Source organism: Pseudarthrobacter sp. NPDC058329 (assembly GCF_042879835.1).
GTDB lineage: Bacteria > Actinomycetota > Actinomycetes > Actinomycetales > Micrococcaceae > Arthrobacter.
This window is the reverse complement of sequence record NZ_JBHVZR010000017.1, coordinates 1-107,958: the sequence shown is the minus strand read 5'-3', so window position 1 is coordinate 107,958 and position 107,958 is coordinate 1. Positions and strand designations below refer to the sequence as shown.

Here is a 107,958-nt window from a genome sequence, read left to right as displayed (position 1 = left end):
GGCGGTTACGCTCGTGGCATGGACATCAACGCAATTGCCGCCCAAGCGGCAGCCAAAATCGACGCCGCCCGTGACCGGAAAGTAGACGCCGTCAGAACCGTTGCTGCCAGCGGCATCGAACTGCGCGAGGCAGCCGAACTGCTCGCCGCCGCTGAACAGAAATACGCCAAGGACTACGCCGCCGCGCTCCGCACGGACTGGACCGAAACAGACCTTCGGGGATTCGGCATCGACGCTCCGGCCCGTAAAGCCGGCGGCCGCCCGCGCGGGACCAGCAAGTCCCGCCGCGCAACGTCTGCCCAGGCAGAAACCGTAGGCGAAGAAAGCGTCTCGGCCGGGTAGCTTGCCCCTCGCCCACATGTGCACGGCAAAAGCCCAACCGCTCCGCTGCTTTTCCCGCACACACCCGGACGACGGGACCCACCGGACCACCTGCACACAACCACCACGCCACCACCCGCGCGCACGTCGCCATGGGAGAGCGGTGGCTGTGCACAGCCTCGGAATTCTTGTGTACCGAAAAGGAAAGAAGAACAAGTGACAATAGAAGTAGATGCCCCTCTTACGGTTTGGTACTGCGACATATTGGCGGCCACATTCTTCGCACGAAAGAGGCCGAAACCATGTACGGCCAACCGGGGAACGTTACAGCCGAGAAGACGGGGATCATCACCTGGGCATACCAGCAAAAGAACCAGGACCCTGCGACGGGAGAAGTTCCCGAACGATCGCTGGCGACGGAATATAGGGTCGTGCACAAAATTACCTGTGACGACAACAGTGGCTACTCCTGGGAGACCGATCAGCTCCTTGGCACCAAGGGACTCCAGCAGTGGTCAGAACTCCTATGGGACGGGAAAGACACCGATCCCTTCTGCTTTGCTCCCGGAACAACACTAAATCCAACACTGGATTTGCTGTTCCGCTTTCAAGTCCCCTATTACGAACAAGCGCGCCGCTACCTGGACACTCAGACCGCCCGCGAACTGCTGGACGGTCGGCTTATCCTCTCTGACGAGGGATACCAAAGGGTTATTATCGATGGCAGCCGCGAACTTGAAGAAGGATACTAACCCGCTGCAGCCACCATGATCGTTTTAGACGACGGAAGCCCGCACCATCGGTGCGGGCTTCCGTCGTTGGTCCCAGATGTCTACCCCATTCGAGCTTGTGCATATTCACCGGCAAACCGCCAGAACCTTTACCGCGGCGGTGCCTCGGCGAATGTGCACAAGCGGTCAAGTGGGTCCGGTCGTCCAGGTGTGCGCGGGAAAAGCAGCGCAGCGATTGGGCTTTTGCCGTGCACAGGTGGGCGAGGGGCAGGAGACGAAATTCGACTAGCTGACCAACTGGTGCGCACGCTGGTGCGAGACGCCCAGGACCGCTCCAACATCCCTCACAGTCAGTCCGCTTGCGGCCAGCTCGCGGGCGGCAAGCCGGGATTCTTCCGCGGCTGAATGCTGTGCCCGGGCAGCTTCCTCAAACAACTTCCGTGCAGCTAGCAGGTGTTCCCTAATATCCTCAGCGATTACCGGGACCACCTCAACGTCGAACGACTCTTCCGGTTCGCCGGTAATAAGCGCTGCCGCGTCCTTGACCATGGCTGGCACCTGGCTCAGGCTTTTGGCCTGGGTCAGGAGGCCCTCAATTTCAGGAACCTCAACAACCCACCAACCGGTGCCCCGCTCGGCACGTGCCGTCAACTTCCGCATCCTCATTCTCCGATCTGCTTCATGATCTTCTTGGCCAGAAGATCATCAATCTCACTATGCCGCGGTACCGTGGTGTACGCCTCTCCGACCCACACCCGAGTGTGATTGGCGCCCTCAGTTTCGATAAACTCCACGCCACGGTCTTTGGCCACCTTCCGCAGCTGCTTCAACAGTTCTTTTCGCTTCACCATTATTTTAGTCTATCCCGCTCTAGACAAGCAAGTCAAGTGCACACTAGACATTACGGTGGTATTGCTGGAAGACTCTGTGGAAATCGGAAGAGCGTGAAATATTATGCCCACGTTCCCACGACATGCGACGGCTGGGTCGAGGTGCTTTGTGGATGCTCGACCGTTCTGTCGGGTTGGCAGGATCGGGCCAGTACTGGGCTGCAGGGCGTTAGCCCAAGGCCTTCTTCAGGCCGGCTTCGTATGCCTTCAATATCGGCTTAGGTATGTCGAAGACGATGGGCATTTGGAGCACGATAGTGTCCTCGTTTTCACCGGATTTCAGTCTGTTCATGACCGCTTCCAGATCCTTTACGAAGTCGTCAATGAAGCGTCGCGTTTCTGTAATCGGCTGCGATACGAAGTTGGCGGTAAGGTCGGCCATGTGCTGGGCTCGTGTAGGAAGCCGCAACGATCTTGACTGAGTTGCCCAGTCGATGAGTTCCTCGTACATGTCAATGATTCGGTCGGCGAGATGTTTGATGAAGTCTGGATCTCCGGGCTTCCCGGGGTCGCCGAAGGCCTTTCGTTGCGCGTCCTGGGTCATCAGCCGGTCAAGGTTTCCGACGGTAGCCTGCATTCTCGCCATGGACTCTTTCAGGACGTCAGCGACCTCCGATTTCGTGACAGTAGTTCCTTGGGCTGTGATCAGACCAAGATGGTAGTCACGCCATTTGGGTTCGATCCTTCTCTTACCTTCATGTAGGTAGGCGGCAAAGAGCAGGTACTCCCACATGGGGGGTTCAGTGGCCAGAAGGTTTCTGGTTTCGCTGGGGGTCTTGGGGACTTTGGTAACGGGGTAGTTCGCGATTTCTTCAGCCTCTGTCATTCGTTGTCTTCCTTTGCCTTTTCAAATTCGGGTGAAAGGGCCATGGCACTGACTCCGGCAGCTGCTGCACGGATCCTCATTCCCCTGTCCCTGCTGACCAGTGTCAGCTTATTTCCACTCATGGAGGCGAAGTAGCCGGCCTGGCGCACGATCTCGTCATCGTTGCCTGGAAACCTGGCATACCCAAAAGGTTCGTCAACGAGCTGCACGGATACAGTGGCTCCCTTCCGTTGCATGCGGGCGAAGGCATCGTGCTGGTCAAGCAGCATGTCGATTTTCCGTAGAACTCTTCCCGCGGTTCTTCCTGGCAGGTTGCCGCGGTCCTTGAGGGAGTCCAGTTCATCGATGATGACGAGTGGAAAGATCAGGCATACGTCAGATTCTGCGAAGTGCGTGCTCCAAGGCAGCTGGTCGAACATCATTCCATGGATGAAGACGTTCGTGTCGCATAAGACCAGACGCTGGCCTTCTTTGGCCGCCAGCAGGCGCTGATAGCGTTCCAGCTGCTGAGCGAGGTCGAAAATATGGCGATATTGTCCCTGCACCTCGCCTCGTATTAGTCCGTGAGGTGAGTCCGACTGGTCGTCGATGGCCCTGACCTGCCAGTACCGGTCTGTGTACAGCTCGCTGGCGACAGCGCTGCGGGCGTACACGTGGCGTAAGTCGGCTTCTGCGTTTTCAACCCATCGCAGGTATCGGGTTGCGGCCAGAATGGGGTCACCCTCAAGAGAATTTTCTACTTCGGATAGGACGCGGAGTAGGTTTCTGAGAATTCCCAGGGCGTGGTCCGCTGATTGCTGTTTCCGCAGGTATTCCCAAGTCACAAGCAAGTATCTCGCGAGTTTGGGCCCCGCACAGCGCCAGATACTTCATGTTGCGAAGTGGCTGGAGAGGTTTATGCTGGGGCGGTGGCAGCCCAGCTGTAACTGAGCCGCCACCGGTTTGGGCTAGTTGGACCAGTTATGTAGCAGATGCAGGATCCGTGCAAGGGTCGCGATGACGTTGAGGTGCAGTTGTATGGACTGCACCAGTCTCGTGGCCCTTGTCGCTTTCCACGGGTTGCGTGCTGCGTGTTTGCTCACTGGTTTCCTCCTCTCTTGCAAATAATCCGATCGTGCACGTCGCTTGCGGACTCAGGCTGATTCCACCTCGCCGTCCGGCTGCTGAGTTACCGTCGGCGCCTTGGTAATGCGTTCGGTTCGTTCGGACTGTGATTGTTTTCTTTGCTGCTCCCTGGCGCCGTTGCTGTACTCACCCCTGAGGCTGTACCAGGTTCTTAGGGTTCTGCCTGTCGCGGAGAGAGGTGCTTTCCTCCATTCGGGGCGTTCATCCAACAGGTCAAGGTCTCTAAGATTCTTGAGACCGTTCTTGACCGTCCCGGCGGAGATTCCGTACCAGTCCGGCCCCTGGTCGTGGGGAATGTACATCTCAGCTTTCTGGCTGGTTTCTTTGGCAATGATGAGAAGCATCGCCAGGCCGGGGAAGGTGAGCTTTGCGAACAGGCCGGTGTTCCAAAATGCGTCGGGAAGCGTGAAGTATGTGTTGTAGCGGTCGGTCAGTCCCTCCGGGATTGTGTATTCCTCAACACCGTCCTCGCGTCTTGGGACGAGGTGTGTTCGCCCCCTTACCCGTCTCCTGGTCTTTATCAGTTCCAACGTTTCAAGATCACCCAAGGCTCTGGAGAGGGTGGACGGGGACCACGTGAGGGCTTTCTTTACGTCCGCAGGGGCTGTCAGCGCCCGAATCCATGCGTTGGCGGGAAGAGGTACTTTTCTTCTGCTGAGCCAGGACCAACCGGTGAGGATCAGCAGGTAGAGCAGCAGCGCCCGATGCTTGCGCTGGCTCATCATCGTGCCAACAGTGCTGGTTCTGCTGTCCCGGTCATCGGGCAGCTGAACGAGGACGTGGCGCAGCTTCAGGTAGCCGCGGCCCGCGAGCCTGGTAAAAAGCTCCCTCGTCTCCTCAGGGGTCGCGGTTGGGAGTGAGCTTGGGGGATTTGCCGCGAGATGCGCGATCCGCGCTTCGAATGTTGATTCCATGGCCTCATGGAATCACAATCCGGGGCAAACGAGATTCGCGATTGTTCATTTGTTTTTGCGGTTTCATAGCTACCACTGAGATACCGTAAATATTTGATGCCGCCGGTGTGATATCACACTGCGACACATTGAAATGCAAACTGAAACGCGGATTGTCACCTGGAGGGCTATCTTTCCGCGACAGCCGCCCCCTCTTTCGCGTTTTCAGAAAAAACGATATCCAACTGGGAATACGCTGAAATCAGTGGTGGCGGTTCGCCCCGGAACCAATCACAGCCCAACCCAGTCGCGTTAGGCCGCGAACCACGGCGCTGAAATCATGACCACGGAAGGCAGTTGCTGTCTGTAACCCAGTCCAATCACCAACACCAAAACGTTCGGCAAGGGATGCTTATAGGCGTAAGCAGCCGGAGGTTTACGCGCCAGAGGAGGCTCCCCAACCTCTGGTGATTATGCGTCCCGCGCCTGTGGGCCCCTGGCCTGCACAGAGAGTGTCTACGGCTCGTCAGTCTGGATGCTGGCGCGGACGCGTCCCAGGGTGGACTCCAGCCCTCGCGGGCAGGCTCCACAGCCTTGTAGGAGCAGAGCTTCTCGGGCGGGATAGTCCACCCTCCGCGGTCACCGATTTCACTCCGTGCAGGATGCCCGTCTGGGACTGCGCCTCGAAGGCAGACAAATTCATGGAGGAGCGTCCAAAGTCCTCCTAAACAACGTGAGGTCAAACAAGCGGAAGCCTTTCCTCCAGCTGACCAGGCCGCTCGGACAACTCCCTGAGCTTGTTCACGGTGTGATGCCAGCACGGTCTTGGGGTTTCCGCATTCCGCGGACTCCTATCGTCGTTACGTTGTCCTAGGCTCTACTTATGAACAACATTCCTGCTCCCAGAGCTTCGGTAGTCGCTCAGCTCATCGCGGAATCTGAGGAACTCGAAGAGCGAATGGCTTCCCTTCAAGAAGGCGAAGAGCCCCGGCCCAAGGATGTTGGTTCTGTTCGGGCCGACTATCGCGCCTGGCATAGCCGGGCAAGTCGTGTCCTGCCACCGGACATTAGAAAAAAGTTTGACGAGCAGCGGAACGGGAGCCTGGTCAAGCCCGGGATCGATCGTTTCCTTAGCGAGCCTCGGACAGAATCTGTACTGAAGGCCCCCGATGGGTCGTTTCCTTTGGGTCAGCGCTGGCAATACTCGTTCAACAATGTGCGCAGCCGGTTGGAAAAGCAACGGAGCCTCCTGGCTGACGCTGAACCAGAAGAATCACCAGCTGCACTCGTAGCCGCCGATCTTGCAAACGTTCTAAGACGGCTCCCCGACTTCATTCACGTTTTGCAGCAGCGCCGGCCAGACTGGCCGATCGGAGAGGCGTTTAAAGATGAGCGGGAGCTACAGGTCCTTGTAGAAGCGCTGCTGCGGACTCTCTTCGACGATGTGAGACCCGAGGACTACACCCCTTCCAGAGGAGGGGCGAACTCAAGAGTCGACTTCGTTCTGCCCGAGGTGGGGGTAATCGTCGAGACCAAGATGACCCGAGAGAGCATGAGCGCAAAAAAGCTAGGTGAAGAGCTTCTGGTTGATGCGGGGCGCTACCCAGCCCACCCCAACTGTGAGGCGATCGTCGCTTACGTCTACGATCCAGATAAGCGTCTGCAGAACCCCCGGGGTATCGAACGGGACCTGACCCAAACGACCGGAACGGGCATCTCATTTTTCTGTGTCATCTCCTGACCATGCCGCGTAAAGGATCCTGCTCAGGATCTAAATGTCATGGCCCGTCCCTACGCTGTCTGCATGCATTCCTTCACCCGCCGCGGACTGCGGTCACGCTGCTTCCCGGAAGTAACCCGCCAAGAAATTGCCACCTTCGTCGCCTTGGACGAGGAAAAACAATTCGAGGACCTGCGCAGCCTTCGTACCGCGCAGCAACTCTAGCCTCGGGGTTGGGCGGAGGGGGGAATGCCTTCGGTATTGAGGATGGACTCCGCGAGGTCGAAATCGATGTCATCTCCGGGATGCCGGTTACCGGTCCATGGCCTCGGGCACCTCTGCTCCTGGACACAGGGCGCGTGGCGGTCCTGACACTGCTGGCGGACACGGACGAACACTTCACCACCGCAGTCATCACCACTCTCACGGCCTTCTGCGAGGTAGCGGCCAGCAGCTACCTTCTGGCCGAACAGCACCGGACGCTCCAGGCCGAAGCCGGTCAGCTGCGCCAAGAACTGCAGTCAAGCACGTCCATCAACGTCGCCTGCGGGATCATCATGGGCCAGACCCGCTGCTCCTACCAGGACGCTGCCCGAATCCTCACCGAGGCCTCCAGCCAGCTCAACGTCCCAGCAGGGGAAGCCGCCGAGACCATCCTGAAGGACCTCCCAGGGGGCGCTCCTGTCCCGCATTTCAAAACGTGACAGCCCCGCACTGCCAGGAAAAGCAGCCATGACTGATCCCGGGAGCCACCTCCCGCCCCTCCTGGAGCCGTCCATGCTGGAAAAACTGCGCAACCAACTGAACGGCGATGAAGGAATCTGGGCAGCCTTCATCACAGTTTCATCGGGCAGCTGCCCCGCAGGCTGGAAGCAGTGCGCCTGACCCTGACCACCGGGGACCTCACCGGAGCCTTGGCCGCCGTCCAAAGCCTGCGGACCTCCAGCCACATGGTGGGCGCTGAACAACTCGCCGATAGGTCCGGCACGCTGGAACGGAGCCTGCGTGCGCTTAGCGACAACCCGCACCGGCGACGTTGCCCGCGCTGGCGGCCAGCCACCTCCGTGCATTGAGGCTTTGCGCCGAGCAAACCCGCCATATCCTGCACCATCACCTTGCCCGGCACCCTGGCCCAACCTGACATCCTGGCCAACCGCAGGACCGAACGTCCTTGCAAAAGAATTAGTAAGTGTGCTTACTATGGGTTTAGGGACATCCCGAAATGGTCTCGACCCAATAGATCCAAGGAGGCAGTATGTTCGCCAAGGAAAACATTGATCGTCTGCTTAGCGCCGGTGGAAACGTCCTGAGCGTTGATGGGGACAAGATTGGCTCGATCGGTCAGGTCTACGCCGATGACGAGACGGGTCAGCCCAGCTTCGTTACCGTCAAAACGGGATTGTTCGGCACCTCGGAGTCGTTCGTCCCGCTTCAGGATGCCCGCACTGAGGGCAATGACATCGTGGTCCCCTACAGCAGGGACCAGGTCAAGGACGCGCCCAGGGTCGCCGAAGACGGCCACCTTGAACCGACCGAAGAGGACCGGCTGTACGCCCACTACAACCTCGGCGGCGGCACCTCGTACACCGACACCACCTCCAGGACCGGCACAGTCGACGCCGGCGAAGGCCGCGACACGGTCGGGCAGGACACCTCCGGCCCCACGACCGATGATGCGATGACCCGCTCCGAAGAGCAGCTCCGCGTCGGCACCGAGAAGCAGGCCGCCGGCCGCGCCCGACTTCGCAAGTACGTCACCACCGAGAACGTCACCCAGACGGTGCCCGTGCAGCGTGAAGAAGTCCGGATCGAACGCGAACCCATCACCGACGCAAACCGTGACGCCGCGATGGACGGCCCCGCGATCAGCGAGGAAGAACACGAAGTCACCGTCCACGAAGAACGCCCCGTGGTGGAAAAGGAAACCGTCCCGGTCGAAAGGGTCCGCCTGGACAAGGACACCGTGACCGAAAACGTCACCGTCAACGAAGAAGTCCGCAAGGAAAACATCGAAACAGACACTGACGGCACCCGCCGCTAAGCGGGATTCTGCGAAGTGCCCGGGCCACCGCCCGGGCCCTTCGCACGTCTTCCCCCGCCCCCTTTCGTTCACCACGAACTCGTATGTGCCTGGCCAGGGCAGCTGCTGTTGAAAGTCCTAAGGAGCAGAAGCGATGATAGGTCTGCCCGTGAAGCAGATGCGGCGCAAGAGCCTGTCCATGAACTTCTGTAGCAGGGCGGAAGCGCTCGTGATCCAGGTGGTCCGCCGCTGGCTGCGCTAACGCACGACGCTGGCGGCGGACTCCGCCGCCTGCAACGACCCGGGCAATCACTCTCTTGCCCACGACCTGTCACTTGTAAGGTGGCTGGCAACCGAGAAGGCCGGGGGGCTCGAATGGATAAAAGGCCCATTTTTCTTGTCGTAGAAGATGACGACGACATCAGGTCACTGATCAGGATCGTGCTGACCCGCGCGGGTTTCGAGGTGCGGCGGTCCGCACAGGGGCGGAAGGCATCGCCGCGGCCGCCGATCCCGCCGTTTCCCTGATTACTTTGGATATGGGCCTGCCCGACATGGACGGGCATGTGGTTGCCCGCGCGATTCGTGCGCTAAGCAAGGCCCCGTTACTGTTTCTGACGGCCAGGGCCGAAAATGACGAAGTTCTTGCAGGGATGGCCTCGGGCGCGGCTGCTTACCTCACGAAACCCTTCCGCCCCAAAGAGCTAGCCGAAGCAGCCAGTAGGCTCTGCCCCGCTCTTATGGAACGCACCGTAACCAAGGCGCAGCACACGACATAGAGGGCACGTGCCTGCCAGCTCCTGCAAACCTTGCGGGAGCTGACTTGTCGCAACTCAGTTCGCCCTGCGGCGGCTTTCTTCAACGCATATCTCGAACCAGAAGATTGCATCCGGTTCCGGCACGCGAGTATCAAGGTTTCGATAAAGAGCATCCAGGAATCGGGCTAGTTCTACATCCGACAAGCCGGCAATGACCACGTCCGGGCCCCTGGAATCGCCCAGGATCCTCAAGAGTTGCGGGTCCGTCATCTGGGCGAAGATGTCAGCCGGCAGTCGGCTGCTCGTCCTTGGCCGCAGCCTCGATCCAGTCCAAAACCGCGGAAAGCTGTGGACTGTCCGCTGATGCCCACCACGCAGAATCAGCCGTACCGCCCGTAACCGCGAGGATGTAGCCCCAACAGGCTGCGGCAGCGGCTCACCGTTGTGCTCGACGAGCCATGTGCGGGTTCCCGAATGGAACAGTGGCCACCACTTGGAGATACTCACTACTGCAGTGTCGCACCGACGAAGTCGTGTGCATAGAGCTTCCGTAAGACGGGAGCTGACTCCCCCCACTCGGTCTTCAGACCGCAGCCAGCTCCCGGGCAGATGTTCCCCATCAAAGAATGTTCGAACACGCGCCAAGCAAATCCTCCGGCAGGCACGAAGCCCCGTCAATGCAGTTACCCGCGGCCGTGGCATACCTACCCTGGTCTGACCTGCAGTTATATGCCAAGCCTATTAGGATCGTGGAAGAACGAACCTGGGGGAAAAGTCTGTGGAACCAATCGTGGTCAATGGCGGCAAAGGCACCGTGTCACTGGAAGACCAGGGCATTATTCATCTTCTGTGGAAACCCAACGTCAGAATCGAAGCCGCTGACGCCAGGGCCGCGATGGCAGCCGTGAACGCCGTCGCCCAGGAAGCGGAATACTCAATGCTGGTCGACATGACCACCACCGCATCCCTGAGCCGCCAAGACCGATCCGTTTTTATCATCAAGTGCGCCGCCTCGCGCATCGCGTTGCTGGGCACCAGCCCAGTAGATCGGATACTCGCCAACTGGTCCCTTGGCGTACAAAACCTTCCCTGCCCAACGCGCTTCTTCACATCCAGGAGCGAAGCCATGAAATGGCTGCTCGTTTAGACCTTGGTGGGCTAGCGCGGCGCATGGTTTGGCGACGCAGCTCAGTCACGGCCTTTGATCAGTTTCATCATGGGGTGGGAAATGATGTGCCGGATCCCCGGTAGCTTGGTCATTTTCTGCGTCTGGAAGCGTTCGTACTCGTTGCCGTCGGCTACATCGACCATGACGATGTAGTCCGGCACTCCGTAGACGCGGCGGACTTCGGTTACCTCGGGAAGGGCAGCGACTGCTGTCTCAAAGTCCTCGACCGTTTGACGGTCGGTCATGGTGATCTCTACCGACATGATGACGCGGAAACCCCGGCCCGCAGCTTCGGGGTCGATGACCGCCCGGTAACCGGCAATGACTCCTTCGGCTTCAAGCCGCTGCACCCGCCGCAGGCAGGGAGCAGGTGTCAGCCCCACTCTTCGAGCCAATTCAAGATTGGTAAGACGGCCATCCTGAGAGAGCTGCAACAAAATTTCCTGATCCAGGGCGTCAAGCTTCCTTTGATTGCTCACCTCCCCACTGTAGGGCACTAATTGGCAACCACAGTTCAAGCCAATCTCCCTACGATTGCTGTATGGAATCCCAACCCGCCCAACTCCCGGTCAGCGCCCATCCCCTGGCTAAACCCGGGGACATCACAGCAGCAGTCCGCCTCTGCCTTCCCCCAATGCTGGGTCTGCTGCCCATGGGTCTTGCCTTCGGCGTCGCCGTCGCACAATCGCCCTTGGCATGGTGGTGGGCCCCAGTGTTTTCCACGGTCATTTTCGCAGGATCCCTGGAGTTCATCCTCCTGGGCCTGGTCGTCGCCGTCGCGCCGCTGGCAACCATCGCGCTCACGGCTTTCCTCGTGAACTTCCGGCACGTCTTCTACGCCCTTTCGTTCCCCATGCACAGGGTGCACGGTATCGGCGCCAAGATCTACAGCACCTTTACCCTGACAGACTCCGCCTGGGCCCTGACGACATCCCCCGAAGCGCAGACTTGGAGCCGCCGGCGAATCCTGACAATCCAAGCGTGCTTCCAAGTCGCCTGGGCAGGAAGCGTCACCATCGGAGCATTGGCCGGATCCTTCATCCCCGAGAGCGTTGTCGGCCTGAACTTCGCGCTCACCGCGTTCTTCCTTGTCCTCTGCATCGACATGTGCCGGAACCGAAAGAACGTGCCCGTACCGCTCGTGGCACTGGGGTGCGCGGTGGTTGGCAACCTGTTCTTCAGCGACGGCATGCTCGTAGCGGCGATGATCCTCTTCGTGACGTTCCTGCTGACCCGCTATGCGGCCCTGAAGCTGGTGACCCGGCGTGCCTGAAACCCCATACATCCTCGCGGCCATCCTTCTCAGCGCCGCCATCACCTGGACCCTGCGCGCTGCCCCTTTCGCCTTCGTAGCCCAGATGCGGCGCAGCGCCGTCCTGCCCTACCTGAACGAAAACATGCCGCCGGGCATCATGGTCATCCTCGTGTTCTACACCGTTCGAAACACTCCGCTATCGATCACGCCCCTAACCGTCGCTGTGGCCGCCGGACTGATCACCACTGCCGGACTGCACCTATGGCAACGCAACGCCACAATGAGCGTTCTTGGTGGAACAGCGGCACACGTGGTCCTGGCGTCTACCCTTCCAGCCTGGTCCTGACAGCCGTCCTCACCTGAGGTGTCCCATTTCCTTAGAACCGGGACTATTCAGTCAGGACAGGGAACCTGTGCTGACCCATGAGTTTGGCGAGCGGATCTGTGCTGGGCGTCGCCCCACCCCGCGATGGGGCCGCCCCCTGGGCCAGCGGTACGCTTCGATGAGGATCCGTTGACGCAAAGAGGGGCTGGTCGGTTCCACCCAGGTCGCCCGAGTGACGTCCCTGTACGCAACCCTGCTGCTCGGCAGCTGCGCAAACGTGGTCCTTGCGCTGGCCGTTGCCGCCGGGTTCATCGGTGCCGGCCTCCCGGTACAGGGATCACTCCTGACGGGGGCAGCTGTTAGCGCCGTGGGCCTGTTCTTCATGGCTGCCGCCGCGCTGGTAGCGCAGATCATGCCTTCTGCCCGGAGCGCCAACGGGACAGCAGCGGCGCTGGTGGGCGGCGCCTACCTGATCCGCGGTGCCGGCGACGCCCTTGGCACCGCCGACGCGTCGCTGCTGCACGTCACTGCGGCCTGGCCCTCCCTATCCACACCCATCGGCTGGGGCCAGCGCATCCGGCCCTTCACCGAGACGGACACGCTGCCGTTGCTGGTGATCGGAGCCGTTGCCATAGTGCTGGCAGGGGTTGCCGTGGCGCTCCGCAACAGCAGGGACCTGGGCACCAGCTACATCGCTGCGGATGATTCGGGTGCAGAACGGGCGGGCGCCGGCCTGGCGTCGATGCTGGGCCTGGCATGGCGGCTGCAGCGTGGAAGCCTGGCCAGCTGGTGCTTCACCACCGCTGCGCTGGGGGCCGTAGCCGGCGGACTGGGCCCGGTGGTCCGCGACGCACTGGAAGGAAACCCGTCCGTAATCGAACTGATGAGCCGCATCATTCCCGGCGACGCGGGCCTGGTTGATCTGTTCACCACTGCCATGCTGGGCATCGCTGGAGTCCTGGCCGCTGCCGCCGGGATCGAAGCGGTGCTACGGCTTCGGGCGGAAGAGGCCGAAGGCAGGGCCGAACTGCTCCTGTCCGTCCCGGCGTCACGATTCCGCTGGCTGGGCAGCACCCTCGGCGTCGCAGCACTCACGACAACAGCCGTTGCCGTTGCCTCCGGAGCCACAGCCGCGGTCGTGCTAGCCCTGGGGCAAGCAGGGGGCAGCAGCCCCCTGCACCGTCTTTGCCGCCGCCCTGGCACACATCCCGGCAGCACTCGTCTTCCCTGCCCTGACAGTACTGGTGTTCGCTCTCGCACCCCGCTGGAGCAGCGCCGCCGGCTGGGGCGCCTTGGCCGCCGCGCTGGTCCTTGGACAGTTCGGAGAACTGCTGGGCCTGCCTGCGTGGCTTCAAAACCTAAGCCCATTCCGGCACTCTTCGGCCATGCCAATTCAAGCCTTCCATCTGGAGGGCGCCCTGCTGATGACAGCCATCGCCATCGCCATGGCATCTGCAGCCAGCCGCCTGATCCAGAAACGGGACCTGACAGTTTGAACACCTGAACTATCCGCAACAGGGGGCGCTGTTATCAGCAAAGGATTCATAGGCTGCGGAGGTCACGGACGGCGGCCGGGATCAGAACTGTTAAGTCCATGGCCTGCCGTCTCAAATCCCTTGGGATGCGAGGCGTCTCAGCAACATGGACGCGCCGCGCATGTATGGAGGCAGATTCCGAGCCGCGGAAGTTCTTGCAACTATGTCTCACAACTCGGCGGTTCAATCTGGATAGGCATCATTAGTTGCGAGACAAGGGACACCGATCCCGTGTTCGCCCCTGGGGGTCATATTCTGGACGTTGGCGCCGCTGAACCTGCTCGTGGCGGCTCCGGGCGGGTGGCCCGTCAGTACCCGAAACCAAACCGGCTTCCACGCAGCATGGGATCCGCAGTGGGAGCGCCAAGGCTTTCGTCCTGCTGGTCCGGCTAACGGGTCCACACAGTGGGAACCTTGGCCATCACCAGGGGTTCCATTCTCGCGGCGCGATCGGACTTGGTTTCCCCTATCCGGGGATGAGTACCGCTGATGATAGTCACTCCCCTGCTTCGCGCAGCTTTGAGCCAAAGGGCTGTCTCCGGGTCCTCCGGATTGAATTGCCGCGACCACACCAGGCTGTTGTCGACTAGCAATGAAACGAATCCCTCGGTAGAAGCCCGGCACTGAATGCTGCCGTCAGCTGGCTGGGCTTTGAGAACAATGTCTTCAACATCAGCATTTCGTGCGGGCCTAAACCCACGTTCCAGCAGATCCTTGGTCGGCAAAGGGCACTGGTCAACGTTGGTTTGCCTGTCGGTAGGGGCGGCGGTAAATGCCAGAACCGCGTAATGCAGGATCCCGAAAGAGCCTTCAATCCCGACCGTCAGTCGGACTTCCCGCATTCCCATATTGTGCACCACCGTGTTCACGATCGGTGGCCCCTACCGCCTCGATGAAAAGGACATCGTCGTCCTTGCAACACAATAGGGAGCTACAGGGCTTAGATGAAAGGCAATTTGTCCATCGATGCGATAAATTGCGTTTATCTTGAGGGAAGCCGCCCCTAAATACTGTGCAGCTTTTGGTTTCCTCAATCAGACAAGCCCCCTACCGGGGACGAAGCAAGGCCAAGTAGGGCTGTAGGTGCCTTGGCCGCGCCGTAGGACGAACACGTTTTTCTCCAACACCCGCTGCGAAGCAATGTTGTGCACCAGGGTCGCTGCGTCGAGGCAGTGTAGTCCGAGGCCGTGTTTGGCGAGCTGGCCTGTTTCCTTATCGCCTGAGTGTTCTTAATCCTGCTCGTGCAGAACTTGCGAGGTTGGGGCGAGCCCTTCTGATATCACATCATCGGCTTTTCGATTCACTAACTGCCGTGTTCATTCCTGAACTATTTCAACGGACACCAGGTGGGAGTCGATAAGGCACTTGGCTCAGTTCATCGGGCCAGTCGCACTCCTGCTACCTGGCGGCTTCACAGTATTCGTTATAGCCCAAGCGTCGAAGTGATAGCCTTTATTCATGGCAAAAAAGACAGTAGTAATTCTTTCTGATGACCTCGATGGTTCGGAAGCGAGCGAAAGTATCCACTTCGCCCTTGATGGCACCGAATACGAAATTGATTTGAATAAAGACAACGCCGATGAATTGCGCCGGGTTCTGGAGCGCTTCACCGCTGTAGCGCGCAAGACTTCCGGAGGACGCGGCCGACCCTCCGGCCGTAAGTCTTCCTCATCCCCCGGCGGCCCGGACGCTAAGGCTGTTCGGCAGTGGGCTGCGGATAACGGGATTCAGGTAAACACCCGCGGTCGTATCCAAGCGGACATCGTAGAAAAGTACGAAGCGGCACACTGATAAGGCCACGAAACGAATCAGGGCTGGAATCTGTAACGGATTCTTGCCCTGATTTAGTTAGTCGTTTCCCGAATGCCCCGGTGCCACGCTCAGAAGCATGGTCAAAGACTTTATTGGCTCTGGCCCGGGAGATTCCGAAATCCTCCCACGCGTGAAACATCTGGGCGGAGGCCGTTCCGGGCGGCCGAAGCCCTGCCGACTCAAATAGGCGGGTAGCCAGGAACTGGGGACAAGGCAAGAACTTCCCGTGCCCGTTTAAGCGCCGGCAGGCAAAGCCTGGCGATGCGTTCACGGCCCGCTGCCCGGTACAGGTCATAAGCCCATTCCAGTTCAGCTGCCGCGTCCCGGTAGAGGGCTTCGTCAAAGAAGCGCACACCGATCTCGTAACGGACCAGAGCTTCCTGGGCCGGTGACGAAGCAAGGCGCAGGGCCTCTTCCTGCAGCAAGGCAGTCTCACGCCACCGGTGCGAACGCCGGCAGGCATAGGCCAAGACCAGCAAGGGCCGGAACCGGTCCGCCGAACCAGCCAGCAGCACGCGGCCTTCATCAATCGCCTGCCTGTCACGGCCCAGCAGGGACAACGCCCAGACCCGCTCCAGGCTCGGATACTCCCCCAGCCTGGCGCTCATAGCCCGCCGGTCCACGACCACATCCCACAGCGTCACCGGATCCGTGCGCCAGATTTCTGCTTGAGGAACCGCCAACCTGCCGCCACCAGCGAAGGCACGGGTCGTCATCAACTGCCAACTCAGCGCGATCATGACCCGTCCCTGGTTTCCAGCGCCGCCAGTACCTGCCGTGCTGCATCCAGATGATGCACGGCCACGCCCACGGCATGACGTGCCGTGCCGTGGACCTGTTCAGCATCCCGCGCCAGGGTGAGGAGGTCGTCCTCGATCAGATACCCCAGCCTGTCCTGTACGTCCAAAAGCAGGCGGTAAAGCTCATCAGCGGTAGCAGTATCGATGTTCACTGGTCATCTCCTATTTTCAGGTAGCGGTACTCGATGGTGTTTGGGGCACCGAACAGTTTCCGGATCTCGGTGAGCTGCCCCATCGTTCCTCAGGCCGAGCGCCGCTGGAGCTCGCGGTACACCGTGGTCCGGGATACCCCGAACAGCTCCGCCAATTCGGCCTGCGTGTGCTGCCCGGCGTCGTGATGCGTCAGAAGGTGCTTCCGCTGCGTCTTGGATAACTTCGGCTGCTTGCCTTTCAGTCGCCCCTTCGCTTTGGCGACCGCCATTCCCTCACGGGTGCGCATCCGGATCAGGTCCGCCTCAAACTCGGCCACCATCCCCAGGACGTTGAACAGCAGCCGGCCTACGGGATCAGTTGGATCGTGGGTGCTGCCGCCGAGACTGAGCACTACCCCTTTGGCGGTCAGTTCATCGGCTATGTCCTTGGCGTCGGAAAGGGAACGTGCCAAACGGTCGAGTTTGGTGACCACGAGCGTATCGCCGCCCCGGCACGCTGCCATCGCTTCACGGAGACCAGGGCGCACCCGATTCGCTCCCGTCAGCCCATGGTCGACGAAGATCTGCTTCTCTGCAACACCCAGGGCAAGGAGAGCGTTTCGTTGGGCGGTCAGGTCCTGATCGCTCGTTGAGACGCGGGCATAGCCGATCTTCATTCCAGTCATAAGGAACATGGTTGCAGTAATCCCCCCGTCACCGTGCATATCATCGTGCGGGTCTTACGTACGTGGCCTTGACCATCAACTGCGCGGGACCTGTCAGTTTCCAAAGTGGGCTGCACGGAATGTCAGAAGTCGTCTGCACAGCTGAGGTCCATACTGCGCGCGGGAGGCGGCCAGGCTGCAAACAGACTCTTCTGACCTGTTGGCCAGTACCTCCGGCCTGCCCGATTACTTTTCACCCCTGATTGAGTCCAGGAGCCTGGACGAGCTCCAAACGCGCCCGTTGACGTTTGAGGAATGGCTTCGAATCGCTGCGGGGGTGGATCTGCCGCCAGGGCCGGTGTCCTATTTTGTGTGGTCTGCAACGGACTGGGAAGTGCTGGGCTGGTTGCTGGAACGCAAACACAACCGGGGACTCGATGAGGTTCTGGGCAAGGACGTGTTTGAGCCGGCCGGAATGGGCAACACCCATGTGGCGGCGGTAGGGCAGCCGCCCGAGCCCATGCTGCATGGCTACGTGCTGGAGGACGGGAACAGGCGTGACTTCACACGCATTGACGCGGTTGCCGGATCGGCTGATTCCGGAGTCATTTCAACGGTTGAAGACCTCAGCAAATTCCTTGCGGCGCTCACCACGGGGCGGCTGATCCGCGAGGAAACATGGAAGAGCATGATCGAGGCCGAGCCGTTTCCCTTGGGCGGCATCAACCCAAGTGACGACGTCTGCCCGGGCATACGCCACGTCTTCGTGTCCGGGGGCGGAGGGCCGTACAGTATCCAATCCGTGTCTTCTTTGGACGGACAGCGGCAGGTGACGGTGGCTGCGGTGCTTCCGCCCCAGGAGCTTAACGTCACGGACGCGCCCCCGCTCGTCCCCGAAATGGAAGACGCTTTGCTGCAGACAGCAAAGAGGATGTGCTAGCTAGAACACCACCACCGTTAGGCATTCATGTAGTTGCGGGGCGGTCGGACCTCACCCTCCTGTCGGCCCTACCCAGGAGCTGAAATCGCCCCTCGTCCCTTCGCCGCGTTGATCGTCATCCTTGCCACATCGACGACAACGTTTATACACGGTCCCATCTTCGGCATGTTCAAGATGCCAATCGTGCCGAATGTTCAGCTTGCACAGCAGGGCCTGGATCATGGCAACCTCCGAATCAAATCACAGGGCGCTATACCTTTAACGATGGCGTCGGCCCCCTACCTGGGAAGTGGCAGTTTGCGAGGCAACGGCATGCCGCAGCGCGGCGAGCTCCTGATCGTGTGACATGCACCCATATGGGCCCCTGCTGCCTGCAGAAAAAGATCGGAGAGCGCAGCGTCCGTATGGCTAAGAATTTCTAAGGTGAGATGAAGGGCGACGAAGGGGCGATACCGTTGAGGCCACCATTACTGGGATTTGCCGGATTACCGCTGCCGATGCGTCCAGAAAGCGCCTTGCTGTGGCGGTCGTATTTTCCGCACTTCGTGCAACGCCTGCGGAAGTACCCGTCCTGGACCTCGGTGGCTAACCAGTGGTGCGTCAAGTTCATTCTACAAAGCAGTGTTTTGAACATCATGAGTCCAATCCTGAGAACTACGGGGCATTACAACGAGCGCACCGTATGTCTCAATCTTAGGTTTTGCACGTGCGAACTAACCACGCCCCTCACATCGCCATCAACTTCGGACTGAGCACTTGCCGTTGCCGTCGTAGGAGGGTGCGTTTACTCCGATTTGCAGCCGCCCTTTGCCATAGACCGGCATCGTGTAGCCGGGGCGGTGAGGAGGGACGCCCGCGGCGACTGGCGGCAAGTGCAGCGAGTCGCGGATCAGCCGCCGCACCTCGTGCTCGCGGCCCGTAGATCGCGAAGTTTGCTGTACCGAGCGTGGCCAAACGAAGGAATTCGGGGGCGGGTCAGGAACCGGAGCCTGCTTGTTACGTGCCTTGAGCAACGGGGGCTGCTCTTGCTCATACGTCCCGGGGCGAAGCGGAAGCACGTTTGTCCATCCCTCTGTGGAACGGTCCGCTAGGCTCCGGACTATGCCTTCCTCGTGGAACGTCTTAATCTCACTTCATGCAGTCGCCGCCAGTTACTCACTGATCTTCGGCGCCGTGAACCTGTTGCGACGGACCAGAGGCGGCAGCGTTCATCGGATCGTGGGACGAATCTGGGCTGTTTCAATGTATGCCGTGGTACTGACCTCGTTCGGTATCAGAACCATCGACGGCGGGTTCAATTGGCTTCACGCACTCTCAGCACTGACCTTCTTCACACTTACTGCTGGCTTGTGGGCCATCTGGAAGCGAAACATCAAAGCTCACCGCAGTTTCATGACCGGCAGCTACTTCGGCCTGCTCGGCGCCTTCGTGGGCGTCCTGGCTGTGCCCTCGCGCCGCATTCCACAGCTCGCCATTCACGAGCTCCCGCTTCTGGGGCTATTGATCCTCGTCCTCCTAGGCACGGCCGCACTCACCGTCACCGGCATCGTCCAGCTACACAAGACCCAGTCGGTCCAGAGCGCCCGTTAGGCGATCCTACAGCGGGACAGTGATCTGAGGGTCGCCCATGAAAGACGATCCAGAAAGCCCACAGAGGAAGGAGCCCCGAGAAAACCAATGCCATGACTGCGAGGATTACGGCACCGGAGGCGTACTTATAGATTCGCCGGCCCGAGAGTAGCTCCAAGCGCTTCTTGCCGCTCGCGAACGTAGTTCAACATCTAGCCCCTCCAAGGGAAAGAGCGGCACAATATCCGCTCTATTGACTATGGACGGCCCCCACGCTATACCTACCAGTAAGTCCAGCAGCAGGCCCAGCATCAAATCATCCGGAGGCCGCTGTGACAGGACCCATCGTCGCCAGCTCGTCGCATAATTCTGCCCTCGAAGGGCAGTCGCGGGCCTCACCCGACCTATGAACTCCAAGGTTCAGCATGGGCTACGCCCGTACGTGACCACGCCCTACGGCGTACCGCCGAACCCTTCAGTTCTAGGAGAAGTGTCGCAGTGGACACGCTTCCTGCAGTGCTCCTTGTCATCGGTGCGGCCTTTGCCTGGATCGGCCTGACTGCATCCGTCGCCCTCCATCTTCGCCGCAGACGGAACGGGTCAACACTGGTCGCCTCGGCCACGGGCGGGGGCCACAGCGTGAAGCCATGGCGCGCCCGACTCCACCGAAACCGTGCCAGTGCACGCCCTCGAAGGGTAAGACTCCGACGAGGCAGTGGCACCACGCACCACTCCGGATAACCTTTAGGAGCAAACGTTGAATGCCGAAACGATCTTCGGATTCAGCATCGGATACCTCGCCGTCCTTGTAGGCATCTTCCTCCTCTACCTGCCGTATTTATTCCTCCTCCTGTTGCTGCTGATAGCGGCCGGGATCCTTCATCTGCTGCTGTTGCCTTTCGCCCTCTTGGTAAGAAAGCTGCGTCGAACAGAGCCGCAGCCGACTCCGGACAGTTCATGGATCCTAGCCCCCGCCGGATAGGCGGCGGATCCTGCTGCTGAGGCGGCACCATGCCGCGCGCCCCAGTGATGCAGTCTTCGTCGAGAGCGGCCGGGGCGTGTCCTCGAAGTGACGACCGTGGGCCGGTTCCCCCAATCGCTGGAACCGGCCCACGGCGGCGGCCCTCCCTGCTCGGGGCCGCCATCACCTGCCGCCACGTCCTTGGGGCAGCAGGTGGTCCTAAACCGCTTCCAGGCACGACTCCTCACAGCTGGATCTTGGCCCGGGAGGAATGATGCCCCCAGGTGAGGCTGAGCGGCGGGTGAGCTCCGTGTCCACAAAGTGAAAGAGCTCCTGCACCGCGGCCGACCTGTCCTCCTCCACCTGGACGTCGAACACGGGTCTTAGCCGAAGGATGTCCGATACCGGCACGGTCGGCCAGTGCCGGAATGACGCGAAGATCCTGCCGGAGGTGGTGAGGGGGCTTGTCATGTCTTGATGGAAGGGGTGGACTTCATTTGCCATGGTCGGTGACTCTCTTGAGTGCCGTACCGGCTGACTGTTCAACCCACGGATACGAGCAAGGTACCCACTTGGTGCTTAGTATCACGCTGCCGCGGACCTGGCGTTGCTATTGGGTATAACGGCCGGGTCCAGAAACGGCACCAGAACGATGGAAAAGGCCGGCAAAGGACCCGAAGATTTATTGGTGCCTGACCCGGGCGCGGGGTTTTTACGGTTACGCCCTGAAGCGGCAACAGCCCTCGTTTTGAGGCCCTGGCATTCCCTAATCTTGAGCTGTCCCACCGCACCACTCCCCCTTGATGGCGCGAATTAAACAACCCGGCCGCCAAGGCCGAGGTGTCCAACGTCGCCGGCTACCAGACCTTCCGGCAATGGTTCACGCCGGAAGGTTCATTGATGGAGCTCGGGCCAGATCGTGGAGGCACCTTCGACGAGCAGTTCGGTGCGGAAGAACCCTGGCTCGACGATGGTGGTGTGGATGCCATAGGGCTCCAAGTCTTAACGGAGGTTCCATCCAGCCCTCGGTAGGGAACTTCGAGGCGCAGTACGCGGCAACGAGCTCTTGGCCGATGAGCCCGGAGCTGGTCGATGAAAAGGCGCTGCTGTCATTCCGATCGCCGACAGCGGCCGCGGGTTTCTGCAGCCATGCGCAGATCACAGATTCCGGGAGGCCCGTCGGGTAACGCTCCTGGGTCGAATAGACCTTTTCCGATGCATGGCGTCTGGAACTTCAGGGGTGTATTAGGTACCAGAACGCCTAGTTCCGAGGACAGTGGCAGTCCTACTATGAGTTCAGGGTGTGCGCGAGTTCCCGGTCTGGGCCCGGGTCGGTGTGGCCGGCGTCGTGTGGGTCCTGTCGAGATATCCGGGGCCCTCCCCCAGCCGACGCCGGTCACTTAGTCATTCTGATCAATCCTTACCCTGGGGGGCTGGTTCAGCCGTCGGACAGAAGCGGTCCCACCCTCAAGATTGCAACAAAAAGTCCCCTTAATGGACAAACTTGCTTCCCACCTGACCCCATGGCTTCCTAAAGTGTCCCCACAGGCAGCCAACGGGGTCTTCCCGAATAATAACGTCAAGAGGAACGGATGAGCACAGGTACTCCACTCGCAATCCAGAAAGCACATACCGAGGTTGGCCCGAAGAGTCTGGCACCTATTCCCACTCCACCCAAGAAGCCCCTAGTCAGACCACGCCCAGTACAACAAACTCCGCATTCATTGCGGCGGGCACATGAAGTGCAGCAAGTGATCCGGGATCTTGCGACCCTTGCAGCAACGCATCGGCCACGGACATAGGCTTTCTCAGAAAGACGGTGGACCCGGTCGGGTTCGGTGAAGAGTATGCCACGAGGGCCTCTCCTCAGGGTTGATGGATGCCATGCCCTACGCGCACCGCACCACCAGAATCAGTCCTTGAAATAGTCGTCGGCACTGGCGCGAGTGCTTACCCCTAAGGATCCCGGCGGAGGCTTTCCTGCACCCCTATCTCGTACCAAACAATGGCGCTTGGTTCCGGCCTGAACGTATCCAGGTGCGCATAGAGGGCGTCCAAGAGCCTAGCCAGATCCACATCCGACAAGCTGGACATGGTCTCTTCCGGCCCCCTGGGATCGCTAAGGATCGTTACTAGCTCCGGCTCCGGCATCAGCGCATCTTCAGGCTTGACCGGCGCCACTGCTCTCAGCCTGGCGATTGCTGTCAGCAACACAACGCTCATAGCCGGCAAGGGACTCATAGCGCCAGTTTAGGGGCACGCCGCGGTACTGCTCTCCCCTGCGCGGCCGCTGATCCCTTACCGAACGCGGAAGCGCCTGTTAGGCAACCGCTTAGGGAACGACTTGAGCTGCCACATACGCAACCGTGGTGGGCGGTGCTCTGGTAGCGTCGGGCAACGAACGCTTGGGGGAAGTATTGAACAATGAATTTGCCAGGGTAAGCCCTGATCGACCACGTGTGGCCGTGGGCTTGGCTACGATCTTCTGCTCACTGGCAGTTCTGCCCGCGATTCCAGCGGCGCTCATCGCTGGTGCCACCTTGATGTCCGTGCTCACCGGGACCGGGGCTACCTCGAACCAGGCGCTGCAAGTCAGCGCCGTCCTGGCAACCTTTATAGCCGGCTTTATGGCATTCGTAATGATGCGTCGAAGCGTCACTGCCCGTAGAACCTGGGTATGGGCAGGCTTAACCATCATCCTCGTTGCAGCAGCATCCGCCCCTATTGTTTGGGCTGCCGCACAAGCCTTCGTCGAGGAGTGGTGCGAATATCAGCCCGGCGGCAGAGGTGGCGCCGAAATTCGCTCGATTGATGAAATTGCGGCCGTGTGCCGCTAGGCGTTTAGAGCACAAAGGCTCTCTACCTCGCTTTCCTCCAGGCGCAATTTTCTTGACGCCCCGCTGAAAGTGCGAGTTCAAGCCATGCCCGGCCTCGCCGCCCGGTGAAGGATCCGCTTACAGTCGCTTTGCTACCGGCGTTGTTAGGACGCTTACGGCTCGGACTTTGGAGCTAGCATTACTGTCGTTGACAGCATTGCAAGTAATGCTAGGGCGCAAGTTTCCTCCCTGGTGCTAGCTTCCTTGTTCCGCCCGGAAACGGATCGCCGCCGTTGTAGAGACGTTCCCTGCGAAGAACCTCGTTCATCACTGCGCGGGTGATGAACTCTGACCAGGATGCATCCATCTCTTGGCCGTTAGTTGCTTGGTATGCCGCTTTCGCACGTTGTCTGTCCTGCGCAGGCATGTAGAACGTGACCTGTTTCCTCTCAGTAACTCGCGCAGGCTCTAATGCGGCCGGCGTGGGCATTTCACCGGAAGGCACCCTGTTCGCCTTGAGGAGGTTCTGGACGCCAGCGACCGGACGGCGCGGCGGAGGACCAATGGGTTCGCGATTCTGGCTCATGAGGCATTCCTTTGTTCTGCAGCTTCCAGCCGACTCACCAATTCCTGTGCGACACGGTGAAGATCCTCTGCGACGTTCCCAGCGGATCTCGGCTGATTCGGACCTGCTTTGGCAGTTCCCCGCAGGACTTCGTACCACTTCGGCCCCGAGTTGACCTGCTCCTCCAACTCATGGACAAGGACTCCCCGTTCGCGGACAGCTTGGGCCGGTGATTCGGCATGGCGGACCATGTTTTCAAAAAGCACGTCCTCAGTACCAAAGGCATCGACGATAGCTTCCCTGACGGTGCGCTGTACGGACTTGGCTGATGATGACGTGGCCGCGATGATGACGCCCAACAGGTCGATGCCAGGATTGACATCAATTACCGAGTCAAGGCGCTTCGCAACGCCGAGCAAACCTTCCCGGCCGCCGCGATCCGTCTTGGTCGGAACGATGATCTGAGCAGCTGCACCCAACGCCGCCAGCTGGAGTGGCTCGTTGCCGGGAGGGCAGTCGATGAAGATAATGTCGTATTGCTCAGCCACCGGTGACAGTGCGGCAGCCAAGGCCAGCTTGGCTTTCCGTCCATCCTTGCCAGCAAGGGAAACGAGGCCGGCCGCAGCCTGATCAAGGTGCGCTCCCCCGGGTACTACATCTAGGTTGGGTCGAACGTTTTTAAGTGGGCTCAATGGAGCGCCGAACATCAGACTCTGGGCTAAGCCCAGACCATCGTCATCCTGCTCTTTATGGCGGTAGCCAAGGTCCAAACCGAGGTTTCCTTGGGGGTCAAAGTCGACCAGCAGAACCCGCCAGCCCGAGACGGCAAGAAGGCCCCCGAGGTTTGCTGTCAGAGTCGTTTTAAGAACTCCCCCCTTGCCGTTCACGAAGGCGCAAACCCTGTCCAAGCCTGTCCGGTCGAATTGCTGAGTAGTAGGCATGTTTTTAATCTACTGTCTTTACTGTCATTACTGTTGCAACCCGCACGCGTGTCGCTTGAAGTCATTACTGTCATTGCAACTATTGACTGCCAAACCCACTCCCCTGGCAGCGGGGGGTAGCTGGATGGATAGCTGCTTAGTGGTGGAACGGTCGATGATGAATGAGCTCCTGGCGCACTAGCATTACTGTCATTAGAAGTAATGCCATCAACACGCTCATTACTGTTTTACTGTCAAAGAAATCATTACTGTCATTGACATCTTTCGGCTCCAAGCTAAGCCGCTAGCCACAACGCCGCGTCGTCGGGTGGTAACCAGTGTTCTTCCCGGTCTGAGTCGTATAGATCAGCTTCATTCAGGCGAACGATGAAGCGGTCCAGGTAAGCGTGCCAAGCAGCACGTTCGCGTCGATGCCGACTGATGTGAGCTTGGTAGTCCTCCATGACGCCTAAACGTTCCGCCAGAACGCGAAGATTTGCTGTGGAGGTGATCTTCCAGTGCCGGCCGTCCCGGTGGATCATTCCCAGCCCTTCCATCGCGGCAAGGGCCTTCTCAACGGTTGAGCGACTGATTCCGCTGCTTCGAATAAGTTCTGCACTGGTGGGGGAGTGGCGTCCGCGCTCGATAGCCTCGTAAACAAGGGCCCCTGCGTCGCCCAGAGCCCGGAATACAGGCCGTATCGAATGAATTTTTCCTTTTCGCCATGTGAGTTCACGGGCCAGCTGCTGATACTGGTCTGGTAGCTGGATGACGTACACGTCGGCAGCTTTGTGACGGGCGTCAGCAACTTTAGTAAGGACGCCGTCGGAAACTCTGGCCAGGACAGGCAACAGTCTGGCAATCGTGACATGGTGCTTTCCCACAGCTGCAGCCAGAGTTCGGCATCCAACATCGAGGACGTCTGTTTCTTTCATCCGCATGTAGGCAAGCAACGCGCGGAGGAGAAAACGCAGGCTGAGACCCTCACGGCCACGGTCTTTGAGCCTGTGATCGAGGACCGCGTAGAGCACATTTTCCAGATCGTTCACGAGCTGGTGAATAGCAGGGGTAGAGGGCCTATTAATTGCCCCCCCTGTGGGTTCAGTGGGGCTTGTGTTGTTAATAAATGCATTCTTTCCCCGTCGTTGGCGGGGACCAGCTTTTTGAGTCCAAGCCTCGGCTTTGACCCATTCCTGTCTTATGAGACGGTCCTGTTTCTCAGCCGAGCCGTAGAGTGCGGCGAGGCCGGGGAACTGGCCGGTCAGTTCGTTCTGCACCTGGGCCAGAGTCCACCCGCAGGCGCTGAAGTGGTTGAGGACCGGCTTACGGGCGGGGTGGAGCGGACGAGGACAGCGCTCCGATGCAGGTACTACCCTCTCGAAATCTCGGACATTAGAAATCCGAAGTTAGCTGGACTCATCGTTCTTTAGAGATTGCAGGACCTCGTAAGGCGGCTCAGGGATCCGGCGGTCCATGGGAACGCCCACCCAAACAACCCCGTGCTGATCCGGACGGCTGGTTGCGCGACCAATTGGCTCCGCCATGTTTATGGCCACATCACGGGCGAAGCCCTCAATGGTGCCATCCGCCGCCGTTGAGTTAAATGCGAGCCGACGTCCCAGCGCCACCGCGGGGTCAATAGTCCGGCGATACACAACGCAGACTGTAGCCGGCCCGTCCTCCCAGTAACCGAGAATATTCACCTCATCCGCCCAGTAGCGATCAATTTCCCTGATGATGTACCCAGCTAAATCCATAGATCCATCCTTATCTGGCGGGTCGAAAGGGCCAATGCTCAGGAAAAGTGTGAGGAACTGCAACTACTTGCACTGCGTCCTCGTAAACAAGGCGGCCGGGACTGCGCGTGCGAAGTGCCATCCAGGGGACGCCGTACCGGTCGAGGAGATGAAGGTATCCACTTGTCATTTCCAGAAGCTGCGAGGACTCGACTTTGAACCACGAGCGGGCGCCGGGGTTCAGCTCCGAGTCGTAGCAATCCGCCACCACTGTCGTGGGATCCGTGTAGCTCTCGGTCGCGGTGGCGTTGGCAATTTCGAGCCATCGCCTGTCTGCTTCGCTGAGAAGCCCTTCATTTTGTAGGCCGTTGGCCATCGCGAAAACGCCTGGGAACCGCCCCCTCCGGTTTGGGATTGCACTTTGGTATCGAATGAACTCTCCCATTCAATGAGCGTACGCATCGGCGGCCTTCCGTTGCGCACACCTGTACCAATCGAGGATCGCTCATAGAACCTCATGCGGACACCCCTCGTCTAAGCGCGGGGTCCTGCAGAAGAGTGCCTCACTTACTCGTTGTGTCAGCACCATGATCACGTCACGAGGTTGGAGCCATTCTTCTACCTGTGCGGGGACCTCGTACGCTGCGCATTGCGACGGATGAGGTAGACAGTGAAGAACACGAGGGACAACACAGCAAGCGCGGCTGCGCGCCACCCGAAATCATGCGCGTTGGTAACGTCACCCCTGCTCTCAATTTCCTGGAACAGAATTAAAGTCAATCCTGCCGTGAGTAGCGCCAACACTCCGCTGGCGATCGAGCCGTGAAGAAGTATTTTCAGCCAGTTGCGCTGTTGGCTCATACTGCGATGAATCGTATTCATTTCGAATCAAACTCCTCTAGACATCATGCAGATGACCCTACCTCTGCTGCTAGTCAGACGATCCTGCCCGCTGACGGATCCCTTCCGAGCTGGCCCATCGAGCGCGAGTATGAGGATCTCAGTGCCGTAGAAGCAGATTCAGGCTGGTGAATACGTGTCACTCGGATTGCTCATCCTTGTTGCTGGATTCGTAATGGGCATCGGCAACTTAACAACTCAGTACACGGCGGTACTAGCCGGAAGCCTCCTTTGTTTCGCTGCAAGCCTAGTGATTCTTATGCTTCACCTAGCGCGTTGGGGACGTGACCCCTCAAAGACGCTCACACGAACTTCAATCTGGATGATCTGTCTTCTAATGTTCGTCTCAGCAGCCCTGCTGGTATCGGGCACGTTTATGGATCAGCTACGCAGCTAGCAAGCTAGTACTCGGTCGTCTAAGACGCGAGCAGCAGCAGTGAGGCTTGTCCTCAGGGTTCCTGGCATTGCGAATAGCCGAGGACCGGAGGCAGCATTCGCGCACAACTTCCCATACGGCCGACGGGGCGGCAAGCCACAATTGGTGAGCTCGCACAAAAAGCGTCCCGTAGAGGGTCCCCCAAACGCGGCGTAGAAGCGGCGCGGCTACATGGGCTTGGGGGCGACATGCAGCTGGGCCTCTGCGAGACGATTTGTCTACCGTTAGGGTGAGTCCATGATGAAGGTAATTTCGGCACCAGGTGACTTGGTTGTTGCCACGAGCGGTGGAATTCACGTCCGTTTCGCGGGGGTTGAGTCTACGGATCATCTGCCAAGCGTTCGTGAGGTAAAACCTGGTGATCGGGGCCTAAAAGTCAGCCTCGAGGGAATCCGTGGCCCCGAAACACAACGCCGGGATGCGGCGTTTGTCGAAGCTCGCCAGAACTGGGCTGATCAGTTGAGAACCAACGGTGCCGAGAGCGCAGGGCCAGCTCCCACCATGCCTGGCGTTGTGGTGCTACAGCCGATCCAGGTGGACATCAAAGACGACGCTGGAACGGAATACCGTTTCGTGGCAGGCCAAGCTGCTGGGGATGGGACTGAGTGGAGTGCGTCGTGGACCTATCTCCCAGAGCCGCCAGAAAACGCACGAAACCTCTATCTTGAGTTCTCGCTCCAAGAAGGCCAGAACCGCTGCAAGTCCCAGATAAAGCTGGGACTGTAACGCCTAATTCTAGGATTTTCCGCTCTGTCCAGTGAACTGTCCCGTAAAAGGTTCGGTTTACGGGACAGTCCTATAGGACGATCACAGCAGCGTGTGCCCCTTACCTTGGTTCTCCCCTTTGGAGCTCACTGTTTCCGTAGTATCGAGTAGTTCGCACATGACGTAGGGGGACGGTAATGAGCAGAACCATGAGCTGGGGGCTGGTCCTTGGCGTTATGGCCTTACTGGTGCTGGCCCTGATTGGCGTGGCCAGGACGCCTGTTGCTATTCCCGCCATAGCCCCTCCCAGCCACGGAGTCAGTACTGAGGCCCGGTCCTCCATTGCCAATTTCGGAATTGTGGCTGTCGCAGTTATCGGACTTGCCCATGCTTTTGCTGCTGACCGCTCCGTGGATCGTCGAGCGAGACTGTCTTCAAACGGAGTGCTCTGGATGGCCGGGGCAGGAATCGTCCTTGGCCTGATAGCTCTATTTTCTGCCGGGTTCTAGGACTCATGGCGTCCGCCTGGCTACTCACGAAAAGGAAACTATAGCTATGACCAGCAGCTCAGCCGAGATCATGGACGATGCTCAAGCCAGGAGCGCGCGTCTAAACACTCCGGTTCGATTCGGCCCGTCAACAATCAGGGATGTGCCCTTCGGCTGGCTACTCCTTATAACCGGTACCGTCGGTTGGATAGCTTCTGGCGTCTTGGTCTTGGAAAAGCTCGCTGTTTTGCAGGATCCAGATCATACGACCGTGTGTGACGTGAACCCTTGGATTTCATGCGGCCAAGTGATGCAAAGATGGCAGAGCTCGTTGTTCGGCTTCCCCAACATGTTCATCGGCATTGTGGCGTTCGCCGTCATCATTACCGTGGGCATGGCGCTGCTCTCCGGCGCCACCTTTGCCCGGTGGTTCTGGGCCGGCCTGCAGGCCGGTGTCACCCTCGGATTCATCTTTGTGGTGTGGCTGTGGTCCCAGGCCCTGTACGACATCCACATCCTGTGCCCGTTCTGCATGATCGTCTGGGCAGCCATGATCCCGCTGTTTGTGTGGGTGACCATCAGGAATATCACTGCCGGCATCATCCCTGTCCCGTCGGGTGCCGCCCGCATTTTGGGTGACTCCGGCTGGATCATCGTTGCCCTGCTCTACGTGGCTGTCATCGCCAGCATCTTCTTCGCCTTCATCCAGGTATTTGCAGGAACCTCTGGGTTCTGAAGGGACCGCAGCCGTAGAGCGCCATGCTTCCCGGCCCTTCTATGCATTGCCGGCTCGGGCTTCTAAAACCGGTCAAACCCTGCACCAAGCTGTCGCGCTAAAGGTTCCATAAACGCGGCGTAGAAACGTTGTGGCCGACCACCGGCTTAGGGGACGGTTCGATTGGCGACAGGGGCTGCATGCAGCCCCTACGAAAGGCGATTGGCGAATCTCTCGAATTTCTCGATGTCGTCGATTCCCAGAGCCCAGCAGAACCAGATGGCGGCAACGGCGATTAGCAGCACGATTGAGCTATTCGCGATCCTGGTCTGCGTCCGCGGTCGGGAAAAGATCGAGGCGCCGGCCGCTGCCGCAGTCATTGCCGGAAGGAGCACAGATACGGCCATTACCCACTGCCGCTCCGGGATCCTATCGCGGTAGTACCCGGCAGAATGGTCATCGGGGTCGTGGACGAACCCGGACGCGAGAGCGAGGAAGGTTGACACCAGCGTTAGACACAACAATAGGAAAGCCCAACCCAGCCATACATCCCCGCTCCAACGCTTCACCATGCCTGCCATAGAACCACGGGCCTGGCCGCCCCAAGAAACAAGAGCCCGCGATTCCGCCTACCGGGCCGGTGAGGGGTCCTCAAACGACGTAGACAGCTATCAAGGACCATGGTGACCGTTCCCCGGTATGTGTCGCTGAACACAACACGCAGTCGAGGGAACTTAATTCCCAGTGTCGGACACTACTAGGTATGAACCAAATGGGGGAACAGGATGCTGAGCTGTGGGAGAGGTGCGTCAACGGGGACCCTGATGCACTGGGAACGCTGTTCGAGAGACACTCAGACGCGGTGTTCCGGTATTGCCTCAGCCGCACCGGCTCCTGGCACGACGCTGAAGAACTCGTCTCGGTAACCTTCCTCGAAGCATGGCGGCAACGAAAGGGTTTGACTTTGCAGCGAGACTCGCTGCTTCCCTGGTTGCTGGGCGTGGCAACAAACGCGGCAAAGAACAAAGCCCGCTCCGCGCGCCGGTATGAACAGTTCCTGGGCCGGATCCCGCATTCACATGCTGCACCGGATCACGCCACCGCGGCCGACGAGCGGATTGACGTGGAACGGCAGGTGAAGGAACTTCTCCACGGTACCGCCGGTCTGAGCGCCGGCGAGCGTGACGTGCTGCTGCTATGCGTGATGAACGGCTACAGCTACGAGGACACCGCGGCCGCCCTGGACATCCCCGTCGGGACCGTCCGTTCCCGTGTGAACCGTGCCAAGAAGAAACTCCGTACCGCCGCACCCCATCTCTTGGGCCGAGACGATGACTCCCAAACAATCTTGGAATCGAGGCTGTCATGAATCTTTCGGACGTCCGCTATCCAGCCGACACCAAACAAGCCGTCCGCGACCTGCTCGTCCAGGAAGCAAGCCGGGAAAACAAGCGCGTCCCATGGTGGCGTAAACCCGCCGCCCTGACCTTCGCCGGGCTGGCCCTTGCCGGCTCGACCGCGGCCGGCGTGTACGTGGCCCTGGCACCGGTGGAGGACAAACGGGACATCCGCTGCTACTACCGTGCCGACCTCACCACCAACTATCCAGTCGAGACGTCCCCGGGGGAAACCAGGCCCCCGTACATCACCACGGGGATCTTCATCACCGGGTTCGACGCCAAGAACAATTCAAATCCGGACGACAGGAACGCCGGCATGCAACAGGTCAACGACCCCATCAACCAGTGCAGCCGGGTGTGGGATATGGGGAACATGCACCTGAAGGGCATCAACGACGATCTCATCCCTGACGACTTCATCCCACCTCCCTTTGGGGAACCCGCCGAGCGCACCTTGACTGAAGTGGTTACGGACCAGAACGGCAACCCTCTCTATCCCGATCCAGCGATTAGGGAGTTCGGCAACTACATACCGTTCCTCACAGAGTGCGTCGTGGACAACACCGTCGCCGTGATCCCCGGACCGGCTGAAGTGTGCGCACAACTGGGCATTCCCGCCCTCGAAAATTAGCCACGGACCACCGTGACGGAAACGAGCACTCCATGAACAAATCAACGACCACGCTGACCTTGGCTGCCGTCATCGCGGCAGCCGGTGTTTATGCCGCTTCGACCGCGCTGACCGCCGCTTTCGCAGCGCCATCGAATACCTCCCCGGTCAGCGCAGCACCCGCAACGCAAACAGCCGCCGCTTCTGTCGCCGTGGAGGACACCCGTGACATCCGCTGTTACTTCCGGGCCGACCTGCACCGGACATACCCCGCGCCCAACTCGCCAGGGGACAACGTGCCTCCGTACATTTTGACCGGTCTCATGGCCAGCGGCTTTGACGCGAACACCAATCCAACCCCGGAGGACCCCAAAGCCGGGCTCTTTCACATCACCGACCCCACAGCCAGTTGCGCGGACCTGTGGGACCGAAACCTGATGAATCTGGGCGGCATCATCGACGACGTCATTCCTGAAGACTTCATCGGCCCGACCTACACAACACCTGAATGGAACGGGAAGGACCGGGACGCCGAAGGTCGCCCTCTGGTTCCGTCAGGCCCGGCCGTCCACGTCCCAGGACACTACGTCCCGGAGCTCACGGAGTGCGTCGTCGACGGTACCGTCAGTGTCATCCCCGGCCCGGCGGACATCTGCGCCAAGCTCGGGATCCCCGCCCTGGCTAAATAGGAACTCGGCCAGCGCTCTTGCGTCTTGTGTGTCTCGTATAGGGTTCCTCCAAGGGGACATTGAATCCCCGGCGCAGTGCATCCGTTACGTGTCCTGTTGCCCGCTGGCCGTCCCACGAAACAAGTCCCGCGATTCCGCACACCGGGGCTCCTTGAGGGTTCCCCTTGCGGGTCGTCCGAGGGTTGTGAGACGACGGCCGGTTGAAGTTAAGGCCTTCCATATTCGGGGTACTCGGCGCACGGCAGCTCCAGCAACCTAGATCTAGCCCTGACGCATAACTGTCCGGCTCGCGTGGTCAATTGCTGAAAATCCGAGGGAACAGCAGAACCACATCATTGCCACGGCGAGCAGGAGGACTAGGGATGATGCAATTATCCTGTACGGGTCTCGAGGGATGAGGAAAATTGATCGCACTGATCCCGCTGCGGAAAGGGCTGGAGCGAACAATGCTCCTACGAGTGCCAATTGACGCTGCACCAGCACTGCTTTGTAGTTGGTCGTGGCATAGTCATCGGCGTTAAAATCCAGCCACACAGTCATCGCGGCGAGTGTTGATAACAGTGACAAGCCCAACAATGCACACGCTACGGCAAGCCACTTGTTGCCGCTCCATCGCTTCCCCGTGCCTGTAGCCGTCAAAGGTGCGCTATGTGTCCGAGCCACTAGTCCCCAATCCATCGTGATTCGCATCTATAAGGTAGCCCCTGTGCCCCGGCGACAGGGCCGGGAGCAAGGAACAGCCTCCGGGCACCCGAAGAGGCTATCTCGGACCTTACCGGGAAAGGTTCTGCCGAGAGGAGCGGTGAGGGATCCCCTAACGGGCGCTTTGGTGGAATCACGGCCGGCGGTTGAAATGTGCTCCTACCGATGAATATGCGCATCAGCGAAACAGCGCCAGCTCCACCACATCATGAGGCCTCATGGCCGTGGGGCAACTAGAGAGACGCTGCCCAATGGCGTAGGAGCGGAACCGTTGACGCGGGAGGCGCGCGTGGCATCCCCATCGACAACACGGAGCATGCGTTAAGGGAGTAATACTCCAACTGGCTTGTAACTTTTCTTCGATGAAGCGTCTTGGTTGCTACTTGTGTGAAAAAGTGACGCTATTTCCACCGAGGCCATCGATGCGGACTTTGAAGGTAGGTTCAGAAGCGTCGTTGAAATTCCAGCCACTTCTCATAGTTGAGCTTTGTCCTGGTTCAAGTTTTGCATCCCAGTAGGCTTCCACTACGTCATCCTGAACGGAACGGACATCATAGTCGCCATCCTTAGCACTGTTGGCGACTAACTGGACGTCACTAGGTCCCAAGATGGCCTCTTCGGACAAATTCTTGATGGTGATATCGAAGTAAAGGTTGTCAGCACCTTTCTCTTGTGTACCCCCAAGCGTCGTGATAGCGATGTCTGCGTCTTTCCCAGGCTCGAATTCTTGAGGTTCTTGCACCGTGATCTCGAGCAAAACCTGATGGCCACTACGTCGGGAATCTTCATATATCGCAGTTCGCCCATAAAAGCATTTGCCGAAGTTCTCATCGATGTTGCAAGTCGTGTCTTCAACTTTGGCTTGTGGCTCAATAGCTGTGACCACAGGAGCAGGAGTCGGGGCTCGGCTGATGGTGTCGTTGCCTCAGGCGGAGCGGTCTGGGCTTGGGTTTCTACGACTAGGGACGGGGTCGGCGACGGAAGCGCCTCTGCACTGCTGTTTGAACTACCCTCTCCCCCGAATGCACTGGCGATGAGCGATCCGACGATGAGGAGTGCGAGCAGACCGCCACCCGCCCCTATCAATTTCCACGGAGTCTCCGGTTTCGGGCGCCGGAAGGTCAGCTCCGACCGCACTGTCCCCTGTTCCTGAGAGACGAACTCCCAACCCTCTTTCTCTAGCTTGGTTCTAGTCCTGGCCTCCAAGCCGCGAACCGTCTTGACGGACCTCGTCTCGTACTTCACACCTGTTACTGCCGTCATGTTGCTCCCTATTGGCCTGGACATCAAGCACCCTTCGAGAGCTTAGAATGGCGCGACGGTGTCTCCAAAAGCGCCGCCCTGCATTTCACAGCGGAACCACTCCCCGGCCATGGCCGGTTAGGCCTGTCTCAGTAGTTGAGCCTTTGCCGAGAGAGAGGGTGAGTGAAAGTCGAGACTCCTACGGAGCGACCACCGGCGACCCTCATCTACGGGAATCTCCGCGATGAGACTTTCTGGACCTTGAAGCTGAGGCCAGCACGGCTGTCTACTGCATTCCACCGAGGGGCACCACGGCGGAAGTAGCCCAATGAGGGCTGGCACCCGAGATCTAGCTAAGATCCAGAAACGATCCGAACGTCGCTCTTTCACGTCCGGGGCCGACTCTAGTGGAGACGTGATGGAAACCGCACAATTGAGGCGCGTTGCCGAATCCGCCCCGTTGGCCATCTGCCAAACTTGTCTAATGCGTAACTGGCGGTCATTGACTGATATCGACTTTGAAGAAATTGCTGCCGATCTTCTCGCTGCCGAGTTGGGAAGACCGGTTGAGCGGTTCGGCCGAGGGGCCGACGGGGGTGTGGACCTGCGCTGGAAAGAAGTAAGCGGAGGCCTCGGAATTGCGCAGTGCAAGCATTACATGGATTCCACCTTTGCTCAATTGAGGGCCTCAGCAAAGAAGGAGGGGCCCAAAATGGCTAAATTGAAGCCGCATCGCTACTTATTTGCTACGTCACAAATGCTAACCGGGAGTCAGAAGGACCTAATCCAGAGTGACCTCTGTGAATGGATCCAGTCTGCTCAGGACGTCTTGTCCGGTTCCGACCTCGATCAGATGCTTGACCGACATAGAGTCGTAGAGCGGAAGCATGTGAAACTATGGCTGTCAACCGGAACTGAGCTGTTTTGGGCAACCCACTCTGATTTGCTGAACCGTTCTGAGGCGCTTCGTCGGCGAATAGACCGGACTATCGGGCAATACGTAGGTTCTAAATCATTTGAAGAGGCAAGTGATATTCTCGAGCGCGAAAAAGTTTGCCTTATAGCGGGTCAACCAGGTATCGGAAAAACGGTTCTATCGCACATGCTACTAGCAGACCATATGACCCGTGGATTTGAAATAATAGAGGTCTCAGCAGATATAGATGAAGCATGGTCAGCTTTAGAATCAAGTCGAGCTCAAATATTTTTTTACGACGACTTTCTGGGGCAACTCTCATTCTCAGAGCGCATGGGGAAAAACGAGGACGCACGGCTGGCAGACTTTATCGACCGCGTTCGCGAGCTGAAATCAAAACGCTTAGTTCTCACAACCCGAGAATATATTCTCCGTGACGCTGAGCGGGCCTATGCAAAGATGAGTTCGATTAACAAGCGGGGAAAATATACCCTCGAACTCAGCGATTACGGTAGAGATGACAAAGCAAGAATACTCTACAACCATCTTTGGAAGTCGGGCATCGACCGCTCATCCCTACTGGCGTTAGCTGACGGGGGGTGGCGACGCATCGTAGACCACCCCAATTACAGTCCTCGATTGATCGAGTATGGTGCCCGAATTGATGCCGCAAACGGGTCTGGATCTTCGTGGATTGATCAGTTTATCGCTGCCCTAGACGATCCTTCGACCTTATGGACCCAGAGCTTTGAAGTACATTTGACGGAGACGGAACGGGCACTTCTTTATGTACTTGCCTCGTTCGGGGCATCTGTTGAGGTACCAGCGTTGCAGAAGGCGCATCGACACCTATGCGACTCGCTTGCAGTTTCTAACTCATCCACTGAGTTTCGCCGGGCGCTCGATACGATGGAAGGCACTTTCCTCCGGTTTGACAAAGATCATCGTGGCGTCGTGGTGTCATATGACAATCCTTCAATCATCGACTTCGTACTCAACGCGCTTCGACGTGAGCCTGAGCTGCAAGCCAGCCTGCTGCGGGCGGCCACCCACTTCGAGCAAGTTGAAAATCTATGGTCTCGTACTGCCGCGTCGGTAACGGTCCTCGACCGGGCGTCATCGAGCCGAACCCGAGACAGAGTTTTACATGAGTCGGTCAACAAGCAGTACGCCAAAGCGATAAAGCGGACCTTTTCATCAAATCCCTTACAGCCACGATCGAACTACTACGAATCGACCATACAGAGCCGTGAAGAGCGACTCGCATTCATATCTAAACTTCCTATGAAGTGGCGGCCAAAGAATGCTTGGGTCCGATCTGCGGCCAAAAGCTTGGTAAAGCGTTGGGAACGTGGCAAGGGCGATAAGACGGGGGCTTACGAACTGATTTTTGGAGATCGTTCTATCCGCACGTTATTCCCCGAGCGCGCTGAGAATATCTTGGAAACGTGGATTAAGACGACTAATTCGGAAACAACCGATTGGATACTTCTCGGGCGACTACTCGGCCAGGCCGGCTCGTACCCTTACGATCGGGACTTTGCGGACAAGTTTCGGGAGCATGTGCATGCAGAACTAGCAAGGTGGCACCCAACGCCGCCCTACCTTGACGAACTCGCGTCACTTAGCGGAGATTTCGGAACGTCAGATCTCGATGAATACATTGAAGAAGCTATGCGGTCCGATAGTGAGCGGGATGAGATGGCCGCAAATGAAGCTCAAGATCGGCAGCAAAAGAACTTGTCAAAACGCCAAGACGAGAGTGACGAGTCAATTGAAAGATACTTTGATCACTTTTAGCTTTTGAGATCCTAGGGCCCCAGTTAGAGGACCTTCACTTGAGCGATATCGGCAATGTGTACCGCAGAAGCACCGGCACCATGCTCGGTCGGCATTGTCGTGGAAGCCGCGGCAGCCCGCTGACTGTTTTCATGGGCGGAAATTGGCCGCGCGGTCGGCATCAGTCGACAGTCTGCACATGAAGGCTGCGCCGATAAACAGTAACTCCTGCCAAGACCCACTCCCCCGGGGGCGTCATCTCTTACTGCCTGTTCAGCCGTCCTTAAGCCGTCGGCCACCGGGGAGCTTCTCTCCCCAGGATGGGTACATTTCGCCCTGGTTGTGTTCGGCTTCGCGCCGGGCGGTTTCCGCTTCAATGGCCTTAGCCACGAAATGGCTCCACGTGTTGTCCCCTTCGGTGTAGCTTGTCGCCTTGTACGCGGCCCGCGCACGATTGCGGAGCGCGGCGGGGATACTCACCGTCATATTCGTTGTTTCAGTATCCTTAGGGTCTGCCTGCTTCGGCGTCTCCGGCCGATGTCCCGGCAGCATCCGTGCCAAGGGGGCGGCTGCGGCAGGTGCGGCGGCGCGCTTGGGCGGCAGTCCGAGTACGGGCCGGCTGGGTGTGGGGTCTGCGCTCACGCGTTGATCTCCTGGGATTCTGCGACGGCGATGCGTCGTGTTACTTCCAATGCGACTGAATGAAGATCCTCGGCCACGCTTGACGCCGATTTCGGCCCTGCATGCCCGGCTTTGGCTTCCCCGCGGAGAACCTCCCACCACTTTGGTCCTTTGCTAAGTTCCCGTTCGAGCTCGTGGGCTAGCAGTCCACGCTCCCGACACGCCTGAGCGGTTGCCTCTGCATGGCGAATAGTCATCGGGAATAGCACTTCATCTGTGCCAAAATCCGCAGTGAGGTGGTCGCGAGTGACTTTGTGAACTTGCTTTGAGTTCGTGCCTGTCCCGACCAGGACAACGCCCAGTAGATCCAGGGACGGATTAAGTCCGACGACACTGTCCATGCGTGCTGCAACCGCAGCAACACCTTTGCGGCTAGACATATCGGTCTTTAGCGGCACCACCGCGTACCGTGCAGCTGCCACAGCTGCCGCCTGCAGCGGCTCGTTCCCTGGCGGGCAGTCGAGCAGGACGAGGTCGTACTCCCCTGCGACGTTGGCAAGCAGTTTGGCCAGGGCTAATTGTGCTGCGTCTCGGTCTTTCTGGGCCTTGGCGCCGAGGAATGCAGCAGCGTCGTCCAGTTGGGGTCCTCCAGCAATGACGTCCAAATTGGGCCGAATTCCCATCAACAGATCCGGCTCTGCCCCAAAGCACAGCGCAGCTGCCAAGCTCCTGCCACCATCCCCTTGGTCGGCATAGCCAAGGTCCTCGGCCAAGTTGCCTTGGGGATCCAAATCGACGAGCAAGACGCGTGAGCCAGCCTCGGCTAGAAGTCCGCCCACGTTGGCAACCAAGCTGGTCTTGAAAACCCCGCCCTTACCGTTGATAACAGCGATGACACGGCTGAGGGCACCGCGGTCCAGATCGAGTTTCATCGAGCTCCCCTTTCAAAAGTGGTTCCAGCGTACCCAGCAACGCTGCTTTTACTTGGGAAGCTTGCTTCCGTGTCTTCGCTTTATTGGCTTTTTTTTTCACTTGTGAATACTGTAAAGAGGTTTAATAAAGCGAAGCTGGTGAAGAAAGTGAACACTACGTTTCCATGTAACCCTGTTTCTCTTGATTCGCTGTATTCCCTTGTAAACAAAGTAAACGACAGGGCAGAGCATGCTGTGTTCGCTACTCGTTCGCCTCCGACCAACTGCACGAGTGCCCTAACGGCGATGCATGTTAGGAATTTCTAAACCAGCAAGACAGAGTGCGTGAACAACCCCTCTACGGTCGTTCACGCCGCCAACCATAGAGCCGAGTCGCCAGGCGGTATCCAATGCTCTTCGCGTTCAGGATCGTAAAAGTCAGCCTCATCCATCCGGTTGTCGTCCATGAACCGGTCCAAGTAAGCGTGCCAGGCAGCGCGTTCAAGCCGGTTCCGGCTAATCTGGGCCTGGTAGTCCTCAATTGCGCCGAGGCGTTCAGCCAGGGCACGCAGGTTGGTCGTGGCGGTAATTTTCCAGTGCCGGCCGTCCCGATGGACCATTCCCAGGCTTTCCATGGTTGCAAGGGCTTTTTCGACGGTTGAACGGCTGATTCCGCTACTTCGTATGAGCTCTGCGCTGGTGGGGGAGTGCCGACCCCGCTCTATAGTCTCGTAGACAATGGCTGATGCGTCACCGAGGGCCCGGAATACGGGCCGTATGGAATGGATCTTGCCCTTTCGCCACGTGAGCTCACGGGCCAGCTGCTGGTAGTGCTCCGGTAACTGGATGAGATACACGTCTGCTGCTTTGTAGCGGGCGTCAGCGACCTTGGTGAGGATGCCGTCGGAGGCTTCGACCAGTGCCGGCAGGAGTCTGGCAATGGTGACGTGGTGCTTCCCCATTGCTGCGGCCAGGGTGCGGCATCCAACGTCGAGGATGTCTGTTTCTTTCGTTCTCATGTAGGCAAGCAGTGCACGGATGAGAAAGCGAAGACTGAGGCCTTCTCGACCACGATCCTTGAGCTTGTGGTCGAGTACCGCGTAGAGCACGTTTTCTAGATCGCTGACGAGTTGGTGGATGGCAGATGTGCTGAGGTTGGATGCCCCCCCTGTGGGTTTAGTGGGGCTTGTGTTGTTAATAAGGGCATCTTTTCCCCGTGGTTGGTGGGGCTGAGTTTTTGTCCATGCCTCGGCGTTGGCCCATTCCTGCCTTATAAGCCGGTTCTGCTTCACGGGCGTGCCATAGAGTGCGGCCAGGCCTGGGAACTGGCCGGTCAGTTCGTTTTGGACCTGGTCGAAGGTCCAGCCGCACGCGCTGAAGTGGTTGAGGACGGCCATGCGCGCCTCTGAGGGGCTCTTGTAGCGTGCAGTGTCGTACAGGCCGGTGCGAGCGGTTCGGCGCAGCGGGGTTTCACTGCCAGTGTTGACCTGCGGCAGGTGAATAGCCGCCGTCCGTTGCGCGGCTGCTGTTTTTGCCTGACGCGCTTTCAGGGCATGGTTTCGGGCCAGTTCCGGAGCTAGTCCGGTATGGAGGGCAGCGATAGCTGCGGCTGGGTTTCTGCGTCGCAGGACGTCGTATGCGTGGGATAAGGGAGTGATGAGTACCTGGTGGCCGCCGCTTTTGTGGGCTGACCCAGGGACGCGGATACATCCGTCCGTGACGTTTTGGTGGGGGCTGGGGTCAAGGCTCGCCGCTGTCAGAGCCAGGGCTTCCACGAGTTCGCGGGCCTCGGATGCATCCAATCGTTCCTGCAGCGGGATGTAGAGGTGGCGGCCGCCGCTGGGGGAGAAGTCCTCTACAAAGGTCACACCGCACGCGCTGAGCCTGTTGCGCAGGTTTGCGGCATCTGAGTCGACGACGGCTTTAAGTGCCTTGCTGGTGTCGAGGTCCAGACACAATGTGGCCACGCTGCCATCTGCCCCGTGAACCATGACAGCTGCCGGACGTGCCGGCAGCGCAGGTGTGATTCTGAGTAAGGAATTGGGTCGGGGGTATTGGAAACGGTCACCTATCCATCGGCCAAGACGGTATGACGCTTGGCCGGCGATAAGCGGGGCCAGCACCCAAGCCTCGGCAGGCGTGACTTGACAGCCGACACTGCTGGTGGCGTGCGTTGACGCGGATGCTAAAGGCGGTACGATAAGACCAGTTCCTTCCTTGGGGGGTACGACAAGATCCACCCACTGGGTGGGTGTTGGATAAAGTTCAGATCGTCGTCCGCCAAGATTTCGGATCTGAACTACATACGTTTTGAAGGCCCGCCTTTGTGCGGGCCTTCAGTTTTTAACTTGCCTTAGCGATAGGCAAAGCCTCCTGGCCATCTAGTGCGTCGAGGTCGATAGTTTTCAGGTGGTCATGCAGCAGCCGCGCAAGGAGCTCGGAGCGGCTCTCGGACGTAATCTCAACAACCCTGTTGAGCTTCTCGGCATCCGCCCGCGGAATCTTAGATGTGACGGTCTGACGATCGCCTTTATGCATCCGTGCCATGGGTCCTCCTAAGTCGGGTACTGAGCACTAGCCAATAGCAATCCGATTGCCTTAAGTGGGACCCGGTTTTTTCGGCGTGTCGCTATGCCCCTGTATGTAGGAGGCGTTCTTTTCGACTGCTTCAGCCAGGACGTTGGGCTTGATCTTGAAAACGACATGATGCCCCTGTCGCGGGGGCTTCACACTGGCCTTCACAGCCTTGAGCTCTTCCAACTGTTCAAGGTGCCGTTGAACTGTTTGGTAGCGGGTTCCGATAGCAGCCGCTATCTCACCGGAAGTTGCGCCATCCGGGTGCTGGGAGAGGAAGCGCAGGATCTCTGCCCGCAACTGGGGGATACCAAGGATTTCGGTCATCGTCGCGAGCTTCTTTGGCATCGGTGAGCTGGGACTGACATAGCGCGGCATCCTCCTATTTTGTCCTACGCAACCTCGCGACCAATGCTAATGCATTAAATGCACTACCAACTACAACTAATGCATTAAATGCACTAGTATGGGGAGAGGGGAAAGCCTGCAAATGCTCAGGGGGAAGGATGATCACCCGGAAGTGGTACGAGCCAAACAGCCAAGGGTTACTGGTATTTCAAAGACGCTGTTTGACAGGCGTCTCGGGCTTGATGGGTGGAGAATGGCCTGCGGTGTCCGCGCATTGGAGAAAAGTCCGAACCAACTGGTAGTTGTGGACACGATGTTTTTTGGGGGAGTAGCAGTGACCGTGTGCAAGTGCCTTGCCCTCGAGGTCGGGCCATGAGCAAGGGAAACGGCACTGCTGCAGGCGCTTTAGCCGTGGCAGCCTTCTTCTTCGCACCTGTTCTCATCGTCGTGCTGTTCCTGGGAGCCGGCGGGGCCAGGGCAGCTGAGTCCTGTGGCGTCGCCGGGAGCAGCGTCGCCGTCGGCAGCGTACCGGCGGAAGTCGGTTCGTTTTCGGGCAAGCAGCTGGAGAACGCTGCAGCCATCATGAAAGCTGCCAAGGACCTTGGACTGCCTGCGGCTGCGCAGATCCTTGGTATGCAGGCCGCCATTGGTGAATCCACACTGAACGTGATCGACTTGGGCGATACTGCCGGCCCTGACTCGCGGGGGTTGTTTCAGCAGCGGGCAAACGGCGCCTGGGGCAGCTACTCAGACCGGATGGACCCTTACATCAGCGCCACCAACTTCTTCAGGGCTCTGAGCAACCTTCCTGGCTGGGACCAGCTGGAACCGAGCACCGCGATCCACCGCGTGCAGCGCAACGCGGTGGAGAACCATTACGCGCAGTTCCGGGCCCCTGCAGCACAGGTAGTAAAAGCGCTGGGTGGCGAGGCCACCGCCGGGCTGGACGCCAGCGGCGCGTGCCCGAGCGGCGGGGGAGCAGTCCTGGGGGAGCTTTCGGGTGAATGGGCTCACCCGCTGGCCGGGGCCAGCATGACCAGTGGTTACGGCCCCCGTGCCGCGCCTGCCGGAACCGTCGGGGGAGTCCTGGCGAACTTCCACTACGGCATCGACTTCGCCACACCGGGCAGGGCCGGAACCATCGTCGCTGTGACGGACATGAAGATCGTCAAGATCCGCCACCTTGACGGGACGTTCGGCAGCGGCGTTACCGGCCAGACGACGGACGGAAAGCTCACCATTGGCTACTACCACATGCAATCCGGGTCCTTGAAGGTCAAAGAAGGCGACCTCGTGGCCGCCGGAACCCCGTTGGGGACCGAGGGAGCTACCGGCAACGTGACCGGGCGCCACCTGCACATGGAATTCTTTCCGGGCGCACTGCCCAATCCCATGGTCCCGATCAACCAGACCACCGACCCCGCCCCGATCCTCAAAGCACAGGGAGTGAGCTTCTAATGCGCATCATCCAATTCGGTCTTGTCCTGGCCGTGACCGCCGTAGCCGTCTCAGGTTGCGCCGCCCCGGCATCAAACAACACCCCTGAGCCTGCGGTCTCAGCCAGCAGCGCGGCGGAGATCCACGACCACGACGAGGATCACGGCGTTCCCGCCGTGACCTGGGGGCCCTCCACCTACGCCGAGGTTAAGGCCCTTGCCGCTGACCTGATGCTCAAGTTTGCCCGCCCTGACGTGACGGCACGGGCTTGGTTTGATGCGCTCCAGCCTCACATGAGCGCCGATTACCAGGAGTCCGCGCAGTACATCGACCCCGGCCGCATCCCCGTGCGGGAGATCCAATCTCCCCCCGCCTTGGTCAGGGAGCAGGAGAACCCCATGTCGGTCATGGCCGAGTTTCCGACCAACGACGGCCTCTGGGTGATGTCCCTGCACCGGGCTGGGCAGGACGAACCGTGGCTGATCACCAACATCGCACCCAAAGATTCCTAAGCAGCATCACCAACTTGCGAAAGAAAGAGGTAGGCCCATGGCCATCGAAAAATCGCTGATCCAGCCGGAACCGGTGATCAGTGCCATCATCAACGGTGACAACACCGGGATCCTGAAAATCAACGGCGAAGAACACCCCTACGAAGCCCCGGACGTCAGCGCCCTGCGCCAGGCGCTCATGAAGCGCGCAATCGGAGAAGCAGCCACCCTCAGCCGCCCGGTCCGTGTGACATCGATGGATGACTCAGGGGTTTCCTACCTGGTTGTCTCACCAACCGGCGAGGTCGAGGAAGAGCAACCCACCACCGTCCCGGAAGATGCCAGCACCATCATCGAAACCAGCCCGGCCACCCGCACAGCCACAACCACTGCTGCAGCAGCCAAGGCCGCTACAACCGTCGTCAGCGAAGCCGCCCCGGCCGCCACTTCAGCAGTGGCGGCCACGACCACGCGTCGTTCAATCAGGGAGGCCGAAAGCTTCCTCGCCGCCCCCAGTACTGTTGAGCCGGCCACCCAGGGTATCCGGGGAATGCTGAACAGCCTGGGACTTTCGCTTGCTCCGTCTGAGGACGAACTGAGCGAGCGGGTTGATGTCCGGCTGGCATCCAAGCACTTTGCCGGCACCCGCACCATTGCCGTGGTGAACCAAAAGGGCGGGTCAAACAAGACGCCCACCGTAGCCGACCTCGCTGCCGTTTTCGGCCGTAACGGGGGCAGCGTCGTGGCGTGGGATAACAACCCCACAACAGGGACGCTGGGATGGCGCACCGAACAGGGCGATCATTCCCGCAGCGCGCTGGACGTCATCGCCAACGCTGAAGCCCTGCTCTCTCCCACGGCACAGTCCGCGGATATCAACGCATTCGTCCACCACCAGAGCACCGACAAGTACGACGTGCTGCGCTCCGATTCGGATGTGGACGGCACCCATGAAGTAACCGCTGAAGAGGTCGACATCCTGCACCGGGTTGTCTCCAAGTACTACCGGCTGATCCTGATGGATTCAGGCAACAACCACCGCAGCGCCGAGTGGAACCGCATGATCGACCACGCGGACCAGTTGGTGGTTCCCACCACCAACGAAGAAGACCGGGTAGAAGCGGCCCTGCTGACGTTGCAGGGACTGGACCTGAAGAGCGAACGCTCCGCCGGGCTGGCCGCCAACGCCGTCGTTGTCGTCTCGGAACGGCAGGAAGGCGAAGCCAGGCTCTCCCAGGAAACGGCCGAGAAGTTCCGGCCCTACGTGCGCGACGTTGTCGTCGTTCCGTTTGACCCGGCCCTGAAGTCCGGTCAGATCCGCTTCGGTGCTCTCAAACGCCCCACCCGCAGGGCGTGGTTGCGGGCGGCAGCTGCGGTGGCACGTGGGCTATGAACGTGACCGAAAAGACCGAGAGCGTCAGCCCATGGGTGACAGCTGCGCAGAGCATCGCACCGGAAGTCCGCGCATCCGCACCTGTTGAGGACCCGGCCCCGGCCGCTCAGGAACAATCAATCGGTTTCGTAGCCGCGCATGGCGGCGCGGGAGCCACGGCTTGGGCCGCGATCCTGGACGGGGCAGACCACGGCCAGCAGCCGCCCGCCGACGGAGCACCGGTGGTCCTTGTCGCCCGCGCCAGCCTGCACGGCATCGACGCGGCCAAGGCAGCCATCGCCGCCCACGGCCAGGCCGCGTTCAGTGCGGTCCTGATCGTCCCGGCTGCACCGGGACGTCCCTCCCGGATGATCCAGAACGAACTCAAAGTCCTGGCCGGCGCAGTGTCCCTGATCCCCGTCCCGTGGGTATCAGGGCTGCTGATCAAGCGCTCCGCGCTGGCTGATTTCACTGATGTACCGGCCAAGGACCTGGCAAGAGTCCGGGCCGCGCTTTCCACGACTAAAGGAGAAATGAAATGACCATCCTCACCAAACTCACCGACGTAGCGACCAACGTTGTCGCCGAAGCCAAGCCCCTGCCCCAGGAAGTCCAGGACGGCCTCGACACCGTGATCCTGTGGGCGCAGATCATCGGCGGTTCCCTCGCGATCCTGGGCGTCATGATCCTCTTCATCGGTCTGTTCTTCGCCCACCAGCGCGGCCGCGGCGAAGAGTTCATGTCCAAAGCCGGCTGGTGGCTCACGGGTGCCATCGGACTTGGCACCTCCGGCGTGCTGGCAACACTCTTCGTCAGCTAGGAGCAGCCCATGAGCCAAGTACAAAAACCTCAAACCCTCAGAGGCAAAACCGCGTGGTGGGCCGCCATCGCCGTCGTCTTCATCGTCGCTGTCCTGGCGTTCCTCATCCTTGTCAAGCCAGCCCCGCAGAACGCCCCGCAGGCACAGGAGAGCACCGCCCAACCGACGGAGGGCTGCAACGTCCCTAAAGGGGACACGTCCTCTAAGCCTGCAATGCCGGAAGACCTCCGCTGGGAAGCAAAGGACGGCTGGACGTGGCCGGTCTCTGACACCTATGGGCCTACGCAAACTAAGAACGGGTTTGGCGTCTGCTTTGCCCGTTCACCCCTTGGAGCTGCACTTACGGCCGTGAGTATGAACGCTGCGGGCAACGTGATTAATGCCCGTGAAGCTGGGGAAATGTACGCAATTCCATCCATCGGACGGGACGTTCTCCTTAAAGACACTCCCGACCAAGCCGGCAGGACCACTCCGGTCACATACTCGGGTTTCATTGTGGACAGTTTCACTGAGGACGAAGCGGCAATCACTCTTGTTTCTGCCACCGCTGCAAGCCCTTCTGGTTATGCCGGCCTTCCTCTGACTTTCAAGTGGGTGGACGGAGATTGGAAGCTCAAAATTTTGGACGATGGGTCCACGTTTGTTGGGCAGCCTCCGGTCCCGCTCAAGGGCGGCTTTGTGGAGTGGAGCGCCTCGAATGGCCTGTAATCCATTGCTGGATGGCCCGACCTGTGTTGCTGCCAGCGTGATTGGCGGTGTTCAGGACGCGACGCAGGGAGCGGTGAACAGTGCCGTTGATTCGGGTGCCAACAGCCTCGGTGAGGCGATGATGGGGGCCTGGGACTCCATCATGAAGGGCTTCCTCACCTCCTGGCTGGATGCTGGAATGATGGTCAGCCTCGAGGGCGAATCCATGGCATGGCTGACCGATCAGCTGCAGCTCCTCAGCATCTTCATGTCAACCCTCGGCATCATGGTCGCCTGTGTGTGGACGATGGTCCACGCCCGTGGAGACAAGGCCGTGAAGGCGGCCAAGTCCCTTCTCATGGTATTTCTCGTGACCACCGCGGGAACAACTCTTATGCAGGTCGCCATCCCGGCCGGTGACGCTTTCTCGAAGTACATCCTCGATGAAGCAGGTGTCACCGTTCAGGGCTATGAGCAGCTGGGACCTGCCGCAGGGGCGGTGAGCCAGATCGGGCCAGGCCTGGCGATCGTGGCCGGGATCTTTGGTGTCATCGCCACCTTGCTGCAGTGGGTCATCATGATTGTCCGCGCCACGGTGCTGCCGTTGCTGGTCGCCATTTGGCCTGTCGCTGCGGCCGCGGCCATGATCCGCGGTGCCGAGCAGAGCTTCTCCAAGGTCACGATGTGGCTTGTCGCGTTCCTGCTTTACAAGCCAATTGCGGCGATCATCTACGCCTTTGCGTGGAAGTTGAAGTCCGGTGGTGACGGCATTGGAGGGGTCATCAACGGGATGTTGCTGCTGGTCCTGGCAGTGGCTGCTCTGCCTGCGCTGATGAAGTTGCTGAGCCCCGCTACCGCTGCGATGGGTTCCGCCGCAGGAGGATCCATGGCGCTGGGGGCAGGCGCCGCGGTCGTGACCGCTGGAGTTGCTGCCGGTGCCGCCGTCGCCACCGGCGGCGCCAGCGCAGGTGCCAAGGGCGCAGCAGGCTTCGCTGGAACAGCCGGCCCTTCTGGTGGAGCCGCCACCGCCCAAGGAATGACGTCCATGGCTGCTCCTGCCAGCTCCAGCGGCACGGCGCCGGGCGGCGCCCCTGCAGGGCCCTCCGGCAACCCTGCTTCTTCAAGCCCTGGTGGTTCTGTCGCCCCCGGTGGCTCCGGTGGCAGCAATGCCGGCACCGGTTCCGGGGGAGCCTCCACGGGCGGATCGTCAGCGGGTGGGGCGGTCGCCAAGGGAGCCTCCGGCGGCAACGCTGGGTTGCAGGCCGCGACCCAGTCCTTGGGCGGTTCCATCGCGCAGGGAGCACAGAACACTGACGGAAAGGACGTGCTCGGATCATGAGCGAGAACGCTGCACAGGAAAAATTCGGCAACTGGCTCAAGCCCGCTTCTCCGGGACTGTTCGGTCTGCCGCTGGGCGGGATCGTCATCTCGTGCGCGGGCCTCTTCTTTGGTCTCTTGAGCCTAATGCGGGGCCTGCTTCTTTTGGCCCTGGTTGTCCTGGTGGGCACGGCATTGGTGGTCCTGCTCGGTGTCGTGCGGTTCGGTGGCCGCACAGTTATCGGCAAGGCCACTGATGCCCTGTCGTTGGCTTCGCGGAAGTCCACCGGTTCGGCGTTCTACGTCACCGGGGCCTTGTCCACGCTTCCACCCGAAGACGCGGAGCGCCTGCCTGGTGCCCTGCTGGACGTAGAGACGATTTCCGGCACGGATGGCCTTGGCCGCCCGTACTCGCTGCTGCACCATAAGGCGGTCCGGCAGCTGGCGGCCGTCTTCGGCTGCTCCCCGGACGGGGCGGCCATGCAGGAACAGTCTGTCGTCAATGCCCAGGTGGCCAACTTCGGGGCCTGGGTATCTTCGCTCAGCGTCGAAGATGGCCTCACGGGAGCGACGATCGTTGTTGATTCGGCCTCCGAATCCTCGGCCGCGACGTGCGCTGCCATCCGCGACGATGTTGCACCGAATGCCCCGGCGTTCGCCAAGAAAGTCCTTGACCACGCGGTAGGAACCCTGCCAGCCCGCTCAGCGGTGATGAACGTTTACGCCACGATGGTCTGGGACGCTCCCGCGCTGGGTGCATCGGATAAGGACGTGTCCTCCGCTGTTGCCGAGGTTGCCGCCCGGCTTCCCGGCCAGACCCAAATGCTCGCGGCCGCCGGTGCCGGCTCACCCACTCCCCTCGTGGAAGAGGACCTGGCCCATGTCGCGCAATTGTCGTATCAGCCGATGCGGGATCAAGAAATGGCCTTGGACGCCCTGCACGGCCGCCGCGCCGTCCAGTACTGGGAACATGCCGGTCCCGGCTTCTTCGATGACTCTCAGGGCCGTGTGGTGTTCCACGACGGCGTCGCGTCCATGACCCTGATGATGACCGTCCCTCCGGGAGCGCACATCACCTCGCGCAGCTTCGACCGGGTGTTCGGTCCGAACGCTAAGTTCCTCCGCAAACGCGTCGCGTTGTTCTACCGGCCGGTTGATCCCGGCACGGGAGCCAAGACAGTGGACCGCCTGGTGAAAACCGCGGATTGGAAGATGAGCACCCGCAAGGGCCGGCCAACGTCCTTTGACCGGGCCACCAAGGCTGTCGCGGAAAAGACCGAAGAAGAACTCGCGCAGGGAGCGAGGCTGTCGCTGTTTTCGATGATGGTCACCGTCACGTTCGCACCCGATGAAAAGTCATACCGGGAAGCCCTGAACCAGGTGAAGTCGATCATGAACCAGCTCATCATGCCGTACCGCTTCGTGGAGCACGCCGGTTCCGCGGCATTCCACACCACGTTGCCATTCGGGATCCTCCCATGGAAGTACAGCAGCACCCCGCTCTGGATGGAAGGCGTCCTCTAGATGAAAGACAACACTGTGGGAAAACCTGCTAACGGCCGGGCCGTCATGGCCAAGCGATTGCTCGCAGAGAAGATGCGGCACATCAAAACCTCCAAGGGTTTCACCGGTTTCGGCGGCGGGCGCTGGGGCAAAATGCCCCAGCCCCCGCAGTGGTACTCCTCCTCCACGCAGCTCTGCGGGATCTACCCGTTCTCGGCCGGCACCTCCCGGCCGAACACCGGCACCCCGCTGGGCCGGGACATGAACGTCGATACCGCCGTCTGCGGGGACATGAAGACCTGGTACGACGCGGGCCTGATTTCCTCGTCCTCAATGATGCTCTTTGGCCTGAACGGCAACGGCAAGTCCTCGGTCGCGCAGCGGTTCATCTACTCCATGGCAGCCCGCGGCATCGTCCCCATGGTCTTTGACCCGCTCAAGGACGAATACGGCGAAATGGTCGAAGCCCTCGGCGGCAGGGTCCTGCGCGTCGGACCCCGCGGCCGGGACAAGATCAACCTGCTGCACCTGGGCGCCCTGGGGGAGGCCGCCGCAAAGATCGGCGGCACCACGGGTGAGGACATGCGCCGCCAGGCGGTCAGCCAGGCAGTGGACATGGTCGCCCTCGTCGTGCAAATCAACCGCGGCAGCCCGCTCTCGGACAGCGAAGACGCAGTCCTGGCCCTAATGGTTCGTTCGGTCATCTCCCGCGTCCCCCGCCCCTCGATGGATGACCTGGTGGACGCGTTCCTGGCACCGCCACCGGAAGTCCTCTCCGCTGTGGCCTGCAACGACGCTACCCAGTTCCTGGGCGAGTACCGGGCCCTGCACCTGTCCGTGCTGGCCCTGCTCTCCGGCGAAATGGGTGCGCTGATTGGCGGCAGCGAATCCATGTCCATCCCAGTGGGCAACCCCGGAGGTTTCTGCTTCGACACCTCCTCCATCCCGGCGTCGAACACCAAACTGCTCTCCGCCGCGATGCTGGCAACCTGGAACATCGGCTTCTCCGCTATCGACGCCCACTGGGAACTGTCCCGGCATGACCCGAGCGTGCACTGGGGCGGCTACCTCGCCGTGCAGGACGAGTTCTGGTACCCGATGCGCGCCTGTGAAGGCATCATCGACCGGGCAGACCGGATCGGACGGACCAACCGCGGCCTGGGTGTCAGCGAACTGAAAATCACCCACAGCCCCAAAGACTTCCTCTCCCTTCCGAACGCCAAAGACAGGGAAACCGCCAAGGGCTTCGCCCAACGCTGTGGCGTCCTGGGCCTGATGGCCCTGTCCCTCGATGACCTGCACGCCCTGTCCGCGGTCCAGCCGCTCAACGGCAAGGAAATCGCCACAGTCGCCGGCTTCAACACGCCCCCGGACTGGAAACCGAACATGAACGCCGACGGCACCCCCGCCCCGCCGCCCGGGGCAGGGAAGATCCTGCTGAAGATCCCCGGCCGGGTCGGCCTGCCGGTGCAGATGACCCTGACCGCCATTGAAAAGGCAAAACACATCACGGACGAGCGCAGCAACCGCGTCGCCTTCGCCCACGAAATGGAGACTGTCTAATGGGAGCCCCGAACAAGAAGGCCTCAAGCCTCAGCGGCGAAACCATCGCCCTCTGGGTCGTCCTCACCGTCATCCTGGTCGGGGCCGGCGCAACCTCCGGAGCTGTCCACCTCGGCTCGATGGTCGCAGGAGACGGCCAGCAGCTGCCCAAGAACCCGGCAGAGCTCCTGGTGGGCCTGATCAAAGGCACGGTTACGTGGCCGGCGCCGGCCACCTGGGTCCTGGTCGGCTTCGGCGTCATCCTGCTGACCCTGGCTGTCCTGATCACCCGTGCGGTCCTGAAAGGCGCGTCCAAGCGCTCCCGCGTTGATGCGGCCGCCCGGTACATGGCGACACCCAAGGACCTGAAGGCACAGACCCTGCGCGGTGCGACGGAAAAGGCCAGAAGCCTGGGCGTGGAGGGTTCACCGGGCATCCCGGTGGGTAAGACCGTGATCGGGAAGCAGATGGTCTTCGGGTCCTGGGAAGACATGCACATCGACATCTGGGGCCCGCGAACGGGTAAAACCACCTCCCGTGCGATCCCCGCCATTCTCTCCGCGCCCGGCGCGGCCCTGGTCACCTCCAACAAGCGCGACATTGTGGACGGCACGCGCGATGTCCGGGCCGTGGATGGCCCGGTGTGGGTCTTTGACCCGCAGGCCGTCGCCCTGGAAGAACCTTCCTGGTGGTGGAATCCTCTGTCCTACGTCACCGACGAAGTCCGGGCTGCCCGCCTCGCTGACCACTTCGCCTCCGGCTCCCGCGGGCCCGGAGCCCAGACAGACGCGTACTTCGACCCTGCGGGGCAGGACCTGCTCGCCGGCCTGCTGCTCGCGGCCGCCCTGGCCGATCTGCCCATCACACAGGTGCACACCTGGCTGACCGATCCCACCGACGACGCGGCCGTGCCGATCCTGATGGAGGCCGGGTTCACCCAGACCGGCAACGCCGTCCAGGGCGTGATCAACCTTCACGACAAACAGCGTGGCGGCATCTACGGCACCGCCCTGCAGATGGCGTCCTGTCTGACCAACCGGCAGGTTTCCCGGTGGGTCACCCCGCAGGGGCCGGCTGATAACCGGCCGCAGTTCGACCCGGCCGCTTTCGTCCGGTCCAAGGGAACGCTGTACAGCCTGTCCAAGGAAGGCAAGGGAACCGCCGGGCCCCTCGTCACAGCCCTGACGGTGGCGACAGTGGAAGCGGCCGAAGAACTTGCCGTCCACTCCCGTGGCGGACGCCTCGAAACACCGATGATTGGCGTCCTCGACGAGGCAGCGAACGTCTGCCGCTGGCGCGAACTCCCGAACCTGTACAGCCACTATGGCTCCCGGGGCGTCGTCTTAATGACCATCCTCCAGTCCTGGTCTCAGGGCGTGGAAGTCTGGGGCCGGGAAGGCATGCGCAAACTCTGGTCCGCGTCCAACATCAAGGTCTACGGTGGCGGCGTCGCGGAAGCCGAATTCCTGAACGAGGTTTCCCAGCTCGTGGGGGAGTACCGGTACTCCAACATGACCAAGAGCCGCTCCCGGCAAGGGGTGTCCTACAACTACGACAACGACCGCAAGGAGCGGACCCTGGACGTTTCCGACCTCGCATCCTTCCCCCGTGGCCGCGCCATCATGTTCGCCTCCGGCGCCCCAGCAGCGCTGCTCGAAACAGTGCCGTGGATGGGCGGCAAGCACGACGCCGAAATCCGTGCCTCCATCGCAGCCCACGACCCCTCCAAGAAGGCAGCGACTGGGACAGCCGACGCGGAACCGGTTAATCCCTGGGTTCCTGCCGCAGCCTCGAGCAAGGGATCAGCCGGTGAGTGACTTGGGGGAGTGGGATGACGAGCCCGAAGGTTCCGATCGACCATTGGGGCAACCGGGAGCTGGGGAGCCGGAAGCAGAAGAAGCCGCTGAACCGGAGCTGTTCTATCCCGACCTGGTCAGCTTCGTCCAAGAACACCTCTCCCCGTCCTACCGGCGCAGCCTCAGCGGAACAGACCGTACATGGTGCCCTTCCTGGTGGAAACACGAAGAAGCCATCAGCCGACTGGAAGCCTTATGGCGGTCCTGGGAATTCCTCCGCCTCGACGGCTCAACCGGCATGAGCATCTGGTGGCGCGACCACGCAGACCATCACATGAGCGTCCTGCTTTCTGCGGACGGTCCCTTCAAGGGATGCAAACCCGTCAGTGGCGGGCACGCGACCAACAAGCTCAAAGCTCTCCCGTGCGATCCTCCTCCCGAAGGACTATTTTGAAGCATCGCCAAGAAAGGGCTCTGACATTTTTTCCGAGCTTACGGAGGCCCTCACAGCTGTCCATAGTTGGGGTCAATCCGGGTTATCCACGGCTGGAATTGGGAGCCGTTGGGGTAGCTCCCTCGGCAGCAGCAACGGTGGATAACCCATCAGGATTGTCCCCGGCTGTTGGCAGCGGGCCTTACCTTTATCCCCGGAACCCGTTATTCCTTTTTGAGCTCGACGGCCGCCGTAGCGGTTTCCCGCTCGGCAAACGAGTTAAAGCTCCGCATGATTGCCGAACCACCCTCCAGGCCAGCTCTATTTCGCAGCCTAGGACAACCTGCAGTAGCGTGAGGTGCCTCGAATTGTCCTAGCGGAGCAACGAGGCCGAATCCAGCAGAACGTCGTTGAGAAGTACTGAGCCCCGACTAGGCCCGGCGCGCCGGCCGTGATCCCAAAGCCGTCTTAGGCCGTCATTATGGCATCAGCTGCGAGACGCTCTACCTGCACCTGCACCACGTCTAGTCGGAATGAAGCACTTCCCGGGCCAGTGCAGCCGTCAACTCGTAGAACGAGCGCCACCGTTAGGCCTCTGACACGGCTGTCTTCTTTCGGATCAGGCCGGACCCTCACACACCGTTTTTCTTGCAGTCCCAATCTACTCCTACGCCAGCAGCCGGAGGGATGGGCGGTGGGTTTGGCCCAGGGTAGTGGGATCTGCGTTGGCATCGAAGGCGCGGGTAAATCGTTTGAAGGAGCTTTTGAGGTGCTCTGCCATGGCGTTCTCTGCGGATTCCGGATCAGCGTTGGTGATGGCTTCGGCGATTCTGCGGTGTTCATTCATGGTCGCTGCGCTGTCGATGTCCTTTGGATACAGGCGGAATATGTGTAGGTGGCAATGCGTCTGTGCGTAGGCCTGCCCAATGACCGGGTTTCCGGCAGCCTTCAGGATTAATTCGTGGAAGCGTGAATCGTGGGCGACCATGTCCTGTCTGAGGTCACGGTCCGGGTCGTCTGCTTTAAGAAAGTCCTCCACTTCATGGAGCAGCTGGCTTCCTGGGTTGGAAAGTCTGTCGATTGCAACTGTCCGTGACGCCCAAGGTTCCACAAGAAGCCGGAATTCGAAGAGCGAACGCAGCCCCTGTACGTCCAAAAGCGGCGTGGTGCTGTATCCCCTGCCGGTGTTGACAACTAAATTGTCGCCCTCCAAACGCTGGAGGGCCTCCCGGATTGGCGTCTGCGACACACCGAAACTACGACCGATCGCTTCGATATTGAGTCGAGAATCCGGCGGGAGGTCGCCATACATGATCGCGGCACGTAACGACGAGTACACCTCACTCGTGCGGACCTTAGCTTGGTCTGCTGGAGCACGTCCCGGCATGATCTCTCCGACTCTCCTTGGAAATGGCCCTTCTTGAAGCATAAGTGTTCCCCGATCCGGAGGCGTTATAAAGCCTTCAATGGCAGTGGCCCCAACGTTTGACAGCAGGAGGAGCTTGACTTACGTCACACCAACTATATAATTTCTTCAGTTCCTATAGGGAAAGCGATGTTCCTATAGATTACATTCTTATAGAAGTCGTGTGGGGGCTTGCTTCTTTTCCTTCACACATCCGCCAAACTGCACAGCATGCGCTCGTCAAGGGAGACCGGCATGACAATTTTGAACAAAACGAAATCCGTGCGTACGCCGCGCACCATGACCCGCAAGCGCTGGGTCATTATCTGGCTGGCCTTCGTCGGGCTAAGCATCAACTATCTGGACCGCTCAAGCTTGGCCGTGGCCCTGCCCTTCATGGGCGAAGAGTTCACGCTCACCGCGACCCAGCAGGGCCTGATCTTCGCCGCATTCTTCTGGGCCTACGACTTCTTCCAGCTGGCCGCAGGCTGGTATGTCGACAAAGTGGGTCCCCGGAAATCATTCACCATCGCCGCGATCTGCTGGTCAATATTCACAATGGCTACCGCGTTCGTGCGGGGCTTCTGGTCCCTCTTCGCCGTCCGGTTCCTGCTCGGCGTCGGCGAAAGCCCTGCACCCAGCACCTCAGCAAAGGTGGTCGCGACCTGGTTCCCCACCCGTGAACGTGCATTCGCGACAAGCATCTGGGACTCCGGCTCCCGCGTCGGTGCCGTGATCGCACTGCCGATCGTCACCCTGATTGTCGCCCTCACTTCCTGGCACGCCGTGTTCATCATCATCGGGGCCGCCGGACTCGTCTGGGCCCTGGTCTGGTGGAAGGTCTACCGCGACCCGCAGGAGCACCCGGGCATTGACGCTGCCGAGCTTGACTACATTGAACAGGGCGGAGCCCGGGGCGCCGCCACCGACGATCCTGAAGCTGCGAAGATGAAATGGCGGTCGCTGCTGAAGTACCGCAAGGTCCTGAGCATGATGTTTGGCTTCTTCTGCCTCAACAGCGTCATCTACTTCTTCATCACCTTCTTCCCGAGCTACCTCGTCACTGAACGTGGATTCAACCTGCTCAAACTGGGCCTGTTCGGCGCCATCCCGGGTATCTGTGCCGTCCTCTGTGGCTGGATTGCCGGGATCCTCGCCGACCGCGCCGTTCGCAGCGGACACTCTGTGACCAAGGTTCGCAGGTTCCAGATCGTAGGCGGCCTCACGGGCGGCTCCGTGATCATGTTCGCAGCGCTCGTACCTGAAGCATGGATGGCACTGGCCCTTCTGTCCGTCGCTTACTCCAGCCTGACCGTGGCCGGAACCGGCATCTGGTCCCTGCCCGCAGACGTTGCCCCCAGCTCCAAGCACGTCGGATCCATCGGCGGTCTGCAGAACTTTGCCTCCAACCTGGCCGGCATCTTCACCCCCGTCCTGATCGGTGTTCTTTTGGATCAAACCGGCTCTTACGTTATGCCGCTGGCCATCATCGGCGGCGTGGCCATCATCGGTGCACTGAACTACCTGCTCATCTTGGGCAAGGTTGAACCGATCACCATCAAAAAACCTGTCTCCTAATCTCCACCTGCCCGCCTTCCCAGTTCCACTACTCCCACCACGTTTACATTTCTACAAAGGATTCAAAATGACTGTCATCACCGGAGTCGACGTAATTGACGTCCGTTTCCCCACCTCCCTGACCGCCGACGGCTCTGACGCCATGAACAAGGACGGCGATTACTCAGCGGCCTACGTCGTCCTTCACACCGATGACCCCAAGCTCTCGGGATACGGGTTCACCTTCACCATTGGGCGCGGCAACGACCTGTGCGTTGCCGCCGCTGAGCAGCGGGCGCTTCCGCTGATCGGGCGTAACGTTGAAGAAATCACCGCTGATCTGGGAGGCATCTACCGCGAACTGCAGTCCGACTCCCAGCTCCGCTGGCTCGGACCGGAGAAGGGCGTCATCCACCTTGCCCTCGCCGCGGTCATGAACGCCGTGTGGGACATGGCTGCCCGCCGCGCCGGCAAGCCCCTGTGGAAGCTGCTGGCCGACATGAGCCCGGAAGAGCTCGTCAACGCAGCCGACATGCGCTACCTCTCGGACGCACTCACCCGCGACGAGGCGTTGGAGCTCCTTCGCAACCTCGAAGGAACACGAAAAGAGCGCATCGCGCAGCTTGAAATCTCCGGATACCCCTCCTACACCACCTCCGCAGGCTGGCTGGGCTACTCCGACGACAAACTCCGCATGCTCTGCCAAGAGGCCGTCGACTCCGGCTACCGCCACATCAAACTCAAAGTCGGCGCCAACCTCCAGGACGACATCCGCCGGTGTTCAATCGCCCGCGAAGTCATCGGAGACGATGCCCACCTGATGATTGACGCCAACCAGGTCTGGGACGTTCCGGAAGCCATCGAATGGGTCAGCGCCCTGGCCGAATTCAAGCCCCTGTGGATCGAAGAGCCCACGAGCCCGGATGACATCCTCGGCCACGCCGCGGTCCGCAAGGCCGTGGCACCAATCGGCGTCGCCACCGGAGAACACGGCATGAACCGCGTCCTGTTCAAACAGCTCTTCCAGGCAGAAGCCATCGACTACTGCCAACTGGACTCCTGCCGCCTGGGCAGCGTCAACGAAATCCTCTCGGTACTGTTCATGGCCGCCAAGTTCGGCGTCCCCGTTTGCCCGCACGCAGGCGGCGTCGGCCTCTGCGAACTGGTACAGCACCTGTCCATCTTCGACTACGTCGCAGTCTCCGGCAGCCTGGAAGGCCGGGTCACGGAGTTCGTTGACCACCTCCACGAGCACTTCGTTGACCCCTGCATCGTGCGCGACGGAGCTTACGTGCTGCCGTCCCTTCCCGGCTACAGCGCCGAAATGTACGACAGCACACTCGCCGAGTTCGCCTTCCCCGCAGGCTCCTACTGGAGCACCGCAAGCCAAAAGGCGCCGGTCAGCGTCTAAGCCACTGCAGGGCCGGGAACGGTCCCGGCCCTGCACAAACTCACCTAACGAAAGACAGTCATGCCAGCGGCAACATACATCGGCAACAACACCATCGACGTCGTGGAAAGCACGCAGCGCCCGCCCGGTCCCGGACAGGTCCAGATTGACGTGGCCTACACGGGAATCTGTGGCACGGATCTGCACATCCTGCACGGGAACATGGACTCACGGGTCAGCCTTCCCGCCGTCATCGGCCACGAAATGTCCGGGCGGATCTCGGCACTCGGCCAAGGAGTCAAAGGGTGGAGCGTGGGCGATCCGGTCACGGTTATGCCCCTGGACTGGTGCGGTAGCTGCCCCGCCTGCACTGCCGGCCATCAACACATCTGCCACAACCTCAATTTCATCGGCATCGACTCGCCCGGTTCCCTGCAGAAGCAATGGAACGTCCCGGAAAACGTCCTGGTCCGCCTCCCGGAATCACTGCGGCTTGACCATGCCGCCCTTGTCGAACCCGTTGCCGTCGCCGTGCATGATGTCCGTCGGGCCGAGATCAAGCCCGGCGAGAAGGCCGTCGTCATCGGCGGTGGCCCCATCGGTGTTCTTATTGCCACCACCGCCCGGCACGCCGGGGCAGAAGTTGTCGTACTTGAGCTCGACGCCGACCGCCGCGTCATGATCAAAGAGCTCGGCTTCGAAGTCCTGGACCCCAGGGAACAGGACCAGGTGGAGTGGGTCAACAACTGGACAGACAACGCGGGCGCCGATGTTGTCTTTGAAGTCTCCGGTGCTGCCGCCGCCGTTCTGGGTGCGACCGCTCTGGCGAAAGTCAGGGGCCGACTCGTTGTCGTGGCCATCCACCCCCAACCCAGACCAATTGACCTTCAGCGCGTGTTCTGGCGGGAGCTGACCATCCTGGGGGCCAGGGTTTATGAACGTCGGGACTTCGAAACGGCGGTCACACTGCTCGCGGACGGAGTTATCCCTGCGGAGAAGCTGATCACCGGAACGGTTCCGCTCGGACGGACCTCAGATGCCTTTACCAGGTTGTCCGCCGGTGACGCCATGAAGATCCTGGTTGACTGCCAGGCGGTGCCGGCATGAGCACCCACCCTTTTGACCTGACCGGCAAGCTCGCCGTTGTCACCGGTGCAAAACGCGGCCTGGGCAAAGCCATGGCCGAGGCACTGGCCGCTGCGGGCGCAGACATCATCGGCGTCAGTGCAACTCTGGAGCCAAACGGCAGCGAGGTCGAACGCACCGTCGAATCCTTAGGACGCTCCTTCAGCGCCCGCGCGGTGGACTTCTCCGACCGAGACGCAGTCCGCTCCCTCGGCGCTGAACTCGCCACCCTGGAACGGCCCGTCGATATCCTCGTCAACAACGCCGGAACCATCGAACGTGCCCCCGCAGCCGAGCACCCGGATGAGCTCTGGGACCAGGTGCTTCAGGTGAACCTGTCGTCCCAGTTCGTGCTCAGCCGCGAAATCGGCAGGGCCATGATTGCCCGCGGCATGGGCGGCAAGATAATCTTCACGGCATCCTTGCTCAGCTTCCAAGGCGGAATCAACGTCCCGGGATATGCCGCCGCCAAATCCGGCATCGCGGGATTGACCAAGGCCCTGTCCAACGAATGGGCGGTCCACGGAATCAACGTCAATGCCATCGCCCCTGGGTACATCGCTACCGACAACACCGAAGCACTACGTAACGACCCCAGCCGATCCCAGGCAATCCTGGACCGCATCCCCGCCGGCCGCTGGGGAGCTGCCGGTGACATGGCCGGGGCTGTCGTTTTCCTCGCCAGTCCCGCATCGGACTACGTCTCCGGCACTGTGCTGCCCGTCGACGGAGGGTGGATGGGACGATGACCATCGCCACAGCAACCGTCACGGAAACACTGACGAACATCCAAATCGTTCCCGTCGTGGTACTTGACGATCCATCAGGGGCGAATGCACTCGCCGACGCCCTCGTCGAAGGCGGCATCCCCTGCGCCGAAATCACCCTCCGAACTCCGGCCGGCCTTGAAGCGCTCAAAGCGCTGCGTGGGCGCACAGATCTTCTGCTCGGTGCCGGTACCGTACTGAACGCCGCCGACGTGGATCTTGCCGTCGACGCCGGCGCGCAGTTCATCGTCAGCCCCGGATTCGGAGCTGACGTCGTCACCCGCTGCCGGGAGCGCGGAGTCACCGCCATCCCGGGCATCTCTACTGCCTCGGAGCTGCAGGTCGCAGTGGCCGCCGGTCTGCGGCATGTGAAATTCTTTCCCGCCGAACAAGCCGGAGGCCTTCCCATGCTCACAGCGCTCTCAGGACCGTTCCCTGACGTGCGCTTCATGCCCAGCGGCGGCCTCCGCCCCGATAACGTCAACACATACCTCGACCACCCCGCCGTCTTCGCAGCAGGAGGCAGCTGGATGGTCCCCCGCGCCACAATCATTGCCGGACACTTCAGCGAAGTTGCCCGTCTGTGCGCAGACACCCGAGCACAGCTCGACGGGCACAAACGCAAGGCACAAGGAGCAATCTAATGCCTCTGACTCTCAAGACCGACGCGTCCTACGACGCCGTCGCACTCGGCGAGATCATGTTGCGGCTGGACCCGGGAGCAGGACGAATTCGCACCGCACGGCAGTTCGATGTGTGGGAAGGCGGCGGCGAATACAACGCAATCCGCGCGCTAAGCCATGTCTTCAGACAACGGACCGCCGCACTCTCAGCACTCGTTGACAACGACATCGGCCACCTCATCGAAGGTCTTGCCCGGGCAGGAGGGGTAGATACGTCGCTCATTAAATGGGTTCCCTATGATGGACTGGGGCGTTCAGCACGCAACGGACTCAACTTCACCGAGCGAGGGTACGGAATCCGCGGCGCACGAGGCGTCTCCGACCGCGGAAACACCGCAATCTCCCAGATGACCGCCGGGGACATGGAACTCGAAGACCTCTTTGGCGTTCGGGGTGTGCGGTGGTTCCACACTGGCGGTATTTTCGCGGGGCTTTCTGAGAACTCTTACGAGACCGCCATGGCCGTCATCAAGTCCGCACGTGCATACGGCACCGTCGTCTCCGTTGACCTCAACTACCGCCCGAGCCTCTGGGCAGACCACGGAGGCCAGGAACGGGCCGCCAAGGTATTCACCCAACTGGCTGAAGCCGCTGACGTCCTCATTGGAGGTGAAACCGACTTCCTCGACAGGCTGGGAATTGAGCCTCCCGCTGATTCTCTCCAAGGGGAAGCGCGGTTTAGCTCCATCGCCTCGCGGACGCTTGCCCGGTTTCCCAACCTGAACCTGGTAGCAACAACCGCCCGCAAGGTCACCACAGCCAGCCGCAACGACTGGCAAGGCATGTGCCACACCTTGGCCACAGGAACTGTTGTATCCCGGGAACGAAAAGACTTAGAGATTTTGGACCGGGTCGGTGGTGGCGACGGATTCGCATCCGGACTTATCTACGGCCTGCTTCAGGGACTAACCATTCAAGAAGCGGTCGAAATTGGCGCCGCCCACGGAGCATTGGCCATGACAACCCCCGGTGACAACTCCATGGCAACCCTTCCCGAAGTCCTGGCAGCAGCACAAGGCATCGGGTCGTCCACACACCGGTAGCACATGTAGTGAGGCTGGGACGAAAGTGACTGTGTTGTAGTTGTTTCGTCCCTTTGTGGCGGCCGGCCAACTCTCACCAATCGTTTTTGCCGGATGGGGGATTCCTTAGCAGGCTGGAAGGGAGAGAACGGGATCACTCCCTTCCTCCCTTTGCTATCTACGCAGGTCTCTTGTGCTGCACACGGGTGCTGTGCTGGTGCTCCCGGCTTCTAGATTGCCGCACCGTGGCTCACATGGCCTACACGTCTTGTCTCCGATGTTTCCTAGGCTCTCTGCAAGTCGCCCCGGCGTTCCGCTGAATCTTACGCCGTCGACTTTTTGAATCGCGCTTGTCGGCCTGTCAGATTTGAATCTGAAACTGGTCAGTAGGGGTGTACAGAACGCCTCTTACGACCCTATTCTGACGCTCTTTCCTTGCTGTCTAGACGTCAGGTTGGGGTGTGCTTTTAGCTGACGACTTCCGATGTTGCGGGCGGAGACCAGATCGGCAGCTGCGCGATAAAAGGGGATTATCCGCTCTCGCTAGCGTTTCTGGCTCTGCGGGATCTTTAGGGTAGGCGGCGGTTAGTTCGTCAGGAGGGAAACGTCGCGGACGGCCCCCTTGTCCGCGGACAGGGCCATGGCGGCGTAGGCGCGCAGTGCGGCGGAAACCTGGCGGTCCCGGTTTTTGGGCCTGTAACCGCCGTTGGCTTCCAGTTTTTCGCGGCGTTCGGCGAGGACCTCGTCGGAGACCTGCAACTGGAGAGATCGCTGGGTGATGTCGATGCTGATGATGTCGCCGTTCTCCACCAGGGCGATAGTGCCGCCGGAGGCGGCTTCCGGGGAGATGTGCCCGATCGACAGGCCGGAGGTGCCGCCGGAGAAGCGGCCGTCTGTGATGAGGGCGCATTTCTTGCCCAGGCCGCGGCCCTTGAGGAACGATGTTGGGTAGAGCATTTCCTGCATGCCCGGACCGCCGCGCGGTCCTTCGTAGCGGATGACCACTACGTCGCCTTCCTTGATGGTCTTGTTCAGGATCTTTTCCACGGCTTCGTCCTGGGACTCGCACACAACGGCCGGGCCTTTGAAGGTCCAGATGGACTCGTCCACGCCGGCGGTCTTCACCACGGCGCCGTCGACGGCCACGTTGCCGCGGAGCACGGCCAGGCCTCCGTCCTTGGAGTAGGCGTGCTTCACGGAGCGGATGCAGCCTTCCGCAGCGTCGGTGTCCAGGGAGGTCCACTCGTTCGACTGGGAGAACGCGGTGGAGGAGCGGACGCCGCCGGGAGCTGCGTGCCACAGGGCTTTCGCTTCTTCGGTGGCCTTGCCGCCGCGGATGTCCCAGTCGTCCAGCCAGCCGTCCAGGTCCGAGGAGTGCACGGAATGGACGTCCTTGTGCAGGAGCCCGCCGCGGTTCAGCTCGCCCAGCAGGGCGGGGATGCCGCCGGCGCGGTGTACGTCCTCCATGTAGTAGGTCTTGTCCTTTGCCACGTTCGGGGCCACCTTGGCCAGGCAGGGCACTTGGCGCGACTTGGCGTCCATCTCGGCCAGGCCGTACTCCACGCCCGCCTCCTGGGCCGCGGCCAGCAGGTGCAGGATGGTGTTGGTGGAGCCGCCCATGGAGATGTCCAGGGCCATGGCGTTGTCGAAGGCCTTGGCGGTGGCGATGGAGCGCGGCAGCACGGAGGCGTCGTCGCCGTCGTAATAGCGCTTCGCCAGCTCAACGACGGTGGAACCGGCCTTCTCGTACAGCGCCTTGCGCGCGGTGTGGGTGGCCAGCACGGAGCCGTTGCCCGGCAGGGACAGGCCGATGGCCTCGGTGAGGCAGTTCATGGAGTTGGCGGTGAACATGCCGGAGCAGGAACCGCAGGTGGGACAGGCGTTCTCTTCGATGAGGTTGAGGTCAGCATCGGAGATAGACTCGTCCACGGCGTCGGCAATCGCGTTCACCAGGTCCAGGGAGCGCACGGAGCCGTCGGTCAGGGTCACGCGACCGGCCTCCATGGGGCCGCCGGAGACGAACACGGTGGGGATGTTCAGGCGCAGCGCCGCCATCAGCATGCCGGGGGTGATTTTGTCGCAGTTGGAGATGCAGACCAGCGCGTCGGCGCAGTGTGCGTTGACCATGTACTCCACGGAGTCGGCGATCAGGTCGCGCGAAGGCAGTGAGTACAGCATGCCGCTGTGGCCCATCGCGATGCCGTCGTCCACGGCGATGGTGTTGAACTCGCGCGGCACAGCTCCGGCGGCGAGGATCGCGTCGGAGACAATCCGGCCCACGGGGGCGAGGTGGGTGTGGCCCGGGACGAATTCTGTGAAGGAGTTGGCCACGGCGATGATCGGCTTGCCGATGTCCGAGTTGGCGACGCCGGAGGCGCGCAGCAGTGCGCGGGCGCCGGCCATGTTGCGGCCATGGGTGACTGTCTTAGAGCGTAGTGCAGGCATGGATACCATCCTGCCGGGGCTTGTTGCGGGGTGGAAGACGGCGCTGCTACTAGTACTACGAGTACCAGACTAATAGGATTTAGCGGTGCAGGATTCCGGACGCCGCAAAGAATTGGGTTTTTTCCTTCGAGCCCGCAGGGATCAGGCCGTCCGCGCCGACTATGGCCTGCCGCCCATAGCCCGCAAGCGCGAACGGGGCCTGCGCCGCGAGGAGGTCGCGTTCCTGTCCGGCGTGAGCGTCACCTGGTACACCTGGCTTGAGCAGGGCAGGGATATCAGCCCGTCCCGCCAGGTACTGGAAGCTGTCAGCCGTGCCCTGCACCTGTCGGACACGGGCCTGGACTATGTCCTGTCGCTTGGGGGCTACGCGTCTGCCGGGCCGGGCAGCGCCGCAGCTGCCACGGCGCCGGCCCACATCCAGCGCCTTCTCGATGCATTGGACCCTAACCCTTCGTTCGCCCTGTTGCCGCACTGGGGTGTCGCTGGCTGGAACAACGCCTACGCAGCCCTCTACCCCAACATCGCCACGGTTTCCGCTCCCGACCGCAACCTCCTGTGGCTGGTGTTCACCGACCCCTACGTCCGGGACCTGCTGCCCGATTGGGACGTCACGAGCAAGCGCTTCCTTGCCGAATTCCGCGCCGAGACCGGGCAGCGGCTCGGGGATGTGGACGTCAAGAACCTCGTGGAACGGCTCAAGGAAACTAGCCCGGAATTCCGGGCAGGGTGGGACCGGTACGACATCCTGGGCTTCGAATCACGCGAGCGGTTTTTCCACCACCCGGCCGTCGGAGTCCTGCAACTGGAACACCACCAACTCTCGCCTGCCGACCGGCCCGATCTTCACCTCGTCGTCTACACCCCGTCCCCGGGGAGCGATGCCGCGGCCCAGATGCAGTCCCTCATCGCCGGTACGCCTCGGGCTTCCTGACCGATAGCTGCGGGCTCGTTTGCAGGGAGCTTAGTGGCACGCATGGGCTTCACCACATCACCAGCCGGGGGACAGTAGTGCGTTTACTGAGTGATGTCATTGGGCGTCAGGTGGCTTCTGCCGTGACGGTGTTGGTGATGCTGCCGACTCCTTCGACTGTCACGGTGATGGTGTCGCCGTCTTTGAGGAACAGTTGGGGGTCTCGGCGGTAGCCGACTCCGGATGGTGTGCCGGTGAGGATGACGTCCCCTGGCTCCAGTGTCGTGAATTCGGAGATGGTCGCGATGAGTGTGGGGATGCTGAAGATCAGGTGGGAGAGGTCGGATTTTTGGACAACTTCCCCGTTCAGGGTTGTGCTGATGCCTGCCTTGGTGATGTCGGCTTCTGCAGGCGTGACGATGTAGGGGCCGAGCGGGGTGGTGTTGTCCCAAATCTTGCCCTGCAGCCATTGGTGGGACTTGTTTTGGTAGTCGCGCATGGTCACGTCGTTGGAGACGCAATAGCCAAGGACGTGGTCCAGGGCGTCCTGTTCGGTGATGCGGCGGCCTGTTTTGCCGATGATGACGGCGAGTTCGCGGGAACCTTGCTGGAGTCCAGCTGTGATGGGTCGATGTTCATGCCATCGCCGGGACGGAATACGTTGGCGACGACCAGGCCGATGAGCATGGACAGCAGCGACAGTGCGAGGAAGTAGCCCAGTGCCTTCACACCGATGCGGCCGGCCTTGCGGAGACTGTCCATGGATGCGATGCCAAGGGAAACGACGCAGAACACCACCGGAATGACGATCATCTTCACCAGGGCGATGAACCAGTCGCTGAGCGGGGTGAGCTGTTTGCCGACTTCGGGAAGGAGGAAGCCGACGGCGATGCCCAGGACTGCACCCAGGACGACTTGGAACCAGAGTTCGCGCATCAGCCGGCCGAACCGGGATCGTTGCTTGGGCGGGTGGGCGGAATGTTGCCGGTTCTGCATGGTGTGGGACGACATCTTGGGTGCTCCTTTGCACGACAGACAGAGAAAATTTGAGAGGTGCGGTCCCGGGCAGGGATACTGCCCGGGACCAGGGCACTACCGGTGTGGTTAGTTGTGCAGTTCGCGCAGGACTTTGTAGAACTCGGCCTTGCCTTCAAGCCCGATGCCCGGCAGGTCGCCCGGGGCGACGCGGCTGTTGACGATGACAGCGTCGTCGGTGAAGCCGCCGGTGGGCTGGAACTCGCCCGGGTAGGACTCGTTGCCGCCGAGCTTGAGGGCTGCAGCGATGTGCAGGGAGAACTGGTGTCCGCCGTGCGGGATGCAGCGGCGTGAGGACCAGCCGTGCTGGGCGAGCATGTCCTGGATTTTGCGGTACTCGGTCAGGCCGTAGCTCAGGGCCGGGTCGACCTGGATGAAGTCGCGGTCCGGGCGCATCCCGCCGTAACGGACCAGGTTCCGGGCGTCCTGGAGGGAGAACAAATTTTCTCCGGTGGCGATCGGGTTTTTGTAGTGCTCGGAGAGGGTGGCGTTCAGGGCGTAGTCCAGCGGGTCGCCGACTTCCTCGTACCAGAACAGCCCATACTGGTCGATGGCCTTGCCGTATTCCAGCGCCGTCTCCAGGTCGAACTTGCCGTTAACGTCCACCATCAGGCGGGAGCCGTCTCCGTCGAGGACCTCGATCACGGCTTCGATGCGGCGAAGGTCTTCGGCCAGATCGGCGCCGCCGATCTTCATCTTGACCACGTCATAGCCCTTGGCCAGGAAGCCGCGCATTTCGTTCTGCAGATCCTCGAGGCTCTTTCCGGGAGCGTAGTAACCGCCGGCGGCGTAGACGAAAACGTCCTTGTCCGGGTTTCCGTCACCGTAGTGATCCGAAATCCACCGATACAGCGGGACGCCGGCGATCTTCGCAGCCAGGTCGTGCAGGGCCATGTCAGCCACACCGACAGCGACCGAGCGCTCACCATGGCCGCCGGGCTTCTCGTTGGACATCATCAGGTCCCACGCCTTCTCCGGCGAGAGCTGGCCGTCCTCATCCAGAAGGTCTTCGGACGGGGCATCCATGATGCGCGGCAGGATGCGGTCCTTGAGGATGCCCGTGGCGTTGTAACGGCCGTTGGAGTTGAACCCGTAGCCCACAAGAGGCTTGCCGTCGACGAACACATCGGAGACGAGAGCGATGATGGTGCAGTCCATCTTCGTGAAGTCAATGAAGGCATTCCGGATCGAGGAACTAATGGGGATGGTGCCGACATGAGCGGAAACGATTTTCATCTTTGAAACTCTCCTGAGTGGGGTCTTATTTCTTATAAGACTCGGATCGAGGTCAACCCGAGGTACGAGGACCATGCAGCCCTTCGAACGAATATCTTATAAGACCTGCGATCAAGGTTAGCCGGGAGTGACGGGGCGCACAAGTCTTCGCATGGAACTTCTTATAAGATGTGTCGAGGGGAGCGTGATGGCCCTATCTTAAGTAAGAGATTGGAGCGTCAGATGAGCACCACCACGAATGTCTTTTCGAGTAAAGGCAGTCTGGCCTATAGCGAACTCCGCCAGCTGATCCTCTCTGGCGGCCTTGTCCCTGGCTCACGCGTTTCCCAGTACGAACTGGCGGACAAGATGCAGATGAGTATCACCCCCTTGCGGGAAGCGATCCGCCGACTCTCAAGCGAGGGTCTGATCATCATGGACACCCATCGGGACTCCCGTGTGGCTGACGTGAGTGCTTCCGAGGCCCGCGAGCTGCTTGAAATCCGCCTCTCGCTGGAGCCGTCAGCGACCGAGTTGGCGGCGTACCGCCGGACCGAAGCTGACATTGCCGCCATGCGGACTGCAGCCGAGAAACTGCTGCCGGTCACCCGGGTCTGGGGCGAGGACGCCATCACGGCACACCGCGAATTCCACCGGGCCGTCTACACCGCCTCCCACAACGCCAGCATGACCAAGCTCCTGGATGATTTGTGGGACAAGTCCGACCGCTACCGCCGCCTCGGCCTGGAACTTCCATCCGGTGATGAACCCCGGACCATCGATCTGAACCAGCACCACCAGATCCTTGAACTTGTCGCCTCCGGCGACGGTCCCGGCGCAGCCAAACTCGCCCGGACCCACATCGCAAACAGCCTCACAGCCTCGGTCACCGGAGCCTTGGAGGAACGCGAGAACGTCCAAGGTGTAACCCTGGAGAACACTGCCTAATATTCGCCGAGTAAGGAACCCGCCACTGCCGCAGCCCCTTTTACCGCACCGGATATTCAGCTACGGATGTAAAACCCTCACAGAAGACCGAGAAAGAGGAACCAGGTTCAAAGTCTTCCTATTGCGGCCTTGGCGTCAGATTTGGGTGTGCCCCAACTTGACGCGAGCAGACCTTCGACCATACAGGGAAGGGGGCGGCGGGCTTTTTGCCCCGCCACCCCCCTCCTCTGTTGTTGCAGCTAGTCTTTGTCGGTTGCTGACGCCGCCGCGTGTTCAAATTCAGGGAGAACTCCGACTTGCTCTGCTGTCCTCCGTTCCCAACGCTTCATAAATTGCGGAACGATGGCCACGAGGATCACGATGGCGTAGGCGGCAATGGAGAAGGGCGTGGAGACGAGCGCGGTGAAGTCTCCGTCCGCGATGGACATCGCCCGACGCAGCTGCTGTTCGGCCAGCGGCCCCAGGATCGCGCCGATGATGAGCGGGGCTACGGGGAATCCGTACTGACGCAGGAAGTAACCCAGAATGCCAATGATGAGCATGACGTAGACATCGAAGACTGAGCCGTTGATGCTGTACGCGCCCAAAAGGGCGAAGGTGGCAATGCCGGCGTAGAGGTACGGGGTGGGGATGAGCAGGACCTTCGCCCACAGGCCAACCAGGGGGAGGTTGAGCAGCAGCAGCATCACGTTGCCGATCAGCAGGGCTGCAACGAGTCCCCAGACCAGGTCAGGTTCCTTCTCGAGCAGCAGCGGCCCGGGCTGGAGACCGTACTGCTGGAAGGCGACCAGAATCACCGCAGCCGTTGCAGATGTAGGAAGGCCCAAGGTGAGCAGCGGCATGAGAGAGCCGGCGGCGTTGGCGTTGTTGGTCGCTTCAGGCCCGGCGACACCTTCAATGGCCCCCTTGCCGAATTCCTGGGGATGCTTGCTGAGTTTTTTCTCCAGGGCGTAGGAGAGGAACGTCGGGATTTCTGAACCTCCCACTGGGATGGCACCGAGCGGCCAGCCGATAGCCGTTCCGCGCAGCCAGGCCGGCCACGACCGTTTCCAGTCCGACTTGGTCATGCCCTTCTTGCCCTTGATGTCGATGAGTCCGGGTTTGCCGGGGCGCATCTTAGCTGCGAGATAAATTGCTTCGCCCATGGCGAAGAGGGCCACGATCAGGACCACGGTGTCGATGCCGTCCAGCAGGAGCGGGACGCCAAAGGTGAAACGCGCGGACCCGCTCTGCGCATCGATGCCGATGATGCCGATGACCAAGCCGAGGGCAACGCTGGCGAAACCGCGTGCGGCGGAGGAACCAAGCAGTGCACCTACAGTCATGAAGGCGACCACCATCAAGGCGAGATAGTCGGACGGGCCAAGGCTGATGGCAATGTCGACGACATACGGGGCGCAAAATGCCAGCGCCAAGGTAGCGAGCGTGCCAGCGACAAAGGAGCCGATGGCCGCTGTCGCCAGCGCGGCGGCCGCACGGCCGGCCCTTGCCATCTTGTTGCCTTCAATGGCTGTCATCATCGAGCCGGATTCGCCCGGGGCGTTAAGCAGGATGGAGGTGGTGGAGCCGCCGTACATGGCGCCGTAGTAGATGCCAGCAAACAGGATGAACGCTGCCGCTGGCTCCATGTTGTAGGTGACCGGCAGGAGCAGGGCGATGGTCAGTGCCGGGCCGATGCCGGGCAGGACGCCGACGAACGTTCCTGCTATGACGCCCAGCAGGGCGAAGAGCAGGTTCTCAGGGGTGGCGGCAACCGCGAACCCTTGAATGAGCCCGTTGATTCCTTCCATGGGGAAACTTCCTTAGAGGATCCCGGCCAGCACGCCCGGAGGCAGGAAGATGCCCAGGGGTCGTGTGAACAGGAGATAGATGGCAAAAGACAAGGCGACGGACGCAACTGCGACCCGCCAGCTGAGGCGTGCACCAAGAGTCACGGCGATGCCGAAGAACGAGACCGCGCAGGCTATGACGTAGCCGGCGGGCTCCAGCAGGACTGCGAAGGCCAGGATGGAAACGAGAAGCAGGGCCACACGCTTTTTGTTCATTGGCAGGGTTGGGTCGACCAGCTCTCCTTCTTCGGGAGCTGCGCTGTTGCCGCGGAGAATGTCGAGGACGACGAAGGCAGAGGCTACGGTCAGCAGCGTGCCGATGGCGTAGGGGAAGAATCTGGGGCCGACGTTGCTCGCTGCGACAGGTTCGTTGATGAACGTGGTGCCGACGAGGATGAACATACCCAGGGCGAGGGTGAGCCCGGCAAAGACGAGCTCACCCTTGCTTTTAACGCTGATGGTCATGCCAGTCCCAGGGTGGTCAGGGTCTCCTGGGTCTTGGTCTGCTGGTTTTCCAGTTCAGCCTTGAACGCATCGCTGTCCTGGTACTCGTTGGACCAGCCGTTAGTCTTCAGCGTCTCTTTCCACGTGTTGGTCTCGACCAGTTTGGCGAACACGTCCGAGAGTGCCTTGCGATCGGTGTCGCTGACGCCGGGGGGAGCGAAGATCCCGCGCCAATTCACCAGTACCGCTTCGGGGTAACCGGCGTCGGCGATGGTGGGTGCATCGGGTGCGATGTCAATGGGCTTTTCGGAGGAGACGGCAAGGATGCGCAGCTTGCCGGCGTCAACCTGGTCAGCGAACTCTCCGTAACCGGAGATGCCTGCTGCGACCTTGTTTCCCAGCAAGGCGACCAGGGCCTCGCCACCGCCGGAGAAGGTCACAAAGTTCACGTCCGTGGGCTTGACGCCGGCTGCCTGGACGAGCTGCCCGCCCCAAATGTGGTCGATACCGCCCTGATTGCCGATCGCAATCGGGTTGGCACCGGCATCGGTCTTGAGCGCGGTGAGGAACTCCTCCAGCGTCTTGTACGGCGACTCGGCGGGAACGACGATGACCTCGTATTCGCCGATGAGGCGGGAAACGGGGGTCAAGTCGCTGAGCTTGTTGGGCGCGGAGTTGGTGATCGTAGCTCCAACGAGGGACAGGCCCCCGATCATTAGGTCTTTTGTGCCTGTCTTTTGCACGAACTGCGACAGGGCAACGGTGCCGCCGGCACCTTGGGTGTTGCGTACTTCGATCTTGTCGCTAAGTTTTTCGCCCTTCAGGGCCTTCTCGAGGGCGCGAGCGGTCTGGTCGTATCCGCTGCCTGGGCCTGAGGGGGCGTCAATGGTGATGTCCTTGGCGACTGAGCTGGTTTCAGCCGCGTTGGGATTGGTCGCTGCAGGTCCACAGCCGGTGAGCGCTACTGCGGCCACAATGGCGGCAGCGGTGCCGACGAGGAACTGCCGGCGACGAGGGGAGCTGATCTTCATTGATTTTCGCTTTCTTCGTTGCCGCGGGCGGCCCAGGAGGGGCGCCGGCGGATTTACCGTTTCGTTGGTAATGCAGGAAGACTACATGTATATATCTATGTATACAAGCTAATTTTGAGAGCGGGGTCACATTGCTCCGCGAATCCCAAACCCCCAAAGGAAAGGCACGGCCTTGAAGATACTTGTACTGCCTGGTGACGGCATTGGCCCGGAAATCACGGCCACGACCCTTGATGTGCTGAAAGTTGTCGATAAAGCCCATGGTTTGGGCCTGGAGTTCGAGCAGCAGGACATCGGCCTGACGAGCCTGAAGGCCGAGGGGACGACCCTCCCACAGGCCGTGATGGACCGGATTCCGGAAGTTGATGGCGTCATCCTGGGCCCGGTCTCCCACTATGAGTACCCGCCGAAACAGGACGGTGGCTTCAACCCTTCCGCAGAACCGCGGGTCCAATTCGAACTGTTCGCCAACGTCCGCCCCTGCCGCTCCCGTCCGGGCCTAAGCATTCTGCGTCACCCCATGGATCTGATCATCGTGAGGGAAAACACCGAAGGCTTCTACTCGGACCGCAACATGTTCGCCGGAACCGGGGAGTTCATGCCGGACGAGAACATGGCCCTCAGCGTCCGCAAGGTCACCGCGAAAGCCTCCGGGCGCGTCGCCCGCACAGCATTCGAGCTAGCCCGCGGGCGGAACAAGAAGGTCACCGCCGTGCACAAGGCGAACGTCCTAAAGCTCTCCGACGGGCTGTTCCTTCGCGAAGTCCGAAAGGTCGCCGCAGAGTTCCCGGACGTCGAACTTGAAGAGCTGATCGTTGATGCCGCGGCGGCGCTGTTGATCCGCCGGCCGCACACCTTCGATGTCCTGGTCACGACCAACATGTTCGGGGACATACTTTCCGATGAAGCCTCCGAACTTTCCGGCAGTCTCGGTCTGGGCGGTTCCCTGAACGCCGGTGAGAGCATCGCAGTAGCCCAGGCCCAGCACGGCTCTGCCCCGGACATCGCCAACCTGGGCGTCGCCAACCCAACGTCACTGATCCTGTCTGCGGCGATGCTACTGGACTGGCGCGGGCGCAGGGACGGCAATCCGGCACTGATAGCCGCTGCAGCCGACATCGAAACTGCTGTCGAGAGTACGCTGGCCAACCCGCTGACCCGGACCGGCGATATTGGAGGAACGATGGGTACCCGTGAGTTCGCCCAAGCGGTAGTGGCCTTGCTCGCTAAAGAGCACGTCAGGCAGCCCTAACGGGGCCTTTCCTGCAATGCAGCATTCCCAGTGGTGATCTACCCTCGGGCGCACTTGTATGTACTGATGTATACAATTTCGGTAGACTTCGGATGTCAAAGTTGACCCCTATCCCAGGAGCATCCATGAGCATCGTTGTAGGTTATGTCCCCACCCCGGAGGGCAATGCCGCGTTGGACCAGGCAATTATGGAAGCGCGGAAGAGTGAGAAGCTCTTGGTGGTTATCAACTCCTCCAAAGGTGATGCCCTGGTCGATAACAGGTATGCCGGCCAACCTGAGATGGACGATATAGACCAGCGGCTGGACCGTGAAGGGGTGCGGCATCTGATCCTGCATCCGGTCCGGGGACACGATGCCACGGCCGAGGTTTTGGATGCCGCTGAGGAGCACAATGCCCACCTGATTGTCATCGGGCTGCGTCGGCGCAGCCCGGTAGGCAAGCTCTTCCTTGGCAGCACTGCACAGCGCATCCTGCTCGAAGCGGACTGCCCCGTTTTGGCAGTCAAGGCTATCCATTCCTGAAATGGGGAAGCCGCAAAGCGGGTCGTGGCGTCAGTGCCCCGGCCCGCTTTGTCATGTTCGAAACGCGGGAGATTTTACTGGACCCGTTCTGAACCCGACAGCTGGCAGTTGAGATCAAAGCGGGTTATCCAGGGCAAAATGTGGAAGCCATTGGAGTAGCTACCTGGTATCCGTAGCGGTGGACGTCTGAGGACCAATTGGTACAGGGGCGCCAGCTGGATGGGTGAGTGGTTCCCCGGCCGATTGCCAAAGCCTTCTTGTTGTGGACAGGGGAGAACCGGCCGGCGCACGAGGGGATTCGTGGACGCGCCGGCCGGTTCGGGGGGATGAGCAGGTGTTCTAGAAGCCGAGGTAGACGTGTTCGAGGTGTTTGACCTGGGGGGCCTCGGCAAAGTGGGGGCCGACGAGCTCGCGCCATTTGGCGAAGGCTTCTGAGTTCCGGAATCCCACCGTGTGGTCCTCGACGGTCGACCAGGCAACGGTGAGGGTGTACTCGAGCGGGGTTTCAATGGAGCGGTCGAGGCGGAAGCTCAGGGCGCCGGGTGCCTTCTGGAAGAGCGGTGCGGCTTCTGCGACTGCGTCCTCGAATGCCAGCGCGGCGCCGGGTTTGATGGTCAAGGTCGCGATTTCTTGGATCATGATGCTGCTCCTGCTTCCGTGGCTGCTGGCTGGTTTGCCTGTTCCTCGTCAATACGGTTGCGCTCGGTCGTGCCGGCCATGGTGCGGGTCGCATCGATGGAGGCGTAGGTCCAGAAGATCTTCATCGGTTCGGTGTCCGAGGCGTTGCGGAACCGGTGGATGATGTTGGCCGGCACGAAGGTGGTGTCGTAGGTGTTCAGGTAATGCTCTGTCCCGTCAATGTCCACGTAGGCGGTGCCTTCGATGACGGCAACGGATTCGACGCAGTTGTGGCTGTGGTGGCCGATGGCCGCGCCCGGGTCGAAGGTGGTGATCCCGTTCAGGAACGTGGTGGAGCCCAGGTGGGATCCGACGAGCGGGACGGTGGAGGCGCCGTTGCCGCGGTCCTTGCGGGGCAGTTCTGCCGTGCGCAGGATGACTGCGTCCACGGAGCTGGTGCTGGTGCAGATGTGCGTCATGGTGGGTTCCTTAGTCTGCGACGGCGGGGGTGGCGCTGGTAGCGGTGCCGGCCCAGAAGGTCTTCATGTTGGTGAATTCACGGATGCCGTAGGAACCCAGCTCGCGGCCGTAGCCGGAGTTCTTAATTCCGCCGAAGGGCAGGCGGGGGTCGGAGGCGACCATGCCGTTGATGAACACTGCTCCGGCGTCGATGTGCTGCAGCAGGGTTGTGGCCTTTTGGGTGTCCTGGGTCCAGAGTGCGGCGCCGAGACCGAATTCTGTCTGGTTGGCCAGGGCGATGGCTTCCTCGGTGGAGGAGACGCGGATGATGGCTGCGACGGGGCCGAAGGTTTCCTCGTCGAAGGCTGCCTGTCCGGGGCGGACGTGGTCGATGACGGTGGGTTCATAGAAGTAGCCGGGCCCTTCGACGATGTTGCCGCCGAGGATGATCTTCCCGCCGTTTTCCACCGTTCGGGTGACCTGCTCGTGGAGTTCTGCGCGGAGGTTTTCCCGGGCCATGGGGCCGATGGTGGTTGCCCGGTCTGTTGGGTCGCCGACGACGAGTTCCTTGGTGCGGGCGACGAACTCGGCAACGAATTCATCGGCGATTTTTTCGTCGACGATGAAGCGCTTGGCATTTACGCAGGACTGGCCGTTGTTGGTAAAGCGGGCCTTGACCGCGACCTTCGCCGCTGCCTTGATGTCCGCGTCGGCCAGGACGATGAAGGGGTCCGACCCGCCGAGCTCCAGGACCTGCTTCTTCAGCGCGTTCCCGGACTGCCCGGCGACGAGCCGGCCAACCTGGGTGGAACCGGTCAGGGTGACGGCTGCGATGCGGTCATCGGCGATGAGTGCCGCGACCCGGTTGGATTCGATCAGGAGCGTGGCGAACAGGCCGGCCGGCAGCCCTGCCTTGTCCATGATTTCTTCCACGGCAAGGGCGGAGCGGGGGACGTTGTTGGCGTGCTTGAGGATCGCGCCGTTGCCTGCGGCGAGGGCCGGAAGGGCGAAGCGGAAGAACTGCCAGAAGGGGTAGTTCCACGGCATGATGGCGAGCACGACGCCCAGGGGATCAAAGACGACTCCGGATTCGGCGGCGTCTGATTCGATGATTTCGGGGGCGAGGAAGCGGGGCGCGTGCTCGGCGTAGTATTCGGCCGTCTTGGCGCACTTTTCGATTTCGGCTTCGGCTTCGGTGATGGGTTTGCCCATTTCCAGGGTGATCAGCTGGGCGTAGTCGGTTTTGCCGTCGCGCAGGACCTTGGCGGTGTTGCGCAGGATCTGGACGCGGTCCTCGACCGGGACCAGCCGCCAGGCTTTCTGGGCATCGGCGGCCGCGGTCAGGGCGGCATCCACCTGGTGTTCCGTGTGGGGGTCGAATGTCTGGATCTGCTCACCGGTAACGGGGTTGATCGTTGAGATCATGGTGTGTTCCTTTTGGCGTGAGGGTGGGGATTAGAAGAGTGGGTAGGCCAGGGTCAGGCCGCCGACGGCGAGCATGACGAACGCGACGATGGCGCCGCGCCAGATGACTTTCTTGAAGTGCTCTCCGAGGCTGACGTTGGCCAGGCCGATGAGCAGCAGGAAGGAAGCGACGAGGGGGCTGGACTGGTGCAGGGCCTGGCCGACCAGGGCGGCGCGGGCCATCTGGACTGGTTCGATACCGAAGTGGCCTGCGGTTTCGGACAGGATCGGGAGAACTCCGAAGTAGAAGGCGTCGTTGGTCATGATGAAGGTCAGTGGGATGCTGAGCACCCCGGCGATGACTGCCATGAAGGGGCCCAGGGCATCGGGAACGACGCCGACGAGCCATTCGGCCATGGCCTCGACCATGCCGGTGCCGTTCATGACTCCGGTCAGGACTGAGGCGGCGAAGACCATGCCGACGACGGAGATCACAGATGTGGCGTGGGCTTTGATCTGGGCGGACTGTTCAGTGACCTTGGGGAAGTTGATCACCAGGGCGATGCCGACAGCTGCCATGAAGATCACGGCCGGGGGCAGCAGATCCATGACCAGCAGGGTCATGACGGCCATTGTCAGGGCGAAGTTGATCCACACCAGTTTGGGGCGGGCGTTGGGGCGTTCAACGAAGGTGCCGTCCTCTGTGAATGAGGCAGAGAAGTCGTTGGCGATCACTACTGATGACCCGTTGTCCTGGCCGCCGGATCCTGCGTGCGATCCGGAACCGCCCGCTGCTGCTGCCCCGACAGTCACTGTTTCGCGGTTGCGCAGGCCGAGGACGCCGCGGGAATCATCCAGGTGGACCTCACCCAGGCGCTTGCGCTCGGAGCGGCCCATGAAATATGCCAGCACCAGCACAGCGGCGAGGCCGGATGCAATGGCCGGAATCATCGGCACGAAGATGTCGATGGGGGAGACGTTCAGCGCTGCCGCCGCACGTGCGGTCGAACCGCCCCACGGCACGGTGTTCAGTACACCGTTGGACAGCGCGGCGATAACAGTCAGAACAACAGGACTCATCCCCAGGCGCAGGTAAAGGGGCAGGAAAGCGGAGGTAACGATGATGAAGGTCGTGGACCCGTCGCCGTCAAGGGAAACAATCGAGGTCAGCAGGGCCGTTCCAAGGACCAGCTTCATCGGGTCATTCCCGGCGAATCTAAGGATCGCGCGGATCAGCGGGTCAAAGAGCCCGACATCAATCATGGTGCCGAAGAAGATGATGGCGAAGAACAGCAGGGCCGCCGTCGGGGCCAGCTTGACCGTGGACTCAATAACCATGTCACCGAGGCCAAGTCCCGCGCCGGTGAACAGGCCGAAGATCAGGGGAACCAGAATCAGGGTGGCGATGGGGGTGGCTTTCTTGGCCATCACCAAATACATAAACACGGCAATCATGGCGAAGCCGAGGACTACGAGCATCGTTGCTCCTTACTAGGGAAATCGTTGCCCGCAGGTGACGGGGCGCACAATCAGAATAGATGTATACAAACAGATGTACAAGCGAGTACGCAAATCCGGACATATACTGTCTGCATGTCGGAACACACAGAAGCCAAGCGAGTTGGCAAGACCGAAGCTGTTTATACGAGACTCAAAGCCGAGATCGAAGACGGCTCGTTTGAGCCCGGGCAGGCGCTGACGGAGATCATGCTTGTCGCCCATACGGGCGCTTCCCGTACTCCCGTACGCGAAGCCCTGCGCCGGCTTGCTGCCGAAGGCCTAGTGGACATCGGCCCTCGTATCGGCGCCACCGTCGCCCGGATCTCGCTGCGGAGCGTCCGTGAACTCTTCGACTACCGCAGGCTCCTGGAGCCGGCGGCCATAAAGATGGTGGTGGAAGAAGCGGCGGCAGATCCTTCCATTACCGCGAAGTTCAGGAGCATCGCGGAGCGATTTTCCTCTTTGGAAGGCCAGCCCCATTCGGATGCCTTTGTGGCTTCGTACCGGGAGCTGGCAGAGGAGTTCGATGTCACCCTCATTGACAGCACCCCGAATTACCACCTGTCCCGCGCTATACGCGAACTGCGTCCGCACTCGGCCCGGCTGCGCCGCATAGCCCACACAGATCATGAACGTCTCGGGTACGCGGTCAAGGAACACATCGGTATGTGCGAGGCAATCGCGGCCGGGGAGGCCGACAGTGCCGCTGAGGCGCTGCGGCTTCACCTGGTCCACGTCGACGAAGCCATCTTCAAAGCCCTGCTGTCCTCCGGGCGGGAGCCGCGGGGCTCGGTCATCGACCTGGTCTCCTAAAGCGGCCCTACTCAACCCAGGTGAAGGTCTTGAACAGCTCTCCGGAGACGTTCACCTGGCTGCCCGGCACCACAACGCGCGCTGAGACATCCCTGTACACGAAGTAGTGCGGGGCCTTCTTGTGCTCGAGTTCAAAGGCCGCTTCGTCGCGGTAAACCTCATAGAAGGCGAACCGGTTCGAGCCTTCACCGAGTTCGATGACATCGAACCTGTAGCAGCCTTCCTCATCGCGCACGGATGCCCGGGCGTTGATGGCGATGGCTTCGAGGAATTCCTCCCGGCCCTCGGGCGTGATCTCAAGCGTTACCCACAAGCTAAACATGCATTTCCCTCTTTCTTTTTGACAGATAATGGTATTGTATACATAGAGGTGTACATCTGCGAGAGTCGCCAAGGACGGTGACCCCAGTGCTCCACGAAAGGATTCCCATGCCAGCCGCCCCCGAAAAAGCTGTTCAGGATCGCGTCGTTCCTCAACAGCTCAGCGAACTCGCGACCTCCATCCTTGAGTCATATGGAGTCCCCGCAGCGGACGCTGCGCTTGTAGCCGACAGCCTGATTCAGGCCGACCTTTGGGGGCACCAGTCCCACGGTGTCCTGAGGCTGCCTTGGTACGTGGAAAGAATCCGTCAGGGTGCCATGACCGCCGTGGCCGCGCCGGAAACCCTTGTCGATACTGGAGCCATGCTGCTCCTGGACGGCCGCGACGGCATCGGCCAGGTGCTGACCGAACGGGCGCGTATCGAAGCTGTCTCCCGTGCGCGTCTTCACGGCGTCGGGGCGGTGGGCGTCCGGAACTCCAACCACTTCGGCACTGCCATGTACTTCACCCGGCGGGCCGCAGCAGACGGTTGCGTCTCCATGCTGACCACCAACGCTTCCCCTGCCATGGCGCCCTGGGGCGGACGTGAAAAAGTCATCGGCACCAATCCCTGGTCCATTGCAGCCCCCTACGGGGATACAGCCGTCGCCGTCGACATCGCCAACACGGCAGTTGCCCGCGGCAAGATCTATCTCGCCCGCCAACGCGGCGAAGCAATTCCGGACAGCTGGGCACTGACTCCCGAGGGCGACATGACCACCGATGCCGCCGAAGCAGTGCACGGCGTCATCCTTCCGATGGCAGGTCACAAGGGATACGCCATCGCCTTCATGATGGACATCCTCTCCGGCGTCCTGACCGGCAGTAAGTCCGGCAAGGGTGTCCACGGCCCCTACGAGGCGGATAAGCCCAGTGGCTGCGGTCACATGTTCCTGGCCATCGATGTCGAGACGCTCGGATCACCGCAGGAATTTCAGGACCGCGTGCGCGGTCTGATCGATGAGGTCAAGGCAACGCCCCTGGCCAAGAACGCAACAGACATTTTCTACCCGGGGGAGATCGAGGACCGCAACGCTGCACGCGTCCGCGAGGAAGGCGGCCTCATCCTGCCCGAACAGACCCTTGAAGACCTCCGCAAACTCGCCGGCGAGGCGGGCATTGACGCCTCCATCCTCCGGTAAGGACCACCATGACAGCCAAAACCAAGCAGGTAAAGCAGGACTGGAAAAAGCTGGAACCAGGTGACGAGGTGATTGTCATCGACGACCATGCCCATGAGACGCCAGGAATCGTCGACGCCAAAACCTTCAGCTCGGACGTCATCTGGGTCGTGGACCACAAAGGCGGTGGCCGGCGCGCTTTTGACCACAGAGAAGGCATCAAGATCCTGCGCACCTGATCTGCCGGACTACAGCTGCGGAGCGGCCGGCCAAGACACCGCCCGCCGCTGCACGGCCTTCGAAGCATTCCTGTGAAAACACCACCACTGACCGAAGGCAAACCGATGACCGACAGTGCCAGGCACTCCATCTCGCTTACCATCAGCCGCCGTTCTGAACTGGAACACCGGCTCGATCACGCCGTCACCAAACTGCTGGAATCAGCCCGCCAAGCCAACCAGGGCATTCTGGTGACCCGACTCAGTCCGGCATCATTCACAGTCTGCCTAAGCGACGACGTCCCCTACGGAACAACACTGGAAGACGTTACCTGGTAGGCAAGGCAGGGGTTCGCGAGGTTGTGCTGACGGATTGCCAGCAGCGGTCTTCCGCAATTTTCGCAGGCTCCAAACTGGAGCTGATAAACACGAATTCAGACGTCGCGAGGCCAACAGTGGCTGTCCCGCCGTCGCTTTCATAACGTCACCCTTCGGCCGCCAGAAATTCCAGGGCACACCAATCGGTAAAACACTTGCCTGTACACTGGATTGTATACATACTATTGATGTGTCCCAGCACACAGAAGCGAAGGGGCCGTCCACCCCAGCCGCATAGTCCCGCCAAAGCCCTACACGCTGGGCATAGACCATGGGGGCCGGAGCGGCCCAATACGCGATCCTAAGGAAGCAATGATGCTTGATAAGCAAGTTCGACGCCGCAGCATCCTCATGGGAGCCGCTGCAGCAGCCCTTACACCCACCCTGGCCGCCGCGGCACCGGCGTGGGCCGGAAATTCCAAGGGTGCAGCCCAGCTGGCATACGTTGGCTCCCGAACCACCGCCGCCCGGGATGCCCGCGGGGACGGAATCACCGTATGGTCAGTGCCCGGTGACGGATCGGCTTGGCAAAAGGTCCAGACCATCGTCGCTGATGACGGAACTGGCCGCCCCGGGATCCCCGCGAACCCTACCTTCCTAACTTTCTCCGCGGACCACCGGTACGCCTACTGCATCCACGGTGACCTCTCACTGGCCAGCTCCTTTGCAGTGGATCCCGCAACCGGAAAACTCACACACCTGAACACGGTCGACACCAGGCACCCCAACCCCGTCCATTTATCCATCTCACCCAACAGCCGCTGGCTCATCGTCGCCAACTTCGCCGTCCCAGGAGACCTGTGCTCCATCTCCATCAGGTCCGACGGAACATTAGGGGCCGTAGCATCCCGGCTGGCTCTACCCGGAGAGGCCGGCCGGACCCGAGGACTCCAGGAAGGACCCAACCCCCACCATGTGCCATGGGACCCAACAGGACGCTGGATTCTGGTACCCGATCGAGGCCAAGATGCCATCCATCGAGTGCAACTGGAAGCATCTTCAGGGCGGCTCGTACTCGGCGGCGCAACCCGCACCCGACCCGGCGACGGCCCCCGCCACCTGCTCTTCCACCCAGACGGAAGCCACGCGTACGTCATCAACGAGATCAGCTGCTCAGTCACAACCTATACCTGGGATGGCTCCACCGGCACGCTGACGCCCCTCCATGCTCTTAGGACCGTCCCACCAACTGACCTCCGCAACATGACCGGAGCCGAAATCGCCATTCACGATTCCGGCCGGCACCTCTACGCATCCAACCGCTCTGGAACCGGAGGAGCAGCCACAGCAGGACCCGGCGAGGACACTGTTACCGTCCTGTCCCTGGACGGAAAGGACCACCTGCCCGAGGTTTCGGACGTCTACTCCACCGGCGGCCTTCGACCCAGGTTCATCGGCACCGACATTGGCTCCAAGCACCTGTTTGCTGCCAACGAAATCAGCGACACCATACATGGATTCACCCTGACTCCATCAGGAAAAGTAACCCGCCAAAACGGCCTGGTCGCCAAAACCGGTTCGCCCGTCTGCATCCACTTCATCCCCGCGCCAACGACGTAACCGGAATCGTAAATCAGGTGGGGTAGGCGCCACGATTGGTGCCTACCCCACCTCGACCATTGATCATTTCCGTGAAGATCAGGGCCAATCCCCCATCAGCTTTAAGAGCCGATAACCGGTCTTATGTCAACCCGCACTCTGCGTATTGCATCAGATGAATCAATTGCCCGATCCCCCGGGTCCGCAAGGGAGTTCTCTTACTTCCTTGAGATTCCGCGGATTTGCGGGCTGGAGGCTTTGAGGTGCCGCTGCCCAGGTACTCCTGACGGCTGCAACTTCCAGCTTCGAAGGCAGCTGATACATGCCTCTGACCTGCGGTTTTGTGCTGATGATGCAATTAATGAATCATTGATTCAGGATTTGAGCACCAACTTCGACGGAACTGTGGGGCGAAAAGGGCGGTCGACGCGTCCGGGCGTGTGCTGCAGCTGAGCGCTGTTCAGCTGCTGCATCCCGAGGAACAGACGCTTGAGGACATGCTGACCGGATGGCGCAACCAGCAGCTCTCCAGGAACCTCCAGTTCGACACGATCGACAAGGGCATCGAGTGCGTCCGCCGGTTCGTGAACCATGTGAACGAGTTCCCGTGGAACTGGGCACCGGAGCATGTCGAGGAGTATTTCGGTGACCTCCGCTCGATCCACCAGCTGAAGCACTCCACTATCCGCGGCTACCAGTCCACGCTCCGCCGGTTCACGTCATACGTGTCGAACCCCGACTACGGCTGGGATCAGGTCTGCGAACAACGCTTCGGCACACACCCCTCCCAGGTCTTCTTTGACTGGAACACCGCCTCCCACGCGCAGGAGTACGAAGGACGGGCCTCCAAGCGGCCCTTCACCAAGATCGAACTGCAGATGCTGTTCGATCACGCCGACGACCAGGTCGAACTCATCGCCGCCTCAGGCAAGAAGGGCTGGCAGGCAGCCTACCGGGACACCGTCATGCTGAAAGTCGCCTACTCATACGGGCTCAGATTCAACGAACTCAGGCACCTGCAAACCATCGACTTTGCAACCAACCCCCAAGCACGAAGGTTCGGCAAGGAAGGCGTATGCAAGGTCCGGTTCGGCAAATCACGCAAGGGTTCCCCACACAAACCCCGCAGCGTCCTGACGGTCTTCGACTGGACCGCCGGCGTCATCGACGACTGGCTCGCCAACGGACGGGGCACGCTCGACACCCTGGACCTGTTCCCCAGCGAACGCGGCGGCCTGATGAATCCACCCTGCTGCGCCGGCTCCGGCGCTACCTCAATGAGCTGGGCCTGCCAATGGATGGCCTGGACCTGCACTCACTCCGGCGCTCCTACGCAACGCACCTGCTGGAGGACGGATGGGATTCTAGATTCGTGCAACATCAGATGGGCCACGAACACGCCTCCACCACCGGGATTTACCAGTTCGTCAGCGTTGACTTCCGCAACGCAACCCTCCGGGCAGCGCTGGACCGCCCCATGGATGAAGTCCTGCGCGTGCAGATGCGGGGTCAATGGTGAGGCGCGAAGTCGAATACAAGTGGCGGCTCTCTGAGCTCATGGCAGCACGGGGGCTTCATAACACCACCGACCTCATCCCTCTGCTGGCCGAGCGCGGCATCACCTTGTCCCGGCCACAGGTCTACCGTCTCGTCAACCAGAAACCCGAACGCGTCGCGCTGCAGGTCATTGCCGCAATCTGTGACATATTCTCCTGCGGACCAGAAGACCTCATCACCGTCACAGCCGCCGACGTCCGCGCGCGCAAAACCGGCACCAGCGCTCCCAACGTCGTGGACCTGAACCGCACCGTCAGACCGCGACGGGCACGCATCATCGACGATGACCACTGAGAAACCCCAAGGCCTCAGCCCCCGCAGCACCAGCCGGGGCCGGCCCCGCACCACCGGGACCGCGACGTGCACACGCTGCGGCCGGGCGGCCGGCCGAACACGCGCCACCTGGCCCGAAGGCCGAATCTGCGGCCCCTGCTTCACCACTGCCACGCGCACCTACCGGATCTGCCCCGGCTGCGGTCGGCATCGACTGCTGCCCGGGCCGCCCGCGAACGCCGGAGGTCCCCGCTGCGCACCATGTGCCGGCATCCTCCATGACTTCCACTGCAGCCGCTGCGATACGGAAGGCGAGTTCTACCGGCGCGGCATCTGCGCCCGCTGCGCGCTGCGGGACGACCTCAACGAGCTACTGCTCACACCCTGCCGACCCGGAGACTGCCGGGAAAATCGTTGATGTCCTCTGCAAGGCAGACCGGCCCGAGAGCATCATCACCTGGAAGCGCTCCCCCAAAGTCCAAGCCCTCCTGACATCTCTATCGTGCTGGGAAACTCCCTTGACGCACGAAGGCTTCGACGCCGCAGCTGAGTCGGCGGAACGACCGGCCAATCACCTGCGTGCCCTGTTCATCCATCACGGGCTTCTCCCCTACCAGGACCCGCACCTGGCCCGGTTCGAGACCTGGATTGAGAACAAGCTCCGAGACTTGCCCGAGGAGATTGCCAAACCCGTCAGCCAGTTCGCCACCTGGCATCACCTCCGCCGCATCCGGTCCATGACAACGCCCGAGAAGAGCGCCCAAGCCCCGGTGCACTCGGCCAAACAGGAGATCACCGAAACCATCAAGTTTCTGGACTGGCTTTGGGAAACCCACCAGCGGACTGCGGCGAGCTGCACCCAGCAAGACATCGAAACCTGGCTCGCGACCGGTCCGACGACCAGGAAAGCCATCCGCACCTTTATTGTTTTCATCAACAACACAGGCACAAACCACCGGGTGGAGATGGGTCACTACACCGCCAAAACGCGTCCAACCATCACTCAGGACCAACGCGTGGCATGGCTGCGGGAACTGCTCACCGGCACCAGTGAATCCCTGCCCTACCGAGTCGCCGGCATCCTGCTGCTTCTCTTCGCCCAACCGCTCGTGCGGGTAGCCAAACTCCGTGCCGACGCCATGGAAAACAGCGGAACAGGCTCGAACACGAGGATCAGCATCGGCACCCATCCGGTGCCCGTGCCCCAGCCCTTCGCAGAACTACTTCACGAGCACCTCGCGAGCCGTCCGAACCTCAGAACCGGAGCGGGCACTCAAAGCCCGTGGCTCTTCCCGGGAACCCTCGCCGGCCAGCCACTTCACCCAAACACCATCATGGACAGGCTCCGCGGCCTGGGCATCGACCTGCGCGGCGCACGAAACAGTGCCCTGGACGAACACCTCTTAGTCTCACCGCCGCCACTAGTCGCCGACGCCCTCGGCTACAGCCACCAAATCGCATTCCTCCACGCCGACGCAGCAGGCGACGCCTGGTCCCGCTACGTCAACCTGCGGACAAACCCGTGAACAATTGGTTCTCCCGTCGGATTAGGCGCGGCTGTTCGAGTAAATCCGGACAGACGAGGCCGTGGTTGCTCAGTGGGCTTCAGCTCCAGCTTTTCCGCTTTCCGATGAAGTAGCCGCAAATCATCACGACAACGCCACTAATCACGATGACATATGCCCAGACGTTGTTCGATTCAGACTGAAAAGCCAGCATCGTGCCCAAGAGGGCATTCACTGCCCCCAGGCAGAGTAGGGCTATTCCAATCCCTCGAGGCGTCGTGCGGCCATCCTAGAGTCTTCTCGATGGGAACAGCTAGAAATTCCTGTCCGCTCACCCTTTTGGTTTCACTTGTCGCGTCTGGAGTCGGAGTCCGGTACAGGAATACGCATGACTTTAATCCGCAGGGGTGCCAGTAATTGCTTTCGAAAGATGCCCAGGCAACGTCTGGATAATTGGACAAAATAGAGTTGCTTATTCATCTAAGGGGGTCCGCCTGAGTGGATAGTTGCCGCCCGGCTTGTGGACCGGTGGAAACGACGCTAGGAACCGCAAATTGGAGCGTGGGACAGGACAGGTCCCGGATACGGTCGTTATCCATACTGCAATTCAGATGTGCGCCTCGTTCTCGAGCGTCTGCAACTCTCGGGCTTTTTCGAGCATGCGTCGCAGTAAGCGATTGAGCTCATCGACCTCGTTGTGGGTGAGATCAGCCAAGATGATCTCCTGTCCACGCATTGAGATGGGCAGCATAGCGTCGTGCATATCAGCGCCAGCTTGGGTCAGGTACATCGGCCGTGAGCCCCGTGGCCCATCGACCAGCAGCAACAGGTCGCGTTCGAGCAAGGTATTGACACTCTTAGACACGACGGCCTTGTTGAGACCAAGAAAGTCAGTAACCTCGGTTGCTGACGCACCGGGGCGGCTTGCCAGTGCCGAGATAATGCGCCAATCGTTTGTACCCAGCCGGAAGTGCCGGCGCAGTTCATGCGACTCTCGCCAGACGAGAGCGTTGGAGAGCAGCGCCAGAAGTCTTGGTGTGAAGTTCTCCGGATCAATCGACCCGGCCAGCGGATCCGTGACAGCTTCAGGTGGAGTCAGCAAACTCGGCCGGTCATGATTGTCGATGGTCATGCTCCTCTTTCTGATTGCGGGAGCCCACGCCGCGTTGGTTCGTGTGCGATCCGAAGCCACCAAGGGATCGAGCATGCCCAGTTGTCGCCCATGCCCTTGACGTCGCAGACGCACTGCGCAACCGGCCGGCATGCTCGTTGGCGGACCAGGCACCCTCTGGACACACCGCGGGTTGGACAAACGAGCGATTTCGGAAGCAACCTCGCGGCAGCGTTCCATGGGGACCAGCTGTGGTTTGCCTCATGCAAGCTCCCGATCTTGATTCCTGTCGCGAGATTCCATTCTCACCCCGCTCGGCGTCGCGTGCCGACAAGCAACAAAAGAAGTTTACGAAGAAACTTGTTTACATGTAAACAGGTGGCTGTTAGTCTCGTCACATCGAGGCCGGAATTGCGGCCTTTCTGACCACGAGTGAGTCGATGAAGACGCCACGACAAGGCGACAGATCGGCATCCGTGTCATTCAACGAGGAGGCATGAGATGGGCGAATTAGCCCTGCAGTCGGGCCAGCGCCCGCACACCGTTAGGGAGTTGGAGGACCTCGCTTTCGAGCTGAGGTCCAAGCTTTTGCATCTGTGCGGAACATACGAGGGGGCCGTTCACATCGGAGGCGATCTTTCCGCCGCGGACATTTTCACTGTCCTTTACCACTACGGACTCCACGTGGATCCGACAGACATAGCCAACCCTGAGCGGGACCGCTTCGTACTGAGCAAGGGCCACGCCGCCGTCTGCATGTATATAGCGATGGCAATGCGCGGATTCTTTTCATACGACGGAATCGTGGAGTCGTATGGCCAGCTCGACTCCGCATACGGGATGCACCCCTGCAAGGTGCAGCTGCCGGGCGTGGAGTGCTCGACCGGATCACTTGGACATGGGCTCCCCCTGGCAGTTGGGATGGCGATGAGCGCCCGCGGCCGTGGTGAATCACACCGAGTATTTTGTCTCCTTGGTGACGGCGAAACAGGTGAAGGATCCGTTTGGGAAGCAGCTATGGCTGCCCGCAGCAACGAACTCGGCAATCTGGTCGCGTTCGTGGACCGCAACCGTCAACTGATGACGAGTTTCGCGGAGGAACGGGTGGTCTTTGAGCCATACCCGGACAAGTGGGCAGCGTTCGGCTGGAACGTCGTCAATATTGATGGCCACAACATGGCCCAGCTTGTCGACGCGCTCGATGCCCTGCCCGCTAGCGACAGCAACCGGCCCACCGTGATCATTTGCGAGACGGTCAAAGGAAAGGGCGTCGACTTTATGGAACGCAACCTTGCCTGGCACGCCGGCTCCCTGGGCGCCGCAGACCTGGACCGTGCATTCGCAGCCCTTGAAGCATCCCGCGAGAAGGAGTCAGTCTGATGCCCGCCACATTCACCTTTGGAGAAATGCTCTCCGCACGTTCGGTAATCGGAACGACCCTTGCTGATCTCGGCGACGAGTACAACAACTTGTGGGTGCTCACACCCGACATCGGGGCGACGCTGGTTGAGTTCCGGGACAAGTTCCCCGAACGCTTCCTGGACGTGGGTCTCGCCGAACAGGCCTGCGTCGGAATCGCGGCGGGACTCGCATACGACGGAAACATCCCAGTCGTGTCGGGCATGCTCCCGTTCCTCAGCATGCGCGCCCTGGAGCAAGTCCGCAGTGACGTCTGCTATCCAAACCTCCCCGTGAAGATTATCGGCACACACGGCGGGCTGGTCGGCAACGGCGGCTCAACCCACTATGCAGTAGAGGACCTCGCACTCATGTGCGCCCTGACGAACATGACCGTCACATCCATCGGCGACCCGCTTATGGTCGGCGAAATCATCCGCCAATCGATGACCATGCAAGGGCCGATCTACATCCGGCTAGCCGTGGGCAAAAAGGACAAGGTGCTCTACGAGCCCGGGCAGCACGACGTGCGCATCGGCAAGGGAATTGTCGCCCGTGAAGGCACCGACGCCACCATATTCACCCACGGCACAGTTGTCTCGCAGGCTTTGGACGCAGCGGAAGAACTGGCCAAGGACGGCCGGTCAGTCCGCGTCGTTGACATGTTTACTCTCAAACCCATCGACGAGGAACTCATCGTGCGCTGTGCCGCAGAGACCGACGGCAGGTTCGTCATCGTCGAGGATCACCTCGCCTACGGCGGTCTCGCTTCAAGGGTTGCTGACGTAGTCGCAGACCGAAACATCCATCTCGCAGCCTTCGAACGGCTCGGAATCCCGCAGGTATATGCCGGCTTCGGTGACGACGAGGAGCTACGCAATAAGCACGGCTATGGGCTTGAGGCCACGATCGCCGCCACGCGTCGCGTCATCGCAGCACAGCCCTAATCCACCCACCCGTCACGCGCTCAACGGAGAGACGAATGAGAACAGTAGCTGTCACTAAAATCGGGAGCCTCCGCAACCCTGACGAGCATGCCCGCGGCCGTATCGGCCTGGTCGACTTCCCGGAACCGACACTGGGACCGGAGGATGTTCGGATCCGCGTCGCCTATTCCGCCATTTGCGGCTCAGACCCCCATCTTGCGGAGGGATTCTTCGGCACCGATGTCCCGATTGGCCTCGGCCATGAGCTTTCGGGCGTGGTCGAAGCCCTGGGGAGTACGGCGCATCGCAACGGCTTGAAGGTCGGCGACAGGGTCGCAGGGAACTTCCTACGATTCTGCGGTACGTGTACGCCTTGCCGCGGCGGCCAGCAGCAGTTCTGCGAGCACATTCAGGAATACAACCGTCCCGGCATGGCCGAGACAGTGACATGGCATGAATCGCAGGTCTACAAGTTGCCCGACCATGTTTCCCTGCTGAAAGGTTGCTTGCTTGAGCCGACCTCCGTTGCAGTGCGGATTGCCGATAAGACCCATATCAAGGTAGGCGACCGCGTGGTCATATGTGGCGGCGGCCCCATCGGGCAACTGGCTTTGCAAGTGTTGAAGATGAGCGGGGCAACATCGTTGACCCTCATTGAACCGATCGCAGAGCGCCGTGAGGCGGCGCTCCGCCGCGGTGCCGACGTCGTAATCGATCCCACTAGTGAAGACCAAAATCTCCGCGCAAAGGAAATTACTGCTGGGAGCGGGTTCGACGTGGTGATTGACGCATCCGGATCGACCCGCGCCGTTCGCGGCCTGCTCGACATCGCCGCCAAAGGAGCAACCGTCGTCTACGGGGCGATGTATCCGCACGACTTCGAGATGCCTCTCAACCTTTCGGATTACCTCTACCTCAAGGAACTAACCCTCACCGGCGTTTTCGTCTCGCCCTACGCATTCCCGCGGGCACTGCAAATCCTGCCGTATCTCGAGGTGGACGAACTAACCGAGATGGTGTTCGACCTCGAAGACGCAGAGGCAGCCTTCGCCACACACGTGAGCGGGGCACACCCCAAGGTGGTCATCCGGTGCAACCGTATCGACGACGGAGGACAGGTGGCATGACCATCCTTAATACGCCCCCGACCGAAACAGCCTTGCTGGAACCCGCGGCTGCCCTGGAAGCACGCGATATCGTCAAACGCTTCGACGGTGTCCACGCTCTCAACGGAGCCCGGCTCTCCGTACGACCCGGCGAGATCCACGCGCTGCTCGGCGAAAATGGTGCGGGCAAGTCAACGCTGATCAAGATCCTGACCGGCTTGTACTCGCCTGACTCCGGGCAAATCCTCCGCAACGGTGAACAACTCGAGTTCGCAAACGTCCGGGACGCGCACAAAGTGGGCGTCGTGGCGCTCTACCAGGAGCTCTCAATAGTTCCGACGATCAGCGTGGCCGAGAACATCCTGCTCGGCGAGCAGACTCCCAGCCGTGGAGGCCTGGTGAACTGGAATGCCCTGCGCACACGTGCCAAGGAGCAGCTCGACCGGCTGAATCAGCGCATCCCTTTGGGCAAGCTCGCGGGACGCCTCTCCCCCGTGCAGCAGACGATGGTCGCCGTTGCCCGTGCGCTGGCCACGGACGCCCGCGTACTGATCCTCGACGAACCAACAGCTGCCCTCACCGACCTCGAAATCACCGACCTATTCGCGGTACTGCGGGCGCTCCGTGACGAAGGAGTCGCAATCATCTACGTTTCACATCGCCTTGAGGAGGTCTTTGAGCTCTGCGACCGCCTCACCGTGATGCGCAACGGCGAAACCATCATCACCAAGCCTGTCGTTGAAACCACAGTGAACGAGGTCATTTCCACCATGGTCGGCGGTCCGGCCGGCGAACTCTTCCCAGAGCGCAGCACTGCGACCAACAAGGTCGTCCTCAATGTCGGAAGCCTGAACGGGCGCCGGGTGAAGGACGTCTCTTTCCAGGCGCACGCCGGAGAGGTACTCGGCATCGGCGGTTTGGCCGGCTCCGGTCGCAGCGAGCTGCTGCGTCTTCTCGCCGGCGCACAAAAGCACACGTCAGGAACGATCACAGTCGCCGACCAGCTCCTGCCCCACGCTACCGGTGTCGGGCGGGCTTTGGAGGCCGGTATAGCACTCGTCCCTGAGGAGCGACGCAGCCAAGGCGTGATCCTGAGCGCTCCAATCCAGGACAACATTGCGATCGCCAACCTCAAGGCCGTGAGCTCGCTGGGTTGGGTGTCCGGTAAGAGCATCTCGAATCTCGCCCAGCAAGGACTCACCGATCTGAGGATCAAGGCTCGCGGTCCAGGGCAAGCCGTCGGTCAACTCTCCGGCGGCAACCAGCAGAAGGTAGTGCTCGCCAAGATGCTCGCCCGCAAACCCAAAGTGCTTCTGATGGACGAGCCCACCCGCGGCATCGACGTAGGCACCAAGGCCGAAATTTACCGCCTTATCCGCGAACTGGCCGCCGGCGGCACCACAGTCGTGGCCGTCAGCTCAGAACTGCCCGAACTCATCGGAATGTCCGACCGAATCATCATCATGCACGAAGGACGAATTTCCGGCGAAGTTCAGGCCGACATTGCCGACGACGAACTGCTCCTCTCCTACTGCTACGGAAGGGTCGACTGACATGACCAAAACAGACACACTCTCGCCAACCACGGCCTTGACCACGCGCGAGACCACTCCCCTCTTTCAACTCTTCCGGCAGGGTGGCACCGTCGTCGCCCTGATCGTACTCATCGCCTTCTTCACCATAATGCGACCGGAAGTCTTCCTCAGCTTTGGTAACGTGCGCAACATCTTCGAGCAAATCGCCATCCTTACGATCATCGCAGTGGGACAAACCGTCGTGATGGTAGTCGGCGACTTCGACCTCTCCGTGGGCACCAACGCAACCCTCTCAGGCGCAACGGCAGCAGCCCTGATGATCGGAGGAACCCCAGTCCCCCTCGCGATCCTCGCGGGCCTATGCGTCGGCATCCTCGTGGGAATGGTAAATGGTTTCCTCGTTGCTGTCCTCAAGCTCTCCGCATTCGTGGCGACCCTGGCAACGATGACTACCGTCGGCGGCCTGGCCTTCATCGTCACCAGTGGCACCACCCTCTACGGAATGCCTGAAGGCTTCTTCAGCCTCGGCCAGGGCAGGCCGCTCGGGATCCCCATGCCCATCTTCTTCGCCGTCGCCGCCGCCATCATCTTGTGGCTAGTCCTGCGCTTCACCACCCTGGGACGCCGATGGTACGCCGTGGGTGGAAACGCCGAAGTTGCCAGGCTTTCAGGCGTAAACGTCCAGTGGACCCGCTTCCTCGCATTCGTCGTTGCCGGTCTGGCGTCAGCGATCGGCGGCATCATCCTCGTCAGCCGACTCGGTAGCGCGAGCTCGGCAAGCGCGAACAATTACATGATGCTCGCCGTCGCGGCGGTCTTCCTCGGCATGACCATCCTGAAATCCGGACAAGCGAACATCGGCGGCACCCTCGTCGGCGTCGGAATCATCGGAGTCATGAGCAACGGTCTGAATATCATCGGCGTGAACACCTACATCCAGCAGGTACTCACCGGACTGATCATCATCGCCGCGGTCACCCTCTCAGCGCTAAAAGCCCGCGACACGTAGCCCAAAAGTGCCGCGCTCGGCAGAAAAACCACATACAAGCACAAAACCCATTCACGCGATCTTTAACAAAGGAGTAAATGATGCGTAAGAAAATGACTGCACTTGTCGGGCTGGCAATGGCTTCGGCGATGGCACTGACCGGATGTTCCGGAGCAGCCGAAGGAGATACAAAGACCTTCAAAGTCGCTGCCTTCACCGCCGGCTACGGCACCCCTGTCGGCAAGGCCACTGTCGACGCTTTCGTCGAAAAGGGCAAGGAACAGGGATGGGACGTCAGGCTCTACACAAGCGAGTTCGACTACGACAAAATCAACACTGATGTAACCGGTGCGATCACCCAGGGAGTCGACGCGATTTTCGCCGGGTTCCCTGATCCTCGCCAGATAGCACCGCTCGTAAACGCCGCCAAGGACGCGGACATCCCGATCTTCTCCATCGACGGCGGCGTCCAGCCCAACGACGACTTCGTGGTGGACGCAACTTCCAATCAGCAACAAATTGCCGATCTCACCGTAGGTTCCCTCGAGAAGGCTATGGGAGGGCTCAGCGGAAAGAACGTCATGGTCATCGGTCATGACCCGCACGTGGGAATCATGACGCGCAGCCACATGGCCGAAGACCTCCTCAAATCAGGAGGTGCGAACATCGCCGGAGGTGAGATCAAGCAGGTCCTGAACCCGGGAACGTCGCAGGAGGAGGCGCTCAAGTTCGTCACGGACTACCTGCAGGCAAACCCTGAGGGCCTTGACGGGGTTTGGGTGGGTTGGGACCATGCAGCACTGGGCGCCGTGCAGGCTCTCAATGAGGCAGGGCGCCAGGATGTCCCTGTGACCGGCGTCGACGCTGTGGGCATCGCCCTCGCGGAGATCAAAAAGAATGGTCCCTTCTCCGCCACAGTCGTGCAGGACTGGCCAAAGGTTCTAAGCCTGGTGCTGGACGACATGACAACCTACGCGGCAGATGGCAGCAAGCCCGCCAAAAACTTCGTCGAGACCGACGTCACCCTTGTCGATCGCACCAACGTCAACGACATCACCCCAACGGACTGACGTGAGGGGCAAGGTCGCCCCTTTCGCAGCCCCGCACGGACACGAGCAATTCAGGAAGAAGACAACGATGCGTTTAGAAGGAAAAGTCGCCGTCATCACCGGCGGAGCCAGCGGAATCGGCCGGGCCACCGTCCACAAATTCGTCCGCGAGGGCGCACGGGTGCTGGTTGCCGACATCAATATGGAGCAGGCGGAAAAGGTCGTCGCCGAAGTAACGGCAGCGGGTTTCGAGGGTGCCGCCGCAGCGGCACAGGTAGACGTCTCGCGGTTCTCCGCGGTTGAAGCCACTGTCGCGCGCGCCGTGGAAATATTCGGCGGACTCGACATCATCTTCAACAACGCGGGCATTGCAGGCGGCAGGCCGCTGCTCGACCACGACCCGGAGACCGATTATGCGCCCATGATCCGCATAGACCAGGACGGCGTCTACCACGGCATACTCGCAGCTGGCAGACAGTTCCGTGACCAGGGCAGGGGCGGGGTCATCATCAACACCTCATCGATCTACGGAGAGCAGGCCGCGGAGCTATCCTTCTCGTACAGCGCGGCCAAGGCTGCCGTCATCTCCTTCACCCGTTCAGCGGCATATGAGCTCGCCGAGTACGGAGTACGTGCGGTGGCGATTACCCCTGGCCGTGTCGGGACCCCGATCATCAACCAGTTCAGCGATGAGTTGAAGCGTACATTCGCATCCGAACAGATGCGCGGCGTCCTGACCGAGCCCGATGAGATCGCCGACGTCGTAGCTTTTCTCGCATCCGATGAAGCGAACGTGATCAACGGAACCGTGGTGCACGTCGACGACGGGTATTCCAGCTTCAAGAAGCGCCTCGATCTGCCCACGTTCTAGGAAGACGACAATGTACGCCGACCTGGATATGGCATGCCACCTGAACATCTTCGTGCCCGACCTTTCCTCGGAGCAGCTTCCCGCGGCGCTGGATGCGATCGCCGCCGCCGGCTACCGACGGGTCGTACTACCGCCGCTGGACCCGGATGCCGTTGACGCGCCAGCACTCCGTTCGCTCTTCGCAGTGCGCGGTCTGACCCCGATAACCATCGCAGGACAGACCCCTAACGCGGACGTTTCCTCGGCATCCAAGGATGTGCGGCAAGCCGGAGCCGCCCTGCTTCGTCGCACGCTAGATCTGACCGTCGCGCTCGGCGCGGACCAGATGAACGGGGTGCCCTACGGTGTTTTCGGCCATCCAACCGGCCCTACCGAACGCACTGCGTTTTCAAGGTCAGCGGCCGAAGTGGGAACAGTTGCTGACGAGGCCCATGAACGCGGAGTGCTCATGACCTTCGAAGTTCTGAACCGCTACGAAACCTCCCTCGTCAACACCGCCTCCCAGGCAATGGACTACGTTACGGCAAGCGGTTCTGAACACCTTAAGATCCACCTTGACACCTTTCACATGGCCATCGAGGAAGCGGACGCCTCGGCTGCCATCCGTACAGCCTTACCCAGGCTCGGCTACCTTGAGCTCGGCCAATCCGGACGCGGCCCGCTCTCATCCGGAGTCGTGGACGTCGCCAGCATCGTACGTCAGGCCTTGGATGACGGCTACAAGGGCAGATGGGGCATTGAAGCGTTCTCCCGCTCAACCCTGGATACCGGAGCGGCAAACATGCTCTCCATATGGCGGAGCCCCTTCCAGCACAGTGCAGCCCTCGTGACTGACGCTGCAAACACCATTGAGTCGGGCTGGGCGGCCAAGACCGCCGCTCGCGCATAGCAACAACTTCACGAAATACATAGAAAGGTAGGAACATGACTACGACCACGGAAACCCGGGGCAGCCTCATCGACGAGGAAACTTTCGCCGGGAAGATCTACATCGACGGTAAATGGACCGCCGGCGCTGCGGGCGAAATTGCATCGATCGAACCCGCCACTGGTAATACACTCGCGATGGTCGGCCTGGCTGGTCCGGAGGATGTCGCACGGGCCGCGGAGGGCGCTGCCAGGGCACAGAAAGAGTGGGCGGCGACGCCTCATCCTGCCCGCGCCGCGGTGCTGCGGCGTGCTGGACAGTTGTGGGAGCAGCACGCCGACGAGATTGCGCAGTGGAACGTACGCGAGGTGGGGGCCATACCCCCACTCGCGGGATTCGCCCTCCACGTCACTGCTGCTGAGTGCTACGAGGCGTCTGCTCTTCCCTCCGCGCCCAAAGGAGCGGTGCTTTCGAGCGAGGAGCCACGCCTCTCGCTCTCAGAGCAGGTCCCAGTAGGTGTCGTAGGCGTCATTTCACCCTTCAACGTTCCGCTGATCCTCGGCATCCGGGCCGTCGCGCCGGCACTCGCGCTGGGCAATGCCGTGTTGTTGAAACCAGACCCCCGCACAATCATCACTGGCGGCGTTTCCATGGTGCGGATATTCGAGGAAGCGGGACTGCCCCCGGGCCTACTCCAGCTCATCCCCGGAGGTGCCGATGTCGGCGAAGCGATGGTCACCGATCCACGCGTTCGCGTCATCGCCTTCACGGGGTCCACTCGGGCCGGACGCATAGTCGGCGAGCTGGCGGGCCGGCACCTGACCCGCGCCCACCTTGAACTCGGGGGCAACTCCGCATTCGTCGTGCGCCACGATGCCGACGTAGACAAAGCCGTCAACCTCGCAACATGGGGATCTTTTCTGCACCAGGGACAGATTTGCATGACGGTGGGGCGCCATATCGTACATGAATCACTGTTCGAAGAGTACGTTTCCAAACTCGCCGCCAAGGCGGAGACCATGCACGTCGGAGATCCGGCAGCCGGCCCAACGCACCTCGGTCCGCTGATCGATGAGGTACAGCGCGACCGGGTGCATACGCTGGTGCAGGACGCTGTTGCACACGGCGCCGTTCTACGTGCCGGGGGCACGTACGAGGGACTTTTCTACCGGCCCACTGTTCTGGCGAACCCACCACGCGAGGTCACAGCATACTGCGACGAAGTATTCGGTCCCGTCGCCTCGGTAGTGCCATTCTCTTCAGACGACGAGGCCATCGAACTCGCCGCCGAGACCGACTTCGGGCTCTCCCTGGGCATCGTAACGGCCGACGTGATGGCGGCGCTCGAAATGGCGCGCCTCATCCCCACAGGCATTGTGCACATCAATGATCAAACGGTCAACGACGAGGCGAATACACCCTTCGGAGGCGTCGGGGCCTCCGGCACTGGATCCCGGCACGGCGGCGCGCAGGCGAGCATCGATGCCTTTACGGAGACGCGCTGGATTACTATGCGGCGGGAGCCCGGCACCTACCCGCTGTAACCAGGTACAGCCCTGCCCCGAACCGGCCCGGATTCAAGGGGCATAACCCGAGCCGTCCTCTGGACGCACCGGCGCCGTTTCCAGCGGTGCATGAGGCGGTCAGTTCTTCAGCGGTGAAGTCATGGGCCCGAACCAACCATGAATGAAAGGAGTAAGACCATGACGGCGACCATGCCAAGGCACTCCGACGTAGTCGTCAGCACCGGCCCCGACATACCCACCTGCGGGTACACCGCAACGGGCACCTGGGGAATAAGAGAGACGAAGACGGATGCCAACAGCGGAACTGGAGCCTCAGATGATTCTGATTCGCGAATTCTGTCTGCCCCACGCATCGTCACCTTTACTCCCGCGCCCTCAATTGACAAGGTGTACTTCCTTGATCAGGTCCAGGCAGGTCAGGTCAACCGGGCTAAGAGGGTGACCACGTATTTCGCCGGAAACGGGGTCAACGTAGCCAGGACCCTTCATCTGGCCGGCAACACAGTCTCTGCGGTCCTCCCTATAGAAAGGAATAGAAGCAACGGAGCCGAATGCAAGGACGAGTTTGAGCAGGTAATTTGCGGGGTGGAAGTGGGCAGCCCACTTCGAACCAATGTCATCCTCGTCGACAAATCGGGCATCACCACGAACATCAATGCGCTCCCGGCTCCTCTAGACCCCGACGAATGGGGCCGGCTATGCAAAGCCGTTACGGACGAAATCCAAAGAATCGGCGCTGATTGGTTCGTGCTCGGCGGCACCCTGCCTATCAACACCGGAACCGGCAAGCCAGTCGACATACGGCCTCTCTTCCGCGCGGTACGTTCCCATGGTGTCGCAATCTGCCTGGACGCACCCGTCGGCGGAGCCCTGAAGGGGTGGGCCAAAGCATGCCAACCCAACCTGATAAAACCAAATGCTGAAGAACTGGCCAACCTGGCCGGGATTCCTGTGCGGTCCCTGCATGATGCGGTGGAAGCTGCCACGATCGTCAGGGCACGTGGCGTCGATACGATTCTGGCTAGCCTAGGCCCGGATGGCGTCCTTGAGATCAGCGAACGAGGAATCCTCTGGGCCAGCGGACCCAAAACCCAAGTGGTCAACACGACGGGAGCGGGAGACGCAGCGTTGGCAGGATACCTGAGCGTGGCCCGCCTCGACAGCCGCATGCAGGGGTGGCGGCCCGAGGCCCTGCGGCGAGCCGTCTCATGGGGAGCCCTCGCGGTTCAGCAAGCGACTACCCTACTCCCGCACATCATCACAAACCCCAGTGATGTCAAGATCACCTCACCCGAGAGGGACCACCTGCTCACGTGAGTTAGTACAAAATGTCAAGCACTTAACGCTCAAGCCAGGGCAGAAAACCGTCATTGCCGACGGGCCGCCCTTCAGTGGAGGAAATTACGATGACTGTTGTTCAGTCCATGAGGTCGACAACCAACAAGGTGCTGGGCTACCCGCTCAACGCTTGGTACGTGGCAGCGTGGGACCACGAAGTGACACGCAAACCCATGTCGCGTCGGATCGCCGACCGGCCTCTCGCCCTCTACCGTACCGAGGAGGGAAAAGCTGTAGCCCTAGCAGACGCGTGCTGGCACCGGCTGGCCCCTCTATCAATGGGCAAGACCCTGGCCAATGATCAAATTCAGTGCCCTTACCACGGCATTGTCTACAACTCGGCTGGCCGCTGCGTGTCCATGCCCGCCCAAGAGACCATCAATCCCAGCGCCATCGTTCCATCCTTTCCCGTGGTCGAACGCTACCGCTACGTGTGGGTTTGGCTTGGTGATCCAACACGGGCTGACCCGGATCTGGTACCGGACATGCACCAGATGTCCTCGAATGAATGGGCCGGCGACGGCGAAACCATCTTCGCCCCCTGCAACTACCAGCTGGTTCTGGATAACCTAATGGACCTCACCCATGAGGAATTCGTGCATTCCTCATCAATTGGCCAAGATGAACTGAGCGATTCCGACTTCGTTGTGACACAGGACGGCAGTACTGTCACCGTCACCCGCTGGATGTTTAACATCGACGCGCCGCCTTTTTGGCTCAAGAACATGCGAGACAAATTCCCCGGATTCGAAGGCAAGGTGGACCGCTGGCAGATAATCACATTTCATTCGCCGTCCACCATCAACATCGACGTCGGGGTTGCCAAGGCAGGCAGCGGAGCCCCGGAAGGAGACCGTAGTCAGGGCGTGAACGGTTTCGTCATGAATACGATCTCGCCAGAAAGCGCAAAGAGTTGTCACTACTTCTGGGCATTCATGCGGAACTACCGCCTGGAGAGCCAGCTGATCACCACCCAACTACGCAAGGGCGTTCACGGAGTTTTTGGCGAGGACGAGGCGATGCTCAAGGCACAGCAGGAGGCAATCGACGCTAACCCTGACTACGAGTTCTACAACCTCAACATCGACGCCGGCGGCATGTGGGTCCGCCGTCTCATAGAGCGCCAGCTCGAAGCCGAGGGACGACTAATCCCCCTTTCATAGAGCAGTGGCCAGGCACCGAACCGGTAGCGTTCAAACAGGACTGAGGGAAGATATGGCAGCAACAAACACTGAAGTGTGGCAGCTGGGCACAGTTGTCCAGGCCGCAGAGGTCGCCACGGATATTCGACGGATCGTGCTCGAACCGTCACTGCCGAAGAAGGCGGAGCCAGGCTCGCACATCGACGTGAAAATCACCGTAGGCGGCGAGACGCAAAAGCGCTCATATTCTGTCCTGGAGACAAACGAGGATGGCAGCCGCCTCGTCATCAGCGTATTCAAAGTTCCAGCCTCACGTGGCGGCTCGATCTTCATGCATACCCTGCAGCCGGGCGACATGCTGGAAATAACCCAGCCGCTGCAGAATTTCCCGCTTCGGGTTGGTGCGTCGCGCTACGTGCTGCTCGCCGGCGGCATCGGCGTGACCGCGATAACGGATATGGCGCGGGTGCTCAGAAACCTCAAGGCGAACTACACTTTCGTCTACGTTGCACGGAATAGGGCTGCCATGGCCTACTGGTCCGAGCTGCAGGAGTTGCACGGGGAGAACCTTGTACTGCATGTAGACGAAGAATCCGGCATCCTGGACGTGCCCGGCATCGTTGCAGGCGTGGATTCCGACACGGAGCTCTATATGTGCGGTCCGATTCGGTTGATGGACGCTGTGCGGCGAGCCTGGCTTGAGCGAGAGTTGAGCGTGCCCAATTTGCGATACGAAACCTTCGGCAACTCTGGCTGGTACAACCCCGAGGACTTCCTGGTTCGGATTCCGCGCCTCGGCATCGAAGCGAATGTCCCCCAAGGCCGCTCCATGCTTGAAGCTCTGGAAGATGCCGGCGTCGACATGATGTCCGACTGCCGAAAGGGCGAATGTGGCCTCTGTGAGGTGCGGGTGCTGCAGCTTGACGGGGCCCTCGATCACCGCGATGTCTTCTACAGCCCACGCCAGCAAAAGGCAGCCGAGAAAATGTGCTGCTGCGTTTCCCGAGCCGTCGCCCCGGGGACCAGCTCACTTCCAGACAACGGTCACACGCGCGGGCCGGCAGTAGTAACCATCGACGTGGCCTAAACACGGCGAGATTCCCAAACTACATAATGAGCCCAGTCTCTTGCCCACGGCCATCGAATGCTCCGTTGTGTTCCCGGTCTCCGACTGCCCTAAAAGTTAGAATAAATCGTTTGGAGAAGGGCCGAGGGCAAGGGCTGGTCCCCTACCTGCAGTCACACGCAGGTAGTGCGTCGCGGGCACGTTTGCTAGCTTCTTTCGGGCAATGCCGATAGCCGGCCTTATGTCGACCCAGATCGTTGAAGCTTCAAGTAAAGCCCTTTTGAGCCTATCAGTTCGCGGCGTTCAAACCCTCGCTCTGCGCCCGGGACCGCAACGCTGATTTATTGGCGGGATGGACAGATCCGCCCCACTTGCGGAGTGCCTGAAATCGTTTGAGCCTGGCCTGGGCCTCATCCATTAGCGAAGCTCCGGTCAAATAGCGGTTGACCGGAGCTTCGGTCCATTATGTGCACTTGAAGCTGAGAATTCTCTGAAAGGCCGGGCAGCACGGGGCCCGACGTGATGTAAGGCTGCGGCCAAGAAGGTTGCCAAAGACGCCATCCCCGATGCTCAGGAGAGGTTATGTATCGCACCAGCCCAGCGGGGACCGGACATGGCTGCCCGGACCGCCCGAGCGCGGGTATGAAAGTCGATCTTTGGCCCCCGCGTGGAATCAGTCGGAACGGCAAGATCATCGTGCCCTCGTTGCGGAAACTCATTGACTTCCGGGCAGGAGTCGGTGATCAGACCCATGCCGGCGTACTCGCGGACAGCGGCGATGCCCGCCACGGCATCGGTTTTGGAGGTGAAGGGCCTGGAAACTGCCATAATCGTGCCGTCAGGGGCTGTCAGCCGAAACCTGAATGCTGACTCCGTGTCGACAAATAGTTCAAACATTCCTGCCATGGCGATCCTTTCGGTCTGCGGGGTCTCCGAGGCTGCATCTTTGCCGCCATAAGGCACGAGGCATCGTTGCCTCCGTTTGCCGTAGGATCCCGCCATCCAAATTTCCATCAATTCAGCATGCGTTCCCCGAGTCTTCCGCAGGGACGCTTGCCCGCGCAAGGCTTTGCCCGGCATCCAAACGAAGTGATCCCCCGCTCTCAAGTTCAGCCTTGGGGGCAATAGCCTGGGGGGATGGAAACGCGAAACTGTTGGCGCCTGAAAGCGCGCCCTTCGCTTACCCGGACCCGCTTTTCTTGGGTTTAGCGCGGCGTTTTTGAACCGGCGGGACGTCCAAGTGCCGGACGGCCCGCAGCATGAAGCGGTCAAAGTGCGGCACCGTGAAGCCCGCGTAGCCGTGGGCGGGTGTGTAGAGCAGTCCCATGTTGATGAGTTCGGACCGTGTAGGGGCCAGCTGGGTGGACTCGCGGCCCATGACGGCGGCGACGTCGGCGGCCTTTTGGGAGTCGGGGCCCAGCTGTGCCATGGCGCGCATGTAGGCGATCTGCAGCTGGGTTGCCCTGTCGAGCCGGACGCGGAAGAACGAGGAATCAAGTTTTGCCTCGTAGGCGTCCTTTGCGTCCTCAACGTCTTCCAGGGTGATGGAGCCGCCGTCTGCGACCGCCCACACCTGGTACCCAAGTTCTTGCACGAAGTATGGATAGCCTTCAGTGAGGTCGAAGGCCCGGACCAGTGCATCGTCCTCGAAGTGCACATCTTCGATGTGCGCCGGCTCGGCCAGTGCTTTTTTGGCATCTTCGAAATTCAGGGATCCGAGGTTCGGGAACTTGAAGAGCCGCTCGGCGTAGGATTTCGCGTCGCCGGCAAGCTCGGCGATCTGGGGCAACCCGGCACCGACAAACGTGACCGGAAGTTTTCTCTGCACCGATTTGTGGATCGCCTGGATGACGGCTTCGAGTTGCGACTGGCTCAGGAACTGGACCTCGTCGAACAAAAGCACCAGGCCCGTCCCGTGTTCCCTGGCGGCTTCGCCTATCGACACCAGGACGTCCGTCAGGTCAAGGGTAAGGCTGCCGTGATCGGCGAATCCTTCGGCGGCGTCGACATCCAGTGAGAGGGTCGGGATACCCGAGGAAGGATCGATGGAAAGGCTGAAGGACTGCAGGACCTGGGCAGCCTTGCGTGCCTTGTCTCCCCACTTGGTCCGTGGTGAAATCTGATAGAGCGCGGCCCGCAGCTGCGAGTAGATCGTCCTGCGGAAATGGTCGTCATCGTGTTTGCTGGCCTCGAGCTCCAGCACCTTCCATTTGAACTCTTCGGCTATCTGCCGGAACTCCCCCAGCAAAACGGTTTTGCCCACCCCGCGAAGGCCCGTCACGATCATGGATTGATCGGTGCGGCCCTTATCGAGTCTGCGCAGGAGGATCCGGAAGTCCTCCAAGAGATCGTCACGGCCGATGACAATCTCCGGCGTCGCACCCGCGTTCGGTGTGTAGGGGTTGTTCACTGGATCCATGTCACGAATCTTACAAGGTTTACTTGGCTTTATTGATTTCTAATAAAGCATGAATTCCGCAATAAAGTCAGGTGTTGAAGGCGCAGATCAGCCCGGTGCGGTCTGTCTTCAGGAAGTCCTCGGCATCCTCCAGACTTATTGGCTCTCTGCGGTTCACCGGCCGGATGGAAGCCTTGGATTCTTTCACGGGTGAGAACGCTAAGCCCTCAGAGGCCCGGGTAGGGCTAATCAACAGCGGCAATGAGGTTGGCCCCGCTCCTCGAAGGGATGGGCCCCTGCCGGTGTTGCATGGATCACATTTGGTCTATGGTTATTCGGGGTCGCCACAGCGTCGTGGCGCCCACCATAGAGCGGAGAAAATTTTCGTGGCGACAGACAAGCTTCGGGTGCTGGTCCGGGTGGACCTCAACTGCGCAACGGCCCAGGTTGCCGCGCAGGGGCATGTGACATCCACAAGCGTCCACGGCCTGTATGCCGTGATGAAGCGCGCCAACTCGCTCACCGCCGGAATGGCCCTGGAGCTTGATATGACCCGGGCCCGGATTGAGCCCGAGGCGTTGGAAGAACTGCGGGCGTGCTCAAGGTCCCACCATCTGCCTGCCGGCGTCGATCCGCTCCAGTCCGACTACAGGCTCAGCATCCTCGCCCCTGAAACCGCGGCACCGGCAGCCTGACGGGCCCGGCTCCCGTCAGGCCACGCGGATGCCATTGTCAGCGAGGAACTCGCGGGAACGGCCGATCTGCCGGTCGGTGGAGAAGGCGTACCACTGTTCCCTAAGGTCCTCGCCGTGGATGATGTCGCTGAACCGGCCGAAGGCGCCTTTGCCCTCGATCGCCAGCTCCAGCCGCTCCCGGAGGCCCTCCTCATGCTGCCGTCCGGCGAAGGCGGCCATATCCTGCCAGCCGTTCCGAGAACCGGCCCGGTCAAGCCGTAGCCAACGCTCCGGTTCCTCCTCCACATCGATGGCGGCGTCCTCCCCGACGATTAACGGGTCAGTGGCGGCCTCGTCGTACACCTGCCCGGTGCGCAGGTCCAGGTATCCACCGGTTGACACATCGGGATCCCCTTCCAGCACGGTACTGAGCATCTCCAGGTCTACCGGCACCGTACGGCCTGTCAACGGCACACGGCGCAGACCGGCCAGCAGGTCCTCTGCCAGCACCCGGTCCCCGGCGCCGTCACGCCACGTCAGCCTGTTGATCACTGACAGGGCCACAGGTTCGGCCTCGTGGCGACTGCGTTCCAGCGCCATCGGTATCCCGGCACCCACCTGTTGCAAGGCGTCATCGATGTCCCGTCCCATCACCGCTGCGAGGAAGCGGGCGGCATCTGCCGCCGCGATGGCTCCACGCAGCCCGGACAGGTCCAGCCCGGGCACCGGCACCTGTTCCGGCCATTCGTGCAGCAGCATCGGGTGCGGCTGGCCCGGTCTCACCGGCGCCCGGCTCTCACCGTCATCAGTAGCCCACCGGCGCCCGTACTGATCCGGGATACTGCCCCAGCCCCAGTACGGCAGGGGCACATCAGGACGGACACCCAAGACCTCCAGCGGGTCAACCTTCACCTCCCCGGCCACGCATCGGTGCGCCCAGGCATCCCCAAGGTCGAACGTGAACTGAAACTCGGCCCCCGGCTCCACCGTCCGGACGACCTTGGCAGCAGCAATGTCGATCGGCGCGATGATCGGCCCACGGGCCGATACGGCCATCTCGGCTCCGGTCTCTTCATCAGTGATGACCCGGCCGTCAGCCAGGGTAAACAATGACAGGTGCGAACGGTCCCAGCGGGCGAAGGCATCGTTGATGGCATCGGCGAGATCCATAAAGGTGTGCGACGGTCCCACCGCGAAGATCCGCCCGGGCCACGGCCACAGCTCCTCACCACGACCACCGAGCATTTCCACCGTCACCGACAACCAGGTTCGCGCCATCCCCCCAGAATGACACGCGCCACGGCCGGCCCGCAGCCGCGTTACGGCACAGCCCCGGGGCACCTGCCATCCGGTCTCACCCGCCCGTCGCCTCTCATGAGCTGCCGCGATAGCATCTGCTGGATGGACAAGGTGCAATCGCGGACAGGTGCCGGCCCCCATCCCGCCCGTGCTGCAAAGCCGCAGGTATCCGCGTGAGGCTCGTGAAGACAGATGTCATAGCGGGCTTGCCGGCACCGGCAGCCAGGGCGTTCCTGCGCCGGACCAGGTTCGCAGACTTCGATGAGGTGTGGGCGTTGTCCCTGCTCTCGTCCCTTGGCGCCGGCGGGCCGCGTTCGACCCTTCTGGACTTCGAAAAGGCCGGGTACATCGAGCGTGCCGAGCACTCCCACGGCAACCATCGGTGGTGGAGAACAACAACGCTCGGGAATGCCCTGGCCATGGCCAGCTTCGGGAAACCGATCACCCGCAAAACAGCGGACCGGCTCGTCGCCCAAATGATCGAGCGGGCCAAAGCCTACAACGCCGATCCCACCAAACCCTGCTTCGTGCAGCGCTTGAGGATCTTCGGCAGCTACCTCGACACAGCGGTCGATCCCCTCGGCGACGTGGACGTCGAACTCGTCCTCGGCCAGCGCACCACCGACCCGCAAGAACTCCTCCGATACGGCACCGCCAGCGGACGCACGTTCCCGACCTTCACTGACCATCTGCTGTGGCCGCGCACGGAAGCAGCACTCATCCTGAAGAACCGCTCCACGGCCATCAACATCACCACCGAAGACATTGACCAGCTCACCGACAAAGCCAAAATCATCTACTCCATAACCGCCGATGAAACATGTCCCCCTCCCCCACCCCGTTAGTAACAACCACTACGGCCACGGCGGCACATCACTCTAAGGGGTCTGGTGCCGCCGGACCTGCGTGTCAGCTGCACCCACCCCGACCCGGCGCCACTAGGGTCAAGGCATGCCGAGAGCACCAATGGACAGCGCAGCAGGGGCTGCTAACTTGCTGACGGGGCAAACATCGATCGATGACGTCCTCCAGGAGCAGTACGACCTGACTCCCCAACTCCCGCTCCATTGGGCATCCCTTGTCACCGGCAAGCGACTTCACGCCGCCCGGGACGCAGCCGGGGCCCTGGCCTCTGCTCCACAACAGCAGGAGCCGTGAACGGCCACGCTAAAGCGCCCGGGCACCTGACGCGGCCCCACCTGCGCTCATCGGATCCGAGGCAAAGAACCGGCCCCGACAATGTCCTTTTGGTAGAGGACCGGGGCCCAAGGTGCTGCCCGGTTTTGCGGAGTGGTTCGTCTGCGCACCCCGTTTCAGGACGCGCGTGTTAGCGGCTGAGGCCTTTCTGAGCCTGTTTTCCGGCCGCGGGTGCGCCGCCTGGCTTCCGGGCTTTGGGAGCTTTGCTGCCGGTTGAAGCCACCGCCGACCTAGGCGGAGTTGCCTGATCCCGGTCTGCAGCGAGTCTGGCCTGCACGGCTTCCCGATCCCCGATGTGGTCAAGGCTCTTCGCGAGGGCTTCACGGCGTTCCACGGAGTCGTAAGCCGCAGCGGCTTCATCCGATAGCTGTTCGGGCCGGGCATTGTCGGCATCGACGTTTTGCCGTTGGACTTTGTCGGCCCGTTCGGCTTCCGCAAGAAGCTGGGCGGCCTGGGCGTTCTCCCCAGCCGCTGCTGTCCGTTCTTCGTGAGCCTGGGTCTTCGCACGTGCCGCGTCAATAAGTGCGGCTCCCCCGTCCGCACCCGTTCCCAGGGCTTCAACGTCGATCCCGTAGCGTTGCTGTACCTGCTCACGGACGGCGTCCGCCGCAGAGCGCGCCATGGGGTCCTGGCCCTTCCATGCCGTGGCGGTCTGGTGGACACGGACGATGTCCTCAGCCTTAGCGTTATCCCACCAGCGGGCATCCAACGCAGGGGCGAGCTGCGCGCGTGCGGCTGCGCGTTCACCCTCGAGCCGGGCACGCAGCTCCCTGCCTTGTTGTTCTTCAGCAGCCTGGGCGACACGGACACGCTGCTCTCGGGCGCGGGCCAGTTCTTCACCAATTCGTCCCGCAGCGGTCAGGCCTGTGCGGAGCATCGTTTCTACAACCTCGTCCAGTCCGTCTGATTCGCTCATGCTCTACCTTCCTGGTGCTATCGCTCGATGTCCGGACGGTCGTTTCCGCTCCGGGTGCTTGTGGTGGTTCGTGGGCGTTCGTACGTCGGTGGCAGAACGGACCCGGGCTGATTCATTGGTGCCAGACCTTCACGTGCCCGGCGTACCGTTTCGGCCAGCTCAGCATCCACCGCCGGCACAGGAATAGCGTTCCCTACCTCCTGCTTCGTTGCGTTCGCAGGGTGCTGTGTCGGCACGGGTGGCAGGGCGTTAGCTACCATCACCAGTTGCGTGCGGACCATGGCGTTGATCTGCCGTGAGCGGCGCAAGTCGTTGTTCGCCTGGTGCATGTCGTGGATGGCTTTGGAGACGTTGAGCAGCTGCCGCAGCATGATCGCCTGGGCGGCCGTTCCGGATCCAGCTGTGGCCGTCATCAGCAGCAGGGAAGCTCCACGAGCGGACGGACCAACAGTCTTGACTGGTCTGACCGGGTACCGGCGCAGCTGGGCGGTCTTGGACAACTCTGTCGCCGCCGCTGCCAGCGGGCCGGGTACGGTTTCAGTGGCTGTGGACCACGCGGCAAAAGCACCGGCCGTTTCCCGTGCCACGTGCGCCCACGTGGCGTGATCGTCCACCGGTACAGCGCGCAGGGTTTCGCGCAGCTGGGCGACCTCGTTGCTGTACCGCTCCCACTGCTGTGGGTCTGGTTCGTAAGCTTCACGACCGATGGTGACAGGGCGGCGGCCGCGCGCTGCAGCTCCCCATTCGGCTACGGCTTCGCCTGCAGATTGAGGGGTGTCCTGCCACTCGCCGCGGAGCTTGGGCAATGCCAGGTCTTTGGCGAGGTGGCCGCCGCCGAACCACACCGGCCGGCCACCTTTAGGGGGACGTTCGGCAACGCTGTATCCCACCACGACATCATCGCGTCCGGACGCGTAGCGGGGACGGACCAACGCACCGGTCTGTCGGATGCGGCGCACAAACTCTGCCTCGTCCTTGGCAGATGTGGCGCAGGCACGGACTTTGCGTTCCAGTGACCGCCGCTCCGGTTCGGGTGCGCCGCGCCGCTCGGAAGCTTCGCGCTCACCGGGCCGCAAACCACGCGCGGAGTGCGTGGGGGACAGTTCTTCCAGCCCGTACTTCTTCTCCAGTTCCCGCGCCACCTTTTGGGCCCTCGAGAAGTCTTTCCAACTGTCCCACTTGGTGCCGTCCTCACGGATCATCGATGCGGCGATGTGGATGTGGTCGTTTCCGGCTTTGCTGTGGCCGTGGCGTATCGCTACCCACTGGGCCGGTGCACGTCCGCTGGCTTCGGTGAATCCCATTTCGTCCATGAAGTCCTGGGCGATCTCGCCCCACTTCTGGTCGGTCAGGTCGCCTTCTTCTGCGCGCAGTGAAAGGGAGCAGTGCCAGACGTGGCCGCCAGTGACTCCGATTCCGAGGACGTTTTTGGCCTGATCGAGTTCACGGGCGATGGCTTGTGCTGCGGTGGCGTTGAGTTCGTCGTCGTTGTGCCAGGCCGTGATCGACGGTGAGCCGGCAACGAGGTGCGGGTCCGTGTGTTCGTTGGCACGTCCCGGACCTGCAAGGTAGGCGATGAGGCCCTGCATGCGGGTGCCCTTGGTGATGTTGGGAATCATCAGCGCACCATCGAATCGAGCATGCCATTGATCCGGTCAGCGATTGCCCGGACCCGCGTCAGCACCACGCGTGCAGCTTCGGGAAATTCGTCGGTCGCGTTGGCGTGCTTGGCGAGCTGGTTGACGTTGTTCGACAGGGCGGCGAGGTAGCGGCGGGCTGCCATGAACTCCACCGCCATGGCACGTCGCTCTGCGAGGGATTCAGAGTTCTCGGAGTACAGCGCGGCACTCACCAGGATCTCGGACGGGCTTCGTCCGGTGCGTTCTTCCAGGACGGCAAGCTGCGCGCGTTCCCGTTGCGACATGGACACCCGAACGTACTGGGTGTCTCCGTCGATGTTGGCGCGGCGGCGGCGTGTGAAACGGCGGGCTGGCTTCTGCTCTTCGCTCATCTGCTGCCCCTCCCCAATGCCCAGCGCAGCGCCCCGGAATCTCCGGGCCGACACTTCAGTGTCGCCGAACCCCGACCGAAGGCCGTGGATCGACACGCGGTTATGGCACATAACCACATAGCTTGCTCCGGACGGTTTCCTTTCAGAGTGTCGGCACCTCCGTGCCGACACTCCTTTAACGTCCGACAGCCGCTGTCCTCGGGCGGTTACGCTCGTGGCATGGACATCAACGCAATTGCCGCCCAAGCGGCAGCCAAAATCGACGCCGCCCGTGACCGGAAAGTAGACGCCGTCA

At 61.0% G+C, this 107,958-nt stretch carries 114 protein-coding genes; 69 read left to right on the top strand and 45 right to left on the bottom strand.

Annotation, left to right across the window (positions count from 1 at the left end; genetic code table 11):
* The coding region (locus tag ACFVYC_RS18645) for a hypothetical protein (protein WP_387553035.1) at positions 1–342 on the top strand (342 nt) is incomplete at its 5' end.
* 281 nt (positions 343–623) lie between these two features.
* Positions 624–1,073: a hypothetical protein gene (locus ACFVYC_RS18640; protein ID WP_387553033.1), complete on the top strand. Its 450-nt coding sequence runs from the start codon at positions 624–626 to the stop codon at positions 1,071–1,073.
* A 264-nt stretch (positions 1,074–1,337) separates the two neighbouring features.
* On the opposite strand, the gene ACFVYC_RS18635 is transcribed toward ACFVYC_RS18640, so the two are convergent.
* The 5 genes from ACFVYC_RS18635 to ACFVYC_RS18615 all read right to left on the bottom strand — a co-directional run bounded on the left by ACFVYC_RS18635 (position 1,338) and on the right by ACFVYC_RS18615 (position 4,807).
* Positions 1,338–1,703, bottom strand: coding sequence for a type II toxin-antitoxin system HicB family antitoxin (locus ACFVYC_RS18635; RefSeq protein WP_387553031.1), 366 nt, complete (start codon positions 1,701–1,703; stop codon positions 1,338–1,340).
* Between the two features lie 11 nt (positions 1,704–1,714).
* Positions 1,715–1,903, bottom strand: coding sequence for a hypothetical protein (locus tag ACFVYC_RS18630; RefSeq protein WP_387553029.1), 189 nt, complete (start codon positions 1,901–1,903; stop codon positions 1,715–1,717).
* Between the two features lie 208 nt (positions 1,904–2,111).
* Positions 2,112–2,768 carry a hypothetical protein gene (locus ACFVYC_RS18625; protein WP_387553027.1) on the bottom strand — a complete coding sequence of 219 codons (657 nt, stop codon included), beginning with the start codon at positions 2,766–2,768 and terminating at the stop codon, positions 2,112–2,114.
* Positions 2,765–3,421 (bottom strand): PIN domain-containing protein, encoded by a 657-nt coding sequence (locus ACFVYC_RS18620; RefSeq protein WP_387553025.1) that lies wholly within the window; start codon positions 3,419–3,421, stop codon positions 2,765–2,767. The genes ACFVYC_RS18625 and ACFVYC_RS18620 overlap by 4 nt, the downstream gene beginning before the upstream one ends.
* Before the next feature lie 480 nt (positions 3,422–3,901).
* Complete coding sequence (locus ACFVYC_RS18615) at positions 3,902–4,807, bottom strand: hypothetical protein (protein ID WP_387553023.1); 906 nt, start codon at positions 4,805–4,807, stop codon at positions 3,902–3,904.
* 862 nt (positions 4,808–5,669) lie between these two features.
* Between ACFVYC_RS18615 and ACFVYC_RS18610 the strand changes: the two genes are divergently transcribed.
* From ACFVYC_RS18610 to ACFVYC_RS18575, 8 genes are all read left to right on the top strand, one after another.
* Positions 5,670–6,527 carry a hypothetical protein gene (locus tag ACFVYC_RS18610; protein WP_387553021.1) on the top strand — a complete coding sequence of 286 codons (858 nt, stop codon included), beginning with the start codon at positions 5,670–5,672 and terminating at the stop codon, positions 6,525–6,527.
* Positions 6,528–6,590: 63 nt separating this feature from the next.
* Complete coding sequence (locus ACFVYC_RS18605) at positions 6,591–6,731, top strand: hypothetical protein (RefSeq protein ID WP_387553019.1); 141 nt, start codon at positions 6,591–6,593, stop codon at positions 6,729–6,731.
* A gap of 134 nt (positions 6,732–6,865) precedes the next feature.
* Positions 6,866–7,210: an ANTAR domain-containing protein gene (locus tag ACFVYC_RS18600; RefSeq protein ID WP_387553017.1), complete on the top strand. Its 345-nt coding sequence runs from the start codon at positions 6,866–6,868 to the stop codon at positions 7,208–7,210.
* Positions 7,211–7,238: 28 nt separating this feature from the next.
* Entirely contained in the window at positions 7,239–7,391 is a 153-nt protein-coding gene (locus ACFVYC_RS18595) for a hypothetical protein (RefSeq protein ID WP_387553015.1), read from the top strand.
* On the top strand, positions 7,382–7,579 hold the full coding sequence (locus tag ACFVYC_RS18590; protein ID WP_387553013.1) for a hypothetical protein: 198 nt from the start codon (positions 7,382–7,384) through the stop codon (positions 7,577–7,579). The genes ACFVYC_RS18595 and ACFVYC_RS18590 overlap by 10 nt, the downstream gene beginning before the upstream one ends.
* Before the next feature lie 182 nt (positions 7,580–7,761).
* Entirely contained in the window at positions 7,762–8,547 is a 786-nt protein-coding gene (locus ACFVYC_RS18585; RefSeq protein ID WP_387553011.1) for a DUF2382 domain-containing protein, read from the top strand.
* Between the two features lie 473 nt (positions 8,548–9,020).
* A complete protein-coding gene (locus ACFVYC_RS18580) occupies positions 9,021–9,305 on the top strand; it encodes a response regulator transcription factor (RefSeq protein WP_387553043.1) in 285 nt (94 codons plus the stop codon).
* A gap of 757 nt (positions 9,306–10,062) precedes the next feature.
* Positions 10,063–10,431, top strand: a complete 369-nt coding sequence (locus ACFVYC_RS18575) for an STAS/SEC14 domain-containing protein (protein WP_387553009.1) — start codon at positions 10,063–10,065, stop codon at positions 10,429–10,431.
* A 41-nt stretch (positions 10,432–10,472) separates the two neighbouring features.
* Here the strand turns inward: ACFVYC_RS18575 and ACFVYC_RS18570 are convergent, their stop codons facing one another.
* Positions 10,473–10,931 carry an Lrp/AsnC family transcriptional regulator gene (locus ACFVYC_RS18570; protein WP_387553007.1) on the bottom strand — a complete coding sequence of 153 codons (459 nt, stop codon included), beginning with the start codon at positions 10,929–10,931 and terminating at the stop codon, positions 10,473–10,475.
* A gap of 62 nt (positions 10,932–10,993) precedes the next feature.
* Here ACFVYC_RS18570 and ACFVYC_RS18565 point away from each other — a divergent pair, with 62 nt between their 5' ends.
* The 3 genes from ACFVYC_RS18565 (at position 10,994) to ACFVYC_RS18555 (ending at position 13,536) form a co-directional block, all read left to right on the top strand.
* The gene (locus ACFVYC_RS18565) at positions 10,994–11,725 is read left to right on the top strand and encodes an AzlC family ABC transporter permease (RefSeq protein WP_387553005.1); all 732 of its coding nucleotides are present in this window, start codon (positions 10,994–10,996) and stop codon (positions 11,723–11,725) included.
* Positions 11,718–12,053, top strand: a complete 336-nt coding sequence (locus ACFVYC_RS18560) for a branched-chain amino acid transporter permease (RefSeq protein WP_387553003.1) — start codon at positions 11,718–11,720, stop codon at positions 12,051–12,053. Before ACFVYC_RS18565 ends, ACFVYC_RS18560 begins: the two co-directional genes overlap by 8 nt.
* A 211-nt stretch (positions 12,054–12,264) precedes the next feature.
* On the top strand, positions 12,265–13,536 hold the full coding sequence (locus tag ACFVYC_RS18555; protein ID WP_387553001.1) for a hypothetical protein: 1,272 nt from the start codon (positions 12,265–12,267) through the stop codon (positions 13,534–13,536).
* Positions 13,537–13,956: 420 nt separating this feature from the next.
* On the opposite strand, the gene ACFVYC_RS18550 is transcribed toward ACFVYC_RS18555, so the two are convergent.
* The gene (locus ACFVYC_RS18550; RefSeq protein WP_387552999.1) at positions 13,957–14,436 is read right to left on the bottom strand and encodes a hypothetical protein; all 480 of its coding nucleotides are present in this window, start codon (positions 14,434–14,436) and stop codon (positions 13,957–13,959) included.
* Between the two features lie 589 nt (positions 14,437–15,025).
* On the opposite strand from ACFVYC_RS18550, the gene ACFVYC_RS18545 reads away from it, so the two are divergent.
* Complete coding sequence (locus ACFVYC_RS18545; protein ID WP_387552997.1) at positions 15,026–15,358, top strand: Lsr2 family protein; 333 nt, start codon at positions 15,026–15,028, stop codon at positions 15,356–15,358.
* 200 nt (positions 15,359–15,558) lie between these two features.
* On the opposite strand, the gene ACFVYC_RS18540 is transcribed toward ACFVYC_RS18545, so the two are convergent.
* The 3 genes from ACFVYC_RS18540 to ACFVYC_RS18530 all read right to left on the bottom strand — a co-directional run bounded on the left by ACFVYC_RS18540 (position 15,559) and on the right by ACFVYC_RS18530 (position 16,987).
* Positions 15,559–16,119, bottom strand: coding sequence for a hypothetical protein (locus ACFVYC_RS18540; RefSeq protein WP_387552995.1), 561 nt, complete (start codon positions 16,117–16,119; stop codon positions 15,559–15,561).
* The gene (locus tag ACFVYC_RS18535; RefSeq protein ID WP_387552993.1) at positions 16,116–16,331 is read right to left on the bottom strand and encodes a hypothetical protein; all 216 of its coding nucleotides are present in this window, start codon (positions 16,329–16,331) and stop codon (positions 16,116–16,118) included. The genes ACFVYC_RS18540 and ACFVYC_RS18535 overlap by 4 nt, the downstream gene beginning before the upstream one ends.
* Positions 16,332–16,420: 89 nt before the next feature.
* A complete protein-coding gene (locus tag ACFVYC_RS18530; RefSeq protein ID WP_387553041.1) occupies positions 16,421–16,987 on the bottom strand; it encodes a recombinase family protein in 567 nt (188 codons plus the stop codon).
* 208 nt (positions 16,988–17,195) lie between these two features.
* Here ACFVYC_RS18530 and ACFVYC_RS18525 point away from each other — a divergent pair, with 208 nt between their 5' ends.
* From ACFVYC_RS18525 to ACFVYC_RS18515, 3 genes are all read left to right on the top strand, one after another.
* Entirely contained in the window at positions 17,196–17,915 is a 720-nt protein-coding gene (locus tag ACFVYC_RS18525; protein ID WP_387552991.1) for a serine hydrolase domain-containing protein, read from the top strand.
* A gap of 1,101 nt (positions 17,916–19,016) precedes the next feature.
* Positions 19,017–19,505 (top strand): DUF2306 domain-containing protein, encoded by a 489-nt coding sequence (locus ACFVYC_RS18520; protein ID WP_387552989.1) that lies wholly within the window; start codon positions 19,017–19,019, stop codon positions 19,503–19,505.
* Between the two features lie 736 nt (positions 19,506–20,241).
* Complete coding sequence (locus tag ACFVYC_RS18515; protein WP_387552987.1) at positions 20,242–20,466, top strand: hypothetical protein; 225 nt, start codon at positions 20,242–20,244, stop codon at positions 20,464–20,466.
* 198 nt (positions 20,467–20,664) lie between these two features.
* On the opposite strand, the gene ACFVYC_RS18510 is transcribed toward ACFVYC_RS18515, so the two are convergent.
* Positions 20,665–20,949, bottom strand: coding sequence for a hypothetical protein (locus ACFVYC_RS18510; RefSeq protein WP_387552985.1), 285 nt, complete (start codon positions 20,947–20,949; stop codon positions 20,665–20,667).
* Between the two features lie 1,452 nt (positions 20,950–22,401).
* Positions 22,402–22,686, bottom strand: coding sequence for a hypothetical protein (locus ACFVYC_RS18505; RefSeq protein ID WP_387552983.1), 285 nt, complete (start codon positions 22,684–22,686; stop codon positions 22,402–22,404).
* A gap of 176 nt (positions 22,687–22,862) precedes the next feature.
* On the opposite strand from ACFVYC_RS18505, the gene ACFVYC_RS18500 reads away from it, so the two are divergent.
* On the top strand, positions 22,863–23,282 hold the full coding sequence (locus tag ACFVYC_RS18500; RefSeq protein WP_387552981.1) for a hypothetical protein: 420 nt from the start codon (positions 22,863–22,865) through the stop codon (positions 23,280–23,282).
* Between the two features lie 208 nt (positions 23,283–23,490).
* On the opposite strand, the gene ACFVYC_RS18495 is transcribed toward ACFVYC_RS18500, so the two are convergent.
* The 5 genes from ACFVYC_RS18495 to ACFVYC_RS18475 all read right to left on the bottom strand — a co-directional run bounded on the left by ACFVYC_RS18495 (position 23,491) and on the right by ACFVYC_RS18475 (position 27,364).
* Entirely contained in the window at positions 23,491–23,847 is a 357-nt protein-coding gene (locus tag ACFVYC_RS18495; RefSeq protein WP_387552979.1) for a hypothetical protein, read from the bottom strand.
* A complete protein-coding gene (locus tag ACFVYC_RS18490) occupies positions 23,844–24,767 on the bottom strand; it encodes a ParA family protein (protein WP_387552977.1) in 924 nt (307 codons plus the stop codon). Before ACFVYC_RS18490 ends, ACFVYC_RS18495 begins: the two co-directional genes overlap by 4 nt.
* A 275-nt stretch (positions 24,768–25,042) precedes the next feature.
* Complete coding sequence (locus ACFVYC_RS18485) at positions 25,043–26,023, bottom strand: hypothetical protein (RefSeq protein WP_387552975.1); 981 nt, start codon at positions 26,021–26,023, stop codon at positions 25,043–25,045.
* 129 nt (positions 26,024–26,152) lie between these two features.
* Positions 26,153–26,503, bottom strand: a complete 351-nt coding sequence (locus ACFVYC_RS18480) for a hypothetical protein (RefSeq protein WP_387552973.1) — start codon at positions 26,501–26,503, stop codon at positions 26,153–26,155.
* 597 nt (positions 26,504–27,100) lie between these two features.
* Entirely contained in the window at positions 27,101–27,364 is a 264-nt protein-coding gene (locus ACFVYC_RS18475; protein WP_387552971.1) for a hypothetical protein, read from the bottom strand.
* Between the two features lie 691 nt (positions 27,365–28,055).
* Here ACFVYC_RS18475 and ACFVYC_RS18470 point away from each other — a divergent pair.
* From ACFVYC_RS18470 to ACFVYC_RS18460, 3 genes are all read left to right on the top strand, one after another.
* Positions 28,056–28,544: a hypothetical protein gene (locus tag ACFVYC_RS18470; protein WP_387552969.1), complete on the top strand. Its 489-nt coding sequence runs from the start codon at positions 28,056–28,058 to the stop codon at positions 28,542–28,544.
* Positions 28,545–28,720: 176 nt separating this feature from the next.
* Positions 28,721–29,032, top strand: coding sequence for a hypothetical protein (locus ACFVYC_RS18465; protein ID WP_387552967.1), 312 nt, complete (start codon positions 28,721–28,723; stop codon positions 29,030–29,032).
* A gap of 70 nt (positions 29,033–29,102) precedes the next feature.
* Entirely contained in the window at positions 29,103–29,747 is a 645-nt protein-coding gene (locus tag ACFVYC_RS18460) for a vitamin K epoxide reductase family protein (RefSeq protein ID WP_387553039.1), read from the top strand.
* Between the two features lie 188 nt (positions 29,748–29,935).
* On the opposite strand, the gene ACFVYC_RS18455 is transcribed toward ACFVYC_RS18460, so the two are convergent.
* Positions 29,936–30,232, bottom strand: a complete 297-nt coding sequence (locus tag ACFVYC_RS18455; protein WP_387552966.1) for a hypothetical protein — start codon at positions 30,230–30,232, stop codon at positions 29,936–29,938.
* A 257-nt stretch (positions 30,233–30,489) separates the two neighbouring features.
* Between ACFVYC_RS18455 and ACFVYC_RS18450 the strand changes: the two genes are divergently transcribed.
* From ACFVYC_RS18450 to ACFVYC_RS18440, 3 genes are read left to right on the top strand one after another with little or no spacing between them, the layout of a single operon-like run.
* Positions 30,490–31,095: an RNA polymerase sigma factor gene (locus ACFVYC_RS18450; protein ID WP_387552964.1), complete on the top strand. Its 606-nt coding sequence runs from the start codon at positions 30,490–30,492 to the stop codon at positions 31,093–31,095.
* Positions 31,092–31,757: a hypothetical protein gene (locus ACFVYC_RS18445; RefSeq protein WP_387552962.1), complete on the top strand. Its 666-nt coding sequence runs from the start codon at positions 31,092–31,094 to the stop codon at positions 31,755–31,757. The genes ACFVYC_RS18450 and ACFVYC_RS18445 overlap by 4 nt, the downstream gene beginning before the upstream one ends.
* A gap of 32 nt (positions 31,758–31,789) precedes the next feature.
* A complete protein-coding gene (locus ACFVYC_RS18440; protein ID WP_387552960.1) occupies positions 31,790–32,425 on the top strand; it encodes a hypothetical protein in 636 nt (211 codons plus the stop codon).
* 1,081 nt (positions 32,426–33,506) lie between these two features.
* On the opposite strand, the gene ACFVYC_RS18435 is transcribed toward ACFVYC_RS18440, so the two are convergent.
* Positions 33,507–34,013 carry a hypothetical protein gene (locus tag ACFVYC_RS18435; RefSeq protein WP_387552958.1) on the bottom strand — a complete coding sequence of 169 codons (507 nt, stop codon included), beginning with the start codon at positions 34,011–34,013 and terminating at the stop codon, positions 33,507–33,509.
* Positions 34,014–34,853: 840 nt separating this feature from the next.
* Here ACFVYC_RS18435 and ACFVYC_RS18430 point away from each other — a divergent pair.
* Positions 34,854–37,085, top strand: a complete 2,232-nt coding sequence (locus ACFVYC_RS18430) for a hypothetical protein (protein ID WP_387552956.1) — start codon at positions 34,854–34,856, stop codon at positions 37,083–37,085.
* A 252-nt stretch (positions 37,086–37,337) separates the two neighbouring features.
* Here ACFVYC_RS18430 and ACFVYC_RS18425 read toward each other — a convergent pair whose 3' ends face one another.
* From ACFVYC_RS18425 to ACFVYC_RS18405, 5 genes are all read right to left on the bottom strand, one after another.
* Positions 37,338–37,706: a hypothetical protein gene (locus ACFVYC_RS18425; RefSeq protein WP_141002363.1), complete on the bottom strand. Its 369-nt coding sequence runs from the start codon at positions 37,704–37,706 to the stop codon at positions 37,338–37,340.
* Positions 37,703–38,617 carry a ParA family protein gene (locus tag ACFVYC_RS18420; RefSeq protein WP_387552954.1) on the bottom strand — a complete coding sequence of 305 codons (915 nt, stop codon included), beginning with the start codon at positions 38,615–38,617 and terminating at the stop codon, positions 37,703–37,705. The genes ACFVYC_RS18425 and ACFVYC_RS18420 overlap by 4 nt, the downstream gene beginning before the upstream one ends.
* Positions 38,618–38,964: 347 nt before the next feature.
* Positions 38,965–40,563 carry a helix-turn-helix domain-containing protein gene (locus ACFVYC_RS18415; protein ID WP_387552952.1) on the bottom strand — a complete coding sequence of 533 codons (1,599 nt, stop codon included), beginning with the start codon at positions 40,561–40,563 and terminating at the stop codon, positions 38,965–38,967.
* Positions 40,564–40,939: 376 nt separating this feature from the next.
* Entirely contained in the window at positions 40,940–41,143 is a 204-nt protein-coding gene (locus ACFVYC_RS18410; RefSeq protein ID WP_012311495.1) for a hypothetical protein, read from the bottom strand.
* A gap of 51 nt (positions 41,144–41,194) precedes the next feature.
* Entirely contained in the window at positions 41,195–41,497 is a 303-nt protein-coding gene (locus ACFVYC_RS18405) for a winged helix-turn-helix domain-containing protein (protein WP_387552950.1), read from the bottom strand.
* A 393-nt stretch (positions 41,498–41,890) separates the two neighbouring features.
* On the opposite strand from ACFVYC_RS18405, the gene ACFVYC_RS18400 reads away from it, so the two are divergent.
* The 11 genes from ACFVYC_RS18400 to ACFVYC_RS18350 all read left to right on the top strand — a co-directional run bounded on the left by ACFVYC_RS18400 (position 41,891) and on the right by ACFVYC_RS18350 (position 52,937).
* Positions 41,891–42,976 (top strand): M23 family metallopeptidase, encoded by a 1,086-nt coding sequence (locus ACFVYC_RS18400; RefSeq protein ID WP_387552948.1) that lies wholly within the window; start codon positions 41,891–41,893, stop codon positions 42,974–42,976.
* Positions 42,976–43,467: a hypothetical protein gene (locus ACFVYC_RS18395; RefSeq protein WP_387552946.1), complete on the top strand. Its 492-nt coding sequence runs from the start codon at positions 42,976–42,978 to the stop codon at positions 43,465–43,467. The genes ACFVYC_RS18400 and ACFVYC_RS18395 overlap by 1 nt, the downstream gene beginning before the upstream one ends.
* 37 nt (positions 43,468–43,504) lie before the next feature.
* Positions 43,505–44,839 carry a MinD/ParA family protein gene (locus ACFVYC_RS18390; RefSeq protein ID WP_387552944.1) on the top strand — a complete coding sequence of 445 codons (1,335 nt, stop codon included), beginning with the start codon at positions 43,505–43,507 and terminating at the stop codon, positions 44,837–44,839.
* A gap of 2 nt (positions 44,840–44,841) precedes the next feature.
* The gene (locus tag ACFVYC_RS18385; protein WP_387552942.1) at positions 44,842–45,360 is read left to right on the top strand and encodes a hypothetical protein; all 519 of its coding nucleotides are present in this window, start codon (positions 44,842–44,844) and stop codon (positions 45,358–45,360) included.
* Entirely contained in the window at positions 45,357–45,638 is a 282-nt protein-coding gene (locus ACFVYC_RS18380) for a hypothetical protein (RefSeq protein WP_387552940.1), read from the top strand. The genes ACFVYC_RS18385 and ACFVYC_RS18380 overlap by 4 nt, the downstream gene beginning before the upstream one ends.
* Before the next feature lie 9 nt (positions 45,639–45,647).
* Positions 45,648–46,346, top strand: a complete 699-nt coding sequence (locus tag ACFVYC_RS18375) for a hypothetical protein (RefSeq protein WP_387552938.1) — start codon at positions 45,648–45,650, stop codon at positions 46,344–46,346.
* A gap of 73 nt (positions 46,347–46,419) precedes the next feature.
* Positions 46,420–47,664, top strand: a complete 1,245-nt coding sequence (locus tag ACFVYC_RS18370; protein ID WP_387552936.1) for a hypothetical protein — start codon at positions 46,420–46,422, stop codon at positions 47,662–47,664.
* A complete protein-coding gene (locus ACFVYC_RS18365; RefSeq protein ID WP_387552934.1) occupies positions 47,661–49,166 on the top strand; it encodes an SCO6880 family protein in 1,506 nt (501 codons plus the stop codon). The genes ACFVYC_RS18370 and ACFVYC_RS18365 overlap by 4 nt, the downstream gene beginning before the upstream one ends.
* Positions 49,167–50,708, top strand: coding sequence for an ATP-binding protein (locus tag ACFVYC_RS18360; RefSeq protein WP_387552932.1), 1,542 nt, complete (start codon positions 49,167–49,169; stop codon positions 50,706–50,708).
* On the top strand, positions 50,708–52,504 hold the full coding sequence (locus ACFVYC_RS18355) for a type IV secretory system conjugative DNA transfer family protein (RefSeq protein WP_387552930.1): 1,797 nt from the start codon (positions 50,708–50,710) through the stop codon (positions 52,502–52,504). The genes ACFVYC_RS18360 and ACFVYC_RS18355 overlap by 1 nt, the downstream gene beginning before the upstream one ends.
* Entirely contained in the window at positions 52,497–52,937 is a 441-nt protein-coding gene (locus ACFVYC_RS18350; protein ID WP_387552928.1) for a DUF4913 domain-containing protein, read from the top strand. Before ACFVYC_RS18355 ends, ACFVYC_RS18350 begins: the two co-directional genes overlap by 8 nt.
* Before the next feature lie 646 nt (positions 52,938–53,583).
* Here the strand turns inward: ACFVYC_RS18350 and ACFVYC_RS18345 are convergent.
* The gene (locus ACFVYC_RS18345; protein ID WP_387552926.1) at positions 53,584–54,303 is read right to left on the bottom strand and encodes a GntR family transcriptional regulator; all 720 of its coding nucleotides are present in this window, start codon (positions 54,301–54,303) and stop codon (positions 53,584–53,586) included.
* Between the two features lie 273 nt (positions 54,304–54,576).
* Between ACFVYC_RS18345 and ACFVYC_RS18340 the strand changes: the two genes are divergently transcribed.
* The 6 genes from ACFVYC_RS18340 to ACFVYC_RS18315 all read left to right on the top strand — a co-directional run bounded on the left by ACFVYC_RS18340 (position 54,577) and on the right by ACFVYC_RS18315 (position 60,886).
* On the top strand, positions 54,577–55,899 hold the full coding sequence (locus ACFVYC_RS18340) for an MFS transporter (protein WP_387552924.1): 1,323 nt from the start codon (positions 54,577–54,579) through the stop codon (positions 55,897–55,899).
* Between the two features lie 67 nt (positions 55,900–55,966).
* Complete coding sequence (locus ACFVYC_RS18335; protein WP_387552922.1) at positions 55,967–57,289, top strand: L-fuconate dehydratase; 1,323 nt, start codon at positions 55,967–55,969, stop codon at positions 57,287–57,289.
* Between the two features lie 60 nt (positions 57,290–57,349).
* Positions 57,350–58,375: a zinc-binding dehydrogenase gene (locus ACFVYC_RS18330; protein ID WP_387552920.1), complete on the top strand. Its 1,026-nt coding sequence runs from the start codon at positions 57,350–57,352 to the stop codon at positions 58,373–58,375.
* Complete coding sequence (locus tag ACFVYC_RS18325; RefSeq protein WP_387552918.1) at positions 58,372–59,142, top strand: SDR family oxidoreductase; 771 nt, start codon at positions 58,372–58,374, stop codon at positions 59,140–59,142. The genes ACFVYC_RS18330 and ACFVYC_RS18325 overlap by 4 nt, the downstream gene beginning before the upstream one ends.
* Positions 59,139–59,804 carry a bifunctional 4-hydroxy-2-oxoglutarate aldolase/2-dehydro-3-deoxy-phosphogluconate aldolase gene (eda, locus tag ACFVYC_RS18320; protein WP_387552916.1) on the top strand — a complete coding sequence of 222 codons (666 nt, stop codon included), beginning with the start codon at positions 59,139–59,141 and terminating at the stop codon, positions 59,802–59,804. The genes ACFVYC_RS18325 and eda overlap by 4 nt, the downstream gene beginning before the upstream one ends.
* Complete coding sequence (locus ACFVYC_RS18315) at positions 59,804–60,886, top strand: PfkB family carbohydrate kinase (protein WP_387552914.1); 1,083 nt, start codon at positions 59,804–59,806, stop codon at positions 60,884–60,886. The genes eda and ACFVYC_RS18315 overlap by 1 nt, the downstream gene beginning before the upstream one ends.
* A 564-nt stretch (positions 60,887–61,450) precedes the next feature.
* Here ACFVYC_RS18315 and ilvD read toward each other — a convergent pair.
* Entirely contained in the window at positions 61,451–63,310 is a 1,860-nt protein-coding gene (ilvD, locus tag ACFVYC_RS18310; protein ID WP_387552912.1) for a dihydroxy-acid dehydratase, read from the bottom strand.
* An 85-nt stretch (positions 63,311–63,395) separates the two neighbouring features.
* Between ilvD and ACFVYC_RS18305 the strand changes: the two genes are divergently transcribed.
* Positions 63,396–64,241: a helix-turn-helix transcriptional regulator gene (locus tag ACFVYC_RS18305; RefSeq protein ID WP_387552910.1), complete on the top strand. Its 846-nt coding sequence runs from the start codon at positions 63,396–63,398 to the stop codon at positions 64,239–64,241.
* Between the two features lie 106 nt (positions 64,242–64,347).
* Here ACFVYC_RS18305 and ACFVYC_RS18300 read toward each other — a convergent pair whose 3' ends face one another.
* From ACFVYC_RS18300 to ACFVYC_RS18290, 3 genes are all read right to left on the bottom strand, one after another.
* Positions 64,348–64,761: a fumarylacetoacetate hydrolase family protein gene (locus tag ACFVYC_RS18300; protein WP_387553037.1), complete on the bottom strand. Its 414-nt coding sequence runs from the start codon at positions 64,759–64,761 to the stop codon at positions 64,348–64,350.
* On the bottom strand, positions 64,722–65,231 hold the full coding sequence (locus tag ACFVYC_RS18295) for a cation:dicarboxylate symporter family transporter (RefSeq protein ID WP_387552908.1): 510 nt from the start codon (positions 65,229–65,231) through the stop codon (positions 64,722–64,724). The genes ACFVYC_RS18300 and ACFVYC_RS18295 overlap by 40 nt, the downstream gene beginning before the upstream one ends.
* 93 nt (positions 65,232–65,324) lie before the next feature.
* A complete protein-coding gene (locus ACFVYC_RS18290; RefSeq protein WP_387552906.1) occupies positions 65,325–66,491 on the bottom strand; it encodes a mandelate racemase/muconate lactonizing enzyme family protein in 1,167 nt (388 codons plus the stop codon).
* Positions 66,492–66,713: 222 nt separating this feature from the next.
* On the opposite strand from ACFVYC_RS18290, the gene ACFVYC_RS18285 reads away from it, so the two are divergent.
* A complete protein-coding gene (locus tag ACFVYC_RS18285) occupies positions 66,714–67,418 on the top strand; it encodes a GntR family transcriptional regulator (protein WP_387552904.1) in 705 nt (234 codons plus the stop codon).
* 239 nt (positions 67,419–67,657) lie between these two features.
* On the opposite strand, the gene ACFVYC_RS18280 is transcribed toward ACFVYC_RS18285, so the two are convergent.
* The 3 genes from ACFVYC_RS18280 to ACFVYC_RS18270 are packed head-to-tail and all read right to left on the bottom strand — an operon-like array spanning position 67,658 to position 70,722.
* A complete protein-coding gene (locus tag ACFVYC_RS18280) occupies positions 67,658–69,208 on the bottom strand; it encodes a tripartite tricarboxylate transporter permease (protein ID WP_387552902.1) in 1,551 nt (516 codons plus the stop codon).
* A 12-nt stretch (positions 69,209–69,220) separates the two neighbouring features.
* Entirely contained in the window at positions 69,221–69,712 is a 492-nt protein-coding gene (locus tag ACFVYC_RS18275; protein WP_387552900.1) for a tripartite tricarboxylate transporter TctB family protein, read from the bottom strand.
* Positions 69,709–70,722 carry a Bug family tripartite tricarboxylate transporter substrate binding protein gene (locus ACFVYC_RS18270; RefSeq protein ID WP_387552898.1) on the bottom strand — a complete coding sequence of 338 codons (1,014 nt, stop codon included), beginning with the start codon at positions 70,720–70,722 and terminating at the stop codon, positions 69,709–69,711. Before ACFVYC_RS18270 ends, ACFVYC_RS18275 begins: the two co-directional genes overlap by 4 nt.
* A 172-nt stretch (positions 70,723–70,894) precedes the next feature.
* Between ACFVYC_RS18270 and ACFVYC_RS18265 the strand changes: the two genes are divergently transcribed.
* Positions 70,895–71,974: an isocitrate/isopropylmalate dehydrogenase family protein gene (locus ACFVYC_RS18265; RefSeq protein ID WP_387552896.1), complete on the top strand. Its 1,080-nt coding sequence runs from the start codon at positions 70,895–70,897 to the stop codon at positions 71,972–71,974.
* Between the two features lie 125 nt (positions 71,975–72,099).
* A complete protein-coding gene (locus tag ACFVYC_RS18260; RefSeq protein WP_387552894.1) occupies positions 72,100–72,498 on the top strand; it encodes a universal stress protein in 399 nt (132 codons plus the stop codon).
* A gap of 339 nt (positions 72,499–72,837) precedes the next feature.
* Here the strand turns inward: ACFVYC_RS18260 and ACFVYC_RS18255 are convergent, their stop codons facing one another.
* Genes ACFVYC_RS18255 through ACFVYC_RS18240 form a run of 4 tightly spaced genes read right to left on the bottom strand, consistent with a single transcriptional unit; the run spans position 72,838 to position 76,458 of the window.
* Entirely contained in the window at positions 72,838–73,137 is a 300-nt protein-coding gene (locus ACFVYC_RS18255; RefSeq protein ID WP_387552892.1) for an antibiotic biosynthesis monooxygenase family protein, read from the bottom strand.
* Complete coding sequence (locus tag ACFVYC_RS18250; protein ID WP_387552890.1) at positions 73,134–73,595, bottom strand: cupin domain-containing protein; 462 nt, start codon at positions 73,593–73,595, stop codon at positions 73,134–73,136. Before ACFVYC_RS18250 ends, ACFVYC_RS18255 begins: the two co-directional genes overlap by 4 nt.
* A gap of 10 nt (positions 73,596–73,605) precedes the next feature.
* Positions 73,606–75,000, bottom strand: coding sequence for an NAD-dependent succinate-semialdehyde dehydrogenase (locus ACFVYC_RS18245; protein ID WP_387552888.1), 1,395 nt, complete (start codon positions 74,998–75,000; stop codon positions 73,606–73,608).
* Positions 75,001–75,030: 30 nt separating this feature from the next.
* Complete coding sequence (locus ACFVYC_RS18240; RefSeq protein WP_387552886.1) at positions 75,031–76,458, bottom strand: CitMHS family transporter; 1,428 nt, start codon at positions 76,456–76,458, stop codon at positions 75,031–75,033.
* 114 nt (positions 76,459–76,572) lie between these two features.
* Here ACFVYC_RS18240 and ACFVYC_RS18235 point away from each other — a divergent pair, with 114 nt between their 5' ends.
* On the top strand, positions 76,573–77,292 hold the full coding sequence (locus ACFVYC_RS18235) for a GntR family transcriptional regulator (protein WP_387552884.1): 720 nt from the start codon (positions 76,573–76,575) through the stop codon (positions 77,290–77,292).
* A 7-nt stretch (positions 77,293–77,299) separates the two neighbouring features.
* Here ACFVYC_RS18235 and ACFVYC_RS18230 read toward each other — a convergent pair whose 3' ends face one another.
* Positions 77,300–77,614, bottom strand: a complete 315-nt coding sequence (locus ACFVYC_RS18230) for a putative quinol monooxygenase (protein ID WP_387552882.1) — start codon at positions 77,612–77,614, stop codon at positions 77,300–77,302.
* A 107-nt stretch (positions 77,615–77,721) separates the two neighbouring features.
* Here ACFVYC_RS18230 and ACFVYC_RS18225 point away from each other — a divergent pair, with 107 nt between their 5' ends.
* The 4 genes from ACFVYC_RS18225 (at position 77,722) to ACFVYC_RS18210 (ending at position 80,930) form a co-directional block, all read left to right on the top strand.
* On the top strand, positions 77,722–78,795 hold the full coding sequence (locus ACFVYC_RS18225; RefSeq protein WP_387552880.1) for an Ldh family oxidoreductase: 1,074 nt from the start codon (positions 77,722–77,724) through the stop codon (positions 78,793–78,795).
* Positions 78,796–78,803: 8 nt separating this feature from the next.
* Positions 78,804–79,013, top strand: coding sequence for a hypothetical protein (locus ACFVYC_RS18220; RefSeq protein ID WP_387552878.1), 210 nt, complete (start codon positions 78,804–78,806; stop codon positions 79,011–79,013).
* A gap of 72 nt (positions 79,014–79,085) precedes the next feature.
* Positions 79,086–79,331 (top strand): hypothetical protein, encoded by a 246-nt coding sequence (locus ACFVYC_RS18215; RefSeq protein ID WP_387552876.1) that lies wholly within the window; start codon positions 79,086–79,088, stop codon positions 79,329–79,331.
* Between the two features lie 354 nt (positions 79,332–79,685).
* Positions 79,686–80,930, top strand: coding sequence for a lactonase family protein (locus tag ACFVYC_RS18210; RefSeq protein ID WP_387552874.1), 1,245 nt, complete (start codon positions 79,686–79,688; stop codon positions 80,928–80,930).
* A 353-nt stretch (positions 80,931–81,283) separates the two neighbouring features.
* Here the strand turns inward: ACFVYC_RS18210 and ACFVYC_RS18205 are convergent, their stop codons facing one another.
* Complete coding sequence (locus tag ACFVYC_RS18205; protein WP_387552872.1) at positions 81,284–81,502, bottom strand: hypothetical protein; 219 nt, start codon at positions 81,500–81,502, stop codon at positions 81,284–81,286.
* A 482-nt stretch (positions 81,503–81,984) separates the two neighbouring features.
* Between ACFVYC_RS18205 and ACFVYC_RS18200 the strand changes: the two genes are divergently transcribed.
* From ACFVYC_RS18200 to ACFVYC_RS18190, 3 genes are all read left to right on the top strand, one after another.
* A complete protein-coding gene (locus ACFVYC_RS18200) occupies positions 81,985–82,428 on the top strand; it encodes a tyrosine-type recombinase/integrase (protein ID WP_387552870.1) in 444 nt (147 codons plus the stop codon).
* Positions 82,422–82,760 (top strand): helix-turn-helix transcriptional regulator, encoded by a 339-nt coding sequence (locus ACFVYC_RS18195; RefSeq protein WP_217432637.1) that lies wholly within the window; start codon positions 82,422–82,424, stop codon positions 82,758–82,760. The genes ACFVYC_RS18200 and ACFVYC_RS18195 overlap by 7 nt, the downstream gene beginning before the upstream one ends.
* A gap of 257 nt (positions 82,761–83,017) precedes the next feature.
* The gene (locus ACFVYC_RS18190) at positions 83,018–84,265 is read left to right on the top strand and encodes a recombinase XerD (protein ID WP_387552867.1); all 1,248 of its coding nucleotides are present in this window, start codon (positions 83,018–83,020) and stop codon (positions 84,263–84,265) included.
* A gap of 586 nt (positions 84,266–84,851) precedes the next feature.
* Here the strand turns inward: ACFVYC_RS18190 and ACFVYC_RS18185 are convergent.
* Positions 84,852–85,376 (bottom strand): MarR family transcriptional regulator, encoded by a 525-nt coding sequence (locus ACFVYC_RS18185; RefSeq protein ID WP_387552865.1) that lies wholly within the window; start codon positions 85,374–85,376, stop codon positions 84,852–84,854.
* 480 nt (positions 85,377–85,856) lie between these two features.
* Here ACFVYC_RS18185 and ACFVYC_RS18180 point away from each other — a divergent pair, with 480 nt between their 5' ends.
* From ACFVYC_RS18180 to ACFVYC_RS18125, 12 genes are all read left to right on the top strand, one after another.
* On the top strand, positions 85,857–86,735 hold the full coding sequence (locus ACFVYC_RS18180) for a transketolase (protein ID WP_387552863.1): 879 nt from the start codon (positions 85,857–85,859) through the stop codon (positions 86,733–86,735).
* On the top strand, positions 86,735–87,700 hold the full coding sequence (locus ACFVYC_RS18175; RefSeq protein ID WP_387552861.1) for a transketolase family protein: 966 nt from the start codon (positions 86,735–86,737) through the stop codon (positions 87,698–87,700). Before ACFVYC_RS18180 ends, ACFVYC_RS18175 begins: the two co-directional genes overlap by 1 nt.
* A gap of 35 nt (positions 87,701–87,735) precedes the next feature.
* On the top strand, positions 87,736–88,806 hold the full coding sequence (locus ACFVYC_RS18170) for a zinc-binding dehydrogenase (protein ID WP_387552859.1): 1,071 nt from the start codon (positions 87,736–87,738) through the stop codon (positions 88,804–88,806).
* A complete protein-coding gene (locus tag ACFVYC_RS18165; protein WP_387552857.1) occupies positions 88,803–90,338 on the top strand; it encodes a sugar ABC transporter ATP-binding protein in 1,536 nt (511 codons plus the stop codon). Before ACFVYC_RS18170 ends, ACFVYC_RS18165 begins: the two co-directional genes overlap by 4 nt.
* A 1-nt stretch (position 90,339) precedes the next feature.
* Positions 90,340–91,329 (top strand): ABC transporter permease, encoded by a 990-nt coding sequence (locus ACFVYC_RS18160; RefSeq protein WP_387552855.1) that lies wholly within the window; start codon positions 90,340–90,342, stop codon positions 91,327–91,329.
* A gap of 92 nt (positions 91,330–91,421) precedes the next feature.
* Positions 91,422–92,378, top strand: coding sequence for a sugar ABC transporter substrate-binding protein (locus ACFVYC_RS18155; protein ID WP_387552853.1), 957 nt, complete (start codon positions 91,422–91,424; stop codon positions 92,376–92,378).
* Positions 92,379–92,445: 67 nt separating this feature from the next.
* On the top strand, positions 92,446–93,228 hold the full coding sequence (locus ACFVYC_RS18150; RefSeq protein ID WP_387552851.1) for an SDR family NAD(P)-dependent oxidoreductase: 783 nt from the start codon (positions 92,446–92,448) through the stop codon (positions 93,226–93,228).
* Between the two features lie 10 nt (positions 93,229–93,238).
* Complete coding sequence (locus ACFVYC_RS18145) at positions 93,239–94,117, top strand: sugar phosphate isomerase/epimerase family protein (protein ID WP_387552850.1); 879 nt, start codon at positions 93,239–93,241, stop codon at positions 94,115–94,117.
* A 35-nt stretch (positions 94,118–94,152) separates the two neighbouring features.
* Positions 94,153–95,640 carry a benzaldehyde dehydrogenase gene (locus ACFVYC_RS18140; RefSeq protein ID WP_387552848.1) on the top strand — a complete coding sequence of 496 codons (1,488 nt, stop codon included), beginning with the start codon at positions 94,153–94,155 and terminating at the stop codon, positions 95,638–95,640.
* Between the two features lie 159 nt (positions 95,641–95,799).
* Positions 95,800–96,939: a 1-phosphofructokinase family hexose kinase gene (locus ACFVYC_RS18135; protein ID WP_387552846.1), complete on the top strand. Its 1,140-nt coding sequence runs from the start codon at positions 95,800–95,802 to the stop codon at positions 96,937–96,939.
* Positions 96,940–97,028: 89 nt separating this feature from the next.
* A complete protein-coding gene (locus tag ACFVYC_RS18130; protein ID WP_387552845.1) occupies positions 97,029–98,123 on the top strand; it encodes an aromatic ring-hydroxylating dioxygenase subunit alpha in 1,095 nt (364 codons plus the stop codon).
* Positions 98,124–98,175: 52 nt separating this feature from the next.
* Positions 98,176–99,189 (top strand): PDR/VanB family oxidoreductase, encoded by a 1,014-nt coding sequence (locus tag ACFVYC_RS18125; RefSeq protein ID WP_387552843.1) that lies wholly within the window; start codon positions 98,176–98,178, stop codon positions 99,187–99,189.
* A gap of 549 nt (positions 99,190–99,738) precedes the next feature.
* On the opposite strand, the gene ACFVYC_RS18120 is transcribed toward ACFVYC_RS18125, so the two are convergent.
* Both ACFVYC_RS18120 and ACFVYC_RS18115 read right to left on the bottom strand, forming a co-directional pair.
* Positions 99,739–100,074, bottom strand: coding sequence for a YegP family protein (locus ACFVYC_RS18120; protein ID WP_387552841.1), 336 nt, complete (start codon positions 100,072–100,074; stop codon positions 99,739–99,741).
* Positions 100,075–100,348: 274 nt separating this feature from the next.
* The gene (locus tag ACFVYC_RS18115; RefSeq protein ID WP_387552839.1) at positions 100,349–101,587 is read right to left on the bottom strand and encodes an ATP-binding protein; all 1,239 of its coding nucleotides are present in this window, start codon (positions 101,585–101,587) and stop codon (positions 100,349–100,351) included.
* A 365-nt stretch (positions 101,588–101,952) separates the two neighbouring features.
* Here ACFVYC_RS18115 and ACFVYC_RS18110 point away from each other — a divergent pair, with 365 nt between their 5' ends.
* The gene (locus ACFVYC_RS18110) at positions 101,953–102,261 is read left to right on the top strand and encodes a hypothetical protein (protein WP_387552837.1); all 309 of its coding nucleotides are present in this window, start codon (positions 101,953–101,955) and stop codon (positions 102,259–102,261) included.
* Positions 102,262–102,276: 15 nt separating this feature from the next.
* Here ACFVYC_RS18110 and ACFVYC_RS18105 read toward each other — a convergent pair whose 3' ends face one another.
* Positions 102,277–103,518 carry a hypothetical protein gene (locus tag ACFVYC_RS18105; RefSeq protein ID WP_387552835.1) on the bottom strand — a complete coding sequence of 414 codons (1,242 nt, stop codon included), beginning with the start codon at positions 103,516–103,518 and terminating at the stop codon, positions 102,277–102,279.
* A gap of 194 nt (positions 103,519–103,712) precedes the next feature.
* Here ACFVYC_RS18105 and ACFVYC_RS18100 point away from each other — a divergent pair, with 194 nt between their 5' ends.
* Both ACFVYC_RS18100 and ACFVYC_RS18095 read left to right on the top strand, forming a co-directional pair.
* Positions 103,713–104,384 (top strand): hypothetical protein, encoded by a 672-nt coding sequence (locus tag ACFVYC_RS18100; RefSeq protein ID WP_387552833.1) that lies wholly within the window; start codon positions 103,713–103,715, stop codon positions 104,382–104,384.
* 106 nt (positions 104,385–104,490) lie between these two features.
* Complete coding sequence (locus ACFVYC_RS18095) at positions 104,491–104,697, top strand: hypothetical protein (RefSeq protein WP_387552831.1); 207 nt, start codon at positions 104,491–104,493, stop codon at positions 104,695–104,697.
* Between the two features lie 169 nt (positions 104,698–104,866).
* Here ACFVYC_RS18095 and ACFVYC_RS18090 read toward each other — a convergent pair whose 3' ends face one another.
* From ACFVYC_RS18090 to mobC, 3 genes are read right to left on the bottom strand one after another with little or no spacing between them, the layout of a single operon-like run.
* Positions 104,867–105,652 (bottom strand): hypothetical protein, encoded by a 786-nt coding sequence (locus tag ACFVYC_RS18090; protein ID WP_387552829.1) that lies wholly within the window; start codon positions 105,650–105,652, stop codon positions 104,867–104,869.
* A 17-nt stretch (positions 105,653–105,669) separates the two neighbouring features.
* Positions 105,670–107,271: a relaxase/mobilization nuclease domain-containing protein gene (locus ACFVYC_RS18085; protein ID WP_387552827.1), complete on the bottom strand. Its 1,602-nt coding sequence runs from the start codon at positions 107,269–107,271 to the stop codon at positions 105,670–105,672.
* Complete coding sequence (mobC, locus tag ACFVYC_RS18080) at positions 107,271–107,663, bottom strand: plasmid mobilization relaxosome protein MobC (protein ID WP_387552825.1); 393 nt, start codon at positions 107,661–107,663, stop codon at positions 107,271–107,273. The genes ACFVYC_RS18085 and mobC overlap by 1 nt, the downstream gene beginning before the upstream one ends.
* Between the last annotated feature and the right edge of the window lie 295 nt (positions 107,664–107,958).

Bases quoted from the DNA above. Each gene is read 5' to 3' on its own strand.
- ACFVYC_RS18640 (WP_387553033.1), top strand. From the start codon at position 624: ATGTACGGCCAACCGGGGAACGTTACAGCCGAGAAGACGGGGATCATC.
- ACFVYC_RS18630 (WP_387553029.1), bottom strand. From the start codon at position 1,903: ATGGTGAAGCGAAAAGAACTGTTGAAGCAGCTGCGGAAGGTGGCCAAA.
- ACFVYC_RS18625 (WP_387553027.1), bottom strand. From the start codon at position 2,768: ATGACAGAGGCTGAAGAAATCGCGAACTACCCCGTTACCAAAGTCCCC.
- ACFVYC_RS18615 (WP_387553023.1), bottom strand. From the start codon at position 4,807: ATGGAATCAACATTCGAAGCGCGGATCGCGCATCTCGCGGCAAATCCC.
- ACFVYC_RS18610 (WP_387553021.1), top strand. From the start codon at position 5,670: ATGAACAACATTCCTGCTCCCAGAGCTTCGGTAGTCGCTCAGCTCATC.
- ACFVYC_RS18605 (WP_387553019.1), top strand. From the start codon at position 6,591: ATGCATTCCTTCACCCGCCGCGGACTGCGGTCACGCTGCTTCCCGGAA.
- ACFVYC_RS18595 (WP_387553015.1), top strand. From the start codon at position 7,239: ATGACTGATCCCGGGAGCCACCTCCCGCCCCTCCTGGAGCCGTCCATG.
- ACFVYC_RS18585 (WP_387553011.1), top strand. From the start codon at position 7,762: ATGTTCGCCAAGGAAAACATTGATCGTCTGCTTAGCGCCGGTGGAAAC.
- ACFVYC_RS18565 (WP_387553005.1), top strand. From the start codon at position 10,994: ATGGAATCCCAACCCGCCCAACTCCCGGTCAGCGCCCATCCCCTGGCT.
- ACFVYC_RS18545 (WP_387552997.1), top strand. From the start codon at position 15,026: ATGGCAAAAAAGACAGTAGTAATTCTTTCTGATGACCTCGATGGTTCG.
- ACFVYC_RS18540 (WP_387552995.1), bottom strand. From the start codon at position 16,119: ATGATCGCGCTGAGTTGGCAGTTGATGACGACCCGTGCCTTCGCTGGT.
- ACFVYC_RS18530 (WP_387553041.1), bottom strand. From the start codon at position 16,987: ATGAAGATCGGCTATGCCCGCGTCTCAACGAGCGATCAGGACCTGACC.
- ACFVYC_RS18520 (WP_387552989.1), top strand. From the start codon at position 19,017: ATGCCTTCCTCGTGGAACGTCTTAATCTCACTTCATGCAGTCGCCGCC.
- ACFVYC_RS18510 (WP_387552985.1), bottom strand. From the start codon at position 20,949: ATGGCAAATGAAGTCCACCCCTTCCATCAAGACATGACAAGCCCCCTC.
- ACFVYC_RS18505 (WP_387552983.1), bottom strand. From the start codon at position 22,686: ATGAGTCCCTTGCCGGCTATGAGCGTTGTGTTGCTGACAGCAATCGCC.
- ACFVYC_RS18495 (WP_387552979.1), bottom strand. From the start codon at position 23,847: ATGAGCCAGAATCGCGAACCCATTGGTCCTCCGCCGCGCCGTCCGGTC.
- ACFVYC_RS18490 (WP_387552977.1), bottom strand. From the start codon at position 24,767: ATGCCTACTACTCAGCAATTCGACCGGACAGGCTTGGACAGGGTTTGC.
- ACFVYC_RS18480 (WP_387552973.1), bottom strand. From the start codon at position 26,503: ATGGATTTAGCTGGGTACATCATCAGGGAAATTGATCGCTACTGGGCG.
- ACFVYC_RS18475 (WP_387552971.1), bottom strand. From the start codon at position 27,364: ATGAATACGATTCATCGCAGTATGAGCCAACAGCGCAACTGGCTGAAA.
- ACFVYC_RS18470 (WP_387552969.1), top strand. From the start codon at position 28,056: ATGATGAAGGTAATTTCGGCACCAGGTGACTTGGTTGTTGCCACGAGC.
- ACFVYC_RS18465 (WP_387552967.1), top strand. From the start codon at position 28,721: ATGAGCAGAACCATGAGCTGGGGGCTGGTCCTTGGCGTTATGGCCTTA.
- ACFVYC_RS18460 (WP_387553039.1), top strand. From the start codon at position 29,103: ATGGACGATGCTCAAGCCAGGAGCGCGCGTCTAAACACTCCGGTTCGA.
- ACFVYC_RS18450 (WP_387552964.1), top strand. From the start codon at position 30,490: ATGAACCAAATGGGGGAACAGGATGCTGAGCTGTGGGAGAGGTGCGTC.
- ACFVYC_RS18445 (WP_387552962.1), top strand. From the start codon at position 31,092: ATGAATCTTTCGGACGTCCGCTATCCAGCCGACACCAAACAAGCCGTC.
- ACFVYC_RS18440 (WP_387552960.1), top strand. From the start codon at position 31,790: ATGAACAAATCAACGACCACGCTGACCTTGGCTGCCGTCATCGCGGCA.
- ACFVYC_RS18430 (WP_387552956.1), top strand. From the start codon at position 34,854: ATGCGTAACTGGCGGTCATTGACTGATATCGACTTTGAAGAAATTGCT.
- ACFVYC_RS18420 (WP_387552954.1), bottom strand. From the start codon at position 38,617: ATGAAACTCGATCTGGACCGCGGTGCCCTCAGCCGTGTCATCGCTGTT.
- ACFVYC_RS18410 (WP_012311495.1), bottom strand. From the start codon at position 41,143: ATGGCACGGATGCATAAAGGCGATCGTCAGACCGTCACATCTAAGATT.
- ACFVYC_RS18405 (WP_387552950.1), bottom strand. From the start codon at position 41,497: ATGACCGAAATCCTTGGTATCCCCCAGTTGCGGGCAGAGATCCTGCGC.
- ACFVYC_RS18400 (WP_387552948.1), top strand. From the start codon at position 41,891: ATGAGCAAGGGAAACGGCACTGCTGCAGGCGCTTTAGCCGTGGCAGCC.
- ACFVYC_RS18395 (WP_387552946.1), top strand. From the start codon at position 42,976: ATGCGCATCATCCAATTCGGTCTTGTCCTGGCCGTGACCGCCGTAGCC.
- ACFVYC_RS18390 (WP_387552944.1), top strand. From the start codon at position 43,505: ATGGCCATCGAAAAATCGCTGATCCAGCCGGAACCGGTGATCAGTGCC.
- ACFVYC_RS18380 (WP_387552940.1), top strand. From the start codon at position 45,357: ATGACCATCCTCACCAAACTCACCGACGTAGCGACCAACGTTGTCGCC.
- ACFVYC_RS18375 (WP_387552938.1), top strand. From the start codon at position 45,648: ATGAGCCAAGTACAAAAACCTCAAACCCTCAGAGGCAAAACCGCGTGG.
- ACFVYC_RS18365 (WP_387552934.1), top strand. From the start codon at position 47,661: ATGAGCGAGAACGCTGCACAGGAAAAATTCGGCAACTGGCTCAAGCCC.
- ACFVYC_RS18360 (WP_387552932.1), top strand. From the start codon at position 49,167: ATGAAAGACAACACTGTGGGAAAACCTGCTAACGGCCGGGCCGTCATG.
- ACFVYC_RS18355 (WP_387552930.1), top strand. From the start codon at position 50,708: ATGGGAGCCCCGAACAAGAAGGCCTCAAGCCTCAGCGGCGAAACCATC.
- ACFVYC_RS18345 (WP_387552926.1), bottom strand. From the start codon at position 54,303: ATGCCGGGACGTGCTCCAGCAGACCAAGCTAAGGTCCGCACGAGTGAG.
- ACFVYC_RS18340 (WP_387552924.1), top strand. From the start codon at position 54,577: ATGACAATTTTGAACAAAACGAAATCCGTGCGTACGCCGCGCACCATG.
- ACFVYC_RS18335 (WP_387552922.1), top strand. From the start codon at position 55,967: ATGACTGTCATCACCGGAGTCGACGTAATTGACGTCCGTTTCCCCACC.
- ACFVYC_RS18330 (WP_387552920.1), top strand. From the start codon at position 57,350: ATGCCAGCGGCAACATACATCGGCAACAACACCATCGACGTCGTGGAA.
- ACFVYC_RS18325 (WP_387552918.1), top strand. From the start codon at position 58,372: ATGAGCACCCACCCTTTTGACCTGACCGGCAAGCTCGCCGTTGTCACC.
- eda (WP_387552916.1), top strand. From the start codon at position 59,139: ATGACCATCGCCACAGCAACCGTCACGGAAACACTGACGAACATCCAA.
- ACFVYC_RS18315 (WP_387552914.1), top strand. From the start codon at position 59,804: ATGCCTCTGACTCTCAAGACCGACGCGTCCTACGACGCCGTCGCACTC.
- ilvD (WP_387552912.1), bottom strand. From the start codon at position 63,310: ATGCCTGCACTACGCTCTAAGACAGTCACCCATGGCCGCAACATGGCC.
- ACFVYC_RS18295 (WP_387552908.1), bottom strand. From the start codon at position 65,231: ATGTCGTCCCACACCATGCAGAACCGGCAACATTCCGCCCACCCGCCC.
- ACFVYC_RS18290 (WP_387552906.1), bottom strand. From the start codon at position 66,491: ATGAAAATCGTTTCCGCTCATGTCGGCACCATCCCCATTAGTTCCTCG.
- ACFVYC_RS18285 (WP_387552904.1), top strand. From the start codon at position 66,714: ATGAGCACCACCACGAATGTCTTTTCGAGTAAAGGCAGTCTGGCCTAT.
- ACFVYC_RS18280 (WP_387552902.1), bottom strand. From the start codon at position 69,208: ATGGAAGGAATCAACGGGCTCATTCAAGGGTTCGCGGTTGCCGCCACC.
- ACFVYC_RS18275 (WP_387552900.1), bottom strand. From the start codon at position 69,712: ATGACCATCAGCGTTAAAAGCAAGGGTGAGCTCGTCTTTGCCGGGCTC.
- ACFVYC_RS18270 (WP_387552898.1), bottom strand. From the start codon at position 70,722: ATGAAGATCAGCTCCCCTCGTCGCCGGCAGTTCCTCGTCGGCACCGCT.
- ACFVYC_RS18260 (WP_387552894.1), top strand. From the start codon at position 72,100: ATGAGCATCGTTGTAGGTTATGTCCCCACCCCGGAGGGCAATGCCGCG.
- ACFVYC_RS18255 (WP_387552892.1), bottom strand. From the start codon at position 73,137: ATGATCCAAGAAATCGCGACCTTGACCATCAAACCCGGCGCCGCGCTG.
- ACFVYC_RS18250 (WP_387552890.1), bottom strand. From the start codon at position 73,595: ATGACGCACATCTGCACCAGCACCAGCTCCGTGGACGCAGTCATCCTG.
- ACFVYC_RS18245 (WP_387552888.1), bottom strand. From the start codon at position 75,000: ATGATCTCAACGATCAACCCCGTTACCGGTGAGCAGATCCAGACATTC.
- ACFVYC_RS18240 (WP_387552886.1), bottom strand. From the start codon at position 76,458: ATGCTCGTAGTCCTCGGCTTCGCCATGATTGCCGTGTTTATGTATTTG.
- ACFVYC_RS18235 (WP_387552884.1), top strand. From the start codon at position 76,573: ATGTCGGAACACACAGAAGCCAAGCGAGTTGGCAAGACCGAAGCTGTT.
- ACFVYC_RS18230 (WP_387552882.1), bottom strand. From the start codon at position 77,614: ATGTTTAGCTTGTGGGTAACGCTTGAGATCACGCCCGAGGGCCGGGAG.
- ACFVYC_RS18225 (WP_387552880.1), top strand. From the start codon at position 77,722: ATGCCAGCCGCCCCCGAAAAAGCTGTTCAGGATCGCGTCGTTCCTCAA.
- ACFVYC_RS18220 (WP_387552878.1), top strand. From the start codon at position 78,804: ATGACAGCCAAAACCAAGCAGGTAAAGCAGGACTGGAAAAAGCTGGAA.
- ACFVYC_RS18210 (WP_387552874.1), top strand. From the start codon at position 79,686: ATGCTTGATAAGCAAGTTCGACGCCGCAGCATCCTCATGGGAGCCGCT.
- ACFVYC_RS18205 (WP_387552872.1), bottom strand. From the start codon at position 81,502: ATGGTTCACGAACCGGCGGACGCACTCGATGCCCTTGTCGATCGTGTC.
- ACFVYC_RS18200 (WP_387552870.1), top strand. From the start codon at position 81,985: ATGCAAGGTCCGGTTCGGCAAATCACGCAAGGGTTCCCCACACAAACC.
- ACFVYC_RS18195 (WP_217432637.1), top strand. From the start codon at position 82,422: ATGGTGAGGCGCGAAGTCGAATACAAGTGGCGGCTCTCTGAGCTCATG.
- ACFVYC_RS18190 (WP_387552867.1), top strand. From the start codon at position 83,018: ATGACTTCCACTGCAGCCGCTGCGATACGGAAGGCGAGTTCTACCGGC.
- ACFVYC_RS18185 (WP_387552865.1), bottom strand. From the start codon at position 85,376: ATGACCATCGACAATCATGACCGGCCGAGTTTGCTGACTCCACCTGAA.
- ACFVYC_RS18180 (WP_387552863.1), top strand. From the start codon at position 85,857: ATGGGCGAATTAGCCCTGCAGTCGGGCCAGCGCCCGCACACCGTTAGG.
- ACFVYC_RS18175 (WP_387552861.1), top strand. From the start codon at position 86,735: ATGCCCGCCACATTCACCTTTGGAGAAATGCTCTCCGCACGTTCGGTA.
- ACFVYC_RS18170 (WP_387552859.1), top strand. From the start codon at position 87,736: ATGAGAACAGTAGCTGTCACTAAAATCGGGAGCCTCCGCAACCCTGAC.
- ACFVYC_RS18165 (WP_387552857.1), top strand. From the start codon at position 88,803: ATGACCATCCTTAATACGCCCCCGACCGAAACAGCCTTGCTGGAACCC.
- ACFVYC_RS18160 (WP_387552855.1), top strand. From the start codon at position 90,340: ATGACCAAAACAGACACACTCTCGCCAACCACGGCCTTGACCACGCGC.
- ACFVYC_RS18155 (WP_387552853.1), top strand. From the start codon at position 91,422: ATGACTGCACTTGTCGGGCTGGCAATGGCTTCGGCGATGGCACTGACC.
- ACFVYC_RS18150 (WP_387552851.1), top strand. From the start codon at position 92,446: ATGCGTTTAGAAGGAAAAGTCGCCGTCATCACCGGCGGAGCCAGCGGA.
- ACFVYC_RS18145 (WP_387552850.1), top strand. From the start codon at position 93,239: ATGTACGCCGACCTGGATATGGCATGCCACCTGAACATCTTCGTGCCC.
- ACFVYC_RS18140 (WP_387552848.1), top strand. From the start codon at position 94,153: ATGACTACGACCACGGAAACCCGGGGCAGCCTCATCGACGAGGAAACT.
- ACFVYC_RS18135 (WP_387552846.1), top strand. From the start codon at position 95,800: ATGACGGCGACCATGCCAAGGCACTCCGACGTAGTCGTCAGCACCGGC.
- ACFVYC_RS18130 (WP_387552845.1), top strand. From the start codon at position 97,029: ATGACTGTTGTTCAGTCCATGAGGTCGACAACCAACAAGGTGCTGGGC.
- ACFVYC_RS18125 (WP_387552843.1), top strand. From the start codon at position 98,176: ATGGCAGCAACAAACACTGAAGTGTGGCAGCTGGGCACAGTTGTCCAG.
- ACFVYC_RS18120 (WP_387552841.1), bottom strand. From the start codon at position 100,074: ATGGCAGGAATGTTTGAACTATTTGTCGACACGGAGTCAGCATTCAGG.
- ACFVYC_RS18115 (WP_387552839.1), bottom strand. From the start codon at position 101,587: ATGGATCCAGTGAACAACCCCTACACACCGAACGCGGGTGCGACGCCG.
- ACFVYC_RS18105 (WP_387552835.1), bottom strand. From the start codon at position 103,518: ATGGCGCGAACCTGGTTGTCGGTGACGGTGGAAATGCTCGGTGGTCGT.
- ACFVYC_RS18095 (WP_387552831.1), top strand. From the start codon at position 104,491: ATGCCGAGAGCACCAATGGACAGCGCAGCAGGGGCTGCTAACTTGCTG.
- ACFVYC_RS18090 (WP_387552829.1), bottom strand. From the start codon at position 105,652: ATGAGCGAATCAGACGGACTGGACGAGGTTGTAGAAACGATGCTCCGC.
- ACFVYC_RS18085 (WP_387552827.1), bottom strand. From the start codon at position 107,271: ATGATTCCCAACATCACCAAGGGCACCCGCATGCAGGGCCTCATCGCC.
- mobC (WP_387552825.1), bottom strand. From the start codon at position 107,663: ATGAGCGAAGAGCAGAAGCCAGCCCGCCGTTTCACACGCCGCCGCCGC.